Source organism: Haloarcula sp. Atlit-120R, assembly GCF_003665885.1.
GTDB classification, from domain to species: domain Archaea; phylum Halobacteriota; class Halobacteria; order Halobacteriales; family Haloarculaceae; genus Haloarcula; species Haloarcula taiwanensis.
The window spans coordinates 1-109590 of the sequence record NZ_QPLN01000002.1; the positions used below are offsets into that span (position 1 = coordinate 1).

General features: G+C 64.6%; 112 protein-coding genes, 2 tRNA genes, 2 rRNA genes and 1 other RNA gene. 69 read left to right on the forward strand and 48 right to left on the reverse strand.

Going from position 1 to position 109590, the window contains the following annotated elements; genetic code table 11:
* The 4 genes from DVK01_RS07225 to DVK01_RS07240 form a co-directional block, all read left to right on the forward strand.
* Positions 1–318: ribosomal RNA gene (locus DVK01_RS07225) — 23S ribosomal RNA — on the forward strand; the annotation flags it as partial.
* A gap of 131 nt (positions 319–449) precedes the next feature.
* Positions 450–572 (forward strand): 5S ribosomal RNA (rrf, locus tag DVK01_RS07230).
* Between the two features lie 103 nt (positions 573–675).
* Complete coding sequence (locus DVK01_RS07235) at positions 676–927, forward strand: hypothetical protein (RefSeq protein ID WP_101351387.1); 252 nt, start codon at positions 676–678, stop codon at positions 925–927.
* A 46-nt stretch (positions 928–973) separates the two neighbouring features.
* Positions 974–1049: transfer RNA gene (locus DVK01_RS07240), tRNA-Cys, on the forward strand.
* A gap of 152 nt (positions 1050–1201) precedes the next feature.
* On the opposite strand, the gene DVK01_RS22155 is transcribed toward DVK01_RS07240, so the two are convergent.
* A complete protein-coding gene (locus DVK01_RS22155) occupies positions 1202–1663 on the reverse strand; it encodes a hypothetical protein (protein WP_198560208.1) in 462 nt (153 codons plus the stop codon).
* Positions 1664–2252: 589 nt separating this feature from the next.
* Between DVK01_RS22155 and DVK01_RS22815 the strand changes: the two genes are divergently transcribed.
* On the forward strand, positions 2253–3365 hold the full coding sequence (locus DVK01_RS22815) for a DUF5305 family protein (protein WP_121536179.1): 1113 nt from the start codon (positions 2253–2255) through the stop codon (positions 3363–3365).
* 9 nt (positions 3366–3374) lie between these two features.
* On the opposite strand, the gene DVK01_RS07255 is transcribed toward DVK01_RS22815, so the two are convergent.
* Both DVK01_RS07255 and DVK01_RS07260 read right to left on the reverse strand, forming a co-directional pair.
* Complete coding sequence (locus DVK01_RS07255) at positions 3375–4553, reverse strand: hypothetical protein (RefSeq protein ID WP_121536181.1); 1179 nt, start codon at positions 4551–4553, stop codon at positions 3375–3377.
* 92 nt (positions 4554–4645) lie between these two features.
* Positions 4646–5173 (reverse strand): hypothetical protein, encoded by a 528-nt coding sequence (locus DVK01_RS07260; RefSeq protein ID WP_198560209.1) that lies wholly within the window; start codon positions 5171–5173, stop codon positions 4646–4648.
* A 163-nt stretch (positions 5174–5336) separates the two neighbouring features.
* Between DVK01_RS07260 and DVK01_RS07265 the strand changes: the two genes are divergently transcribed.
* From DVK01_RS07265 to DVK01_RS07275, 3 genes are all read left to right on the forward strand, one after another.
* Positions 5337–5963 (forward strand): hypothetical protein, encoded by a 627-nt coding sequence (locus DVK01_RS07265; protein ID WP_199722320.1) that lies wholly within the window; start codon positions 5337–5339, stop codon positions 5961–5963.
* Between the two features lie 156 nt (positions 5964–6119).
* The gene (locus tag DVK01_RS07270) at positions 6120–6680 is read left to right on the forward strand and encodes a hypothetical protein (protein WP_101349021.1); all 561 of its coding nucleotides are present in this window, start codon (positions 6120–6122) and stop codon (positions 6678–6680) included.
* A complete protein-coding gene (locus DVK01_RS07275; RefSeq protein WP_121536185.1) occupies positions 6677–7816 on the forward strand; it encodes a LamG domain-containing protein in 1140 nt (379 codons plus the stop codon). Before DVK01_RS07270 ends, DVK01_RS07275 begins: the two co-directional genes overlap by 4 nt.
* An 8-nt stretch (positions 7817–7824) precedes the next feature.
* Here DVK01_RS07275 and DVK01_RS07280 read toward each other — a convergent pair whose 3' ends face one another.
* Positions 7825–8970 (reverse strand): signal peptidase I, encoded by a 1146-nt coding sequence (locus tag DVK01_RS07280; RefSeq protein WP_121536187.1) that lies wholly within the window; start codon positions 8968–8970, stop codon positions 7825–7827.
* Positions 8971–9134: 164 nt separating this feature from the next.
* Positions 9135–9548, reverse strand: coding sequence for a hypothetical protein (locus DVK01_RS07285; RefSeq protein ID WP_101349024.1), 414 nt, complete (start codon positions 9546–9548; stop codon positions 9135–9137).
* A 79-nt stretch (positions 9549–9627) separates the two neighbouring features.
* Between DVK01_RS07285 and DVK01_RS07290 the strand changes: the two genes are divergently transcribed.
* The 4 genes from DVK01_RS07290 (at position 9628) to DVK01_RS07305 (ending at position 11599) form a co-directional block, all read left to right on the forward strand.
* The gene (locus DVK01_RS07290) at positions 9628–9936 is read left to right on the forward strand and encodes a hypothetical protein (protein WP_101349025.1); all 309 of its coding nucleotides are present in this window, start codon (positions 9628–9630) and stop codon (positions 9934–9936) included.
* Positions 9937–10047: 111 nt separating this feature from the next.
* Positions 10048–10227 carry a hypothetical protein gene (locus DVK01_RS07295; protein WP_004518239.1) on the forward strand — a complete coding sequence of 60 codons (180 nt, stop codon included), beginning with the start codon at positions 10048–10050 and terminating at the stop codon, positions 10225–10227.
* Between the two features lie 60 nt (positions 10228–10287).
* Entirely contained in the window at positions 10288–10620 is a 333-nt protein-coding gene (locus tag DVK01_RS07300) for a hypothetical protein (RefSeq protein ID WP_101349026.1), read from the forward strand.
* Between the two features lie 112 nt (positions 10621–10732).
* Positions 10733–11599: a hypothetical protein gene (locus DVK01_RS07305; RefSeq protein ID WP_101349027.1), complete on the forward strand. Its 867-nt coding sequence runs from the start codon at positions 10733–10735 to the stop codon at positions 11597–11599.
* Positions 11600–11635: 36 nt separating this feature from the next.
* On the opposite strand, the gene DVK01_RS07310 is transcribed toward DVK01_RS07305, so the two are convergent.
* From DVK01_RS07310 to DVK01_RS22160, 4 genes are all read right to left on the reverse strand, one after another.
* Complete coding sequence (locus DVK01_RS07310; protein ID WP_101349028.1) at positions 11636–11863, reverse strand: hypothetical protein; 228 nt, start codon at positions 11861–11863, stop codon at positions 11636–11638.
* 240 nt (positions 11864–12103) lie between these two features.
* Positions 12104–12177, reverse strand: a tRNA-Lys gene (locus DVK01_RS07315).
* Between the two features lie 34 nt (positions 12178–12211).
* Positions 12212–12889 carry a hypothetical protein gene (locus DVK01_RS07320; RefSeq protein ID WP_101349029.1) on the reverse strand — a complete coding sequence of 226 codons (678 nt, stop codon included), beginning with the start codon at positions 12887–12889 and terminating at the stop codon, positions 12212–12214.
* 120 nt (positions 12890–13009) lie between these two features.
* Positions 13010–13156: a hypothetical protein gene (locus tag DVK01_RS22160; RefSeq protein WP_008311379.1), complete on the reverse strand. Its 147-nt coding sequence runs from the start codon at positions 13154–13156 to the stop codon at positions 13010–13012.
* Between the two features lie 271 nt (positions 13157–13427).
* On the opposite strand from DVK01_RS22160, the gene DVK01_RS07325 reads away from it, so the two are divergent.
* From DVK01_RS07325 to DVK01_RS07415, 19 genes are all read left to right on the forward strand, one after another.
* Positions 13428–13769, forward strand: coding sequence for a hypothetical protein (locus DVK01_RS07325; RefSeq protein ID WP_101349030.1), 342 nt, complete (start codon positions 13428–13430; stop codon positions 13767–13769).
* A 92-nt stretch (positions 13770–13861) separates the two neighbouring features.
* Entirely contained in the window at positions 13862–15625 is a 1764-nt protein-coding gene (locus tag DVK01_RS07330; RefSeq protein WP_121536189.1) for a nitrite/sulfite reductase, read from the forward strand.
* Between the two features lie 387 nt (positions 15626–16012).
* An RNA gene (gene rnpB, locus DVK01_RS07335) (RNase P RNA component) lies at positions 16013–16438 on the forward strand.
* Positions 16439–16499: 61 nt separating this feature from the next.
* Positions 16500–17114 carry a rubrerythrin family protein gene (locus DVK01_RS07340; RefSeq protein WP_121536191.1) on the forward strand — a complete coding sequence of 205 codons (615 nt, stop codon included), beginning with the start codon at positions 16500–16502 and terminating at the stop codon, positions 17112–17114.
* A 49-nt stretch (positions 17115–17163) separates the two neighbouring features.
* Complete coding sequence (uvrB, locus tag DVK01_RS07345) at positions 17164–19224, forward strand: excinuclease ABC subunit UvrB (protein WP_101349033.1); 2061 nt, start codon at positions 17164–17166, stop codon at positions 19222–19224.
* A 67-nt stretch (positions 19225–19291) separates the two neighbouring features.
* A complete protein-coding gene (locus DVK01_RS07350; protein WP_232794507.1) occupies positions 19292–20866 on the forward strand; it encodes an ATP-binding protein in 1575 nt (524 codons plus the stop codon).
* A 102-nt stretch (positions 20867–20968) separates the two neighbouring features.
* Positions 20969–21577, forward strand: a complete 609-nt coding sequence (cbiT, locus tag DVK01_RS07355) for a precorrin-6Y C5,15-methyltransferase (decarboxylating) subunit CbiT (RefSeq protein ID WP_101349034.1) — start codon at positions 20969–20971, stop codon at positions 21575–21577.
* The gene (locus DVK01_RS07360; RefSeq protein WP_101349035.1) at positions 21574–22371 is read left to right on the forward strand and encodes a cobalt-factor II C(20)-methyltransferase; all 798 of its coding nucleotides are present in this window, start codon (positions 21574–21576) and stop codon (positions 22369–22371) included. Before cbiT ends, DVK01_RS07360 begins: the two co-directional genes overlap by 4 nt.
* Positions 22364–23242, forward strand: a complete 879-nt coding sequence (locus DVK01_RS07365) for a cobalt-precorrin-4/precorrin-4 C(11)-methyltransferase (RefSeq protein WP_121536193.1) — start codon at positions 22364–22366, stop codon at positions 23240–23242. The genes DVK01_RS07360 and DVK01_RS07365 overlap by 8 nt, the downstream gene beginning before the upstream one ends.
* The gene (gene cbiG / locus DVK01_RS07370; protein WP_101349037.1) at positions 23242–24213 is read left to right on the forward strand and encodes a cobalt-precorrin 5A hydrolase; all 972 of its coding nucleotides are present in this window, start codon (positions 23242–23244) and stop codon (positions 24211–24213) included. The genes DVK01_RS07365 and cbiG overlap by 1 nt, the downstream gene beginning before the upstream one ends.
* A gap of 158 nt (positions 24214–24371) precedes the next feature.
* On the forward strand, positions 24372–25136 hold the full coding sequence (locus tag DVK01_RS07375) for an SDR family oxidoreductase (RefSeq protein ID WP_121513721.1): 765 nt from the start codon (positions 24372–24374) through the stop codon (positions 25134–25136).
* Positions 25137–25356: 220 nt separating this feature from the next.
* Positions 25357–26283, forward strand: coding sequence for a precorrin-3B C(17)-methyltransferase (locus DVK01_RS07380; protein ID WP_101349039.1), 927 nt, complete (start codon positions 25357–25359; stop codon positions 26281–26283).
* Between the two features lie 2 nt (positions 26284–26285).
* Complete coding sequence (cobJ, locus tag DVK01_RS07385) at positions 26286–27290, forward strand: precorrin-3B C(17)-methyltransferase (RefSeq protein ID WP_101349040.1); 1005 nt, start codon at positions 26286–26288, stop codon at positions 27288–27290.
* Entirely contained in the window at positions 27290–27565 is a 276-nt protein-coding gene (locus tag DVK01_RS07390; protein ID WP_101349041.1) for a ferredoxin, read from the forward strand. Before cobJ ends, DVK01_RS07390 begins: the two co-directional genes overlap by 1 nt.
* Positions 27562–28221, forward strand: coding sequence for a cobalamin biosynthesis protein (locus DVK01_RS07395; protein ID WP_101349042.1), 660 nt, complete (start codon positions 27562–27564; stop codon positions 28219–28221). The genes DVK01_RS07390 and DVK01_RS07395 overlap by 4 nt, the downstream gene beginning before the upstream one ends.
* Positions 28218–29441 carry a CbiX/SirB N-terminal domain-containing protein gene (locus tag DVK01_RS07400; protein ID WP_121536195.1) on the forward strand — a complete coding sequence of 408 codons (1224 nt, stop codon included), beginning with the start codon at positions 28218–28220 and terminating at the stop codon, positions 29439–29441. Before DVK01_RS07395 ends, DVK01_RS07400 begins: the two co-directional genes overlap by 4 nt.
* A 22-nt stretch (positions 29442–29463) precedes the next feature.
* Positions 29464–29835: a DUF3209 family protein gene (locus tag DVK01_RS07405; protein WP_053966592.1), complete on the forward strand. Its 372-nt coding sequence runs from the start codon at positions 29464–29466 to the stop codon at positions 29833–29835.
* On the forward strand, positions 29828–31084 hold the full coding sequence (locus DVK01_RS07410) for a PQQ-binding-like beta-propeller repeat protein (RefSeq protein WP_121536197.1): 1257 nt from the start codon (positions 29828–29830) through the stop codon (positions 31082–31084). Before DVK01_RS07405 ends, DVK01_RS07410 begins: the two co-directional genes overlap by 8 nt.
* A gap of 148 nt (positions 31085–31232) precedes the next feature.
* Entirely contained in the window at positions 31233–31913 is a 681-nt protein-coding gene (locus DVK01_RS07415) for a DUF3552 domain-containing protein (protein ID WP_121536199.1), read from the forward strand.
* 9 nt (positions 31914–31922) lie between these two features.
* On the opposite strand, the gene DVK01_RS07420 is transcribed toward DVK01_RS07415, so the two are convergent.
* The 3 genes from DVK01_RS07420 to DVK01_RS07430 form a co-directional block, all read right to left on the reverse strand.
* On the reverse strand, positions 31923–32636 hold the full coding sequence (locus DVK01_RS07420; RefSeq protein WP_121536201.1) for a CbtA family protein: 714 nt from the start codon (positions 32634–32636) through the stop codon (positions 31923–31925).
* Positions 32636–32842 (reverse strand): CbtB domain-containing protein, encoded by a 207-nt coding sequence (locus DVK01_RS07425; RefSeq protein WP_053966588.1) that lies wholly within the window; start codon positions 32840–32842, stop codon positions 32636–32638. The genes DVK01_RS07420 and DVK01_RS07425 overlap by 1 nt, the downstream gene beginning before the upstream one ends.
* 65 nt (positions 32843–32907) lie before the next feature.
* Complete coding sequence (locus DVK01_RS07430) at positions 32908–35043, reverse strand: VWA domain-containing protein (RefSeq protein ID WP_121536203.1); 2136 nt, start codon at positions 35041–35043, stop codon at positions 32908–32910.
* A gap of 35 nt (positions 35044–35078) precedes the next feature.
* Here DVK01_RS07430 and cobN point away from each other — a divergent pair, with 35 nt between their 5' ends.
* The 3 genes from cobN to DVK01_RS07445 are packed head-to-tail and all read left to right on the forward strand — an operon-like array spanning position 35079 to position 40492.
* Positions 35079–38966: a cobaltochelatase subunit CobN gene (gene cobN / locus DVK01_RS07435; protein ID WP_121536205.1), complete on the forward strand. Its 3888-nt coding sequence runs from the start codon at positions 35079–35081 to the stop codon at positions 38964–38966.
* Positions 38956–39735: a precorrin-8X methylmutase gene (locus DVK01_RS07440; protein WP_121536207.1), complete on the forward strand. Its 780-nt coding sequence runs from the start codon at positions 38956–38958 to the stop codon at positions 39733–39735. Before cobN ends, DVK01_RS07440 begins: the two co-directional genes overlap by 11 nt.
* On the forward strand, positions 39728–40492 hold the full coding sequence (locus DVK01_RS07445) for a cobalt-precorrin-7 (C(5))-methyltransferase (RefSeq protein WP_121536209.1): 765 nt from the start codon (positions 39728–39730) through the stop codon (positions 40490–40492). The genes DVK01_RS07440 and DVK01_RS07445 overlap by 8 nt, the downstream gene beginning before the upstream one ends.
* Positions 40493–40514: 22 nt before the next feature.
* Here DVK01_RS07445 and DVK01_RS07450 read toward each other — a convergent pair whose 3' ends face one another.
* Positions 40515–40982 carry a DUF2062 domain-containing protein gene (locus DVK01_RS07450; RefSeq protein WP_101349051.1) on the reverse strand — a complete coding sequence of 156 codons (468 nt, stop codon included), beginning with the start codon at positions 40980–40982 and terminating at the stop codon, positions 40515–40517.
* 76 nt (positions 40983–41058) lie between these two features.
* Positions 41059–41832 (reverse strand): CbiX/SirB N-terminal domain-containing protein, encoded by a 774-nt coding sequence (locus tag DVK01_RS07455; RefSeq protein WP_121536211.1) that lies wholly within the window; start codon positions 41830–41832, stop codon positions 41059–41061.
* Positions 41833–42001: 169 nt separating this feature from the next.
* Here DVK01_RS07455 and DVK01_RS07460 point away from each other — a divergent pair, with 169 nt between their 5' ends.
* Both DVK01_RS07460 and DVK01_RS07465 read left to right on the forward strand, forming a co-directional pair.
* Positions 42002–42490: a cation:proton antiporter regulatory subunit gene (locus DVK01_RS07460; RefSeq protein ID WP_101349053.1), complete on the forward strand. Its 489-nt coding sequence runs from the start codon at positions 42002–42004 to the stop codon at positions 42488–42490.
* A gap of 31 nt (positions 42491–42521) precedes the next feature.
* Entirely contained in the window at positions 42522–43733 is a 1212-nt protein-coding gene (locus tag DVK01_RS07465; protein WP_101349054.1) for a cation:proton antiporter, read from the forward strand.
* A gap of 21 nt (positions 43734–43754) precedes the next feature.
* Here DVK01_RS07465 and DVK01_RS07470 read toward each other — a convergent pair whose 3' ends face one another.
* Entirely contained in the window at positions 43755–44795 is a 1041-nt protein-coding gene (locus DVK01_RS07470; RefSeq protein WP_101349055.1) for a zinc-binding dehydrogenase, read from the reverse strand.
* Between the two features lie 467 nt (positions 44796–45262).
* On the opposite strand from DVK01_RS07470, the gene DVK01_RS07475 reads away from it, so the two are divergent.
* Positions 45263–45457, forward strand: a complete 195-nt coding sequence (locus tag DVK01_RS07475) for a XapX domain-containing protein (protein WP_004518274.1) — start codon at positions 45263–45265, stop codon at positions 45455–45457.
* An 85-nt stretch (positions 45458–45542) separates the two neighbouring features.
* On the opposite strand, the gene DVK01_RS07480 is transcribed toward DVK01_RS07475, so the two are convergent.
* Positions 45543–46265, reverse strand: coding sequence for a hypothetical protein (locus tag DVK01_RS07480; protein WP_121536213.1), 723 nt, complete (start codon positions 46263–46265; stop codon positions 45543–45545).
* Positions 46266–46268: 3 nt separating this feature from the next.
* On the reverse strand, positions 46269–49721 hold the full coding sequence (locus DVK01_RS07485; RefSeq protein ID WP_121536215.1) for a CehA/McbA family metallohydrolase: 3453 nt from the start codon (positions 49719–49721) through the stop codon (positions 46269–46271).
* Between the two features lie 358 nt (positions 49722–50079).
* Here DVK01_RS07485 and DVK01_RS07490 point away from each other — a divergent pair, with 358 nt between their 5' ends.
* The gene (locus DVK01_RS07490; RefSeq protein ID WP_101349058.1) at positions 50080–51006 is read left to right on the forward strand and encodes a nucleoside hydrolase; all 927 of its coding nucleotides are present in this window, start codon (positions 50080–50082) and stop codon (positions 51004–51006) included.
* A 34-nt stretch (positions 51007–51040) separates the two neighbouring features.
* Here DVK01_RS07490 and DVK01_RS07495 read toward each other — a convergent pair whose 3' ends face one another.
* The 5 genes from DVK01_RS07495 to DVK01_RS07515 all read right to left on the reverse strand — a co-directional run bounded on the left by DVK01_RS07495 (position 51041) and on the right by DVK01_RS07515 (position 58608).
* Positions 51041–52216, reverse strand: coding sequence for a mandelate racemase family protein (locus DVK01_RS07495; RefSeq protein WP_121536217.1), 1176 nt, complete (start codon positions 52214–52216; stop codon positions 51041–51043).
* 101 nt (positions 52217–52317) lie between these two features.
* Positions 52318–53178 carry an MBL fold metallo-hydrolase gene (locus DVK01_RS07500; RefSeq protein ID WP_101349060.1) on the reverse strand — a complete coding sequence of 287 codons (861 nt, stop codon included), beginning with the start codon at positions 53176–53178 and terminating at the stop codon, positions 52318–52320.
* A 44-nt stretch (positions 53179–53222) separates the two neighbouring features.
* The gene (gfo6, locus tag DVK01_RS07505) at positions 53223–54305 is read right to left on the reverse strand and encodes a D-xylose 1-dehydrogenase Gfo6 (RefSeq protein ID WP_121536219.1); all 1083 of its coding nucleotides are present in this window, start codon (positions 54303–54305) and stop codon (positions 53223–53225) included.
* 637 nt (positions 54306–54942) lie between these two features.
* Positions 54943–56388 carry an aldehyde dehydrogenase family protein gene (locus tag DVK01_RS07510; RefSeq protein ID WP_121536221.1) on the reverse strand — a complete coding sequence of 482 codons (1446 nt, stop codon included), beginning with the start codon at positions 56386–56388 and terminating at the stop codon, positions 54943–54945.
* Positions 56389–57654: 1266 nt separating this feature from the next.
* Positions 57655–58608 (reverse strand): M48 family metallopeptidase, encoded by a 954-nt coding sequence (locus DVK01_RS07515; protein ID WP_101349063.1) that lies wholly within the window; start codon positions 58606–58608, stop codon positions 57655–57657.
* 248 nt (positions 58609–58856) lie between these two features.
* Between DVK01_RS07515 and DVK01_RS07520 the strand changes: the two genes are divergently transcribed.
* Positions 58857–59573 carry a fumarylacetoacetate hydrolase family protein gene (locus tag DVK01_RS07520; protein WP_121536223.1) on the forward strand — a complete coding sequence of 239 codons (717 nt, stop codon included), beginning with the start codon at positions 58857–58859 and terminating at the stop codon, positions 59571–59573.
* Between the two features lie 107 nt (positions 59574–59680).
* On the opposite strand, the gene DVK01_RS07525 is transcribed toward DVK01_RS07520, so the two are convergent.
* The gene (locus DVK01_RS07525) at positions 59681–61426 is read right to left on the reverse strand and encodes an excinuclease ABC subunit C (RefSeq protein WP_121536225.1); all 1746 of its coding nucleotides are present in this window, start codon (positions 61424–61426) and stop codon (positions 59681–59683) included.
* A 33-nt stretch (positions 61427–61459) separates the two neighbouring features.
* Positions 61460–62086, reverse strand: coding sequence for a hypothetical protein (locus DVK01_RS07530; RefSeq protein ID WP_101349066.1), 627 nt, complete (start codon positions 62084–62086; stop codon positions 61460–61462).
* A gap of 137 nt (positions 62087–62223) precedes the next feature.
* Here DVK01_RS07530 and DVK01_RS07535 point away from each other — a divergent pair, with 137 nt between their 5' ends.
* Positions 62224–62697 carry a hypothetical protein gene (locus DVK01_RS07535; protein ID WP_101349067.1) on the forward strand — a complete coding sequence of 158 codons (474 nt, stop codon included), beginning with the start codon at positions 62224–62226 and terminating at the stop codon, positions 62695–62697.
* On the opposite strand, the gene DVK01_RS21820 is transcribed toward DVK01_RS07535, so the two are convergent.
* On the reverse strand, positions 62663–62821 hold the full coding sequence (locus tag DVK01_RS21820; protein ID WP_157829422.1) for a hypothetical protein: 159 nt from the start codon (positions 62819–62821) through the stop codon (positions 62663–62665). The genes DVK01_RS07535 and DVK01_RS21820 overlap by 35 nt on opposite strands.
* A gap of 166 nt (positions 62822–62987) precedes the next feature.
* Here DVK01_RS21820 and DVK01_RS07540 point away from each other — a divergent pair, with 166 nt between their 5' ends.
* From DVK01_RS07540 to ligA, 3 genes are all read left to right on the forward strand, one after another.
* Entirely contained in the window at positions 62988–64091 is a 1104-nt protein-coding gene (locus DVK01_RS07540) for an alanine--glyoxylate aminotransferase family protein (RefSeq protein WP_101349068.1), read from the forward strand.
* 139 nt (positions 64092–64230) lie between these two features.
* A complete protein-coding gene (locus DVK01_RS07545) occupies positions 64231–64548 on the forward strand; it encodes a HalOD1 output domain-containing protein (RefSeq protein ID WP_232794509.1) in 318 nt (105 codons plus the stop codon).
* Positions 64549–64690: 142 nt separating this feature from the next.
* Positions 64691–66766, forward strand: a complete 2076-nt coding sequence (gene ligA, locus DVK01_RS07550) for an NAD-dependent DNA ligase LigA (RefSeq protein WP_121536227.1) — start codon at positions 64691–64693, stop codon at positions 66764–66766.
* Here the strand turns inward: ligA and DVK01_RS07555 are convergent, their stop codons facing one another.
* The 4 genes from DVK01_RS07555 to DVK01_RS07570 form a co-directional block, all read right to left on the reverse strand.
* Positions 66767–67771 (reverse strand): ABC transporter permease, encoded by a 1005-nt coding sequence (locus DVK01_RS07555; protein WP_121513641.1) that lies wholly within the window; start codon positions 67769–67771, stop codon positions 66767–66769. It lies immediately after the preceding gene.
* Positions 67768–68706 carry an ABC transporter ATP-binding protein gene (locus DVK01_RS07560; RefSeq protein WP_101349073.1) on the reverse strand — a complete coding sequence of 313 codons (939 nt, stop codon included), beginning with the start codon at positions 68704–68706 and terminating at the stop codon, positions 67768–67770. The genes DVK01_RS07555 and DVK01_RS07560 overlap by 4 nt, the downstream gene beginning before the upstream one ends.
* Before the next feature lie 95 nt (positions 68707–68801).
* Positions 68802–69077, reverse strand: coding sequence for a hypothetical protein (locus tag DVK01_RS07565; RefSeq protein WP_121536229.1), 276 nt, complete (start codon positions 69075–69077; stop codon positions 68802–68804).
* Between the two features lie 70 nt (positions 69078–69147).
* Positions 69148–70476, reverse strand: a complete 1329-nt coding sequence (locus tag DVK01_RS07570) for a right-handed parallel beta-helix repeat-containing protein (protein WP_233562754.1) — start codon at positions 70474–70476, stop codon at positions 69148–69150.
* A gap of 222 nt (positions 70477–70698) precedes the next feature.
* On the opposite strand from DVK01_RS07570, the gene DVK01_RS07575 reads away from it, so the two are divergent.
* From DVK01_RS07575 to DVK01_RS07595, 5 genes are read left to right on the forward strand one after another with little or no spacing between them, the layout of a single operon-like run.
* Entirely contained in the window at positions 70699–73473 is a 2775-nt protein-coding gene (locus DVK01_RS07575) for a transglutaminaseTgpA domain-containing protein (protein WP_121536231.1), read from the forward strand.
* Positions 73473–74072 carry a hypothetical protein gene (locus tag DVK01_RS07580; protein WP_121513922.1) on the forward strand — a complete coding sequence of 200 codons (600 nt, stop codon included), beginning with the start codon at positions 73473–73475 and terminating at the stop codon, positions 74070–74072. The genes DVK01_RS07575 and DVK01_RS07580 overlap by 1 nt, the downstream gene beginning before the upstream one ends.
* 2 nt (positions 74073–74074) lie before the next feature.
* A complete protein-coding gene (locus tag DVK01_RS07585; protein WP_121536233.1) occupies positions 74075–75463 on the forward strand; it encodes a DUF58 domain-containing protein in 1389 nt (462 codons plus the stop codon).
* Between the two features lie 2 nt (positions 75464–75465).
* Positions 75466–77079, forward strand: a complete 1614-nt coding sequence (locus DVK01_RS07590) for a hypothetical protein (protein ID WP_101349078.1) — start codon at positions 75466–75468, stop codon at positions 77077–77079.
* A gap of 45 nt (positions 77080–77124) precedes the next feature.
* The gene (locus tag DVK01_RS07595) at positions 77125–77520 is read left to right on the forward strand and encodes an SHOCT domain-containing protein (protein WP_121513919.1); all 396 of its coding nucleotides are present in this window, start codon (positions 77125–77127) and stop codon (positions 77518–77520) included.
* Positions 77521–77623: 103 nt separating this feature from the next.
* Here DVK01_RS07595 and DVK01_RS07600 read toward each other — a convergent pair whose 3' ends face one another.
* Positions 77624–77956 (reverse strand): multidrug efflux SMR transporter, encoded by a 333-nt coding sequence (locus DVK01_RS07600; RefSeq protein ID WP_058993047.1) that lies wholly within the window; start codon positions 77954–77956, stop codon positions 77624–77626.
* A 193-nt stretch (positions 77957–78149) separates the two neighbouring features.
* On the opposite strand from DVK01_RS07600, the gene DVK01_RS07605 reads away from it, so the two are divergent.
* The gene (locus tag DVK01_RS07605) at positions 78150–78935 is read left to right on the forward strand and encodes a TrmB family transcriptional regulator (protein ID WP_232794512.1); all 786 of its coding nucleotides are present in this window, start codon (positions 78150–78152) and stop codon (positions 78933–78935) included.
* Positions 78936–78962: 27 nt separating this feature from the next.
* On the opposite strand, the gene DVK01_RS07610 is transcribed toward DVK01_RS07605, so the two are convergent.
* The gene (locus DVK01_RS07610; RefSeq protein WP_121536235.1) at positions 78963–79922 is read right to left on the reverse strand and encodes a MoxR family ATPase; all 960 of its coding nucleotides are present in this window, start codon (positions 79920–79922) and stop codon (positions 78963–78965) included.
* Between the two features lie 143 nt (positions 79923–80065).
* On the opposite strand from DVK01_RS07610, the gene DVK01_RS07615 reads away from it, so the two are divergent.
* The 3 genes from DVK01_RS07615 to DVK01_RS07625 all read left to right on the forward strand — a co-directional run bounded on the left by DVK01_RS07615 (position 80066) and on the right by DVK01_RS07625 (position 82980).
* Positions 80066–81352 (forward strand): O-acetylhomoserine aminocarboxypropyltransferase/cysteine synthase family protein, encoded by a 1287-nt coding sequence (locus tag DVK01_RS07615; protein WP_121536237.1) that lies wholly within the window; start codon positions 80066–80068, stop codon positions 81350–81352.
* A complete protein-coding gene (metX, locus tag DVK01_RS07620) occupies positions 81349–82557 on the forward strand; it encodes a homoserine O-acetyltransferase (RefSeq protein WP_101349082.1) in 1209 nt (402 codons plus the stop codon). Before DVK01_RS07615 ends, metX begins: the two co-directional genes overlap by 4 nt.
* 120 nt (positions 82558–82677) lie before the next feature.
* Positions 82678–82980 carry a hypothetical protein gene (locus tag DVK01_RS07625; RefSeq protein WP_101349083.1) on the forward strand — a complete coding sequence of 101 codons (303 nt, stop codon included), beginning with the start codon at positions 82678–82680 and terminating at the stop codon, positions 82978–82980.
* Between the two features lie 42 nt (positions 82981–83022).
* Here DVK01_RS07625 and DVK01_RS07630 read toward each other — a convergent pair whose 3' ends face one another.
* Entirely contained in the window at positions 83023–83580 is a 558-nt protein-coding gene (locus DVK01_RS07630; RefSeq protein ID WP_101349084.1) for a hypothetical protein, read from the reverse strand.
* An 88-nt stretch (positions 83581–83668) separates the two neighbouring features.
* Between DVK01_RS07630 and DVK01_RS07635 the strand changes: the two genes are divergently transcribed.
* The 3 genes from DVK01_RS07635 to DVK01_RS07645 all read left to right on the forward strand — a co-directional run bounded on the left by DVK01_RS07635 (position 83669) and on the right by DVK01_RS07645 (position 86632).
* Positions 83669–84553 carry a ketopantoate reductase family protein gene (locus DVK01_RS07635; RefSeq protein ID WP_121536239.1) on the forward strand — a complete coding sequence of 295 codons (885 nt, stop codon included), beginning with the start codon at positions 83669–83671 and terminating at the stop codon, positions 84551–84553.
* A 136-nt stretch (positions 84554–84689) separates the two neighbouring features.
* Positions 84690–85865, forward strand: coding sequence for a galactonate dehydratase (gene dgoD / locus DVK01_RS07640; RefSeq protein ID WP_101349086.1), 1176 nt, complete (start codon positions 84690–84692; stop codon positions 85863–85865).
* A 107-nt stretch (positions 85866–85972) separates the two neighbouring features.
* Positions 85973–86632: a DUF502 domain-containing protein gene (locus DVK01_RS07645; RefSeq protein ID WP_101349087.1), complete on the forward strand. Its 660-nt coding sequence runs from the start codon at positions 85973–85975 to the stop codon at positions 86630–86632.
* A 20-nt stretch (positions 86633–86652) separates the two neighbouring features.
* On the opposite strand, the gene DVK01_RS07650 is transcribed toward DVK01_RS07645, so the two are convergent.
* The 6 genes from DVK01_RS07650 to DVK01_RS22165 all read right to left on the reverse strand — a co-directional run bounded on the left by DVK01_RS07650 (position 86653) and on the right by DVK01_RS22165 (position 91079).
* Positions 86653–87585, reverse strand: coding sequence for a branched-chain amino acid transaminase (locus tag DVK01_RS07650; protein ID WP_198560211.1), 933 nt, complete (start codon positions 87583–87585; stop codon positions 86653–86655).
* A gap of 179 nt (positions 87586–87764) precedes the next feature.
* The gene (locus tag DVK01_RS07655) at positions 87765–88211 is read right to left on the reverse strand and encodes an RDD family protein (protein ID WP_121536241.1); all 447 of its coding nucleotides are present in this window, start codon (positions 88209–88211) and stop codon (positions 87765–87767) included.
* 116 nt (positions 88212–88327) lie between these two features.
* Complete coding sequence (gene ribB / locus DVK01_RS07660) at positions 88328–89002, reverse strand: 3,4-dihydroxy-2-butanone-4-phosphate synthase (protein WP_121536243.1); 675 nt, start codon at positions 89000–89002, stop codon at positions 88328–88330.
* Entirely contained in the window at positions 88989–89687 is a 699-nt protein-coding gene (locus DVK01_RS07665) for a DUF120 domain-containing protein (RefSeq protein WP_101349090.1), read from the reverse strand. Before DVK01_RS07665 ends, ribB begins: the two co-directional genes overlap by 14 nt.
* Positions 89688–89881: 194 nt before the next feature.
* Positions 89882–90862: a 4-demethylwyosine synthase TYW1 gene (gene twy1, locus DVK01_RS07670; protein WP_121536245.1), complete on the reverse strand. Its 981-nt coding sequence runs from the start codon at positions 90860–90862 to the stop codon at positions 89882–89884.
* A gap of 79 nt (positions 90863–90941) precedes the next feature.
* Positions 90942–91079 (reverse strand): hypothetical protein, encoded by a 138-nt coding sequence (locus DVK01_RS22165; protein WP_199722321.1) that lies wholly within the window; start codon positions 91077–91079, stop codon positions 90942–90944.
* Positions 91080–91222: 143 nt separating this feature from the next.
* Here DVK01_RS22165 and DVK01_RS07675 point away from each other — a divergent pair, with 143 nt between their 5' ends.
* On the forward strand, positions 91223–91390 hold the full coding sequence (locus DVK01_RS07675) for a zinc ribbon domain-containing protein (RefSeq protein WP_101349092.1): 168 nt from the start codon (positions 91223–91225) through the stop codon (positions 91388–91390).
* Positions 91391–91417: 27 nt separating this feature from the next.
* Here the strand turns inward: DVK01_RS07675 and DVK01_RS07680 are convergent, their stop codons facing one another.
* A complete protein-coding gene (locus DVK01_RS07680) occupies positions 91418–91990 on the reverse strand; it encodes a peroxidase-related enzyme (protein WP_101349093.1) in 573 nt (190 codons plus the stop codon).
* Positions 91991–92138: 148 nt separating this feature from the next.
* Here DVK01_RS07680 and DVK01_RS07685 point away from each other — a divergent pair, with 148 nt between their 5' ends.
* Entirely contained in the window at positions 92139–92612 is a 474-nt protein-coding gene (locus tag DVK01_RS07685) for a DUF6789 family protein (RefSeq protein ID WP_121536247.1), read from the forward strand.
* Between the two features lie 6 nt (positions 92613–92618).
* Here DVK01_RS07685 and DVK01_RS07690 read toward each other — a convergent pair whose 3' ends face one another.
* A complete protein-coding gene (locus DVK01_RS07690; RefSeq protein ID WP_121536249.1) occupies positions 92619–93143 on the reverse strand; it encodes a helix-turn-helix domain-containing protein in 525 nt (174 codons plus the stop codon).
* A gap of 131 nt (positions 93144–93274) precedes the next feature.
* Here DVK01_RS07690 and DVK01_RS07695 point away from each other — a divergent pair, with 131 nt between their 5' ends.
* The 6 genes from DVK01_RS07695 (at position 93275) to DVK01_RS07720 (ending at position 97409) form a co-directional block, all read left to right on the forward strand.
* Entirely contained in the window at positions 93275–93649 is a 375-nt protein-coding gene (locus tag DVK01_RS07695; protein ID WP_053966533.1) for an iron-sulfur cluster biogenesis protein NfuA, read from the forward strand.
* A 142-nt stretch (positions 93650–93791) separates the two neighbouring features.
* Complete coding sequence (locus DVK01_RS07700; protein ID WP_121536251.1) at positions 93792–94337, forward strand: CDP-2,3-bis-(O-geranylgeranyl)-sn-glycerol synthase; 546 nt, start codon at positions 93792–93794, stop codon at positions 94335–94337.
* Positions 94338–94379: 42 nt separating this feature from the next.
* A complete protein-coding gene (locus DVK01_RS07705) occupies positions 94380–94652 on the forward strand; it encodes a hypothetical protein (protein WP_121536253.1) in 273 nt (90 codons plus the stop codon).
* Positions 94653–94708: 56 nt separating this feature from the next.
* Positions 94709–95863, forward strand: a complete 1155-nt coding sequence (hemC, locus tag DVK01_RS07710; protein ID WP_121536255.1) for a hydroxymethylbilane synthase — start codon at positions 94709–94711, stop codon at positions 95861–95863.
* On the forward strand, positions 95860–96621 hold the full coding sequence (cobA, locus tag DVK01_RS07715) for a uroporphyrinogen-III C-methyltransferase (RefSeq protein WP_121536257.1): 762 nt from the start codon (positions 95860–95862) through the stop codon (positions 96619–96621). The genes hemC and cobA overlap by 4 nt, the downstream gene beginning before the upstream one ends.
* Positions 96621–97409: a uroporphyrinogen-III synthase gene (locus DVK01_RS07720; protein ID WP_121536259.1), complete on the forward strand. Its 789-nt coding sequence runs from the start codon at positions 96621–96623 to the stop codon at positions 97407–97409. Before cobA ends, DVK01_RS07720 begins: the two co-directional genes overlap by 1 nt.
* 16 nt (positions 97410–97425) lie before the next feature.
* Here the strand turns inward: DVK01_RS07720 and DVK01_RS07725 are convergent, their stop codons facing one another.
* The gene (locus tag DVK01_RS07725) at positions 97426–98151 is read right to left on the reverse strand and encodes a PspA/IM30 family protein (protein ID WP_101349101.1); all 726 of its coding nucleotides are present in this window, start codon (positions 98149–98151) and stop codon (positions 97426–97428) included.
* A gap of 239 nt (positions 98152–98390) precedes the next feature.
* Between DVK01_RS07725 and DVK01_RS07730 the strand changes: the two genes are divergently transcribed.
* From DVK01_RS07730 to DVK01_RS07740, 3 genes are all read left to right on the forward strand, one after another.
* Positions 98391–99854, forward strand: coding sequence for a DHH family phosphoesterase (locus tag DVK01_RS07730; RefSeq protein ID WP_121536261.1), 1464 nt, complete (start codon positions 98391–98393; stop codon positions 99852–99854).
* A 95-nt stretch (positions 99855–99949) separates the two neighbouring features.
* Entirely contained in the window at positions 99950–100183 is a 234-nt protein-coding gene (locus tag DVK01_RS07735; protein WP_121513898.1) for a hypothetical protein, read from the forward strand.
* A 42-nt stretch (positions 100184–100225) separates the two neighbouring features.
* Positions 100226–100543: a DUF5783 family protein gene (locus DVK01_RS07740; protein WP_101349104.1), complete on the forward strand. Its 318-nt coding sequence runs from the start codon at positions 100226–100228 to the stop codon at positions 100541–100543.
* 66 nt (positions 100544–100609) lie between these two features.
* Here the strand turns inward: DVK01_RS07740 and DVK01_RS07745 are convergent, their stop codons facing one another.
* Positions 100610–101686 carry a DUF4350 domain-containing protein gene (locus DVK01_RS07745; RefSeq protein WP_101349105.1) on the reverse strand — a complete coding sequence of 359 codons (1077 nt, stop codon included), beginning with the start codon at positions 101684–101686 and terminating at the stop codon, positions 100610–100612.
* Position 101687: 1 nt separating this feature from the next.
* On the reverse strand, positions 101688–102614 hold the full coding sequence (locus DVK01_RS07750; protein ID WP_121513896.1) for a S49 family peptidase: 927 nt from the start codon (positions 102612–102614) through the stop codon (positions 101688–101690).
* A gap of 123 nt (positions 102615–102737) precedes the next feature.
* Between DVK01_RS07750 and DVK01_RS07755 the strand changes: the two genes are divergently transcribed.
* The gene (locus DVK01_RS07755; RefSeq protein WP_121536263.1) at positions 102738–104744 is read left to right on the forward strand and encodes a heme-binding protein; all 2007 of its coding nucleotides are present in this window, start codon (positions 102738–102740) and stop codon (positions 104742–104744) included.
* A 166-nt stretch (positions 104745–104910) separates the two neighbouring features.
* Here DVK01_RS07755 and sufU read toward each other — a convergent pair whose 3' ends face one another.
* From sufU to DVK01_RS07780, 5 genes are all read right to left on the reverse strand, one after another.
* Positions 104911–105339: a Fe-S cluster assembly sulfur transfer protein SufU gene (gene sufU, locus DVK01_RS07760; RefSeq protein ID WP_101349108.1), complete on the reverse strand. Its 429-nt coding sequence runs from the start codon at positions 105337–105339 to the stop codon at positions 104911–104913.
* Between the two features lie 244 nt (positions 105340–105583).
* Entirely contained in the window at positions 105584–106831 is a 1248-nt protein-coding gene (locus tag DVK01_RS07765) for an aminotransferase class V-fold PLP-dependent enzyme (protein ID WP_121513894.1), read from the reverse strand.
* A gap of 82 nt (positions 106832–106913) precedes the next feature.
* Entirely contained in the window at positions 106914–107372 is a 459-nt protein-coding gene (locus DVK01_RS07770) for a hypothetical protein (RefSeq protein ID WP_101349110.1), read from the reverse strand.
* Between the two features lie 57 nt (positions 107373–107429).
* A complete protein-coding gene (locus DVK01_RS07775) occupies positions 107430–107720 on the reverse strand; it encodes a DUF424 domain-containing protein (RefSeq protein WP_101349111.1) in 291 nt (96 codons plus the stop codon).
* A complete protein-coding gene (locus DVK01_RS07780) occupies positions 107717–108445 on the reverse strand; it encodes a tetratricopeptide repeat protein (protein ID WP_101349112.1) in 729 nt (242 codons plus the stop codon). Before DVK01_RS07780 ends, DVK01_RS07775 begins: the two co-directional genes overlap by 4 nt.
* An 84-nt stretch (positions 108446–108529) precedes the next feature.
* Here DVK01_RS07780 and DVK01_RS07785 point away from each other — a divergent pair, with 84 nt between their 5' ends.
* Positions 108530–108901 carry a hypothetical protein gene (locus tag DVK01_RS07785; protein ID WP_233562755.1) on the forward strand — a complete coding sequence of 124 codons (372 nt, stop codon included), beginning with the start codon at positions 108530–108532 and terminating at the stop codon, positions 108899–108901.
* A gap of 68 nt (positions 108902–108969) precedes the next feature.
* Positions 108970–109533: an RNA 2',3'-cyclic phosphodiesterase gene (thpR, locus tag DVK01_RS07790; protein WP_101349114.1), complete on the forward strand. Its 564-nt coding sequence runs from the start codon at positions 108970–108972 to the stop codon at positions 109531–109533.
* Positions 109534–109590 lie beyond the last annotated feature (57 nt).

The following is a 109590-nucleotide window of genomic DNA, read 5'->3' on the forward strand; positions in this document are numbered from 1 at the left end:
GTGAGCTGGGTTTAGACCGTCGTGAGACAGGTCGGCTGCTATCTACTGGGTGTGTTATGGTGTCTGACAAGAACGACCGTATAGTACGAGAGGAACTACGGTTGGTGGCCACTGGTGTACCGGTTGTCTGAGAAGGCACGTGCCGGGTAGCCACGCCACACGGGGTAAGAGCTGAACGCATCTAAGCTCGAAACCCACTTGGAAAAGAGACACCGCCGAGGTCCCGCGTATAAGACGCGGTCGATAGACTCGGGGTGTGCGCGTCGAGGTAACGAGACGTTAAGCCCACGAGCACTAACAGACCAAAGCCATCATTCATACGCACTGTGACTCATTCACCGACGATTTACTCGTCGCTGAACGAGTCCAGGCGCAAACTGGATCGCACGGACACACGGTGGAGACCGACCGAGACCGGTATCCTCGCGGTTCGATTCCGCGACTCGGCGTTAGGCGGCCACAGCGGCGGGGTTGCCTCCCGTACCCATCCCGAACACGGAAGATAAGCCCGCCAGCGTTCCGGGGAGTACTGGAGTGCGCGAGCCTCTGGGAAATCCGGTTCGCCGCCACCATTCATATCTTACACAGCCCACCCGGGAGAGACATCTCTCCCGAGTGGGCTTTCTGTATTTATAAGCAGTAGGTAACTACACAATCGCCCCGAGTGTGTACTGTATGAGTCGCGAAGTCAAACTGAATGAAGCACTTCTCGAGACGGCGACGTACCCGCTCTCGGTCGCAACTGCGCGGCAGGAGTTTGAGGATGTACGGCTCGTGTACGCAGACGGTACCGAACCGTTAGCTGCGGTACTGGATCGGGTCGAAGACGAGCAGTTCGACTCTCCCGACGAAGCACAATCGTCGATCTATAACTCTATCCCGGCTGAGGGAGTCGGCGAACCGGGCCAGTCAGGGGGCGAGGGCTGATCGAATCCGCTACGCTTAAACGAACGAATTGAGTACTTCTATTTGCGCCAAGGTGGCAGAGTCTGGCCTAACGCAGCGGCCTGCAGAGCCGCCCATCGCCGGTTCAAATCCGGCCCTTGGCTTTTGACTTCTTGACACGTCGGAGACCCAAGTAGACAATCTGGATGGACTCGCTTGCTGACGCCACAAAGTCACCTGAGATCACTTTGTGCGCAGGGCAGAACAGACTAATGTGACCACTGGCTCATCTGGAATAACCTTTGGGAGACGGTAGTTAGTATAGCCCCGGAAACTGTGTCCTGGCAATATAGGGAGTCATGAACCCCAGTGCGTAGCCGAGGAAGTGCTCATACAGATTTAACACACCGCTATCAACCTGTGGGCTAGCGGGGAACGCGATAATTGGAACAACGAAAAGTAGCAAAACAGTGAGTAACAGCAGGTCGGTGTACCCGGTTGCCCGCATTGCAGATTTGATCTTCGTCCGTGTATTGTCGGTCTGATCGTACACCGAAAGGCCATACAATACTGTACTGAGCACCGCCGCTAAAACCAGACCGGCGGTGCCCAGCAGTACTGTTGGGTTCTGAAGGAGCACGGACTGGAGACCCAACACTGCAATAAACCCCAAACTTGCAAAGAATAAAGTTGGCGCGAACACGCTGACTGGACCGATATCGAAGTTCGTGTCAACGTACTCACTCACTGCCAGTGGGAGGTAGCCGGCAAAGACCATGATGACTCCTGAGGCACCGAATGTTACAGAAGACCTGGCAATCGCGAGATTCAGATACGAAAGAACAGGAGGAAACGCAACGAAGGTCGTGAAGGCAAACACTCGGAACTGCTGCTGACGACCGCTCAGGACGCATAGGACATACAGTACTGGAACCAAGAGGACGTACAACCCGACGTTCGTAATCCGGTGTCCGAACTCGAAATGAACGAACGCAGACGTAACCGCTGCGAGCAGTGTGGGATTTCTATAATCAAAAACGAGCGACTCACTGATGTTCAGTGGAAGGCTGTATCCGAGCCACAGAAGTAGTGGAAATGAAAGTAGAAGGGCAATATCGAAGAGCCGTACCTGCTCAGAAACGGCTTGTCGTACCGATTTTCTCGTCCGCTTGTCGGTAGTCGTATTGATATCAGTGTATACCCGTGTTATTTAAATAAGCACTCGGCTACGGATATCAGACTTGATTCTGTGGTAGTATCGGACGTATCCACCAGTTATGTCTCTGATCGGTGGTGTTGTAGAATCACAGATAGCACTGCTGACCTGGTATCAACTCTTATTTGTCGGCACCAGTATTACAGTTGCAATGGGGTTGTTGGGACGGGAAACACGACGGACAGTCGTCGACAACTACGAATTGCTACTGATTTGTCTGGTTGCCATCGCTGCGGCTGGCGGATATCTCACGTATACGGGGCATGTTGCTCCAGGAACGGAGACAACCACGCGACAGGTATCGTCGTGGCAATCGTCTGGATCGTTCTCGCATAACGCGACAGTTCGCAACGGTACCTCAGCGTTTCCCGAGGGTGAAGTGCTCGAAGACCAGCCCGTGTACCTCCGAAAGGTCGCTCCTGTATTGGACGGCGTGTTTGCATACACATACAGCGCTAGTAACGAAAGCGACCTCACCGCCTCGGCTGACATATTCGTCCAGTATCGATCCGTCGAATCGACGCAAAACGGCGAGCTCGTTTACTGGGAGGTAAAACGCCCACTGACACAAGACACCGAGCGCTCGTTGGCTACGGACGAGCGTATGGCAGTCCCGTTCTCGCTGAATGTCAGTCGCGCAGCTGAAACTGTTCGGCGTATCGATTCGGAGCACGGCCAGACATCCGGCCGACTGGAGATCGCGGTGATTTCTGAGCTTGCTCTCTCGGGAACACGTAACGGGCGGTCGGTCGACACAGCTCGCACGTACCGACTCCAGATTATTCCGAGCCAGAGCAGTTATGATGTTGCAAACGCCGGCCCGGTGACGAACGGCGGTGACCAAACTGTCGAAACACAGGTCGAGAAGAGCTACGGACCGCTCTGGATGCTCGGTGGCCCAGCACTCCTCTTTGGTGGCCTTGGTTGTGCTGCTGCTCTCGTCTACGGGCGCATGACCGACTATCTCACACTGACTGATGCCGAGTGCCGTTGGCTCGTATACAGGTCTGCCCGCGAGGAGTACGACGAGTGGATAACCGTCGGCCGGGCTGATCCAGTCGACGACGATATCTGGACCACTTCCGTTGATTCGCTTGTCGGTCTCGTAGATATCGCCATCGACACCGACGAACGTATCATCGAGTCGGATAGTGATTCTACTCTTATCGTGTACACAGGCGACCGACTGTTCCGGTACGAACCTCCGCCAGAGCCCGGGGCTGCTGTCACTGCCGGAGATAGTGGCGCTGAATCGTCGGACTGAGTGAGTATTTTATTGCTTTTCCGTGCTGCTGTCAGTGGCGTTCGGCCCGGGCGGTGCATCGAGCTTTGGGAGCAATCGATACCCGGTCACCGTGCCGGCTGCAGCGGAGAACGCGAGCGCGGCAACTAGTTGCGGGACTGGGCCGAAGCCAGCGCTCGAAACCGCTGAGACGACAAGCACCGTAAGCACGATTCCGGCGAAACCTATCGCCGCTTCACGGACAGCGACGTGGCGGAACCGGTGCCGGCGGTCACTCGGTTGTGTCTGGAGTACCGGGAGGACATCATGATATCGCGTTTGCACGAGGTAATTCGTCACTACGGCGAGAAGGCCAGCGATGAACGCCCACAATCCCCAGTTAATTCCGAATGCAGGGTCGAAATCGGGTGCGAATCCGCTCGGCTCGGCCGGCTGTTGGTTTTCGGGTTTCGACGGCGCGGGCTCGGCGCCACCGCCGGCCACGGTTTCGGTCTCTCTGTCGCTATCGGCGGGTGTCTCGGTCGGTGTCCCGACGCCAGTACCGCTGCCATCGCCTCCTCCGTCAGCGGGCGTTTCGGACTCGTTCCCGTCCTCGCCTGCGGCCCCGTTCGTCGAGCTATCGTCCCCTGGCGTTGGCGTCGGCGTTGCGGAATCGCTTCCGTCCTGCGTCCCGCCGCCTCCGTCGCCACCGGGTGAGATACCGCCACCACCCCCGCTGGTGCTCTCGTCGCCTTCGGTTGACTGCTGTTCGGGAACAGGGACGGTGATAGATACTGTTCCAGTGAAGTTGCGTTCTGCTGGTGTCACTGCCAGCCCAAAGCGCACTGATTCGTCTGGCTGTAACGAGACAGTATCACCGGCGACCCGTGTGCCAGTGTCCATCCGATATATGCGAACTGTTTCCGGCTCGCTGTCCAGCTCGACGGCAGCAGCACTACTATTCCCCTCGTAGCCTGCAAAGCCAACGACAAACAGGTCGTCGACACGGGTCTGACCGTTCGGGAGCACCGGTGCGAGACTGATACGTAGCTGTCCCGTCTCGTCGTATTCGGCGTACTGGTCCCCGTTTGCAGTGTCAGCGGGAGCCAGATAGATGCCGGAGTTCCGGTCGGGTGCCACTTCGTCGCCGGTGATGAAAGCACCCGTCGCCATAGCGGTCCCTGTCAAAAGGACGACCGCTGCCATGACGGCGACGAGTGTGCGATTCATAGGTGGTTGTGTTGTCCCGGCTACGTCGTGTCTTCGTGTGGGCCTGTATCTGGACCTGTTGGTCGACAGTCAGCGTCGGACTCGGGTTTCACTTACTGTTGGACCGCCTCGACGATGAAGGTCACATCGCTGATACTACTGAGGTTACTGCCATCAACACCGTCATCTCGGAGATCGACAACGATGTCTATCTCCACGGTGTCGCTGTAGCCGCCGTCTGAACTCCCACCGTCGGGGTCGAGCGTGATGGCCTGAGCTGAACCAACAATCGATGCATCAGTGCTGCCCGCGCGGAAGTCCAGAACCTCACCGTTTGTGGGGTCGTCCCCAATGCCAGTGGTGCTATCATCGATGTAGAGACTGACCTTCGACGCACTGTTGTTGTCGACCTGCAGGGCGTTCTCGAAGGTGGTCTTCGCTCGTTCGTTGAGGTCCGTCTGTTCAAACTTGATGATGTCAACCGATTCATCTGAGTCTGTTCCGATTATGCCTGTGGCACCGCTCCCCGGGCTAAACCCCACCTGTGCTGACCCGGTATCGCCGGTGACTTGCAGATTGACGTTCCGGTCTGCTTCGATAGAAGTGAACGCACCGGAGCCAAACACCGCACCAGTCCCCACACTGGCTGCACCAATACTAAGGAGAAAGCCACGCCGATTCATTGAAGCGTAGTTCACGGCATAGCGGCTTAGTACTGAACAGCGTTAGCAGCTTCAATGAGTGCTTTAGCCGGGCTAATGCAACAAAATAGTAAGTAGTAACCTCTCGACGAATGAACTGAACATGAAACTGAACCGTAGAAGCGTACTCGGTCTCATCGGGACAGTCGGTATCGGATCCGGCGCGGCATTCGGCTCTGGTGCATTTAGCACTGTCAGCGCGACGCGTGAGGTTGAAGTCAATGTCGTCGGTGCTGACGGCAACGGCTCTGAGATCGCAACCGAATTTACCGACGTGCTTGTCGACGCGTCCGCCGCTGAGGTCGCGCTTCGGAATAGCGACGGCACTCTTGTTACCGATGCCACGACCCTGTTTCCGACGAGCTCTGACTCCCTAACTACCGACGGCGGCACGACTGTTTCGACCGACTACGTAAGCCTCATCGCAAACGATGTGTCTGTTGTCTTTGGCTACGAGGACAGTGGAACCGACGAGCGACTGATGCCAAACAGCACGTACGACTACTCGAGCGGGTTCTTCAAACTAGTCAACAACGACGACGGAAGCGGAACGAACTTTAACGTCGATCTGGATACTGGGAGCGGTCTCCTTACCGGAATTGGCGGTAGTACGGATTCCTACAATCAAGACGTGTCTGCTGGCTCGGTTTCCGATCTCTCTGCGACTCTCGAAACGGGCGACAGCGCCACAGAAACTGAAGATCTGACGATCACAATCACTGAAGCGTAACGCCCCCTGCAGGTCGAATCTTTCCCTTCACCACGCCCTGCCGCCGCCAGACGCCTGTCCCTGACGGTGGCTGTCTACCGTGGAAAACCATTTACTTACCATTTAGAATCAAATACGAACAAAAAATCTATCAAGTAGTACAGTATAAGCAGAGATATGGGACAGGTGGGGGTTAGCCGACCAGAAGAGCGACAGCTATCGCGCGATGACGTATACGATATACTAAGCAACCAACGACGTCGGTACGCTTTGCACGCAATAAAACAAGAGAACGAGCGTGCTGAACTCTCTGACCTTGCCGAGCAGGTCGCTGCGTGGGAAAACGACAAGTGCATTCAGGAGATCACGTCCACGGAGCGACACCGCGTGTACACGTCGATGCAACAGACACATCTCCCGACGCTTGAACGCGCTGGCGTCATCACGCACGACAACGGCACCGTAACGCTGACCGACACTGCTGACGGCCTTGATGTGTACCTCGACGTTGTGCCGGGGGATTCGATACCGTGGGCGGAGTACTATCTCGGACTCGCCGCTGTCTCGTTAGCGCTCGTCGTCGCTGTCTGGGTCGGTGTCTTCCCACCGTCGGTTCCGTCGCTCGTGTGGCCGACAGTGATTACGCTGCTATTCCTGGTCTCTGCGGCGTACCACGTCAAGGAGACTCGCCGGCTGCAACTCGGCGCGGCGGATAAGCCGCCGGAGCTGCTGGAATGAGTAAAAAGTGGACCCGGCGCAGTGCACTCGCGTTCATCGCCAGCGGTGCAGGCCTGCTTGCGGCCGACACATCAGGTGTCACTACCATTGACGCAGAGCGGTCCAGTAACCTGGGGACGGCCAGTGACAGCGATGCGCTGCTTGGTGTCGACATCGACCCAGTCAGTGGAATGGACGGCCAGCAGGTGATACTGGCAACACTCACAAACAACTTCGACCAGCAGCTCACGAGTGTTAGCGCCAGTCCCGGCCCGGCTCCGCCGTTCGAGACCGTCCAGACACCGAACAGGCTTCTGCCGGGCGAGAGCGGCGATGTCACAACGACGCTTTCCTGTAATTCAGAAGGGACGACGACTGTCGCCCTCGATATCACTGCGACCGGTCCCGACAGGCGTGTCGAACTGAGCCGGTCGCTTTCAGTCGAGTGTCGCGATCCCAGAGTGTCGTGGTGGCGCTTCGAAGACGTTAGCAGAACGGTTGTCCCGGATTCGTGGGCTGCCGGCAACGATGGTGAGCGTGCGTTTCGTCCCGGCAGAGGGTCCGACTTCCTTTTCGAACCTGACCTAGTAACATCACAACTGGGTCGCGGCGAAGTGCTGAATTTTGATGGTGACGATGCTGTTACCGTTCCCGACGACGAGACGCTTGACTTGACCGACGACTTCTCGCTCTCCGCCTGGGTATTCCCGCGAACCCAGGGCGGCCTCACGCGATTGTTCAGCAAATGGAACTCCCGTAACGAGAATAGCTATCAGTTCGGCTTCGGTGGCGGTTGGCAGGGCTCTGACGACAGAGAACTGCTCATTGAAACCACCGACGAATACAAGCTCACGGGTGTCTCACTGACGGAGAACCAGTGGGCACACGTCGTCTGGACCCACGGTTCACAGGACAAGGTGTACGTCAATGGGACTCAAAAGGGGCAGACGTTTTCACTCCCCGATGCGCAGGCGTCCACGCAACCGCTTCGAATCGGGACCGGCATCAACCCCGGTGGGAACGCTATCTACGGATTCAACGGCGCCATGGACGAGCCTAAAATATACGATGCCGCACTCACTGCCGACCAGGTGAGCACACTCTACAGCTCAAGCACGGCAAGTGCAGGCGGTGGTGGCGGCGACATCACCAGCTAAACTCGCCATCACTCACGTCCGAGCAGGCGACGTATCTGCCGCTTCAGCGGAACCGACCGGTCCCGGCTTCGCTTGCGCGTCGTTCCGAACCCGAATGTCGCCCCAACTGCCGCTGCAAGGCTTCCGAGAACCAGGAAATTGAACGCTCCGATGGCCACCAGCGGGTGGACTCTGTGCAGCCCTGCGATGACGCCCGGCGGTGCTAGCAGGAAGTAGCGATGCTCTTCAACGGTCACGACTGCCCGTTCGCCGGGCGGCGGGGCAGTCACCGACAGCGTTGCCGTCGCCGACCCGCCGCGCTGGACGACAAGCCGGTTACGGTCCATCGTTGCGTCCGGGTGTGGGGATTCGAGGACGATGAGCATCGTCACCAGGCCGCCGTTTTCCGCAGTGAATTCGCTTTCGACAGGCTCGCCCGGTGTGACCTCTTCGCTCGCACTATCGATGGTGACGCTATGTGTGCCGCTCGGAGCGACCATCGCGGCGTTTGCCGGCACGAGAATCAACACTGCCAGTGCGAGTATGATCGTCCAGCCGTTGATCGCGTCCCCATCGCGCGACCGAGTTCGGTCTCTGGTTCGCCCTTCACTGGCCCGGAAGCTGTCAACGAAGACGAGTAAAAACAGCCCGAGCCCGATAGAGATGAACAGTCCACTGAGTCCCTGCCCGCTCGTCAGGTCGCTGTTGCTTGCACCGCCAACCAATACCAATCCACTTTCCGCCGCCGTTCGAGCGGAGCTGATTGCGGTCCCGAGGCCGGGGAGCCGGACGACCTGTCCGTTGACCTGTAGTGCTGTCGCGACGACTCGGTCGTCAGTGACGACCGGCTCGCCGCCGCTCTGGTCTCTGAACGGGTTGTTGTCCCCTTTCGTGATGTACCCCGCTTCGGTCTCCGCGACGACCCGGTGTGTGGTCAGTCCGCCGCCCTGTAGCTCGACCGCTTCGAACACAATAACGTCTCCCGGCTCAATCTCGCCAGCGACGGGTGCAGGAACGGCGACAAACGCGTCACCCGTATTCAGCGTCGGCGACATACTTCCCGATGTCACGTACCCCAGCAGGATCGGCTGTCCGAGGAGTTGTCCGATAACGAGGGAGAGAACGACGAGGACAGCAAGCAGGGTGAACGCGTCCTCGACGGCCTGCCGCAGCATACCTGCAGTAACCGGCCACAGGTTTTCAACCCTCCGAACAGCGGAGGAGTCGCGGTGTGTCGACCAGTTATCGGTACGGTTCGAAACCGGCGCGTGCTGTCTCTGGACGCAACGCGCTGCCGTCTGTTGACCGCGCGGCAGGGGTTGGACTACTCCCGTCTCGATTACTCCCTTTCGACAGGGATCGTGTGGACCTGCCGAAGTGGCTCGATGTGTGCTTTTGCTGCCGTGTCCAGTGGAAAGGTGCCGTGGATATCGGCCGGGACCTGGCCGTGGATGAGACGCCCGAACGGCGCGGCGGCGGTGGGATACACCTGCTCGGCCAACCGAGCGACGGGGGCCGCGACATCGAGTCCTTCCAGCGCTTCCTTCACAGCCGCTTCGCCGACGTGGACGGACTCGCCTTCGATCAAAATGAACGCGAACGGTGGGTCGTCGAACTGCGCTTGGAGGAACGCCTGAATGGCGTCGGATTCCCAGGGGACCGGCGTGATGTCCGTGGCACAGCGGGTTACCGTCTCGGCAGCGCGCCGGAACAGGTCGGTACTGCCGTCGTAGACGAGAAGCGACTGAGTCACACCAACTGTACGGGTCTGGGCCGTTTGAACGTTGTGTCGTGTCACAACGGCTTATACGTCTGCACCTCGACCGTCCTGTATGGACGCGCGGGACGAACCAGTGGCAAAACTCGCCCGCCGACTCGAAACGGCACTGGCGCGCACACTCGATGATAGCGTGTCGTGGACGGTCACGACTGACAACCCAGTCATCGCTCGACTACCCGACCGCGAGTTCGTGCTCGAACAGCGCGATGGGCCGGACGGATACCGGTTGACAGTCGTGTTGCGCGCGGACGGTGCGGTTGTGAGCAAGTTCGGGCAGTTCGAGACCATCGATAACGCAGTCGAGAAGGTTGTGTCTCTTGTCCGGGCCGACGTTCGGTACACGGTTTGCTGTGACGGCTAGCTGTCACAGTGCTGGACCCGGTCTGTGTGGCTAACTCGGTGCCCCCGTGTCAGTCAGCAAACACCGCTTGGGGGTAATCTCTATACCAATCCCACACCAACAGTGGGCCGTATGAGTCTGCTCAAGAGCAAGCATCTCCTCAACGGAATCGTCTCGCTGGTGGTGAGCGTCGCTATCACTGTCTGGCTGGCTGATGACGAAGACGCGCCCTGGAGCCTGACTGATATGGCCATGGCCGTCGCTGTTTCGTCGTTTCTGTCCGGCTTTTTCACTAGCTACTTCGCTGACTGATAGTCGGACGCCTCTGTGCAATGGGGGAACACCGATGCCGTTCCGGTCCGTTTCCCCAGTATGGATGAGCCAGACCCCGTCGACAGCTGGCCTCACCGCCCGTTCTCACCGGCGGAAGCCAGTGCCCTGCTGGACGACATTGACGGTGCTGCTGCGGTCTGGGTGATGCACCACGACAACGACGTTCGGTCAGCTATCGTTCTCGATAATGCTCCCGAGGACGCAGCCATCGACATCATCGTCGAGACCGACGTTGGCTTCGAGATGTACAGTTACACGAGCGGCGTGTGGCTGAACTACGGTACGCAGCGGAAAGACGACCCGGATGCGCCGCCGATGGCAGGGACGCTTGACAGCTACGATGTTCTCGCTGGCGAGTCTGAGACAGCCTGACCAGTGCGGTTCATCGACACCGTCGTTGCTGGGGCGAAACGGCCCGTGCCACCCGCGTACCGATACGCTCGAAAAGTAATCATTAAACGGCGCGGCGACTGACCGTCCTGATATGCAACGACGAGCCGCGGCGGCGTACTTCGCGTTCTTCCTCGTTATCAGTGTTGCTGCGTACGCCTACATCGGCGTCGCGGAGAGTCAGCGGCCGACGGTGTCGCTCGACGCTGACGCCGAACTGACCAACGAGAGTACGTTCACTGTCGACGGAACGGAATACACAGCCACGAACATCCACATGTCCGGTGGCGGTGGCGGCCACGGCGGCGGTGGCGGGGGCAGTATGGCAGCTGACCTCTCGTGGACGAACGAATCGTCACAGTACACTGCGACGTTAGAGCACAACGCCACGACGACGTATCAGAACGACACCTACCGCGTACACACTGACAGCAACGAGAGTACGGTGACTCTCGAAGAGGAACTCAACGTCAGTGCGCTCCTCGCCGAGGACGCCTCGGTCAAGAACACGCTGGCAACCCAGAACGGAACTGAGTACGTGGTCTACCGGTCGAACAACACGCAGGTCCCACTGAGTGAATGGCTCCCTGAGCCGGAGACAGTGACGTTCTCCGTCGGTGATACCTACCCGTACGCGACCGACAGCGGTACCCAGGAGACCACTATCTCTGAAGTGACCGCCGACGGTGCAACGCTCGAATGGTTCGCCCCGCGTGAGAACACAGTCGAACTTTCGGAGGGTGGAAACGTCACGCTGAACGAGCAGCAGTTCTTCGCCCACTTCCCGGACCACAGCACCGTCCAGATCGTCCCGATTCAGCAGTACGACCAGTACCAGGCGACGCTTGACCAGCAGGACTACTTCCACGAGCGCAAGAACGGTATCTGGGGCGTCTCGATCCTCTCGGGCATCGCAGCCGTGCTGATGCTGGGAATGGCGTATATGCCCGTCCGCGGATAACAACGACGTCTGTTTTCGGTTTTTTCAACGACTGACTTACGCGTCGGCTGCCCAGGTGAGGTACGCCAGACCGATCCCGATCACACCCATCAGGACTGCCGCGACCATCTGTACAATCGCCGCTGCCATCGAGGCGTGCGTCTGCCACGGTGTGCCGGCGACCGCCGCGAGCGTGGCGACGACGAGCAATACACCGACAGTGACACCTAGCGGGCGCAACGGCTGCGTGAGTACGCGCTGAACCGTACCGGTCGTTCCGTCCATACTGATGCCATTCGCTGTCTGGGTGGTAAATGAACCGGTCTCGAAGTATACACTGCCGCGCCGCTTGTCCATAGAACAGCGTGTTGGGAGGGAGTTGAACCGACTCGCGTTGCTCAGCGGCTCACTGTGCGGGCCGGGAGGTGGTTGAACCGGAGCCAGACGCGCTCATTCGTTGCGCGCGACTGCAGGGTTCAACGCCCTCCGTAGCGTTACCACTATTCACTGTCGTTCATAGGGTAACGGGCCGGGAGGGAGTTGAACCCCCGACCATCTGGTTAAAAGCCAGACGCTCTGCCTAACTGAGCTACCGGCCCTCGCTATTCGCTCGGGGGAGCGGCGATTAAGACCTTACGGTCCGTCGTCGAAATACGATTCGATAGCTTCACTGATGACCTCGCCTGGGGACGCCCCGTCGAGTGCGGCCTGCCGGCGGAGTCGACAGTAGGCGTCGCGGCCGAGTTGTGTCCGCATCTCACCCAGCGCGTATCCGTTTCTGGCGAGTGCCGCGTCTACGGACGCGCCGTCGTTGACGCTGCTGGCAACGGAGCGGATCTGGCGGACAGTGAGGTCGTGGTCGAGGGCGGCCCACGCCAGCAGGAGGCGGGATTCGCCGGAGACTCTGGCGATGTGCTTGGCCGCCGTCGGCGCAATCTCTCCCTTGGCGACGTGAATGCGCACGGAGCGCGGGAGATCGTGCACGCGGGACCACTTGCGGATGAACGAGACCGACGCCTCGCCACCGGCCCGCTCGGCAGCGGCCTTGTAGGACCCTTCACCACGGACCAGGGCTGCACACGCGGCCGCGCCTCGTAGAATGAACACGTTGTCGTCGGCGCCGGCGGTGTTCTCGGAGAACTTCTCGACTGTTCTGGCCGCGAGTTCGAGACTCTCGGGGTCGTCGGGATCGAACTCGATTGCCTCCTCGGGTCGCTGGCCGGTGAGTGCCGGGTCACCGCGGATGACCGGTTTACCGACCGGTGATTCGCGGTCGGTCGATGGAACGTCGTTGTCGGGCCCCTCAGGCATCGATACGTGTTTGGGGAGCGCCGCACAAAAGTATCCCGTACAGGGGTGTCATGCAGGCTATTGTAAGTAATTCCCGGATGTCACCGACCCGGTGTCGGCGCAATCAGTGCCCAGTCTGTATCAGTCGTCAGATGCGCTCTCGCGCTCTTCGCTCATGTGCTCCCAGATTTCTGTGCAACCGCAGCCGTCCTCGACGTTATCGAGGTGGTCTGTGGTCGGCTCTTCGCGTTCGGCGTCATCGTCGTGGGTCTGTTGTGCGTTCGTCATCGTTTCAGTCACAGCAGCGACCTACGTGGCCGCCACGTGGTGTCGTACTCCTCCATAACGCCCCCATTATCTTAAACACGGACTCTCCTGTAAGCTTGGCCCGCACTGCGACTTACAGGCAACATTTAGTCCCATCTCGTACAGAACCCAGGAAATAGTGGGCCATTATATTTGATGCAGTTACCGCATGACTGCGACGGATTCGACCCGACCGCGGTGATACTTGCGACCGCCGATGTCCTCAGGTGTCTCGGGAATCTAATGAGATGTAATGACGACTGACGTTCACCAGCTCGACGACGGGGCCTGGATCTCCGTCAACGACTCGCGGGAAGTGAACGTCTCGGACCTGTGGCTGCTGGCTCGAAGCGGCTTCTGCGGGTGTGAGACGACGGATTTACTCGCTGAGGGGTTCGTGGAAGTGGGCGTTGATTACCCGGACATCCAGGCACGAATAGCCGGCCAGTGCATCGCCTGCGGTGAAAGCGGCGTTACCGACTGGTTGACCGTCGGCCGCGTCGTAGATCCCGATTCCGGCGAGTTCTACGGTGTTGTCCACGAGAGCATCCATTTTCCGGAGAAACGAACCCGGCTTGCGAACCCTGAAGAATAGGCAACAATCTCTTGTTTCGGGGAGTGGGGGAGACGGTTGACGGCAAAGTGTGTTGTATAAGTCTGTGAGACTTGTGAGAGAACACATTAGCTATGCCCAGTAAAGTCGAGAAATGGAAAGACGAGGTTTACGGCAACGAGATACGGGAGCATCTGATGGAGTTCGCGGAGAAGGGCTGGGACGCCATCCCGGAGGACGAACACGACGCCTGGTTCGAGCGCTTCAAGTGGTGGGGCCTGTACCACCAGCGCTCCGGGCAGGAGTCGTATTTCATGATGCGTATCGGGACGCCCAACGGTGTCATCAAGCCGGGACAACTGGAGGTCATCGGCGAAATCGCAAAGGAGTACGCGACCGGTCCCGCCGACAACCCCGAGTTCGGCGAGGCCTACTGCGACTGGACGACCCGCCAGAGCATCCAGCTCCACTGGATCAAACTGGAGGACATTCCGGAGATTTTCGAGAAGCTCGAAGCCGTCGGCCTGGGCACTCAGCAGGCCTGTGGCGACTCCTGGCGGAACATCGTCGGCTGTCCCGTCGCTGGCAAGGACAAGCACGAGCACGTCGACGCCTGGCCTGTCGCCGAGGACCTCCACGAGACGTTCAAGGGCAACGACGACTACTCGAACCTCCCGCGCAAGTGGAAGGTTGCCATCGCCGGCTGTGACGAGGGCTGTGGCCAGGGCGACATCAACGACCTCGCTTTCGAGCCTGCGGAAAAGGACGGCGAACTCGGCTTTAACGTCCGTATCGGCGGCGGCCTCTCCCGCAAGGAGCCGCGCCTCGCCCGCGATATCGACGTATGGGTGCCGCCGGAGCAGGCCGCGGACGTGGCCCACGGCATGTCCGCGCTCTTCCGCGACCACGGCGACCGTGAGGACCGCTTCAACGCCCGCATCAAGTTCCTCATGGACGAGTGGGGTCCCGAGAAGATGCGCTCGGTCCTGCAGGAGGAGTACGTCGACTTCGAACTCCCGACCGCCGGCGAGGACATGCGCGACCAGTACAGCTACAACACCGGGTCCCAGGACGGGCACAACGACCACGTCGGGATTCACGAGCAGAAGGACGGCAACTACTACGTCGGCCTGAACGTGCTGGTCGGCCGCATGGGTGCCGACGACGTGCTCGAACTCGCCGAACTCGCCGACGAGTACGGCTCCGGCGAGGTCCGTCTGACCCAGCGCCAGAACATCATCGTCACCGACGTGCCCGAGGAGAACCTCGACGAGTTCACCAGCGAACCCCTGCTCGAACACTACTCCCCGGACCCGTCGCCGTTCATGCGCGGCTCCATCGCCTGCACGGGCACGGAGTACTGCTCGCTCTCTATCGTCGAGACGAAGAACCGCCAAGTTCGCTACGCCCGCTGGCTCAAGGACAACGTCGAACTCCCCGATGACCACAAGGACTTCCATATCCATCTCTCGGGCTGTACGGCCTCCTGTGCCCAGCCCCAGATAGCCGACGTGTCCCTGCGCGGCATGAAGACCCGCAAGGACGGCGAACCGGTCGAGGCCCTCGACATCGGCCTCGGCGGCGGCCTCGGCGACGACCCGCGCTTCGCCGACTGGGTGGAGATGCGCGTCCCCGCCGACGAGGTGCCCGGCGCTATCAAGAACCTCGTCAACAACTTCAAGGACGCCCGCGAGGACGGCGAGACCTTCCGTGACTTCGTCGCGGACCGCGACGAGGAGACGCTGGCCGAGATGGTCGAACCCGAAGAGACGGACTACGACGACCCGTACATGCACAACACGAAGATGACGTGGTACCCTTACGCCGAGGACGACGACATGCAGGCCTCGCCCGCCCCGACCAACGGCGCCGGCGAGCCGCTGCCCTCCGACGACTAAGTCGCACTGCTGGGCATTCGCGCCTCGTTTCTCGCGGAACCGCGTGGCTGTCCACGTTTTGATAGCTCTCTGTCGCTTCCTGTGGCCGGGAGCGCGCTCCGTCGCGCGACCCACCGTCAGAGCACAGCTCTGACGAGCCTTCGTTCGCTTCGCTCACGGGGACGGGGAAGGGCAGGCGTGCCTGAGCAGAATACACAAATTTAGCGGCCGCTGTCGGTGAGCATACCGCGAGCGAAGCGAGCGGTTTCACGCGAATCGCGGCGCGATTCGCGCTTTTTTCATCGACGTTTTTTGCCGGGGTTGAGCGCTCACCACCGGCGAGCGCGATGCCCCGGCGAAAAAAGGTCGTTGGTAAGTCTTATTCACGGCACTGGCGTACCCATTGGTGGCAGCGGGAGGCCGGCTCCCGTGGCGCAAGCCATGAGGAAAGTCCCCCCACCTGTCGGACAGGTGACCGGGCGCAAGCCCGGGGCGGGAGACCGTCGGCTCTGGAACAGCAACGACACGTCGTCGCCGGACCGATGAGGTGTGCGAATCCCGAGCGAGGCGACTCGTGCCCCACCAGACGGTGCGGCACGCCGCCAAAGCGAGGGAGAGGTAACCCACCGAGGGCAGTTGCGACCCGGTGACTCCGGGGCGCATTCCGTGGGCCGTCTCTGACGCCCCACGCTTCCGGCGACGGACCGATGGAACGGCGAAACCTCACCGGTGCAAGGCCGCGTCGACAGGTAGTCCGACGCTGCGCGCAAGCGCTGGACGTGGCCGCTCAGCCGAATGCTGGCCCGAACAGAAGGGGGCTTACTCCCCGCAGCCACACTACCTCGGTAGCGGCGGGTCCGATGGTTACAAGCCCGCGCCGGCCACATGCTGGAGTATGACTGCAGCCGACCTCATCGACGCCGTCCGTGACGACCAGCAGACGGAACTCTCCCGACTGGGCTCCTCGAAGACGCTCTATGCCGACACCCGCGGCGAGATGGACCCGGACGTGGTACTGGCGGCGGCGGCCGCCCGCGAGCAGGCGGCGCACGCAACCTTCGACGCCTGGAGCGACGACGACGCCGACGACGACGCGGCCGCGCTGTTTGCCGACGCGGCGGACGAGACGGCCGAGCGCGGTGACAGCACTGATGCCGAACCGGTCGACCGGACACCGGCGATGCACGACGTACTCGACGACCTCGATGGGACCGTCCAGCGCCTGGGCGGGTTCGTCGGCTGGTCGCTCGTCGACAAGAAAGTCAAAGAGCAGTACACCGGTTTCTTTACCGGGCAGGCGGACCCACAGACTGCGAGTACGTTCCGTAGCGCTGGCAGCGACGTGGTGGACCTCCGCGAGGACGCTGCCGACCTACTCGACGCAGTCTGTGAGAGCGACGACGACTGGGACGCCGCGGAGGCGGCCGCTATCGACGTTATTTCGACGGCCTACGACGAGTACTTCGAGACACTTGAAGACCTCGGCGTGAATCCGAAGCCGGTCTGCTAACTCTTTACGAACCACGCGGCTCAAGTCTATCCAGCCCGATATGTGGGTAATGAGCGACACCGGCGGCCCACTCTCTATCGACCGACCAGATGTCGACCGCGAGTTTCGTGTCGATGCCCCGTTCGACCCTGCGGGCGACCAGCCCGAGGCCATCGAACAGCTCGCGTCGGGCTTCCGGCAGGGAATGGACCGACAGACCTTGCTCGGTGTGACCGGTTCCGGGAAGACCAACACCGTCTCCTGGGTCGTCGAGGAGATCCAACAGCCCACGCTGGTCATCGCCCACAACAAGACCCTCGCGGCCCAACTGTACGAGGAGTTCCGAGAGCTGTTCCCGGACAACGCCGTCGAGTACTTCGTCTCTTACTACGACTACTACCAGCCCGAGGCCTACGTCGAACAGACGGACACGTTCATCGATAAGGATGCCTCCATTAACGACGAAATCGACCGCCTGCGCCACTCGGCGACGCGTTCGCTGTTGACCCGCGACGACGTGATCGTCGTTGCGTCGGTGTCGGCCATCTACGGCCTCGGTGACCCGCGCAACTACATCGACATGTCCCTCTCGCTGGAGGTCGGGCAGGAAATCGAGCGCGACGACCTCCTCGGTCGCCTGGTCGACCTGAACTACGAGCGCAACGACGTGGACTTCACGCAGGGAACCTTCCGCGTGCGCGGGGACACGCTCGAAATCTACCCGATGTACGGCCGCTACGCCCTGCGGGTGGAGTTCTGGGGCGACGAGATAGACCGGATGCTGAAGGTCGACCCGCTGGAAGGCGAGGTCAAAAGCGAGGAGCCGGCTGCGCTGATTCACCCGGCGGAGCACTACTCGATTCCTGAACAGCGACTCCAGCGGGCTATCGAGGAGATTGAGGAACTGCTGGACCAGCGCATCCGCTACTTCGAGCGCCAGGGCGACCACGTCGCCGCCCAGCGTATCGAGGAGCGGACCACCTTCGACATCGAGATGATGCAAGAGACGGGCTACTGTTCGGGCATCGAGAACTACTCGGTCCACCTCTCGGACCGCGAGACGGGCGAGGCTCCCTACACCCTGCTGGATTACTTCCCCGACGACTTCCTCACCGTCATCGACGAGTCCCACCAGACGCTCCCGCAGATTCGCGGCCAGTTCGAGGGCGACAAGAGCCGCAAGGAGAGCCTCGTCGAGAACGGCTTCCGCCTGCCGACGGCCTTCGACAACCGTCCGCTCACCTTCGAGGAGTTCGAGGAGAAGACCGACCAGACGCTGTACGTCTCCGCCACGCCCGGCGATTACGAGCGCGACCACAGCGACCAAGTCGTCGAACAGATCGTCCGCCCGACTCACCTCGTCGACCCGGCCGTCGAAATCGCCTCCGCGACGGGGCAGGTCGAGGACCTGCTCGAACGCATCGACGAGCGCGTCGAGCGCGACGAGCGGGTGCTGGTGACGACGCTGACAAAGCGGATGGCCGAGGACCTCACGGAGTACTTGGAGGAGTCCGGCGTCGACGTGGCCTACATGCACGACGAAACGGACACGCTGGAACGGCACGAACTCATCCGGTCGCTCCGGCTTGGCGACATCGACGTGCTGGTCGGCATCAATCTCCTGCGGGAGGGCCTGGACATCCCAGAGGTCTCCCTCGTCGCTATCCTCGACGCCGACCAGGAGGGCTTTCTCCGCTCGGAGACGACGCTCGTCCAGACGATGGGGCGCGCAGCTAGAAACGTCAACGGCGAAGTGGTGCTGTACGCCGACGAGCAGAGCAACGCCATGCAGTCGGCCATCGAGGAGACCCAGCGCCGCCGCCGCATCCAGCAGCAGTACAACGAGGAACACGGCTTCGAGCCGACCACCATCGAGAAGGAGGTCGGCGAGACGAACCTGCCGGGGAGCAAGACCGATACCGGCGGTATCTCCGGTGACGGGGCAAGCGACGCCGACGAGGCCGCCCGCCAGATCGAACAACTGGAGGAGCGAATGCAGGAAGCCGCGGACAATCTGGAGTTCGAACTGGCCGCGGACATCAGAGACCGCATCCGCGAGCTGCGCGAAGAGTTCGATCTCGACGGCGGCGACGACAGCGACGGCGTGCCGGCACCCGGGCCGGAGTTCTGACGGTCCGGTTCGGACCGCTCATCTGGGGAACCGGTTTGTACCCTGAAGTGAAATGGTACGTATCTCGATGACTGTCCCGTCGGAAGAGGCCATGCTCGACTCTATCCGTTCTCTGGGCGGCGGCATCTCGCCGTCCGGACTCGTCGTCGCTGGCCTCGGTTTTTTTCTGACTCGATTCACGGTCACGCTGGCGGTCAGCGACGGCCCGGTGGCGTTCGTCTTCGGCGGTGTGTTGCCGCTGATGCTCGGTCTGGGGCTGTCTGCATTCGGTGTCGCCCTTGCCGTCGGCGAGTTCGAACGCGCCTTCGTGCGGACGGTCACGCTGTGGTGTCTCGCTGGCACTGGCGCGATGTTCGTCCTCGTTCTGGTGACGCTGGTCGGAAACGGCGGCATGGGGCCGCTGTCCGCCGGAGGGAGCCGGACGTATCTCTCAAACTTCCTCATCGGTGGCGGCGTCGGCGGGGCGCTCACCGGCGTCTACGCCGGTCGGTCGAACCGGCAGCGACACGAACTCGAACAGCAGGCCGCCAGGCTGGACCTGGTCAACCGCATCCTGCGTGACCGGGTGCTGAACGCGCTGACGGTCATCCGGGGCCGGGTAGAACTCGCGGAGTCGCGGGACGGTATCAGTACGGCTGCGGTCCTGTCGGTCATCGACGACCGTTCGGCCGGCGTCCAGCAGGTCGTCGAGAACATGAAACACATCACCCACGGCGGCGCCGACCTGTCGCTGGATGCTGTCCCCGTCGTCCCATGCGTGGAGTCGGGCCTCGACGCTGTCCGGGAGGCCCACCCATCTGCCGACTACGACCTTCAGGCCGACGTACCGCCGGACCTTCGAGTGCAGGGTAACACGATGCTCGATAGCCTCGTCGCGCATCTGGTCGAGAACGCGGTTGTCTACAATGACAGCGACACGCCCCACGTTGAGGTTGTGGTCACTGCTGCCGAGGACACTGTCACCATCAGCGTCAGCGACGACGGACCGGGGCTACCTGAGCGGCAACTCGACCTGCTGGACCGCGGCGAAATCGGCTCCTACGAGGACCGCTCGACTGGCTTCGGGCTGGACCTCGTTCGCTTGCTCGTCCGGAGCTACGGCGGGCAGACGGCGGCGACCGTTACGGACGGCGGAACGACAGTCACGCTGACGCTGCCGCGCGTTTCGGTCGAGGAGGGCGTCGTGAGGGCCACATCCGACGAGGTGCTGGAACTCTCACCGCGCCGTCTGGGCCTCGCCGTCGGAGCGTCGCTCGTCGCCGCCGTCGTCATGGGCGTCCCGATGCAGGCCCTCTCCGGTGGTGTCCCCGTCATCGGAGCGCTGTACGGCGTCCAGAACCCACTGGTCGGGTGGGTCACCCACGGCTTCCACAGCGTCGTCTTCGGACTGGTGTACGCCGCACTGGTCAGAACCGTGCCGGACCATTTCTCCGACAGACGCCGATACTACGGGGTCGCCCTCGGCTGGTCGGTCACGCTCTGGCTCGTGGCAGCCGGGATCGTCATGCCGGTGTGGCTCTCACTTGTTGGTATCGAGGCGAGCCTCCCGAATCTCACCGCGACGGCACTCCTGTCTCACCTCCTCTGGGGCGGGTCCCTGGCCGCGCTCTACCGCTACGGCTGCCGTGTCTGGCCTCCCTGACCCGCGGACGCGACCAACGCCAGTCGCCGAACCCTGCTATCATCTGCATTTGGACTAATACAACCAAAATTGTTTTACGCGCTACTGTAGTTGTATAGCGTGATGTCCCGCGTCTCGCTCCCACACGATGCGAAGGCCGGTCCCACCAAACCGGAGGTCCGGGCCGTCCTCGCCAGCAAACTCGCTCTCACCGGGTCCGACCACTTCGCGGAGGTCGGTTCCTGTACCGGTGCCGTCACCATCACGGCGGCGCGCCGGGCCGGGCGGGTCACTGCGCTCGAACGCAAGGGGAATCGACTCGACGTGACTCGCAAGAACCTCGCCGCCAACGACGTCGACGCCGACGTCGAACTCCGCGAGGCAGAGGCCCCGGAGGGGCTGCCCGACGACGCCGACGCCCTCTTCCTGGGCGGGTCGCGCAACTACGAGGCTGTCCTCGACCACGCGGTCGAGACCGGCGTCGATCGAATCGTGATGAACGTCTCGCGGCTCGAAGTCGCCGGCGCGGCGACGGAGGCCTTCCGCGAGCGCGACATCTTAGAGGAGGTCGTCCAGTTCCAGGTGAGCCACGGCTACGAACTCGCCGGCGCGACGAGCTTCGACTCGGAGAACCCCGTGTATATGCTCGTCGGCAGCGCCAGCGAGGACGTGGCCGCTGACGGCGCAGGCGGACCGAGTGACGCCGAGACGGCCGACGGAGGGGCGCGATGACCCTCTACGGCATCGGTCTCGGCCCCGGCCAGCCGGACCTCGTGACGGTCCGGGGCAAGCGCGCGCTCGAATCGGCCGACGTGGTGTACTCGCCGGGACGGCTCTCGCGGTCGGTCGCGACCGAGCACGTCCCCGAGGAGCGCATCGGCGACCTCGACTTCCCGATGACACGCGACGAGGAGAAGCTCCGGGCGGCTTGGAAGGACGCCGCCGCCGAGATCGCGCCGACGGCCCGCGACGGCGACGCCGCCTTCGTCACGCTGGGGGACCCGAACGTCTACTCGACGTTCGGCCACCTCCGGCGGACCCTCGCCGCCTTCCACCCCGAGGTCGACCTCGAAGTGGTGCCCGGCGTCAGCGCCATGTCGGCGTTTGCGACGGCGCTGGGCGTCGAAATCACCGCCGGCTCCAGCCTGGCCCTGCGAGAGGCCGACCGCGGCGCGTCCCCGACCGGCCCCGACCGGATGATTCTGTTCAAGGTGACCGACGCGCCGGCCACCCACGAGGGGCTGGTCGAGGCCGGCTACGACGTGGTCTACGGCCGCCGGCTGTTCATGGAACAGGGCGAGACGGTCGTCACCGACGACCCGACCGACATCGACGAGCGGGACTACTACACGCTGGCCTACGCCGAGAAACCCGAGACGCGCGTCGAGCAGGCGACCGACGCCTTCCTCGAAGCGGCCGATGAGAGCGGTGTCGTGACCGACGGCGGTGAGAACGGCTCCGGGGAACTCCTGCGACAGGAGCGCTCTGAAGCCGCCCTTTGCGGCGACGAGGTGCAGCATGACTGACGAGACTGGTGAGACGGACCCACAGACGGCGATTGACTCCGTCGCCGGGAACCGAGACGACCGCGTCTACGAGTACAGCGCCGGCGACGAGCAGGAGGGCATCCCCTTCGTCGGGGCCGGCCCGGGCAACCCTCGATTGTTGACCGTCGCCGGCCGCGAACTGCTGGCCGACGCCGACCTCGTGGTCCACGCCGGCTCGCTCGTCAACAGCGAACTGCTGGAGGAGTACTGCGACGACGCCGAGACGGTCTCCTCTATCGGCAAGGACTTGGAGGAGCTGATTCCGCTGATGCGGGACGCCTACGAGGCCGGCGACACCGTCGTTCGCCTCCACAGCGGCGATCCCGCCATCTACGGGGCCGCGCTGGAGCAGATGGACGCACTGGAACACGAGGGCGTTCCGACCTACATCGTCCCCGGTGTCACCTCTGCCTTTGCCGCCAGCGCAACGATGCGCACGCAGTTGACGCTGAACGAGGTCGCCAACCACGTCGCCTTCACCCGCCCGCAGGGCAAGACCCTCGACGCGGAGGAGGACCACATCTCCGAGTTCGTCGGCATGGGCGACGTGACGACGTGCATCTATCTGGGGACCCACGCCGTCAGCGAGACCATGGACCGCCTGCTCGAAGACGGCCACGACCCCGAAACCCCGGTAGCGGCTATCTACCACGCATCCTGGCCCGACGAGGACGTCATCGAGGGGACCATCGAGACCATCGGCGAGAAACTGGAAGACGCCGGCTATCGCGCCTCGGCGATGGTCGTTATTGGGGATGCTGTCGGCGGCGAGGACTACGAGCGCTCCTTCCTCTACGGCGACTGGGCCAACCGGGGGAGCGATGCGGATTCACAGGAGGCTGACGACTGATGAGCACTGACACAGACAACGAATCCAGTTCGAACAGTTGCAAAGCACCCGATTCAGACGGCGAAGTAGCCGAAGACATCGCCATCGTCGCCTTCGAGCGGAAGATGGACACCGCCGAAGATATCGTCGACGGCATCGGCGACCGCTACGAGTCTATCGACATCCTCGAATACCACGGCGACGTGTTCGAGGAGCACTGGGGCGAGTACGACTGCTTCATCGGCCTGATGGCGAGCGGTATCGCGATGCGTAAGACCGCACATCTGCTCGACGACAAGTGGGACGACCCCGCAATCTGTGTGGTCGACGAGGAACTCACCTGGGCCATCCCCATCACCGGCGGCCACCACGGCGCAAATCAGGTCGCCGACGACCTCGCAAGCATGGGCGCGGTGCCGGCGATGACGACCGCAAGCGAGGCTGCCGACAAGCAGGGCGTCGAGAAGCAGGCGAAAGCGCTCGATGCCCACGTCGTCAACGGCGACTCGACCGTTGCGACGAACCTCGCCGTGCTGGACGACGAACTCGGCCCAATCGAGCGCCTCGACGGGCCGAAGGCCGTGCTGGTCGACGACGACGTGACTGTCCTGAAGCGCAACAAAGACGACGGCGTCGTGCTCGGCTGTGGCAGCGTCGCCGGCGCTGATGTCGAGCAGTTCCACGCAGCCTGGGAACAGGCGCTGAACGAGGCCGACCTCGACCGCGGGGACGTGGAGTTCGTCGCAACGGGCACCCGGAAAGCCGACGAGGAAGGCATGCTCGCCGCTGCCGAAGAGTGGGGGCTGGGCGTCATCGCCTTCGAGAAGGAGACTCTGGAGGAGTTCGAGGGACCGACGCCCTCCCGGTCGAAGGAACTCATCGGCTGGCCGGGCATCGCCGAGGCGTCGGCTATCGCCGCCGGTCGCGACCACGACCTGCTGGCCGAGAAGACCCGCTACGACGAGGCCGTGACCGTCGCTATCGGGGAATAGAGTCCCTTCCCTTCCGAGAATTGGTTTTTAGTTCCGATTTTCCGTCGCCGAGCGACTGCTGAACTATCTCTGGCGGCGACTGTACGACTGTTCCGAGTTCCTGTCTCCGTACAACTCTCAACTTATTTATTATGTGCACCTGTGGTGATAAATGGCGCATGACAACACTACTCGAAGACAAGACGGCGGTCGTCACGGGCGGCGCGAGCGGGTTCGGCCGGGCCATCTGCCGACGGTACGCGGAGCACGGTGCTGACATCATTGTCGCGGACCTGCAGGAGGCACCCCGTGAGGGCGGCGAACCGACACACGAACTGGTCAACGCTGAGACCGACCGCGAAGCGCACTTCGTCGAATGTGACGTGACGAACCCCGACGATCTGGAGGTAGCCGTCGCTGCGGCCGAGGAGCTGGGCGGTATCGACATCATGGTCAACAACGCCGGTATCTCCGAGATAGCGGACTTCTACGAGACCACGGAGGAGGACTACGACCGGCTGATGGACGTGAACACGAAAGGCGTGTTCTTCGGCGCGCAGGTCGCGACCGAGGCGATGCGGGAGAACGGCGGCGGCACTGTCATCAATATGTCCAGCTCCGGCGGCATCCGCGGCACCGGCCTGCTGGTCAACTACTGTACTTCGAAGGGCGCGGTCCGACTGTTTACCTACGCACTCGCGGATCGTCTGAGTAACTACGACATCCGAGTCAACGCTATCCACCCGGGCTACAGCAAGACCCAGATGTTCGAGGACGAGCGCATCGACGACACGACGAAGATGATGCTGAAGGAACTCATCCCCTCAGGTCGCTTCGGCGAACCCGAAGAGATCGCCGACGTGGCGACGTTCCTTGCCAGCGATATGGCCTCCTACGTCAACGGCGAGAGCCTCGTCGTCGACGGAGGGCTGTCGAACACCTGACCGCGGGGGTATCGAACTGTTTCCGGCGTGAGTCACCGACGTGAGTGTGATTGGACAGCCACTGTTTTCGACGCTTCTGTGACTCGGGTACAACCAAACTACTTCCTCTCAACACATACGATTGAACTAGTACAAGCAAAATTGTTTTATGCGAAAGCGGCGTTGTACTCACCATGCGCCACAGTATCGAGATTCGACCGGCTGCCCTCGGAGACCGAGGATGAGTAGCGACGGACGCCAGTCGACAGCGGCCGCGGCTGAGGCGACGCGTCCAGCCGACTACGGGACGCTGTACGTGGTCGGTATCGGGCCGGGGCTCCCCCACGACATGACCCAGCGGGCGAAAGACGTTATCCAGACCGCTGACTGTATCATCGCCTCGAACCTCTATCAGGAGTTCCTCCGGAAGGACGGCACGCTCCCGCCCCAATCGGCTGAACTCGACGGCGAAACCGACGACGGCGCGGTCGCCGACGAGGAGGGAACCGTGCTGGAGCGGCCCGACGGCAGCCGCCAGACCCTCATCCGGTCGTCGATGGGCAAGCAGGTCGAACTCGCCCGCGAGGCCTTCGAGCGGGTCCGGGCCGGCGAGGACATCGCCCACGTCTCCGGGGGCGACCCGAACGTCTACGGGAAGTCCGACCTCCTCTTTACGATGGCCGACGCCGACGACGCTGACGACGTGCCAATCGAGATCGTCCCCGGCGTGACCGCGGCGCTGTCGGGCGCGGCCAACCTCGGCGCGCCGCTGTCGAACGATTTCTGTACCATCTCGCTGTCGGACAAGTGGCGCGGCTGGGACGAGATTGAGGAGAAGCTGCGCGCGGCCGCAATCAGCGGCTTCGTCGTGGTGCTCTACAACTGTTGGCGCGACTACGAGCGAGCCGTCGATGTTCTGCGGGAGGAACGGGCCGACGACGTGCCTGCCGCCATCGTCAACGACTCCGGCCGCGGCGAGGCCGGGCGCAATCTCGACGACGAGACGGAGACGATTACGACGCTCGGCGACCTGCCCGACCACGACGACAAGGTCGGTGGCATGGGTTCGTCTATCGTCGTCGGTACCCACGAGACCGAAGTCTGGCGCAACGACTACCAAGAATTCCTCGTCACCCCGCGTGGCGGGCGTGACGTCGACGACTTCTGACAATGAGCACTGACAATACTACCGACGCAAGTACCGAGACAGAATCGAAGTGCGGGGCAAGCGAGGCGAGTTCGTCCACAGAAACGACACCGGACACGGGCGACGATACGGCCTCGAAGTGCGGAGCCTCGTCGTCCACGTCCTCGTCGTCCAGCAGCAGTTCCTGCGGCGCGTCCTCCTCCAGCGACTCGGACGAGGAGGAGGTCGGCGCGACGGTCGACGACTTCGACGCCGAGCCGGGCCAACTCATCGCCGTCGGCCTCGGCCCCGGCCAGCCGGAGGGGATGACCGCCCGCGCCCGGTCCGCTCTCATGGACGCCGAGCACATCGTCGGCTACACGACCTACGTCGAACTGCTTCCCGACGAGGTGACCGACGCCGCGGAGGACATCTACAACACGCCGATGTGCGGTGAAGTGTCTCGAACGGAAGAGGCAATCGACCGCGCGCTGGCGGGCAACGACGTCGCCATCATCGGCAGCGGCGACCCGAACGTCTACGCGCTGGCGGGCCTCGCGCTGGAGATAATCGAATCTAAGGGCGCGACGGCGACGATGCTCGACTTCGACGTGGTGCCGGGCGTCCCGGCGGCCCAGTCCTGTGCGGCCCGCGTCGGCGCGCCGCTGGTCAACGACACCGTCTCCATCTCGCTGTCGGACCACCTCACCGACATGCCGACCATCGAATCGCGGCTCCACGCCGCCGCCAAGGAGGGCTTCACCATCACCATCTACAACCCGTGGAGTCGCAAGCGCCGGGACAACTACGAGAAGTGCTGTGAAATTCTGCTGGAGCACCGCGACCCCGAGACGCCGGTCGGCGTCGTCCACGCCGCCGGCCGAGAGGACGAGCAGGTCGAAATCGTCGAACTCGGCGAACTGCCCGAACTCGGCGAAACTGACCTCGTGGACATGACCACTACGCTGCTCGTGGGCAACGAGGACACCTACGTCTGGGACGACCGGATGGTGACCCCGCGGGGCTACGAAACCAAGTACGACTACTGATGTACCGAATCACTATCGACCGCAAGGCCTGCGACGGCGTGTTCGCCTGTCTCGTCCGTGACGCCCGCTTCGTCGAGGATAGCGAGGGACTGGCGGCTATCGAGACGGACGACCAGACGGCAATCGAGGCCACCTTCGACGACGACCGGCGGGACGATGCCGAGCAGGCCGCTGCGGCCTGTCCGCTCGATGCGATTCACGTGGAATCCGTCGAGGAGGACGCCGGGGCCGCCGATACACCTGCCGCCACCGACCACGAGGAGGTCCAGCCATGAGCGTCGAAACGGGTGCGCCAAACGATATGCTCGCAGCCCACCCCGAGACGGCGTACTTCTGGGGTCGGGTCACCGGCGACGGCGAGTGCGAGGACAGCTGTATCACCGTCCGGACGAACGACGAAACGGCCGCTCGGCGGCTCGCTTCCATCGCTGGTGCGGAGCGGGCCGACCGCCGCATCGTCGAGCGGGCGTATGCCCACGACACCTCGATTACCCGTCAGGAGGAGGAGTTCACCGTCCAAGTCGTCGGCGGGCTGGCCGACCGCGCCAGCGCGGCGCTTGGCCTGCCGTTCGAGGGCGACTCGGGCGGCTACCGCTTCGACGCGCTAGCCGACTACGACCGGCAACTCCTCCGGGGGCTGCTCGAAGGCTGTGGCACGGTCTGTTTCAAGTCCGACGACGACGCCGTCGGCATCTCCTTTGTCCACGAAGACGAGCGACTCCTCCGGACGATACAGACGCTGCTCGACCGCTGTCCGGTCGACGCGCCCTACGATGACCTCTCGGAAACGTCCTCAGGCTACTGGTTCGGCGTGGACGACGACGCGGCACCTGCCCTCGGCGACTGGCTGTACGAGGGTAGCGAGGAGACGGGGCTGTTCGCGCCCAGCCGGCGGCGCAAGCTCCGGAAGAGTATCGAACGAGTCCGATGAGCGAAGCCATCAGCGCGCCGGAGACGCTGGACGACGAGGCGGTCCTGCTCGTCGGCCACGGCTCCCGGCGCGAGAAGTCCAACGAACAGGTCCGCGACCTCGCGGTCGAACTGGAAGGGCGACTCGGCCTCCCCGTCGACGCGGCCTTCCTCGAACTCGCGGAGCCGGCCATCGACGAGGCCATCGCGGGGCTGGCCGGGGCGGTCTCGGAAGTGTCGGTGGTCCACCTCTCGCTATTCGCCGCCAGTCACGTCAAAAACGACGTGCCCCTGGCCGTTGAGCAGGCTCGGGAAGCCCACCCCGAACTGACCATCAATAACGGCGCACACCTGGGTGTCCATCCCGCCCTGCTTGACCTGCTGGACGACCGCGCGGCGGCCGTCGAGGCCGAACTGGGCGTCGACCGCGAAGACGACGACGTGGCCGTCGTGGTCTGTGCCCGCGGCTCCAGCGACCCGGACGCCAACGCCGACGTACACAAGCTCGCCCGCCTGCTGTACGAGGGCCGCGAGTTCTCGCGGGTCGAGGCGTCGTTCATCGGCGTCACCGAGCCGCTACTGGACGAGACGCTGCACGACATCGCCAAGAGCCGGCCCGACGCCGTCGTCGTCGTGCCGTACATGCTCGGCGACGGCGTGCTGACCGGCCGTATCAAGGACGGCGCACGCGAGTTCGACGAGGAGTATCCCTACGTCGACGCCGCTCCCGGCGAACCGCTGGGGACCGACACGCGCCTGCTGGACGTGCTCGGCGACCGCTGGCAGGAAGCCCGCACGGGAAGCGTCGAGATGTCCTGTGACACCTGCAAGTACAAGGTCGAGCTTGACGGCTACGAGGAGGACCAGGGCGGCGCTCGCGCGATGCTCCGGGCGCTGACCCACCAGGCCGAACACGCCGACCGCGAGAACGTCGACGACGACCCGCACGTCCACGACGCCCCCGAGAAACACGTCGCCGTTTGCACGAACCAGACCTGCGCACAGGACGGCGCGCCGGCGGTCCTCGAACGGCTCCGTCAGGCCGCCCGCGACAGCGACCAGTGTGACGCCCGCATCACGCGGTCGTCGTGTCTCGGCCGCTGTGGCGAGGGACCGATGGTCGCCGTCTATCCCGACGGCGTCTGGTACGGCGGTGTCGAAGACGAGGACGCCGCCGACATCGTTTCCTCGCATCTGGACCGCGACCGCATCGTAAGCGAACTTGTCGACCAGACGCTTTGAGACTTACAACACTACTACATCCATGAGCTGCTACGAAATCGAGGCCCTCCGACTGGGCCTCATGAACGTCCTCGGTACCGAAGACGACCACGCCCGCCAGCACGCCGAACAGGAGCTGGAGGGCCACATGACCGGCCCCATCGAGGCCCTCGCGGGCGCGGAGACGCTGGCCGCCATCGAGCGCCACCTCGACGCCGCACTCGTGGACCTTGAAGAAGAGATCGCCGCGACTGATGAGGACGACCCCGAATACGACTACCTCCGGGGTCGACTCGTCGCCGTCCGCGACGCCGAGCGGGCGGTGTCGCGCATCACCATGCAGGGCGAGGATGTCCTCGCCGGACTCGGTGAGGCCCACGACGTGCTCCACGAGGCCTTCCCGGTCGATGAGTAGCCAGCGCACCCCGACCGTCGACCTCGGGGACGTGACACCGGCCCGCTCGCGCCATCAGGGCCGCCGCTCGGCGGTCACGCTGACGAATGGCTTCGCGGTCGTCGGCACCGCTGACGGGGATCTGCAGGCGTTCGACGCCGCGAGCGATGGCCCGCCACACCGGCGCTGGCAGTACGACACGGACGGCGAACCGAGCGTCGTCTCGGCGGTGCCCTTCGACGGCGGTGTCGTCGTCGGCGAACGCAGCGCCCGCGGCGAAATCCGCTGTCACGATGCCGACGGAAACCTGCGCTGGCGCTACGAAACCAGAACAGACCTGGGCGAGGCGCAGCAGGAGACGCGCTTCCTGCTCCCCTTCGTGGCCAGCCTCGCCACCGACGGCGACCGCTGCTACGCTGCCGCCCGGCGGTACGAGCGTCGCACCGACGACGACGGAACCGACCTGCGCCACTTCGAGAGCGTCGTCTACGCCTTCGGACCTGACGGAACCGTCGACTGGATGTACCGAACCGACGGCTCCCCCATCTCGCTCGACGCCGACGAGAACCGCGTCGCTGTCGCATACAACCGGTGTCCCGGAGACCACCAGCACGGCCTCGTCGTACTCGACGCCGACGACGGCAACCCGGGCTGGATGTGGGACCCCGGGACCGACGGCCAGCGCCGCATCGGCGATGTCGCGCTGCTTGACGAGGGCGCTGTCGTCTCCAGCCACGGCGACTACTGTGGCTACCGGCTCGACAGCGGCGGTCGGGAACGATGGCGCGTTCCGCTGGCGACGCCGACCGACGTGGCCGGCGACACCGTCTACGCGTACCCGAACCACGTCCACGCGACTGACGGGGGCGCGGTGTTCGTCACCGGTAACACCTACCCCGAGGACGGCCGCGAGACGGACGCCCGCCACCCGAACGAGCACACCGCCGTTGGTCTCTCACTCGACGGCGACCGCCGCTGGGACGCGCCCGTGGGCGGTTTCGCCAGCGGGCTGGGGACTGACGGCTCGCTACTGGCTGTTCCCGGCGCGCAGAACTTCCGGGACCGCGACGCCGACGACCACGCGCTTCGGCTGTTCGATGTCACAGACGGCCCTGTCGACACGCTGGACACTGACGGCGTCGTGACGGCGGCGGCAGTCTCCGACGGAACCGCCGTCGCCGTCGAGGAGCCGGTCGTCTACCACGACGAGGGCCGCGAGCGCGGCGCGTATCGGTTGCATCGAGTCGGGCTAGCACAGCCCTGTCGCTGACGCGCTGACGTCCCACTCTGGACCGGGAGCGGTCTGTCAGACTGCTTTTTACGTCGACGTGCTGTCCCCGGTTTGGCTCCGATTACTGTGTTATGTGGTGTCAAACTAACCATTCGCCAGTCGTAGTGTCTCGGTACCGGAGTCCAGTATGGCCGACAACACAGACCCGGACCACGAGGAAGCACAGCCAGCGGCGGATGCCGAAGCCGACGACGACAGCACCGCCGATCACCCTACAGAGCGCGAGCGGGAGTTCGCACAGATGCAGCGACGGCTCAACGAGCGGGAGATGGGTCTCGACCAGCGGGGCGCGGAACTCGACCGGCGCGAAGAGAAGATTGACGCCCGCGAGGACGAACTCGACCGCCGAGAGACGGAACTGGACGAGCGGGAGTACCAGCTCGATGAACGCGAAGCCGCGCTTGAGGACCGTGAGACCGCCCTCGACGAGCGTGAGGCCGAGCTGACAGAGTACGACACGCAGCTTTCCGAGCGCGCCGCGGAGCTCGACGAGCACGAGGAGACGCTGCACACCTACCTTTCGGGGCAGATGGCGGATGTCGAGGCGTCTGTCACGGAGACGATGCAGGACGCACTGGACCGGTACGAGGCGGACCGGGCGGCCGGTCAGTTCGGCCCGACCGGCACGATGCTCGTCGGGCTGGCCGGCGTGGCGCTCGTCGTCGCCGGCATCGGGTTCGGCGCACTGGCATCGGCCGGTACGGCCCCGTTCAGCGCCGGCGGAACGACAGCTGATCTCGCTATCGCTGCTGTCGTCGGTATCGTCGGGCTGGCGCTGAATCTCGGGACGGTTGCGGGAAAAGTCTGAGCCGCGTCGTCAGTCTGCCGTCGCGGGATAGTCCAAGCTGTCCGTGGCAGGCGTCTCACGGTCACCGAGCCATGCGTGAACACCAGCGATGGTGGCCCACAGCACCAGCTGGCCGAACACGACTGTCCAGCGGTAGGCCGCGACGAGCGCGGCAGGAACGTCGCCGTGGACCGGGTTTGCCGGCGCGAGCGCGACCGGAGCCGCAAGCAGCGCGAGCGGCAGCGCCGTGGCTCCGAGTCGAACAGCGGTGTGGCGGTGTTCCGTCCGCTGATACGCGAGCCCGGCAAGCACTGCGACCAGCGCCCCCAGCGCCATCAGGCCGGCGTACCACGCAAGGCGCGTCTCCGTTCCGAGCGCCTGCTCGACGCCCGGTGGCTGCGGCGGCAAGACGAGCCACGGCGCGCCGGAGACGGTGAGAAAGCCGGCTCCCGCAAGCACCAGTCGCTTCGTCGCGCCCGACCCGGGAATCGCAGGTTCGAAGAAGAAGTACGCCATGCCGAAGGCGGCGACGCCGAACAGCAGGCCCCAGAGGACGCCGCCGCCGATGCTGGCGACCGTCGTCGTCAGCTCGGAGACGGCCGGCCCGCCGCCGTGGCTGTGTCCGTGTTCGAACGTCTCCAGCCCGGCGGTGAAGGCGTTCCCGACCGTCGCGACAAACAGGCCGTAGACCAGCCCACCCGCCACGCCGGCTATCGCGCCGCGTTCGAGGTAGTTAGTCGCCATCAGTGGCAGGTGATGCCGGCGCTGTGTCGGAAGTTGTGCAGTGAGTCGTGCAACATTGGGTCTTGCACGAACAACAGCGTGAAGCCGAGCGCCGCCACCAGCGCGACGGCGATGGCGACCTGTGGACCAGTCAGCGACGCTCTGGCGCGTTCGATACGGTCGTGCACGCTGTCCGTTGCGCGTGCAGTGTCAGTGTCGTCCTGCATTGAAATCTCGTTTGTCTCAAGAACAAGTAAGATTGTAAAACTTCCGCCTGACACAGCTTCGGGGGTTACTGTTCGCTGGCGACGGCATCGACGCGTTCGGCGGTCAGCGCGTCCAGCGGGACGACTGATGCGTCTGTTTCGTCTGCAACAAGATCGAGCAATCCAGCGCGCCCCTCTTCACCAGCATTCACGATAACGGTCCGGTCGGCTGCTTCACCGAGCGTTCGCGCCGCGGTTCTGGTCGCTGCAACCGGACTCCCGTCGGCGGTGTTCGCCCGGCCGTCGGTCACGACGACGACGACGCCGGCGTCCGGGTCGGCGCGGTCGAGCACCTCGCGGGCGGCGGTCAGGCCGGCCGGCAGCGGCGTCCGGTCGCCGGTCGGCAGGTCCTTGAGGTGGCGGGCGGCCAGCGAGACGCTGTCGGTCGGCGGGAGCACCACGTCCGCGCTCTCGCCGGCGAAGGTGACGAAGGCGACCTGGTCGCGGGCCTGATAGGCGTCTTTCAGCAGTTCCAGCACGGTGCCTTTTGCGGCCCGCATCGCCGGGCGCATCGACGCGCTCGCGTCGACAGCGAACACGACCAGCGTCTCGGCGTCGCCTGCGCGAACGGACTTGCGGAGGTCTCGCGACTCGACGCGGCCGCTCCCGCGGCTGGCTGCTGCCCGGACCGACGCTGCAGCGTCGACCTCGTCGTCGCGGCCGGCACGCTCGGTGCGGACCGTTGCGCCGCGGGTCGTGCCCGTCGCGCCCGCGCGGCCGCTCGCCGCGCCGCCGTCCGTGTCGACCTCCGGGGCGTCCACGTCGGGCGCGTCGCTGTCGCCGACTGCCGCACGAGACTGGCCGGGCAGGAGCGGCGTCGCGTCCTCCGGGTCGTCGGGGCTGCCGTCCTCGTCACGGTCGTCGCCGGCATCCGATTCGGCCTCACTCCCCTGACCCTCCCCGTCTCCGTCTGCCGACGCGGGCGCTGGACCGCCCGGTTCGTCTCCCCCCTCGCGGTCCTCGGAGCGCTCGCCATCGTCGGGGCGCTGTTTCTGTGGGCCACCACCGGCATCGCCGTCCGAGTCGTTTCCGTCAGCCGCTGACTCGTCTGCGTCTTCTCCGCCCGCCGTCTCGTCATCCGCTTCACTCTCCGATCCGTCGGCTTCCTCGGTGTCGTCTCCGCTTTCCTCGTCTTCGCCCTCGTCGTCATCGAAGTGGTCGTCGAGCACGTCGTCCACGTCCGGCGCGTCCTCGAAGGGTCGAGAGGTGAGCCGGTGGGGCAGCGCGAACTCGGCGGCGCGCTCGATGTCTGATTCGAGAACCGTCGTCCGCCCGTCCAGTGCGGCAAACGTCCGGGCTGCTCGCGCTGTGGCGATATCGCCACGGTGGCCGTCGAGGCCGGCGTCCCGGCAGAGTTCGGCGATTTGCTCGCGGAACTCGCGGGCGAGGTCAACCTCGGGGAGAATCTCACGGGCGGTCCGCAGTCGCTCGCCGGGGTCGCGGTCGGGTTCGGTCCCGTCTCCCCCTTCGTCGCCCTCTCCGAGCGCCCGGTCGATGATGGCGACCCGGTCGTCGAGGGCCTCGCACGCGCTGACCTCGGTCTGGAGGGCGAAGCGGTCCCGGAGCTGGGGCCGCAGGTCGCCCTCCTCGGGGTTCATCGTCCCGACGAGGGTGAACGCGGCGGGATGCGTGACGGTGACGCCGTCGCGTTCGACGCGGTTCACGCCGCTCGCGGCGGCGTCGAGCAGCACGTCCACGAGATGGTCGTCAAGCAGGTTCACCTCGTCGACGTAGAGGATGCCGCGGTTCGCGCGGGCCAGCAGGCCGGGGTCGAACTCGTGGTCGCCGTCCAGTGCGTCCGCCACGGAGAGGGTCCCGACGACGCGGTCCCGCGTCGCGCCGAGCGGGAGCGTCACCAGCGGGACCGAGCGCGTCTCGACGGGCGGGTCCGCGCGCGCCCGGCAGTCCTCACACTGGGCCTCGGGGCGGTCGGGCGGACAGCCGTAGGGGCAGTCCGCGACCGCGCGCTGCTCGGGGAGCAGGTCGGCGAGTGCCCGCACCGCCGTCGACTTCGCCGTCCCCTTCTCGCCGCGGACCAACAGACCGTCGAGGTCGTCGTCCGTCGCAACCGCCAGCAGGCCCTCTTTCAGATCGCGCTGGCCGACGACGCCCGCGAACGTCGGCCCCTGCGAAGCTTTTTTGCCCGCGCCGAATACAACCATACTTGTATTAGTGCAAACGGAGATTTAATAACGTTATGCCACAGCTAGGACTCTACACCGCGACGGAGAACGAACTCGGGGCCGTCCAGCGGGCCGCGGGCGAGGTGAACGCGGACCTCGTCGTGCGCTCGGAGAGCGACCTCGACGACGAACCGGCGGTCGAGGCGTTCGTCGACGAACTGACCGACGCCGACGCCGTAATCCTCTGGCTCCACGGGGCCGAGGACAGCATGCCGGGCTACGACCTGGCTGTCGAGCGCCTGCGCGAGGCCGGCGTCCCGCTCGTGGTGAAAGCCACCGGCGACGCCTTCGCCTTCGAGGACACGTCGGTTCCCGACGAGCACCGCGAGACCGTCTACGAGTACCTCGACAAGGGCGGGGCGAGCAACGTCGCGAACTGCGTTCGCTACCTCGTCGCGCAGTACGGCGATGCCGACCCCTCATACGACGACCCGGTGACACTCCCGACAGAGGGGGTGTATCACCCCGACCACCCGGGCGCGAGCATCGAGGAACTGCGGGCGACGTTCGACCCCGCGAAGCCGACCGTCGCCGTCTGGTTCTACGAGTCCCACTGGACCCACGAGAACACCCGCTACGTCGACGCGCAGGTCCGAGCCATCGAGGCCCAGGGCGCGAACGCGCTCCCCATCTTCTGCGAGCCGGCGACCGACGCCGAGGGCCAGTGGAACGCCGAGCAGGTCACCGAGGAGTGGCTGCTGGACGCCGACGGTAATCCGCTCGTCGACGCCGTTTGCTCGTCGTTCATGTTTTCGCTGTCGATGGACGAACGCGGCCGCAGCGCCGACGACGAGGGCCAGAACGCACAGGACGTGTTCCTCGACAAACTCGGTGTCCCCGTCATCCAGACGGTGACGACGATGCGCTCGCGCTCGCGCTACGACAGCAGCGACACGGGCGTGATGGGCTTCGAACTCGCGCTCTCGGTCGCGCTGCCGGAGTTCGACGGCAACGTCATCACCCACCCTATCTCGGGCAAGGAGCGCACCGACGACGCCGCCGACATCGGGAGCGCGCCGAAACAGCACTTCCCCATCGACGACCGAGTCGACCACGTCGCGCGATTGGCGGTCAACTGGGCCGAACTGCGGCACACGCCCAACGACGGGAAGCAGGTCGCCGTCGTCCTGCACAACTACCCGCCCAGCGACGACGGCATCGGGACGGCGTTCGGGCTGGACTCGCCCGAGAGCACGGTGAATCTGCTGGAGGAACTGGATGCCCGCGGGTATGATTTGGGAGATACGATGCCCGACAGCGGCCAGTCGCTCGTCGAACGCCTCACCGCACAGCTGACCCTCGACGACCGCTGGGTCGCGCCCGAGGACGTACGCGAGATGAGCGTCGACACCGTCTCGCCGGCCCAGTACGGCGAGTGGTTCGAGGCCCTCGACGCGGACTTCCGCGCGAACGTGGTCGAGGAGTGGGGCGACCCGCCCGAGCGCCCCTTCGCGATTCCCGGGGCGGAGTTCGGCAACGTTCTCGTGACGGTCCAGCCCCCGCGCGGGTTCGGCATGGACCCCTCGAAGGTGTACCACGACTCGGACCTCCAGCCGCCCCACGACTACGTCGCCTTCTACCGCTGGCTCCGCAACAGCTACGAGACCGACGCCGTCGTCCATCTGGGGACCCACGGCAGTCTGGAGTGGCTGCCGGGCAAAACGGTCGGCCTCGACGGCGAGAGCGCACCGGACCAGCTCATCGACGACATCCCGAACGTCTACCCCTACATCGTCAACAACCCCGGAGAGGGAACGCAGGCCAAGCGACGGTCCTACGCCGCCATCGTCGACTACTTGACGCCGGTGATGGCCAACGCCGGAACGTACGACGACCTCGCCGACCTGGAGGAACTGGCCGACCGCTACCGCGAGGCCGGCATGGAGGACGCCCGCAGCGACGACGGCGAGCACCTCGCCGAGCAGATTCGCCGGACGGTCGACGAACTGGACCTCGCCGTTGAACTCGGCATCGCCGGTGAGATTGACGAGAAAGCAGACGTGCGGGGACCAGACGAGGCCGGGTCGACGCTCGCGGAGGGTGCTGTCGATGGCGATGAACTCGATATTGATGCACTCGTCGAGCGCGTCCACGAGTACCTCACGGACGTGAAGACGACCCAGATTCGCAAGGGCCTGCACACGATGGGCGAACCGCCGGCCGACGACCGACTGGTCGACTATCTGGTCGCGCTCACCCGCCTAGAGAACCCCGGCGCGCCGTCGCTGCGCGAGAGCGTCGCGGGCGTGCTTGGCGTCGACTACGACAAACTCCGCAACGCCCCCGGCGAGTACGACGAGGCCCTGGGGATGACCTACGCCGAGGCCGCCGACCGCGTCCACGAGACCAGCAAGGACCTCGTGGGGACGCTCGCCGAGTACGACTTCGACGTGCCCGTGAGCGAACTCGACGACGGCGACTCGGAGGTCAACATGAACCTCCTCGTCGTCGACATTGACCCCCTCGGGGACGCCCGCGCTCGGTCCGGCGCGCACGACGACCTCCGCGAGGCGCTGGCCTACATCTGCGAGGAGGCCGCTCCGCGGGTGGCCGGTGCGGCCGACGAGATCCCCCGCACCGCCGACGCACTGGCGGGCGAGTACGTCCCGCCCGGCGGCTCCGGCGCGCCGACCCGCGGCGGCGTCGACCTGCTCCCGACGGCCAGGAACTTCTACACGCTCGACCCGCGGAAGGTCCCGGCCAAGACCGCCTGGGACGTGGGCAGCGAAGTCGCATCCGGCGTGCTGGAACGTCACGAGAGCGACGAGGGCGAGTACCCCGAGGAAATCGGCGTCGTCGTCTGGGGGACGCCGACGGTCCGGACCCGCGGCGAGACCATCGCGCAGGTACTCGCGCTGATGGGCGTCGAACCGGTCTGGTCCGACGCCGGCCGCGTCGAGGACGTGGAGCCGATTCCCTTAGAGGAACTCGGCCGCCCGCGTATCGACGTGACGACGCGCGTCTCGGGCCTCTTCCGGGACGCCTTCCCCGCGGCGGCGGGCGTGGTCCACGACGCCGTCGACGCCGTGGTCGACCTCGACGAACCCCACGAGATGAACTACGTGAAAAAGCACGTCGAGGCGGAGACCGACGACCTCGTGGCTGACGGGATGGACGAGAGCGACGCCCGCAGCGCCGCCAAACACCGCGTCTTTACCACGCGACCGGGCGGCTACGGAGCCGGGACGAACAAGGCCGTCGACGAGGGCAACTGGGACGACCGCTCGGACCTCGCCGACGTGTACGTCCAGTGGGGCGGCTACGCGATGGGCTCGCGCGGCCGCGTCAGCGAGGCCCACGAGTCCTTCGAGCGCCGCCTCTCGTCGGTCGACGCGACGGTCAAAATCGAAGACACCGCCGAGCAAGACGAGTTCGACTCCTCGGACTGGTACGCTTTCCACGGCGGGTTCATCTCCGCCGTGACCGAGATCGCCGGCGAGGAGCCGAACTCCTACGTCGGCGACTCCGCGGACCCGGACAACGTCGACGTCTACACCAACGAGGAGAAGGTGCGCAAGGCGATGCGCGCCCGCGTCCTCAACCCCGCCTGGCTCGACTCGATGGAGGAGCACGGCTACAAGGGCGCGGGCGACCTCTCGACCACGGTCGACGTGGTGCTGGGCTGGGACGCCACCACCGGCGTCGTCAGCGATACGCTGTGGGACGACGTGGCCGAGCGCTACGCCTTCGACGAGGACCGCCAGGACTGGCTCCGGGACGTGAACCCCTGGGCGCTTGATTCGATTACTGACACGCTGCTGGAGGCCATCGACCGCGGCCTCTGGGACGCCGACGACGAGACGCGCGACCGCTTGCGGGACCTGAATCTGGAAGTGGACGGAGACCTCGAAGCGCGCAACAGCAGTGCGGAACGGACGGAGGTGGCTTCAGATGACGACTGACGGCGCGACCCCGGAGGGGTCGCGAGACGGAGGCGGTGAAACCGCCGACGCAGACGACGCGACAGACGCTGAGACGAACGACGAGGACGACTTCGAGGAGTACGCCGACCTCGGCGCGACGACGGAGAACGCGATGGACATCGCCGAGACGTCGATGGACCGCGTTCGCCGACTCGTCCCCGACGAGACGCTGGCCGACCGCATCCGCCAGAAGTCCGTCCACGCGACCGGCGACCCAGAGTTCCAGCACCTCGTCCGCTTCACCGGCGCGGACGACGACGAACCGGTCCGCGCGGGGGCACAGGCCGTCCTCGACGAACAGCCCATCGTCACCGACATCACGATGGTCAAAGCGGGTATCACCGGCCGCGGCCACGACTGCCCGGTCCGGAAGGCCATCGGCAACGGCGCGGAACTGGCCGCCGAGACCGGCATGACCCGGACGGCCGCGTCGGTGCTGGAACTCGACCGCGAGGGCGTCTACGACGGCGCTATCGCCGTCGTCGGGAACGCGCCAACGGCGGCGCTCGCGCTCGCTGACTGTATCGAGGACGGCACCCGGCCGGCCGTCGTCGTCGCGACGCCCGTCGGCTTCGTGAAGGCCGCCGAGAGCCGGGAGCGGCTCCGCGAGGTGGCGGCCGAGCACGGCGTCCCGACGATTACGAACGTCGGCCGCCGCGGCGGGAGCGGGCTGGCCGCCGGCCTGACGAACGAACTGGTGCACGTCGCCAGTGACGTGCGGGAGGGCGACGTCTCCCTGGATGACTGAGGACGACGACTACGACCTCGATAGCGGGCCGGACCCCGCCGCCCTTGCGGCGAGCGCGCCCGAGGACCCCGCCGCCGACCGGCCGGTCAACGCCGTCGGAATCGGACCGGGGAACCTCGACTTCCTCACGCCGCGGGGCGAGCAGGCGATTCGGGAGGCCGACGTGGTCGTCGGCTTCGAGACGGTCGTCGACTTCGTCGCCGAGCGCACCGACGCCGACCTGCTGACCTGTGGCTACCGCGACGAACTCGATACGCTGGAGGCCTTCGCCGAGCGCGTGGCCGCCGGCGAGCGCGGGACGGCCGTGTTGATGGGCGACCCGAACCACTCGGGCTACCAGTTCGTCGGGAAGGTCCAGCGGGCCGTCGACCGCCCCGTCCGCGTCGTGCCGGGCATCTCGTCGCTCCAGGTCGCGGCCAGTCGCGCCCGAACGCCGATGGAGGACACGACGTTCGTCACGCTGCACAAGAGCGGTGACCTCTCGGCCGACCTCGACCGACTTCGGAGCGATGTGGGTGACCGACACCTGCTCGCCCTCCCGCGCCCGTTCGACCTGATGCCCGAGGACGTTGCGACTGAGTTGCTCGACGCCGGCGGCGACCCCGATCTGCCGGCGCTGGTCTACGAGCGACTCACCCACGACGACGAGGCCCGGACCGCGACGACACTCGGCGACCTCGCACAGGATTCCGGCGGTGACAGCAGGGAGGACACGCGGTTCTCGGATTTGTCGGTGTTCGTCGTGCGGCGAGAGTGACGCGCGCCGCCTCCAGTCCTGTCTAGCTAATTTCGGCCGTCCATCCCTGCCGTCGCCTGTACTCGCTGATAAGCCGGAACGCGAGCACGTAGCCGACAGCGGCGAACACGACGGCCAGAACGACGTTCCCCGTCCACAGTCGGACCAGCACGTCGCTCCCCATCGAGACCGAGACACCGTCAAACGACAGGCCGGGCACCGGCCCCAGAATCTGGTTCCCGAGCCAGAAGCTCGTCGCGTACACGCCCCACTTGACCGGCGGATTGAGTATCAGTACAGACGCGAACAGCGCAACCTTGCTGAGTTGTTTGAACAGGTACGCGAGAACGAGGAAAGCGAGAAAGCCAGTCCCTAGCGTCGGGAGCGCGGTGAGGAACACGCCCACACTGAAGCTCACCGCGACTTCCCGCGGCGAGTGGTCTTCTATCAGCGCAGCCACGAGCTTCTCTTTGACCTGTTCCCGCGTCTGCGCTACTCGTCGGCGAACCATCTACGTGTCAGGATGTACCGTGGGTACAAATCGCTTCCTCTCGTTCGGCGTCCCTGGTTCTGACGCCGCGCCAGCCCTAATCGCCTTCACCGTCGGTCGCCATCGGCCGGTTTGTCGCGGCCAGCGTCGCCTCGAACGTCTGTGGCGTGCGTGAGTCGGCCATCGTCCGTGCCGTCTCGACGGCGGTTGCGACGGCCTCGGTGACAAGCGGGTGGTCGTCCAGCGTGTCGGTGTAGGCGAGTCCGCCCCTGTCGAGGTCGAGCTTGTCGGGAATCTGTGTCTCTGTCGCGTCAGTCGGCGCGAGAAAGAGCGGCACAGCGACGGCGTGGTCGTGGGTGAGATTGTATCGGACACATTCGACAGCGGGGTTCTGAAGCAGATAGCACGGCTCCACCTCGCCGAAGGCCGAGCGCTCGCGCAGGCGCTCGGCGTGGTATTCAGTCACTTGACGCTGGTACGGCTTGCCGCTGGAGCCGAAGGCGACGAGCGCGACGGAGGTGTCGGGGGCCTCCGGGACCGCAGCGGCGGCACGGTCCCGGAGCGCTTCGGTCAGCAGCGGGCTCCGCCCGACTGGTTCACAGTAGTGCGTCTCGGCGTTGACCTCGTCGAGTACCGCTGGCACGTCCGTGACTGTCGCGTGGTCGTGAGCGACGGTCATCGGCAGCGCGAACACGCGGTCGGCGTCGATAGCTACCAGTTCGTCGCGTAACTCCCGACGGGGTTCGTGGTCGTAGGTCAGCACCGCCACGTCAGTAGCTACCCCACGCTCGCGCAGCCGGCGAGCGTGTGTCTCGTAGGGCGTAGCGCGTGGCGTGTCCCGACCGATGAGCAGGAGTGTGTCGTGTGGCATTGGTAGCGTCCGACGCTAAAACAATCTGAGTTGTTTTAGCGAAAGTTGGCTTGCCTGAACGTTGGCAGGAATCCACTAATACCTTTGGGTCCTGCCGCTCGGACGTCGGCGACCCGCTATCCGAGCCCGGGCACAGGGGCTTATACGCAGTCGAGCGCAATTCCGGGCTATGGACGTGACAGAGACCGACCTGCCTGGTGTGGGAAAGAAACACGAGGTGGACATCGGCGGCGGGCAGCAACTGGTCGTCGTGACCCACAACACGGGTACACGCGAACTGTACCTCAAAAAGGACGAGGACGCCGACTCCGAGAAACTCCTCGAACTCTCTGACCGGCTGGCGCGGATGGTCGGCACGATACTCGAAGGCGCGTACTTCCAGCCGGTCGAATCCAGCCACGTTGAGACGATGCTGTCGGAGGGGACGCTGCTGGAGTGGTACGCGGTCGAGAGCGATTCGCCGCTGGTCGGCGAGACGCTGGCGGGTGCGAACGTCGGGCAGCGGACCGGTGTCACTGTCGTCGCGATACAGCGCGATGACAACGTCATCGCTGGCCCGTCGCCTGACATGCAGATCGAAGCCTCGGACACCCTCGTGGTTATCGGCGAACGCGAGAACTGTGAGCAGTTCGAGAAGCTCCTCACCGGAGACCTGTAGATGGCTGGGACCGAAGCGCCGGAGGCCCGCCGTGGCTGACCTGCTCGGCATCGGTGTCTTGTTCGCCGCCGTCGCCGCCGCCACGCTCGTCGCTGTGTGGCTGAACAAGTCGGTGATCCCGTTTTACATCATCATCGGGATGCTGCTGTCGCCGTCCGTTGCGGGGCAGTTTTCCGTCGCCGGCTACGGCCTTCCCGTCGTCGAGTCCTCGGAGTTCGTCGAGCTCGGCGCGGAACTGGGTATCGTCTTTCTGCTGTTTTTCCTGGGGCTGGAGTTCAACCTCGACCGGCTGCTGGAGAGCTGGGAGCGCATCACCAGAGCGGGGACCATCGACCTCGCCATCAACTTCGGTGCCGGTCTCATGCTCGGGTTCGCGCTGTTCCGGGACCCGCTCGCGGCCTTCCTCACCGCCGGTATCGTCTACATTTCCTCGTCGGCCATCATCACGAAGTCGCTCATCGACCTCGGCTGGATCGCCAACGACGAGGCCGACCCGATGCTCGGGACGCTCGTGTTCGAGGACCTGTTCATCGCCGTGTACCTCACAGTCGCAGCCGCGCTCGTCACTGGGGGATCTGATGTGGCGGCCGCCGCGACCTCCGTCGGCATCGCGCTGTCGTTCATCGTTGCACTCCTGCTCCTGGCCCGCTACGGGACGCCGTGGTTCGAGCGGGCCTTACAGACGACTTCGAACGAGTTCACGGTGGTCCGGGCCGTCGGCATCACGGTCTTGGTCTCCGGTTTCGCCCTCGCTATCGGCGTCAGCGAGGCCGTCGCCGCGTTCTTCGTCGGCATGGCCTTCGCCCCGACCACTCACACGCACAAACTGGAGAGCCTGCTGGAACCGCTCCGCGACACGTTTGCGGCGGTGTTTTTCTTCTGGATCGGCGTCGAGACCGACCCGCGGCTGTTCGCCGGCGTCGCGGGGCTTGTCGCCGCCGCTATCGTCGTTACGACACCGACGAAAATCCTATCCGGCTATCTGAGCGGCCGCGCCTACGAGCTCAACCCCCGGCGGTCGATGCGTGTCGGCCTCGGGATGGTCACCCGCGGCGAGTTCTCCCTGATCATCGCCGCCGTTGCGCTGACCGGCGCAGGCACGTCGCTGTCGACAGCGCTGGCCAACGCGGTCTACTCGTTTACCGTCGCCTACGTCCTTCTGATGAGCATTCTCGGAACGATGCTGATGCAGTACTCGGCCCCTTTCGAGCAGTTCGCGACAGCGCGGTTCGGAACGGAGTAACGAAAAAAACGCGAGCCGGTTCTACAGTTCGCTGTCGGGAACGACTACGACCTTTCCGAAGCCCTCGCGGTCCTCGATTATCTCGTGTGCTCTGGCGATTTCGCTCATGGGGAGCGTCTCGCGGACCCGTGGTTCCATTTCTCCTTGCCAGACCAGCTCCAGCACTTCGTCGGCCTGACCCGGAGTGGCCATCGTCGAGCCGATGACCTGCAACTGGTTCCAGAAGATGCGGTTGAGGTCCGTCTCCGGGTTGCCACCGGTTGTCGCCCCGCAGGTGACGACGCGACCACCCTTGACGAGGCTCTTGAGCGAGTCCTGCCAGGTCTGTGCGCCGATGTGGTCGACGACCATATCGACGCCGCGGCCGTCGGTCAGGTCCCGAATCTCGCTCGCGAAGTCCGCCTCCTCGTAGTTGATGGTGTGATCCGCACCCAGTTCTTCTGCGTAGTCAAGTTTCTCCCGGCTGCTGGCGGTCGCAAACACCTCCGCGCCGGCGTGGTCTGCGACCTGGACGGCAGCGTGGCCGACGCCGCCGGACGCGCCGAGAACGAGGACGGACTCGCCGGATTTCAGGTCGCCGCGGTCGCGAAGCATCCGCCAGGCGGTCTGGAACACAAGCGGCGACGCGGCGGCTGTCTCCCAGTCGACGCCTTCGGGGACTGGCGTGAGGTTCTCGGCAGGCACAGCGGCGTACTCGCTGTGGACGCCCCGGACGTGTTCGCCGATGATGTGGAAATCCGGCGCAAGTGTCGGGTCACCCTTTCGCGTGAACTCGTCGCCACCGCCGCTTTTGCCGGCGAGGACGGCCACCCGGTCGCCGGGTTCGAACCGCGAAACGTCGTCACCGACTTCGTCGACGACGCCCGCGGCGTCGCTGCCGGGGATATGAGGCATGTCGAGGTCGACGCCGGGAAGGCCGCGCCGGGTCCATATGTCGAGGTGGTTCAGCGCGGCCGCCTTCACGTCGATGACCACCTCGTCGCGGTCGGGTTCGGGGTCGGGAAACTCGCCATACTCGAGCACATCACGGTCGCCGTGACTGTCGAACTGAACGGCTTGCATCGTCACCACTTCCCGTGGCTTGGTTATAAACGCCAGCCTCCCGGACGATACTATTCGTGGTTGCACTACTGCGGTCGTACACCTGTATCTGGATACATCATAATCTATCTACTTACGGGAATTATATTCTCATAATACGGGCAATATTTAGATATAGCAGAGATACGGTGCCCTATTATATCTAGTGCGTCGAGAAAAGCTAAATATAAACTTGAAAAGTGGATATTTCTCTACTAATAACCGAAGAATCTACTTACAGGGCTTCGTTTCTCGGTAGTACAGCCCTCTCTTGGGTTGGTGTGTGCTACTCCCCACCACTGCTGGCCCGATGAGGAGCATACTTACCGCTCGAACCCGTTTTCTACGCCACCAATGACACACACTGCAAACACACTCTCTGACCGCTCTCGGGGCGATCTGACATGCAACTGGGTGGCTCCTCGTGACAGGACAGTGGTGACCGACCGATGAATCTCTCACTCGTTATCGTCGCGACGATGACCGGGGTCGCTACCGGCGTTGTGTTCGGACTGCTGGATGTCCCCATTCCGGCCCCGCCGAACCTCGCCGGTGTCATGGGTATCCTCGGCATCCTCGTCGGCTATCGCCTCATCGAGTACTTCGACGTCGGCGTCAGCCTGCTGTCGTTGCTGAAGGTCTGAGAAGCTATACGCTCCGTTTTCGAACTAACTGCACCCCTTTCTAACTATCAGAACGACGGTGACGGCAGTGACGACACTGCCGCCGTCAGTGGGCTGCGTGCTCGGTCCCGTTGTGCTGGTGACCGCTCTCGTTCCCGCCGTGGTCGGTGCCAGCGTGGTCGTGGTCGCGAGTGAGGCGGCCGTGATACGTGTCGAGGGTCCGTTCGAGCAGCGCGGTCCGCGTCTTGTGGCCCTCGGCTACCGGTTCGACCCACCGCGATTCGGTTCGCCAGTAGCCCATCACGTCGCCGGACGGCTCGATCACCTCCGCGTCGAGACCTTCGACCCCCCAGTCGTCCGTGTACGCCTGGATGAACGAGACGACGACTGTCTCGATGCCAGCCGCGAGTTCGTGGCCGCGCGTGCTCTTCGTGACGTAGGTCAGCCTGATGCGCCCGTCTTCGACGGCGAGGGAGTCGATGTCGACGAACCACTCGCGCAGGTGGGATTCGAACGCGGCGAGCTCGGTGTCGGTAGCGCCGTCGACTTCGTCGTCGCTCTCGGCGTGCTCGCCGTCGTGGCTGTGCCCGTCGCCGTGGTCGTGACTGCCGTTCGTGTGCGTGTGGCCGTGTGTCTCGTCGTGGTGTGCCCCAGTGTCTGCCTGTGTGGACGTTCCCTCGGCTGTTGCCGTCGCGCCGCCAGCTCCGGTGTCGCCCGGCTGGCTGTTCTGGGTGCCGCCGAGGCTGCTACAGCCAGCGGTGGTCACCGCAGCCACCGCGAGGGTTCCGAGGAACCCACGCCGACTCCGTCGCTGGCTGGTGTCCCACATGGCTCAGGTCCCCCGTCGCGTTGCGAGCAGCGCTGCGCCGACGAGCGCGAGCAGTGTGACGACGGCGGTGAACCCGGGTCCGGACGCGGCGGTCGTCTCCGACTCCGCGGTTGCAGTGTCTTCGGCCATCGTTCCCGCCGACTCGCCCTCGGTGTCAGGCGCAACAGTCGCCGTGGTACCGCCGGACTCGCCGTTGCCGTCAGTCCCGGATTCGGCTTGCTGGCTCGTCGAAATCCAGACCGGGCTGGTCAGCGCTCGGTCGCCGTCCTCGTCGACGACGCGGAAGGCGACCCAGGCGTTCCCGTCGATGGCAACGTCGGTGCTCATAGTGTCGTTTGTCCCGTCGAGCGTGACGTTCGAGACGGTCGTGCCGTTCCGGATGACCTCGGCGTACGCGAGTTCGTCGAGGTTCCGAACCGTCGCGGACGCCTCTACGGAGGACCCGGCGGTCGTGTTCACGGTCTCGCCGGGCATCCTGTCGTCGACGGTGAACTCGACGGCCGGACCGTACGTCGCGTACGTGTGCCCGTCTTTCACTGACTGGGCCCACTTCTCGGGCGTGACTGGCCCCTCGACGTATGCCCGGGTGCGGGCACTGCCGTATTTCGCCGGGAAGCACTGCGAACAGTGGTCGTCGCTGACACCGGTCGCCGTAATCTCGTAGCCGTTGTTCCAGAGGGTGAACAGCCCGCGGACGCTGGCAGCGTCGGACTCACCGTACGGACCGTTGTACGCTTCGATGGCGTCGACCATCGGGAGGTACTTCTCGTGTTGGCCGGGCGCACTGTCGAGGCTGACGAAGCGGTCACCCGGATGGTTGACCTGGAACACCGTTGCGTTGTGTCGGGTCCGGGACTCTTCGATGAACTCCACCAGGGTCCCGTCGGAATCAATCATCTCCTCGCCGTGCATCGGGTAGGGGTTGAAGTGTCCGAGGTCGCCGGTGGTGATCTCCTCGCTCCGGATGAACATGATGCCGCGCTCCTTGGCCTGTGACTCCATCGACCCCCAGCCACCGATGGCGTTGTGGTCGGAGATGAACACCGCATCGACGCCTGCCGATTTCTGGATGGCGACGAAGTTGTCGATGGGCGTCTTGCCGTCGAAGCTGACGCTGCTGTGGGCGTGGGGATCGATACCGACCCAGTTGCGCTCGCTGGGGTCCAGCTCCTCGGTGAACGTCGCGTTGACGCTGACTGCCTCGCCGGGCGTCACCGAGACGTTCTTCTCGACCGGGTCGGCGATGTAGCCGGTTCCGTGGTTAAACACCAGCGTGTAGTTGCCGGGCGGGAGCTGGAACGAGGCAGTCCCGGCCGGCGTCGTCTGTGTGTAGACGGTCTGGACCGCGGTGCCGTCGTCGAGCACCGTGATCCGAGCGTCGGCGGGACTGACCTCACCCTCGTCGTCTATCGTTGCGGTGACGTTGACTGGTGCCGGCCCCTCCAGCGAGTCGAAGTCTGCGGTGGCTGTCTCGCCGCCGGTGACAGTGACGGATTTTGGCTCTGATGCCGCAAATCCGCTGGCATCAGCCGTCAGCGTGTACTCGCCGGCGGGGAGTTCGAGTTCGTACGTTCCCGTCTCCGAGCCGACGGTGTAGGTGAACGCACGGTCGCCCTTCGAGGCGGTGACTGTGGCCTGTGAGACGGACTCGTTGTCCGTACTCTCGATGCTGCCGGTCACCGTTCCCGTCTCGGTGCCATGCTGCTTGTTGTAGTACTCGCTGGTCGCGCTACTTGCGCCCTCCGAGCCGACGAAGAGGGCGAACTCTGCTGACCGCGTTTCGCCGGGGTCGAGGCGGTGTTCGAGCCACGGGTCAACCCATGTCGTGGAACCCGTGTACGAGGTAAAGGAGCCGTTCCCGCCCCAGACGCCGTAGCTCACGCGGTCACCGGTGAGCGCGGCCCAGGGCTGGTCGAGTGTGTCGGCACTCACCGGCGGCGAACGCGTTTCCTCGACCGTCCCCGAACCGGGGAGCCAGGTTGATTGCCCCTCAGAACTCAGTGCCGCCCCGCTCTGGAGGCGCTCGGAATCGTTGACCGGGAGGTGCTGGTCGCCGCCGTTCTCCATCGTGGTGTTGATCCAGATGTGGCTGGAGTTGGCCGGCAGCGTATACGTCGTCGTGACGGACACGTTCGAGTTCGTACTGACGTGGCCGGTCGCGGTGACGACTGCTGCGCCGCTGGGCCCGGTCGCGTTCTGGTACTCGAAGGACTCGTAGTCCGGCCACGTCCCGAAGTTGTTGAACGCGAACTCGGCGACGCCGATCTGGTCGGTCGTCAGCCCGTACGCGTTGGCGTCGTAGATGCCACCGGGGAGCGTGCCGAAGGGACCGTTTGTTTCGGTGCCGATGGCGGCGGCGACTTCACTGTTTTTCAGAACGATGGTTTCGTTCGCTGGTGTCTCGCCGCCCTTGATTCGCTCGCCGGTGACGGCGACCGGCTTGTCCGGTCGCTCGACGTGGCCCGACGAGGCCAGCCACTTCACCGTCCGGAAGAGAAACGGCCGCGTATCGGTTTGCTGGTGTTCGGCCTGCCACTCGTCGGTGAGATACGTCGTGAGCGACTTCTGACTGCCGAAGGCGACAACGCGGCCGTTGTCACCGATGTCCCACGTCGCGGCCGCACCGACGATGCGCTCGCCACGGGGATACTCCGTCTCTGTCGTGGAGTAGGTGTACTCGTAGGTGTCGCTGTCACCGTACAGTAACGGGGCCTGGGTCCCGTTTTCGGTATCGGTCACGTTGAGACTGACCCCGTCGTACTCCACGGTGTCGACGGTGTTCATTATGGGATGCTGGCCCGTGTTGTGCAGAATGACTCGCCACTCGTAATCTGCAACTGTCTTGTTCGTCGGATCCTGAATGTTCCGGAGCCACTTGTCGCTCTCGCCGTTGAAGTGGAGGCCGTACGGGTCGGTGATGTCGTTGAGCTTGCCGGCGTGGCCCTGTAGTGGTGAGGTCCAGTCCCCGACGACGAACAGGCTGCCGCCGTTTCTGACGTACTCGTCGATTGCATCCTGCTCGGCCTCGCTATAGGCCGTCTGGGGGACGGGAATGATGACCACGTCGTAGTCCGACAGCCCGTTCGCGGCCGAACTGTTCCACGAGGTCAGCCCGCCGCTCGTCGACCGTTTCGTGTCGACGTCGTACCCGCGCTCGCTGAGTCGGTTCGCGAACTTCGTGAACGTTGAGCCCTGATGGCTCCCGTCGATCAACACGTCGACGCCGGCACCGCTGTTGTTGAGATCGACTGACTCATCAGGAACCGGACAGCTCCCGTCAAGCTGACAGGTCGCCCCACCAGCTGTGGCCGTCTGTGCCATCGTCTGACTGTTCACCGTTGCCACCTCGCTTTGCTCGCTCGGTGCAGCAGCGGCACTTCCGAGGAAGCCGGTGCTGACAACCGAGAAAACGAGTAGTACGCTGAGTAGTACTGGCCGTATGTGATTTCTATCCATCACTTCCTATACCGTATTGTGACTATATAGTTAAAATTTACCATGGTCCCACTATTCTCGGATACTGACTGCGTTCTGTAACGAATGACCGACTCTTGTCTGTGCGAACTGTGATCCGGATTCCCACCTCGGGGTCGGGCCTGTTTTAGCTGTCCCCTAATGTCACACCCCTCGGCCAGTATAAGCTGAGACTGACACACCTCATCTGTCGGCCACACATTTCGACACACCGGTTGTGGTCGCGACGACAGCCCGACAGATCACCCACAGAACACTTGCAGTCTGTCCACAGCGGCGCTTCCGTGTCAACTCCGGGACGTACCAGCTTTTAAGACCCGGTGGGCGGAACTCCGAAGGTATGTCACGGAAAGTCTTCTTCGATACGGACCCCGGCTGCGACGACGCGGTCATGCTGGCAATGGCGCTCGGCCACGAGGCAATTGATGTGGTCGGTCTCTCGACTGTTTGCGGAAACACGACTATCGAGAACACGACGCGAAACGCACACGCGATACTGGGTCTCGGTGGCTACGATGTTCCGGTGTCTCGGGGCTGTGGTCGCCCACTCGTCGACGACCTCACGACTGCCGAGTGGATTCACGGCGAGAACGGACTCCACGGCGATATCCCCGACAGTGAGGGCGACACACGTGATATCCACGGGGCCGACGCAATCGTCGAAGCCGCCCGCGAGTACGGAGACGAACTGACGATTGCAGCCGTCGGTCCGCTTCCGAACCTGGCAATGGCACTGGCAAAGGAACCCCGGTTACCCGACCTCGTCGAGGATATCTATCTCATGGGCGGGGCGGCGATGACGACCGGAAACGTGACACCGATGGCCGAGGCCAACTTCCACAACGACCCCGCGGCAGCCAGTCGCGTCCTGCAAGACGCCACTACCCGGATGGTCGGGCTAGACGTGACTAACCGCGCTACCGTCGCTCCCGAGTTCATCGAGGAGTTCCGCACGGCCGGTGGCATCCGGGGGACCGTCGCCGAGTGGCTCGACTACCGGCCCGACTCCGGAACCTACCCGCTGGCCGACGCGCCGGCCATCCACGACGCCGCTGTCGTCGCTGACATCATCGACGAGTCGGTGCTCACTTTCGAGGAGTACTACCTCGACGTGGACACGACCGGCGGCCCCTGCCACGGGGCAGTCATCTGCGACGAGTACGGCACGACCGACAATGAGCCAAACAGCGAGGTAGCCGTCGACATCGACGTGGACCGCTACCGTGAGGTTCTCGAAACTGGCGTCAGAGCGTACGCAGCGGACTGATTCACCCCTTAGCCTGTGACGGCTGCTTGCGGCGCTATTCGTAGACGTGGACGCTTCCGGTAGTGTTGTCCGCGATGTAGTCCCAGTCGTACTCCACGCCGAGGCCGGGGCCGTCAGGAACACTGACCGTCCCGTCGTCGTCGACCGCATCCATCAGGTCGGAGTAGCCCCCCTCGTACACCGGCGGCTGGGTGTTCTGGCAGTCCGGGTGGACAAGCGCCATTTCGTAGTAGTTCGAGTTCCGGCAGGCGGCGATGCAGTGGCGCTGGGCCGGGCCGGGCGCGTGGAACTCCACGTCCAGCCCGAACGCTTCGGCCATCCGGGCCACCTTAATCGCGCCGGTGATACCCGCATCGTACTCGGGGTCGGCCCGGAGGAAGTCGGTCGCCTCGCTGGCGGCGAAGTCGGATTTGATCTCCAGTCCGCGGATGTGTTCGGTCTGGAGAATCGGCGTATCGAGTTTCTGTGCCAGCTTCTTGTGGGCGTGCTGTGAGATACCGCCGTCGCGGAACGGGTCCTCGTACCAGAAGAAGTCCTGCTCATCGAGCGCCCGGCCAAGTTCCAGCGCGTCGGCGAACGTCTCCAGTTCGCAGGCCGGGTCGTGCATCAGGTCCATCTCGTCGCCGACCGCGTCGCCGACAGCGTGGACCGCCTCGACCTCGCGGTCGAGACTCCGGGCGTCGTCGCCGCCGCCCCAGCCGTGAATCTTGAAGCCGCCAAAGCCCTCGTCGCGACAGTCTTCGGCGAAGTCGGCGAAGGCCTCGGGCGAGTCCAGTCCGCCGGCGTCGTCGCCGTGATACGTGGAGGCGTAGGCGGGGATGCGCTCGCGGTAGGTTCCGAGCAGTTCGTGAATCGGCGCGTCGTAGTACTTGCCGGCGAAGTCCCACAGCGCGATGTCGATTGGGCCGATGCCCATCCGGTCGTATTTCCGGAGTGCGCGCTTGCATTCGGACCAGTGCTTCTCGCGTTTCAGCGGGTCTTTACCGATGAGGTACTGTGCGATGATGTTGTACTGGGCGGCTGCCGGCGAATTGCCGCCGACGTACTCGCCCGTGATTCCCTCGTCAGTATGAACCTGTACGCCGAATAGTTTCCGCGTGGTTGTCTCGCCCGGCGCATAGACCAGATTGAAGCCGTGCTTGTCGGTCCCCACATCTTCGAGGGGGTACTCGAACTCTCGGCTTTCGATTTTCGTTATCGTTGGCGACATTTGCCGGACATACTGTGGTGGGGGTATTAAAGCTACCCCGTGACAAAACGCCGTCTCTGCTTGAGCGGCTGCCACAGCAGCGACTGGACCGCCTGTCTCATTCAGTCCAGCGCGTCGAGGCGACGAATCCCGGGCTCACCCAGCCGCACCGAACAGCCGATGTACAGCGGTTCGATGACCCGGGGGTAGTCGAACGACACCGCGTGCTCGTGAAGCACTTTCGGGTCGCCGGCCTCGCCCTGCCACATATCGTGATGCGCGGGAAGCAACCGGGATAGCTGCAGCTGGTTCGCGGCCTCGATGATCTCGTTTTCGTCCATGTACCACTTCGTTCTGACACCGCTGTCCGGTTCAGGCTCGTAGATAGAGCCGACGGTTCCAAACGCCAGCGCGCCCACGTCGATGTCGAACCGTTCGCCAACGCCGGTAAACCCCTCTGCGGGCCGGCTGTCGCCGGCGTGGAAGAACGTCCCAGCGTCGTGCTCGATGACGTACCCCACCGGTTCGATGGCGTCAGGGTCGTTCGTCCCGGTAACGTGGATGGTGAAATCACCGACAACGAACTCATCACCGACGGCGATTTCGTTGCGCTGCCCGTCAGGCACCCGCATCTCACCGTCGTAGTCCGGGGAGTCATACGATGCCGACGGTGCATACAGGTCCGCGTCGAGGTCCTCGACCAGCGGGCCGTACGACGGCGGATGCATGTGGTCGATATGTTCGTGCGTGACGAGTGTGGCATCACACTCGGTCGCATCGGCGGGATCCATCGGTACCGGAATCATGCGGATGAGGTTCGGTGGGTCGCCAGTCCCGAAGTAAGGGTCGATGTACAGCGTCGTCGACTGCGAGCGGAGCACGAAACCGTTACAGCCGAGATACCAGACCACGACACCGTCGCCGGGGTCTGTCGCTTCAATCTCGTCGCGGACGAACCAGTCGTCCCACGTTGACTGAACCATGTGCCGAACTATGCCTGGCCGGGTCAAAAAATCTCGCACCGCGTTCAATCGAGCGTGACCGTCGACTCTGTCTCGGAGGCCTCGTAGACGGCTTTGATAGTGTTGATGTCGACGAGGCCGTGCTCTCCGTCGGCGTAGGGTTCGGTGTCGGTCAGTAGACAGTGGGCGAAGTACTCGAACTCCTCTTCCATCTGGTCGATCTGTTCGAAGCCGATGTCGACAGTCGTCCCCTCGTGAGACAACTGGAGCGCACGGTCGTCCCATGGGTAGAAGGCCGGTTCGACGCGGACCTTGCCTTCAGTTCCGAGTACGGAGATGTGGCTATCGAGATGTGCGTTCTGGCTGGCAGTACACACTGCGTACACGTGGCCGGGGAAATCTAGCTGGAACGCGCCGTGCTCGTCCGGCACGTCGGCGAACTCCTCCTGCACCGATGCGACGGTTCCCCGGACGGCCACGGGGTCGGCATCCAGCAGGAATCGGCTCGTGTTCAGCGGATAGATGCCGATATCCATGACGGCACAGCCGCCGGACAGCTCCCCGTCCAGCCGCCACTGGTCGGGGTCGGGGACGAGTTCGAGGATCGGCTCGGTCATGTTGCCGTGGACGAACAGCGGTTCGCCGATGTATCCCTCGTCGATGAGATCCTTCGCTCGCCGGACGGCTGGCTCGGTGTGCATCCGGTAGGCGATCATCAGCGTCGCGTCGTGTTCGTCACAGACATCGACCATTCGCTCGGCACGCTCGATGGTGGCCTCCATCGGTTTCTCACAGAGGATCGCCTTATCCAGTTCTGCTGCCGTCTCGACGTACGGGAGGTGGAGCGCGTTCGGGGTAACGATGTAGACGGCGTCGTATGCGTCACTCGCGACTCCGTCGTGGAACTCTTCGTAGGTGATCGCGTGTTCGACCGTCTCCGAATCAGCGGCTACATCGGCTGCCTTTTCGCGGTCACTGCTGATCAGTACCGTTGTTTCACAGAGATCTCCCGCGTCGACGGCGGGCATCGCCTGTTCGGTCGTCCACCAGCCGACGCCGATCATCGCAAACCGAACGGGGTCGTCAGTTTCTGTCTGTTCCTGCCAGTCTCGACGGTCGAACCCTCCCGTGAGCGCGTCAACGTTCATACGGGTGCCGTCTCTTGGCTGGATATTATTTTTTGTGTTGGCATCCCGTGTCAGCCCATGCTGTCCCAGTGTATCGAATGACAGTTCATACATTAAGTAAACAAATCCCTGCAAATGAGATAATTGTTCGATATTGCAGAACAAAACAACAGTCTAACCGGTAGTATTCCACAGCCGTCAGTCGCTGCTCCGAATGGCAAATGCTGTTTTACGGCCCGTCTATGGCCTTTTCTCGTCCGTGCTCTCGGGTTCAGTATCGAGAATAACGGCAGTACAACCGTTACGGAAGCGTTCCGTCATACTGAATGGTCGGTCATCACGGAGTGATAGGGTTCGGTCGACAGTTGGCTGGCTTGAAACGCTATCCTGATCGTTGTGGCCACGGTTTGCAGTGACTGACGATAACACGGCGTTGTACCCAACCGGACGCCGGGGCGCGCATCCCGAGAGTGGGCCGTCTGTACGGGATAGACAGTCCGATGTTGGGGCTGTTCCACAATCGTCGGTCGGGCCACGACCATGACTTTGCACGCTCACTCTTGCGGTTGACAAAAGCAACAGGGTCTAAAAACCAGTACGAAATAACCGTTCTGTAACAGAGCTCACACTCCGCAGACAACGACGGTGGCCGCCTCGGTTAGCTGTTGCGGTACACCGTCTTGATGTAGCTGAAGAACTCCAGTCCCGCGTCGCCCTGCTCGCGGTAGGTGTTCGTCGAGGAGCGCTTGAGGCCGCCGAAGGGAACGTGCAGTTCTAGGCCGGTCGTCTTCTCGTTGACCTTGACCACGCCGGACTCGGAGCGTTCGATGAACTCGTTTTCCTCCTCGATTCGGTCGGTGACAATGCTGGCCGAGAGCCCGTAGTCGATGTCGTTGGCAACTTCGACACCCTCGTCGAAGTCGGAGACGGGAATGACAGCGAGCACCGGTCCGAACACCTCTTCCTGTGCAATGCGCATATCCGACTCGACATCGGCGAACACCGCCGGCGAGATGAAGTTCCCGGCGTCGTACTCGCCGCCGGTGAGTTCCTCGCCGCCCGTTTCGAGGGTTGCCCCCTCCGACTGTGCGATGTCGATGTACTCCAGACTCCCCGCGAGTTCGTCTTCACTGACGTGTGGGCCCATGCCGGCCCGGTCGAGGCCGTTTCCGACTTCGAGGGACTCGGCGTAGTCGACGACGGCGTCCAGGAACTCGTCGTACACGTCCTCGTGGACGATAGCTCGGGAGGTCGCCGTACAAGCCTGACCCGTTCCGCCGAAGGCCCCGGCACCTACGATGTCAGCCGCCTTGTTCACGTCGGCGCTCGGCATGACGACCGTCGGGTTCTTCCCGCCCATCTCTGCCTGCGCACGCTTCCCGTTGCTCGTTGCCTGTTCGTAGACGTGCTCGCCGACCGAGGCACTGCCGGTGAACGAGACCACGTCAACGTCGTCGTGGGTGGTCAGCCGCTCACCGACCTCGCTACCGGGGCCACAGACCAGGTTGATAGCGCCGTCCGGAATCCCGGCCTCGTCCAGCGCCTCGACAATCATCGCGCCGACGGTCGGTGCCTGCATCGCGGGCTTGATGACAACGGTGTTGCCGACCGCGAGTGCCGGCGCAATCTTCCAGGCCGGGATCGCGATGGGATAGTTCCACGGCGTAATGAGCGCTGCGACGCCCATCGGCTCTTTTTTCGTCTGTAGGCCGGCACGGCCGCCGCTGGGCTGTTTGACGGTTCCGCCGAAGTCGCGGGCCTTCTCCGCGTAGTAATAGAAGATATCAATCGCACGCTGAACCTCGCCCTCGGCCTCGCCGAGCGGCTTTCCCTCTTCGCGGGTCAGTGTCTCCGCCAGCTTGTCTTTCCGGGATTTCAGGATTTCACCGGTCTCACGCAGGATCGCACCGCGCTCCGGACCAGACATCCCGGCCCACTCATCCGTCGCACCCGCTGCGGCCGCGACTGCCTCGTCGGCGTCTGCCGCCGAGCCCACCGGAACCGTGCTGACGATGTCCGTTTCGTCTGCTGGATTCGTGACGTCCTGTGTCTCCCCGGTTCCGGTCCACTCACCGCCGATATAGTTCTCATACGTCTGCGTCATACGTTTGAATCATCTCATTCCCAATACTTACGCGTTTCCCATCCTTCGCTGTGTCGCGACGTTCGACGGTGTGGAACGACGGCGACAACGCTGAACAGCAAGCGTCGTAGTCACCGTAATCAGCGTTTCCAGAATCAGAGTTTCGATGACCGACTGCAGAATCCCAATTGAAGCCGGTAAAATAGCTACCGCTGTCAAACAACAAGACAACACGAACTCTGTGTGTTGCCAGATGTGTCACATCGCGAGGCGTGGCTGCGTTGCGATGCTTGTGTTGTTGGAAATCCTACTCTCTGCACGTATCTCTGTTCCTGTGTTATCTGCGCTCTGGTGTCGTCACTATGACCGATCCATGATGGGCGATATTCTAGTATATAAATGTACTCCATAGTATAACACGTGTATGTATGTTATCGGGCACGCTGTCGACAGTCGCTACTGCTGGACCAGCGGTCCCGGTATGACCACCTGTTGTTTAATATAGTGTTGACTGGTTTATTGGCGTAAACAGTGCAGATCAAAAGATTGCAGTTACTGCACTTACGACGACCCAACTCTCTCTTGAATCAGTTGCGGCTATTCTGCCAGCGGCACTATTTCACTATTCGATCACAGAAACAAGATAATAAGTGGCCGAATACGAGCACAAATTTTGTGATAGCTTTCTAAAAGCCTACAATTTGGTACTACTCGAAGACACTCTCGCCCGTATCGAAATTAAACACGGATTTATCCGTCACCGTCAACGCCTTCGAGAAGTGCACCAGCAAGTGCACTCTTTCGGTGTGAGACCAGCAGATGGCAGTAAATATCATTTTCACTGTCTGCACCACAATTACACAGCGGGCATCCGTATGTGTGGTTCTTTGCTGTATCGGTGGCTCGCTTCGGGATGCTGGCTTGCATACATTGACAGACGCTCCGTGCAAATATAGCGATTTCTAGGACTCCTATGTCGCCCTCAATGGATATATGGAGACTCTCTTCAGGGTGTACTCCTTCCGGAAGCAACACATACCATGATTTACCTCATGTCCGGTCCAGCGTCGCGATAAACTCCACAGTCTGCGTCTTCATGTTGCGCACCAAACGAGACCTCGTCGGTTAGACAGCCTTGCCGAAATGACATACCGCGAGCAGCATCTGCCACGAAAATGCCCGCTACTTTCCTCATATCTCCCCAATATGTTTGCTGAATGCACCCGTATATAGCTGAAAAAGCTGGTTCGAATATATGGCATCTTCGGGCGTCGATCAACAGCGCAGCTACCGACGGTCGTTCGATAGTTCGCGTGCTCTCATAGAATTACCCTGCACCCGCTCCTGTAGCCGCTGTATTCGCTCGTCCATCGGCGGATGCGTCGACAGGAGGCGTGACAGATTGCTGTCCGTTTCGCCGTGAACGTATAGTTGTCGCAGGAGTCCCGGATCCGGCTTCGACGCCTGTTCGATTTTCACGAGGGCCCGGGCGAGCCCAACGGGATTCCCCGTAACCTCGACCGCGCGGTCGTCGGCTGCCAACTCACGACGTCTGGAGTAGCTGAGTATCAGCAGTGTCACGGCGAATCCGAGACCGGCAACGACCTGCAGCGAGTACCGCTGTGTCCGCCCAAGCCAGGAGCGCGACCACGACGACGGGTCGCCACGCACCAGTGCGAGCGACCGGGCGACACCACCGACCAGCACCACGATGGGAAATAACACGAGGCCGACGAGTCCGACAAGCGTCTGGACGAGGCTGTACGCGACGGTCTGAACGAGTGCATCACGGGTCTCCAGATGCGCGAGTTCATGCCCCAGAAGAGCCTCGAATTCTGCTGGGGACAACAGCTGGAACAGCCGTCTGTCGAGGACGATAGCTCCGGCTCCGCCACCGATGGCAAACGCGTTCGGGACTGGTAGCTCCGCCAGTAGCAGCGTCGGTGTGTCGACATCCATCTGATCGACAAGCCCGTCAAGACGGCGGTGGAGTTCCGGTGCACGCGTCCGCGAGAGTTCGACTGCATCGAGGGACCGCTTGAGTTGCGCTGTTGCAGCCCAGTAGTTCAAGATGCCGAGAACGATCGCGGTCCCGAGAATGACCAGCGCGGCCAACAGTGGTGACGGGCGGCTGTTCCACACTGGCAACAGCAGCACGTACCCCACGTATGCAGCCATGAGATAGACCAGCAGCGACACCAGCCCGACGATGCCCACGAGTAGCCGTCGGGTCACAGCCATGTATGGCGGTACGCCGTTGTGCGAAAAAACCGCTTTGGTGGGTGACTGCCGGCTACGCCTACACACTTCGGTGCCACGTTCCCGGGATATTTGATATAGCGATATTAGATTTATTATAGCTCCAAAAACGGGTCGCCTCTCGGCTGAAACGGCGGCAAAAAAGCATTTCGGCCGTGACCGACGATAGCTGTCGACTGGTGCACACTGTAGCCGACACGCCTTTTTCACCGCCACACAGACGACTCAGTATGCGAATCGCACGACTTCTGACGGACCGTGGACCGGTTACCGGCGAATACGTCGACGGCGTCATCCACGCTGACGATGGGCAGTACGTGGTTGGCCGCGACGGGCGGCTGCTCCCGCCGTGTGAACCGACCGCGCTGTACTGCGTCGGTCGGAACTACGCCGCTACGAACGACCAGATGGATTACGACCGCCCCGAGGAACCGGACTTCTTCATCAAGCCGCCGGCGGCGCTACTCGCCCATGAGCAGGACATTCCTTACCCGCCGTTCACCGATGAACTCACCTACGCAGGCGAGCTGGCCGCAGTCATAGACAAGCGGTGTCACGATATCGATCCCGCTGACGTTCCCGACGCGGTCAGGGGATACACGGTCCTGAACGATGTCGATGCGCTGGACCAGCAGGGTCGAACCGCGCGAAAAGCCTTCGATGGTTCTGGGCCGCTGGGGCCGTGGATCGAGACTGACGTTGATCCCACCAGCACCGATATGTACACGGACATCAACAATGAGCGCCGCCAGTCCGCCAACACCCGCGAGATGCTGTTCGGGCCCCACGAAGTTGTCGCGTACCTCTCGGAGCGGTTCACGTTCCGCCCCGGCGACGTCATCGCCTTCGGTAGCCCGGCCAACCCGGGGACTGTCGCGCCCGGCGACACAATCGAAATAACCTACGACGGCGTCGGCACGCTCCGGAACTCGGTTGTTGAGCCGTAGCGTCGACTGAGCACTAAAAACGCAGCAAAACGGCTTTTGAGGTCGTCTACGTGCAGAATGGTGGGCTTAGTAGTTGACTGGAATAAACTACTATCCGCTATACAAAATCACTGTAGCCGAGTCCGAATCGTTTCCGCGGTTTGCTCGCCGATACCGTCGATGGCCGTCAGTTCCTCGTCGGAGGCCGTCCTGACGTTGTCCACGCTGCCGAAGCGTCGGAGCAGTCGCTTCCGCGTCTCGGGGCCGATTCCGGGCACCTCGTCCAGCGTCGTCGACACGTCGTCCCGCAGCGTCTGGTGGTACTGCACGGCAAAGCGGTGTGCTTCGTCACGAACCCGCTGAAGCAGGTGGAGTTGCGGGGCGTCGTCGTCCCAGTCGTACACGCGGTCGGGCGTGATGACCATCTCCTCGTCTTTTGCGAGTGCGACGGCCGGCACGTCCCAGCCGGTCTCGGCCAGCGCGTCGCGGGCCGCCCCAAGCTGGCCGTCGCCGCCGTCGATGAGCAGCAGGTCCGGGTCCGGGCGGTCGTCCCGCCCTTCGATGGCACGCGCGGCCCGCCAGCGAACGAGTTCGCGCATGTTCGCGTAGTCGTCGTTTCGCTCGGTGAGCCTCTTCCGTCGGTAATCACTTTTCTCGGGCGTCTCGTCGACGAAGGTGACGTTCGAGCCGACGGCCGACCGGCCCTGGGCGTGGCTCACATCGAACCCCTCGATGCGGCTCGGGTGGTCGATACCCAGCGCGTCGGCCAGACGGCCGCTCTCGTCGTCGGTCCCGCCGCGCTGACGGGCGTTCTTCAGTGCGAGGTCGACCAGCGTCGCCTCCCGACCGGCCCCGGGCACCCCGAGCGTGACGCCCTCGCTTTCCAGCCACGCCTCGATGTCCGGGTCGGCGGGGGACTCGGCACAGAGAATCCGGTCCGGGAGGTCGCGTTCGGCGTAGTACTGCGGGATGAACGCCCGGTACACGCCGGCGGTTCCCTCGCCGTCTGGCGCTTCGAGCGTGTGGCGGTCCCGTTCGACGAGCTTGCCGCCCTCGGCGTGGAGCCGGGCGACGATGGCGCGCTCGCCCTCGATGGCGGCCCCGAGCACGTCCGTCGTCTGGGACCCCCCGGAGTCGCTGACGGCGGTGTCGCCCTCGCCGTGGAGCGCCTCGACGGCCCCGAGCTTGTCCCGGAGGTTCGCGGCGCGCTCGAACTCCTGGGCCTGTGCGGCAGCTTCCATCTCGCGGCGCAGCGGGTCCGCGAGAACGCCGGTCTCGCCTTCGAAATATCGGGTGACGGCTTCGACGTCCTCGGCGTACTCGGTCTCGCTGATCTCGCCGGTGCAGGGCGCGGTACAGATGCCCATCTCGTAGTCCAGACAGGGTCGGTCCCGGTTGCCGTACTTGTGGTCGGAACACCCCCGGAGCCCGTACGTCTCCCGCAGTGCCTTCACCACTGTCTCGACACGCCCCTTGTCGGTGAACGGCCCGTAGACGGTTGCGCCGTCCTCCGGGTCGCGTGTCACCTCGATTCGGGGGACGGCGTGGTCTGTCAGCTGGACCAGCGGGTAGGACTTGTCGTCTTTCAGCCGGACGTTGTAGGGCGGTCGGTGGCGCTTGATGAGGTTCGCTTCCAGCAACAGTGCCTGTGTCTCGGTGTCGGTGACGGCGAAGTCGATGGTCTCGGCCCGTTCGACCATCTTGGCGATGCGCTCGCTCCGCGGATCTGCGTAAGAGCGCACGCGGTCGCACAGGTCGACGGCTTTCCCGACGTAGAGGACCCGGCGCGTGTCGTCCCGGCCCTGTTCAAACAGGTACACGCCGGGCTCCCGTGGCAACGACCCCGCGCGTTCTCGGACCTCGTCGGCGTCCATTAGCTCAGGGTTGGTGCTCGGCGGGGTTGAACGTCACGGGAGCGGGTCGTCGGACGGCGGCTGTGCCGTCTCTTCGGCATCTGAAGTGGGCGTCTCGGGAACGATGGCGGCTTCGATCCGCTCGACGACGCTCTCGTCGTCTGGTGCGGCCAGTTCGATGTCGTCGTCACCGGCGACACGCACGACGAGCAAGCGGTCGCGACTCCAGAGATAGACTCCGAGAACAACGGCGGCAAAGGCCAGCGCAAGGCCGCCAAACAGTCGCATTAGGTCGTCAAGTTGCGCCATCAGCGTCAGCATCGTCTGGAGCATCCCGAGCATCCCACCGATGCCGACGGCACTCGCAGCACCGCCGCTGTCCAGTGAGACGTTGCCGACGAGGCTATCGAGACTGACGGTCATCCCGGCAGCTACCAGCACGATACCGACCACCAGCGCTTTCACGCCGAGTTCGAGGAACGACCAGTCGCCGCTCGTGGTAGCGTCGACGCCCTCGACGTTAGGGCGGTCGACCTGCCGGTAGTTCGGTCCCTCGCGGTCCGGCGTGAACACGAGGACACGGTGACTCGTCACGACGACGCCACCACGGTCCAGCCGAACGTCCGCTTCGATTGCCTCGCCGTCGTACAGGAGGCTCTCGGCCCGTGCGACCCAATCCATACTTCCCGTTTACTGTGGAGACGTGTATATTCTCCCCCCGTAACCGCTAACTGTGCCCCCTCGAACATGACAGTATGACCGCCGATCCCCGCTGCCCTCACTGCTCGGAGAAAGTCAGTGCGACCGCGACGTGGTGTATGCACTGCGGCCGGGACTTCGAGAGCCCGGTCGACGCCGGAACCGGGACAACGGTCCTTGATGCCGACGGCAGCCAGACCACGTCTGATCTTGAAGCGGCACTCAATGCCGGTGATCTCGACGGGATCCAGAACGCGCTCACCCAGAGCGACAACGGGCCGACAATCGTTGGTGTTGTCCTCGCCGGTATCGCCCTGTTCACGCTCCCACTCGTCTCGCCCCCGGGCGCTGCGCTGTATCTCCTTGTCGTCGCCGGCGTCGGAGCGATTGCTGCGACACAGCCGACGTTCGACGCGGCGCTCAGAATCGGCGGGAAGGCACTTGCGCTCGCTCCCTTCCTGCTGGTGTTCATCGACGTGTTCCTCGGATATCTGTTCAGCGGAGCGGTGGCGACCAGCGCGACAGTTCTGGTCGGTCCGGCGATTTACGCCGGGCTGGTCATGTACGGTATCCGCTGGTATCGTCGTCGCTGAGCGGTTTACGCTGGCTCGGTTGCGAGTCGGCGTGCATCTCGGCCAGCGTGTCGGCGACTTGCGCAACCGCTCTATCGGCGATAGCCGCTCGCTGGACGTCTGTGAGCGGGGTGTGGCGGCCCATGTTCGAACCTGATTGTCCAACTGATAAATACTTCGTGGCGAGGACAATTGATCTGTGCGTATTTTCCCCGTGAGCGGTCTACCCGTTCAGGACGCTCGCTGATTCGCTTGGTATCAAAACTACCATGCCTCCCGGATTCGAGAGTGTACCTACTACAGGTGGTTCTGTGACCGAAAAACGCGAATACAAAGACGAGTATCAGGACAAGACGCTGTATCTTCCGGGGCCGACAGAGGTGCGCGAGGACGTCATCGAGGCGATGGCCGAGCCGATGTTCGGCCACCGGATGGACCGGATGACCGATCTCTACACCACCATCGTCGAGGACACCAAGGAGTTCCTCGGTACCGACAACGACGTCATCGTGCTCACGGCGTCGGGCACGGAGTTCTGGGAGTCGACGACGCTCAACCTAGTCGAGGACAGCATGCTCGTGCCGACCTCCGGCGCGTTCAGCGAGCGCCAGGCCAACGTCGCCGAACGCCTCGGCAAGGAGGTCGACCGCATTGAGTACGACTGGGGCACGGCGGTCAAGCCCGAAGACGTCCGCGACGCACTGGAATCCGGCGACTACGACGCCGTCGGGGCCGTGATGAACGAGACCTCGACCGGCGTCCGCAACCCTATTGAGGAGATCGGCGACGTGGTCGCGGAGTACCCGGACACCTACTTCGTCGTCGACGCCATCTCCTGTCTCGGCGGCGACCAGATCGACATCGAGGCCCACGGCATCGACGCCATCTTCACGTCCACGCAGAAGGCCTTCGCCATGCCGCCCGGCCTCGCCGTCTGTGCGGTCAGCGACGACGCCTACGAGCGGGAACTGGAGAAGGAGTCGGCGTCGTGGTACGGCGGCTTCCAGCGCTGTCTGGACTACTACGACCGGAAGGGCCAGACCCACTCGACGCCGGCGATTCCGCTCATGCTCGCCTACCGCAAGCAGATGAAACACATGCTCGACGAGGGCCACGACGCCCGCGACCAGCGCCACCAGGAGATGGCCGAGTACACCCGCGAGTGGGCCCGCGAGCACTTCGACCTCTATCCCGAGGAGGGCTACGAGTCCCAGACGGTGACCTGCATCGAAAACACGCAGGACATCAACGTCGCCGAGACGGTCGAGGCCGTCTCCGAGGAGTATGACATGGTGTTCTCCAGCGGCTACGGCGACATCAGCGAGGAGAGTTTCCGTATCGGACACATGGGCGAACACACCGTCGAGAGTATCAGGGAACTAACCGACGCAATCGAAGACGTCGCCGATCTGTAACACCGGTGAAAACCGACGAAGACCGAAGCTATGGCTCGATCTGGAGACCGCTGCTGCTACCACTTGGCGTTTTCACAGTTTGATAATGCTGGGAAGACTATATTACTGCTTGCTACTTTGATGCAGATAGACAAACCGCATGAGTAAAAGTAACAGACAGAGTACGGACAGCGATACCGCAACACCGATGAACGTGACCAGAAAACAGCTCGACTGGAGCGAGACCCGACCGAGTGCGGCCGTGACCGAGTACATCTCCGCTATCACCGGGCGGGAACAGACTGATTTCGCACCGCTGTACGAGACTGTCGACCCCGAAGCGCTCGACTCGCTCATCGACTCCTCGAACCGTTCGACACCTGTCAGTATCTCGTTTGAATATGCCGACCACTCGGTCACTGTCCGAAGCGACGGGGAACTCGTCATCAAGGCCCCCAGTTCCAGTATCGGCCGATAGGCGGACGTTTCTGCACTATCTCTATCTCGTCATATCGGACAGTAGCCGTCGGAAACTCACTCACAGCTTTCGTCTGTTGTTCTCCCGACCTGAGGGGCGGAGCAGAGCCGTTTTTGTATACGAGACGTAACTCTGGGTCAGCATGACCACTGCCGAGGATGTCGCCGGGAACCCCTACATCTCCGATCCGCGGACCGAGTTCGAGTCCGTCGAGGACGTGGACGCCGAGACCGCTCGCGAGCAAGCCGCCCAGTTGCGCGAGGCCATTCGCTATCACGACTACCGGTACTACGTGCAAAACGACCCGGTCATCGGCGACCGGGCCTACGACGCGCTGTTTACCCGGCTCCAGTCGCTCGAATCGGTGTTCGACCTCGACACCGACGGCAGTCCGACCCAGCGCGTCGGCGGCGAGCCGCTGGACGAACTCCCCGACGTCGAACACGTCGCTCGGATGGGCTCTATCGATCAGGGTGGCGACGAAGCGGACGTGCGGGAGTTCGACGAGCGGGTCCGAGACGGACTCGACACCGATGAGGTGCAGTATTTCTGCGAGCCGAAGTTCGACGGCCTCTCCGTTGAGGTCGTCTACGAGGGCGGCGTCTACCAGCGGGCCGCCACCCGCGGCGACGGCGAGGTCGGCGAGGACGTGACCGAGAACGTCCGCACCATCGCCGCCGTCCCCCAGCGCCTGCGCGGCGACTGCCCCGAGTATCTGGCCGTCCGCGGCGAGGTGTACATCCCGCGGGACGCCTTCACGGCGTTCAACCGCGAGCGCGTCGAGCGCGGGGAGGACCCCTTCGCCAACCCGCGCAACGCCGCCGCCGGGACGCTCCGCCAGCTCGACCCGTCGGTGACCGCCGAGCGCCCGCTGTCGGTGTTCTTCTTCGGCGTCCTCGATGCCTCCGTCGACTTCGAGAGCCACAGCGAGATGCACGAGCGGTTCCCCGAGTGGGGGCTGCGGGTCTGTGACCGGACGGGCGTCGTCGGGGACATCGACGCCGCTATCGACTACCGCGACGCACAACTCGACGCCCGCGACGACCTCGACTACGAAATCGACGGCGTCGTTATCAAGGTCGATGACATGGCCGCCTGCGACGAACTCGGGTCGACCTCCCGCGCCCCGCGCTGGGCGTTCGCCTACAAGTTCCCGGCCCGCAAGGAGGAGACCACCGTCCGGGACATCGTCGTCCAGGTCGGCCGGACCGGGCGGCTCACCCCCGTCGCGCTCATGGACCCCGTCGAAGTCGGCGGCGTCACCGTCTCGCGGGCGTCGCTGCACAACCCCTCGCTCGTCGCCGACCTCGGCGTCGACGTGGGTGACCGCGTCCGCATCAAGCGGGCCGGCGACGTCATCCCGGATGTCGCCGAAGTGCTCGACGACGACGGCGACGGCCACTTCGAGTTCCCCGAGACTTGCCCGGCCTGTGACAGCCCGGTCGAGCGCGACGGCCCGATGGCGTTCTGTACCGGCGGCCTCACCTGTCCCGCCCAGCGCGAGCGCAGCGTCGAGCACTACGCCAGCCGCGATGCGCTGGACATCGAGGGCCTGGGCGAGAAGGCCGTCCAGCAACTCCTCGACGCTGGCCTCGTCTCCGACCCGGCGGACCTCTACGAACTCACTGTCGAGGATCTCACCGATTTGGAGGGGTGGGGCGAGACGAGCGCGACGAACCTCGTCGACAAGATGGACGCCGCCCGTGAGCCGCCGCTCGCGGACTTCCTCGTCGCCCTGGGCATCCCCGAGGTGGGATCGGTCACGGCCCGGAACCTCGCCCGGGAGTTCGGCACCTTCGAGGCGATACTGGAGGCCGCCGACGAGGGCGACACCGACGCCTTCGAGGCCGTGCCAGACGTGGGACCGACAGTTGCCCGCTCCATCGTGGAGTTCTTCGAGGGCGCGGGCAACCGTGCCGTCATCGACCGCTTGCTCGACCACGTCGACCCGCAGGCCGCCGAGGAGACGGGCGGCGACGCTCTGGACGGCCAGACGTTCGTTTTCACTGGCACACTCGACGGCTACACCCGCAGCGACGCACAGGAACTGGTCGAACGCAACGGCGGGTCGGCGACGACCAGCGTCTCCGGCAACACTGACTATCTGGTGCTCGGTGACAATCCCGGCCAGCGAAAACAGGATGATGCGGCCGAACACGATGTCGAGACGCTTGACGAGGCAGAGTTCGAAGCGTTGCTCGACGACGCCGGCGTGTAACTACAGGTCCTTGTTCTCGAAGACGTAGTAGCCGGCGACCAGCGGGGCGACCAGCCACAGCAGGAGATAGCCGATAACCGCGACAGTGCTGTACTGGGGCGGTAAGGCGGCGTTGGCACACTCGGCACCGGCCTGTGTCACTTCGAGCGTTCCACCCAGCATTTCCTCACACGTCACCTGCGGGTTCGACGTCAGAAGGAGCCGCGAGCGGATCGGCGAGCCCTGTAGTACCTCTTTGACGAGCGTGCGGTACGCTGCAATGGGGCTCAGCAGCGAAACGAACAGCTCGACGTGTAGCTGGGTCACTTGGTCGATGTTCGCGTGGTCCGACAGCAGGTTCCCGAGGCCGGCTCCGAGGTTCGACCAGAACACCTGCAGGTACACGTAGATTCCGAGCGATGCCGCCATCGCCCGGCGAGCGGTCTTTAGCGCCGCCGAGAGGCCGATAGCGAACGCCGTGAACACAACGCCGTATGTCATCGTGGCGAGCGCGAACAGCAGGAACGATTCCCACGCGATTTCGATTTCCGACGGGAGCAACACGAGCAGGGTCGTCAGGAACCCGACCGTCACCGGGATGAGCGTGATGGCGCTCCGGCCGACGAACTTGCCGGCGAGCAGTTCGCCGCGCGTGTACGGGAGCGACAGCAGTATCTTCAGAGAGCCGCGCTCGCTCTCGCGGGCAATCGCCGCGTAGCCGATGACGATTGCCACAGCGGGGAGCAGCGGTGCCGCAATCGGCAGCGCAAAGCGAACGTACGCGTCTGTCGTCAGCGACGCCCCGGCTTCGGCGAACTGCTGGCCGATGTTGAAATACAGGCCCAGCACCGCCGGCAGGGCGAACAGCACGATGAAGATGAGCGAGAGCACCCAGATCCACGGCGAGCGGACCGTGTCCCGGAACTCCTTTTTCGAGATGGGGTACCAGTCGGCGAACTCGGAGTTCTTGATGCTCGTATCGATGTCTCCGAGGAAGCGCTTGACGGGGTTCTGCTCGGCACTCATGCGTCGGCCTCCGCGCGATCTTGGTCTTGCTGCTCGGTGTAGGCGGCGAACACCTCATCGAGCGAGGCCTCCTCGGTCTCGAAGTTGGCGACCTCGCTCCCGCTTTCCTCGACAGCGTTAAGAACGGCCATCTTCGCGTCGCTGTCACAGCCGACAGTGAGCGTCGTTCCGTCCGCGGTTACCGTCGACACCTCGTCAAGGCCCTCGATAGCCGTGACCGCGGCGTCGGTGCCGTCGCCGTCAGCCAGTGTCACGCGGAGGACGGTATCTCCGGCAGCGGCCTCGCGAAGCCCGGAAACGCTGTCTTTCGCGATGAGGCGGCCGTTCTGGAGAATACCGACCGTGTCACAGACGGCCTCAACCTGACCGAGGATGTGACTGGAGAAGAAGACAGTCGCGCCGCGCTCGTTCTCCTCGCGGATGATTTCACGCATTAGCCGTGCTCCGTTCGGGTCTAGTCCGGTCGTCGGCTCATCGAGGATGAGGAGGTCGGGCTTGCCGACGAGCGCCATCGCCAGCACGAGGCGCTGTTGCATCCCCTTGGAGTAGCCGCCGGCCTTGCGGTCGAGGGCGTCGGCGATGCCGACCCGTTCGGCCAGTGCATCGGCGTCTTCGTCGGCATCTTTCGATTCGATGACAAAGGAGAGGTGTTGCCGACCGGTGAGCCGGTCGTACACGTCGTAGCCTTCGGGGAGGACTCCAGTGCGGGCACGGATTCGCTTCGGTTCTTCGTGGATGTCGTGGCCGAGCACCGTCGCCGACCCGTCGGTCGCGCGGACGAAATCAAGGAGGATGTTGATCGTCGTCGACTTCCCGGCCCCGTTCGGGCCGAGGAAGCCGAAGATTTCGCCCTCCTCGACGGTGAGGTCGACCCCTTGCAGCGCGGTGAGACTCCCGAACTGCTTGGTGACGCCATCCAGTTCTATCGCTGCCATACGGCCGGTTTGTGACGGCCGCGTGTATAGTCTTTCGTGTTCCAAATATCAATCAAAAAACTCGATAGACGGGCCGTAGCTGTCGAAACGCTCGCTTACACTTCGGCGTCGGGGTCGTGGCGCTCGGCCATCCGCTGGGCCTCCGTGGCGTAGCGCTCCTGTGTCTCCTCGTCGGTGACGGGTTCGAGTCGGTCGGGTTCGACGTCGATGGCCGCCGTAATCCGCTTGCGCCTGAGCAGGTTCGGCGAGAGCTGCTTGGTCAGATGGCGGTCGCCTTCCGGGGGCGCGTAGATGAGTGTCACCATGCGCTCATCGCCGTAACTGGAGCGTTCGACCAGCCAGCACTGGACCGTCTCCTCGTCGTCGGTCATTGCGGTATCGTTTGCGTGCCGGCGGTTTATATCTTACAACCCCCTCTCACATCGAAACCCCGAACTGCCGTCAACGGGTCACGTTCAGTCCCTGCTCGATGCCCGCGGTGTACGTCTCGTCGATGTCGATTGCGGTCCCGGCGTTGCGAACCGTGTTCGTCGCGACCACGCCCGCGTCGCCAGACCGGAGTCGGATGCCGGCCGCCGAGGCGTCGCTGACTGTGTTGCCCGTGATGGTGAAACTGTACGGGCGCTTCGCAGTTCGTGCGTCGGTGTTGTCCGCATCCGCTGGAACCGTGCGAGCAAGGATGCCGACCGGACAGTTGTCGACCTGATTGCCCGTGATGGTGATATCCGACGACCGGGCTTCGGGGGTCCCGGCTACCTCGTCACGGAGATGCGTCTCCTTGTACTCTATCTCGATGCCCGCCTCGCCGCCGGGGTCAGGTGCAAACTCGGTCAGGTCTCGACAGACATTCCCGACGATGGTTCCGCGCTGAGCCGGCGAACAGGCGATGAGGCTGTGGCCGCCGTCGACGGCGACGTTCCCGATGACGGCGAAGTTCGCCACGTTGTACGGAGCGATGTTGTTGAATTTCACGCCGACGACGCGGTTACCGGCGATGACAACGTCGCTTGACTGCCGGAGGTCCCGCTCGCTGCCGGTCGGTGCGGCCCGGCTGGTGATACCGTACCAGTTCGGATCGACAACCTCGTTGTGTTCAACCGTCACACCAGTACACCGCGTGAACGACAGGGCCATCTGGAAACCATTCACCGTCCGGTTGCGAGCGATATAGACGCCGTCGCACTGATCGGCCTGAATAGCCTGATTGTTCAGTTGCGTCCCGTCGGCGTCGAACTCGATATCGGTGATGGCAGTGTTATTACCGCGCACGCGGATGAGGTCGTGGCCGGCCGGTAGCGGGTTCGACTGGGATTCAGACGGCGCGGGGTCCTCGGCTGTGCCCGTCTGCGAGACAACGAAACGGGTTCCCTGTTGTCCAATCAATGCGGTGTTGTCGCCCATCGTTGCCGGTCCGCCAAAGCGGAAGGTGTCGGCGCTCGCCACAACGGCCCCGCCGCTGTCCGGCACGTTGTCGAAGGCATACTGGAACGCTTCATCGGCAGTCCCGCCGGTCGAGAACGCGACACCGCCGCTGCCGTCAAGCACCAGATACTCTGTCCCATTGCCGTTCCCGTTCGACTGGCCTGCTCCGGTCGTGACGAGATAGGCCGCTCCTACTCCCGCCAGCCCAGCGCCCGCCTGTGCCCGTCCGGCTCCGCTGAACAGTCCGATACCGGCTGCAGCACCGATACTCGACAGCACGGACCGACGTGTCGCCTGCCAGCCCGACTGCTGTGACCCAGTCCCACCGCCGTTTGTGTCAGTTGTCATGCACTTACAGCTGCCCGGCCGCTCGCAATAACCGCTTATAATAGCGGTCTGAATCATACGTACCGGTCAATACCTGAACTGTCCGGCACAGCTACCGCTGATTGGTGAGCTATTTGTTGTCGACGTAGCGTCCAGACGACAGAACAAGACGCCAGGCCGCACCCGCCCCGCCGCTGACAGCAGATTTATGCCGACAGCGCCGGGACGATACGATAATCCGACGTGGGCTCCGACGACTCGCCGTTCGACGACGTATCGGCAGACCGGGACTACCTCCGTGTCCTCCTCACTGCTGTGTGTGTCGTCGCTGTGGTGCTGGCGACGGCGACGCTCCCGGTTCTGGCACCCGGTGGGACACAGAGCCCGCTGGAGTCTCTTATTCCGCTTCCCCAGGAGAATCCGTTCGGTGAGGCTGGCGGGACCGCAGCCGGCGGCAGCGGCGGCCAGCTCGGCGCGCTGAACCCGGGGAGCCAGACCAGTGTCGGCGGCTCGCTTGGCGGCGGCGACAGTCCGTACCAGTCACAGAACACGGACCCGCATTTCACCGTCACGAGTTCGGAACCGGCATACTGGCGGACTGGCGCGTACGAGACCTACACCGGGACGGGCTGGGACGGGCGTGCGGACCCGCAGGCCTATCAGGGACCGATGGCGGTCGACGGGATGGCCGACTCGACGGTCGATTACGAGGTGCGACTGGCCAAGTCCGCCACGTCGCTGCCGACCGTCTGGCGGCCGAAATCAGTGTCTCGGGACGACGTGATGGTCACCGAGTACGGCGCGGTCACGTCCGAGCGACCGCTTCCTGCCGGAACGACATACAGCGCGACCAGCGTAACGGCTCCCGACGACCCAGCGGTACTTCGTACGAGCGGCTGGGATTACCCCGACACCGTCGAATCGCGCTACACGGGCGTCCCGGCGTCGACCTCGGCACAGGTGGGGCCGTTTACTGACCGACTGACCGAGGACAGCGATTCGCCCTACGAGACGGCAGCGACCATCGAGCAGTGGCTGGAGGCGAACAAGAACTACTCGCTAAACGTCAGTCAACCGCCCGAGGACGACGTAGCCTCGGAGTTCATCTTCCAGATGGACGAGGGGTACTGCGAGTACTTCGCCACGTCGATGGTGGTGATGCTGCGGAGTCAGGATATCCCGGCGCGCTACGTCGTCGGCTACTCCACTGGCGAGCGGACCGGCCAGAACCAGTACACCGTTCGCGGAATGAACGCCCACGCGTGGGTCGAGGTGTACTTCGAGGGCGTCGGCTGGGTGAAGTTTGACCCGACGCCGGGGCAGGAGCGTCTGGAATCCGAACAGCAGGCGATGCAAAACAGTAGTCAGGCCTACAGCGCATCGGAGTCCGGAAGTCCCGACGAGGAGTTCGCCGTCGGAACACCGACGGGCGAGACGCAAACCGAAGCCCCGACTGGCGATGAACAGGCGGCAGAGAGCGATGGAGTCGAGGGCACTGAGACGGGTGCAAACGGGGCCCGTGACGGCGACGAAACCGGCGACTCGGGCGACGGACAGACTGTCTCGCAGTCCGGCGAGTTCGTCATCGAACTCAATCGGACGGCGACGCCGGGCGCGGCGGTGGCCGCGACGGTGACACGCGACGGCGCCCCGGTCGAGGGCGCGATGGTCGCGTTCAACGGTGACCCGGTCGGAACGACAGGTCCGGACGGCACTGTTTCCGGGACCGTCCCTTACGAAGCCGAGCTGACGATTTCCGTTGAGGCACCCAGCAACGAGGAATCACTTGTCGCTCCCTCGGTCCCGCGTGACAGTGCTCGCGCCTTCGCCGTGGCCGGCCCGCAGGCCCAGCAGTCGACAAACGCGAGCTACGAACTGAACACGACCGCGTCGGTGAGTATCACCGGCGAACAGGTCACCGGCGGCGAGGTGACCGTCACTGCGACCGTCGACGGCGTGCCGGTGCGGGACGGGGATGTCCTGCTCAGTGGCGAGCAGGTGGCAACGACGGACCGGCAGGGGCGGGCAACGGTCACGCTCCCGACTGAACCCGGCAACGTCTCCGTTGCCGTCGAGCGCGACGCCGTCAGCGGTAACACAACTGTCGTGCTTGAGCGGCTCTCCGTAGCAACGTCGCCGTCGCTCCCGTTGGCCGTGCCCGTCGCTGGCCAGACGGTGAACGCGACGATGGGCGGGGACCCGGTCCCGAACGCCACAGTTGCCCTCGGCGGGGAGCCGACAGCACGCACCGGTGCGGCCGGTCGGGCAACCGTCGGGATGCCGGTCGCGGCAAGCGCCGAAATTTCCGTCTCTAAGTACGGACAGACGGCCACGACGACCGTTGGTGGTCTGTTCGTCAACGCCGCGGGCGTCGTCGGCGCTCTCGGTGTCCTCGTTGCCGGAACGGTCGTCGGCGCTCGGCGGCGGAACGTCACGCCGGGGACGCTCTGGGACTGGGTACGGGCCGTACGCGAACTTGCTGTCGGGGCGCTTGTCGGCGTTGCGGTAGTGGCCGATGACTTACTGGGCCGTTTCCGAACACGACTCGAACTCACTGTCACGGCGCTCCGTGACCTGCTCGCCGGCCACCGGTCGCCGGCGACACTGCTCGACGCGTTGCGAGCGTGGATTTCTGAACGACTCTCAGCAGCCGAAGACGCAGCCAGCGATGCGGTGGCGGTTGTCTCCACGACTGCATCCAACGAGGGCGACGGAACGCCTGCGGCTCGCGTCACCATCCGCGAAGCGTGGACGCGCTTCCTGACCCACGTTTCCCTTCGGCGGTACTGGACACGGACACCCGGTGAAATCGCGACCCACGCAATCGAACGCGACGGTCTCCCGCCGGCTGCGGTTCGGACGGTCCGGGATGCGTTCCGGGCGGTCGAGTACGGCCAGCGGGACCCACAGGAACACGTCGCGGCCGTCGAGGACGCGATCCGGACCATAGAGACGGCTGCCGGACAGCAGTCCAGTACGACCGACGACGCTGACGACGCAACGGAGGGGCAGGCCTGATGCGCCTCCGAACGGTCGTCTTCGGGACTGTGGGGCTGCTGGCGACCGCTGTCGCAGCCTCCCTTCTGTTTGCGCCGACGGCCGCCGGCGAGTCGCTGGTCGCCGTGGTCGGGAGTGTCGCCCCGACGACCGCCCTTCTCACTGGAAGTCTAACTGTGGGCCTCTGTGCGGTCCTCGCCGGCTGGCTCGGCGGGCTTCTCGGCGGTAGCTCGCCGACTACCTTCGACGTGGCCCTCGACAGTCCACCGGAAGACGTGACAGCGACGGAGAGCCGGCTGTTCGCCGCTGACATAGACGCGGCTATCGACGACGCTGTCGCTGGCGACGACGCGGCGATGGACACGGTTACCGAGCGACTTACCGCGGCAGCGACGACGGCCTACGCTATCGGAGCCGGCGTCTCGCAGGCGTCCGCCCATCAGGCAGTCCGTGCGGGGACGTGGACCGACGACGCCGTCGCGGCGGCGCTGCTCGCTCCCGACGAACCGCAGTCGCTGCTGGCCCGGCTCCGCCTGTGGCTCGACCCGGAGAGCGAGCGCCGCCGCCGCATCCGCCGGACCGTCGACGCTATCGAGCAGGTGTCTGGAGGTGAGCGCTGACGATGCACCGCCGCGTGCGGCGCTGGAGTGGCGGCCTCGCAGCCGCGCTGTTTCTCGTTAGCGTCTCGCTTCTGACCGCCGAGCCGCTGTTGCTCGCGGCGACCGCAATCCCGCTCATCTACGTCGCATACGGCTCGTTGTCTCGGGTCCCGGCGGGAACTGACCTGCAAGCGACACGGTCCGTCTCCGACGCCCAGCCGACGCCGGGCGAACCGGTTACGGTCGAGTTCACACTCGCGAACACTGGCGGCAGTTCGCTGACCGACGTGCGGGTCATCGACGGCGTGCCCGAGGAACTGGCCGTCGTCGAGGGGTCCCCGCGGCTCTGTACCTCGCTGCGGCCCGACGAGAGCGTGACGCTGTCGTACGCCGTGATGGCAAAGCGGGGGACCTACACGTTCGACGCCGCCGCGGTGCGGGTGCGGACGCTGTCTGCCAGCGACGAGGTGACTGTCGACCTGACAGTGGCCGGCGACGGGACGCTGACCTGCTCGAACACCGTTTCCGAAGTCCCAATGGCCGACGCCACGCTCCCGCGGGCGGGCACACTCCCGACAGACACCGGCGGGAGCGGCCTGGAGTTCCACTCGACGCGGAGCTACCAGCCCGGCGACCCGGTCAACCGCATCGACTGGCGGCGCTACGCAAAGACCGACGAGCTGACCACCGTCGACTACCGCGAGGAACAGGCCGTCAGGACGGTGCTGGTCGTGGATGCACGGCCGCCGGCCCGGGTGACGCCAGAGCCGGGGTACCCGACCGGAGCCGAACTATCGGCGTACGCGGCCGAGCGTCTGTTCGACGCGCTCTCCCGGACTAGCGTCGTCGCAAGCGTCTGTGCCGTCGGACTGGCCGAAGAAGATGTCCCCGGCGGGCTCGGGCCGGACGGGCTGGCGTGGGTCGACGCCTCGGGCGGTCACGCGGCTGCCCACGCGAGACAGATATTCGACAGCGTGGGCCGCGCCGCGGCCCGGCAGTCGGACGGCGAGACGGCCGATGACGCCGACGCGTCCGAGGACGGGCGACCACAGCAGTCCCGGGGCGAAGCGGCGAAGGTGACGACGGCTGACGGTGGCACCATCGAGGACCCGGCCCTGCTCGCCGTGCTCGCCCGACTCCCGCCGACCGCGCAGGTGGTCGTGTTCTCACCGGCCGCCGACGACTGGCCCGTCTCGCTGGTGTCGTCGCTCGCGGTCCGTGAGTACCCGACGACGCTCGTCAGTCCGTCGCTGGCCCGCGGCGACTCGCTTGGCGCGGCTGTCGCGAGTACCGAACGCGCCGCCCGCCTCCAGCGAGCCGAACTGTCCCGCGCGACCGTTATCGACTGGGACCTCGACAGCCCAATCGACGTGGCGCTTCGCGCCTCGCTTGCGGACCTGTTCAGCGTGTAACAATGGACACTCACACCACACTTCCGACCCGAATGCCCTGGACAAGCCTCGCCATCGTCGTCGGCGTGACGGCGTTACTGGTGGCGGCACTGCTGGAAACCGTGTCAGCCCATCGGGCCGCACTCGTCGGTGTGGCCACCGGCGTGTTGCTGGCGCTGTCCCTGTGGCTGAACGGCTGGGACCGCTGGCAGGCAGTCGGAACCGTTCTGGCTAGCCTTCTCGCCCTGCCGGTCGCCGTCGGGCTTTCCGTTGCCACTGGCGGCACAGTTGTCTCACTCGGTGCCGAACTGTTCCCTGCCCCCTCGCAGGCTGGCGTCCGACCGGCAGTCGTCACGCTCCTGTCGCAGGTGTTCGTCGTCCTCGGTTGTCTGACCGCTGTCTTCGGCGCGACCGCGGCTACCCGCGGTGTCGTCGACACTGAGCGGGTGGAGACCTACGGTGGCGTCGTCGTTCGGACGACCGCCGTACCGTTCGCTGTTGGCCTTGTGCTGTTTGCGCGTGGTGCCGTCGACTTCCTGCAGTCCAACGCCGGGACGCCGGGTATCCAGCAACTGACCGGCGAACTGCTCACACGGGTGCTGGACCCGATTTTCGACCCGGTCCCCGGGCGGACCCATATCACCATCTTCAGCCTGTTGCTCGCCCTCGCCGCCGCGGCACTGGCCCGCGGACTCGACGCCTTGCCGTTTTCCGAACTCGTCCCGGAAACGAGCGATGCGCCCGATGTCGACAGGGCCGTCGCCGCCGTCGAACGAACGCTCCGGTGGACGGGCCGACTCGCCCTGCTGGTCGCGCCGGTCGCCGGCCTGTTCGAACTGGGTCTCGGTCAGGAGTCATTAGCCGGACTGCTCCCGGTCGGGCTGTACGAACTCATCGTCGCAATCACAGCCGCACCGGGCCTTCGCGGCCTCCTCTGGTGGCTGTTCCTTATCGGGACGGTCGCCACAGTGGCTGTCTGGTTCCTCCGGCGGACGGTCCAGAGTTCGGCCGACCGCGTGGGGACCGTCCTCGCACCGTACGTCGGCGGCGGCGTCATCGCGCTGGCCGCGGTTGCGGTCGCGGGGCCGGCAGTCGATGCTCTCGAGACGGCGCTCCGGACGACGCCGGCCGCGCCGGCTGTCGAACAGTTCCTCGTTCCGATACTGGACGTGTACGGTCCGGAGACGGTCACGCTGGCGCTGGCCGTGGTGGCGCTGTTTTTGGCCATCGGCGTGACCGGACAGCTGTGGCTGGCGCTGGCGACGAATTACCTGCGTGCGCGGACGGCCGGCGTCACGCTCGCCGCGGCCGGTCTGTTCGGTGCAAGCGCGTTCGCCGCGACGCTTTCGACGCCGACGTGGCTGGTGCTCGGAGGTCTGGTCGGTGCCGTCGTCGTCTGGGACGCCGGGGCATTCGGGACGACGCTGAGACACGAGGCCGGTACCGGGGCCGCGACGCGCCGCACCGAACTCGTTCACACCGGCGGAACTGTCGGGGTAGGCGGCGTCGGTGCGGCGGCGACGCTGGGTCTCTCCGCCGTCGCCCGTGGTTCGATAGCTGTCGAGCCGTCGGTCGCCGTAGCCGGCCTCGTCGTCTGTCTCGTCGCCGTGTTGGCGCTGGTGGCTGCGATACGGTAGGCCCGCACCGAACAATCCATTGTGGTGTGGTGACAAGCCAGCAGTATGACTGACTGGTCTCCGCTGGGCCGAGCCAGAGCCAACGCGACGGAACTCGCCTCGCTGGGGGTCACCGGCTTCTGGCTCGTTGCTCTTTTTACCGGGCAGGAGTGGTGGCTCGCGGCGCTGCTCGTCGGATATGTCGTGGTCGTCCCGCTGACCGAACTGCTGTACGGTGAGCCGGACGAGGCGGAGGAAGATATCGAGGGAGCGGACTCAGCGCCGTCAAGCGATGCCAGTGACGAGTCACCGCTGGAGCGACTGCGCCGCCGGTACGCCGAGGGGGAACTGACCGACGAGCAGTTCGAGCGGAAACTGGGGCGGCTGCTGGAGACGGAGACACTGGAGGGCGTCGAGGACGCGACTCGGGACGAGTCGGAACGGGAGTTCGAGCGGAACTGAGGAGGTGTAGCGTCGCCGGTCGGTGTCGTTCTCACTCCGAGCGGGTGCCGGGCATCGATTTCTCCCGGTGAAAGCTATGGATTCCACCGCCAATCCTGCTGAGTCAGTGGGCGGCCATCGACGACAGGACGTTGAGGCAGTAGACGCCGGCGACGATGAGTGCGATCCCGACGACACCAACCGGGTCGACCGGTTCGTCGAACACGACGGTTCCGATGGCCGCGACACCGACGATACCCAATGCGGCCCACGTCCCGTAGACGACGCCGATGGGGAGTTCCTCTAAGGTCAGCGAGACGAGGTAGAACGCCGCGCCGTAGCCAAGGACGACGCCGAGGCTGGGAACGGGATTCGAGAACCCCTCCGAGAGCTTGAGCGCGGTCGTTCCGAGTAGCTCCGAGGCGATTGCGGCCCCGAGCAACACGTACGGATTCATACTGAGAACGCCGGCTGGCGGGGGAATGAACGTACTGAAACGCCCCGCCACTTTCGGTGTGTTTCGGCCGCTCGGCGGCTCTGGCGGCGCTGGCGGTGGCAGGGAACCCACGCGGGGGCGCTCCTCGCGCCGACCGCACCCGCGTCGAGGCCGGTCCTGTGAATCTTTGTACCGGCCGCTCGACCACCCGACGATGACCGAACTGGCCGAACTCGGGCTCTCGAACTACGAGGAGACGGCGTATCGGACGCTGCTGGTGACCGGTGCGGTGTCCGCGAGCGATCTCTCTGACGCGAGCGGCGTCCCTCGGGGACGGATCTACGACGTCCTCAACGGCCTCGAAGCCCGCGGGATAGTCCAGACCCAGCCGACCGACCCGACGCGGTACACCCCCGTCGACCCGGAGACGGTCGTCGACAGGCTACTCGCGGAGCGGACCCGCGAACTGGCGTCGGAGCTCGATCGGTACCGGTCCGTCGCCGCGTCCGTCAGGGCGGACCTCCTGCCCACACCGCCCGTCGACAGCAGTTTCTGGCTCGGATCGCTCGGAAGCGAGGAGATGCGGGCGGCGATGAGACGGCACGTCAGGACCGCCCGAGAGCACGTCCGGGCGACCGTCGGTCCGCCGTACGAGCGCGCGTCGTGGGAGACGTTCCAGACTGAGGTTGACGCGTTTCTCGACGGCGTGGACAACGGTGTACGGGTCGATCTGCTCTGTAGCGAGGCGGTACTCGACGTGCTTCCCGAGTCGTTCCCCGACCTGCTCGCCGACCGCAACGCGGCGGTCCGGGCGGTGCCGACGGTCGGGGTCTCCTTCGACGTGATCGACGCCGCGGCGGTGACGGTCGACGTTCCGGACCCGCTCTCGCCCGCCGACAGGCTCGGCGTGGTCGGGATCACCGATTCGGAGGTCGCGGCGGCGTTCGAGGCCCGCTTCGAGCGACTGTGGGCCGAGGCGGAGCCGCTGCTGGGGCGGTAATCCGGAACCGACCGGCGGTGCCCGGTCTCAGCGGCCGGGGCTGACTGCGGGCACCTCGACGCGGTCAAGCACGTCCTCGACGACGGTCGCCGGGTCGACCCCGCGAACGCCCGCGTCGGCGGTCAGGACGAGTCGGTGGGCGAACGCCTCCTCGACGACGCTCTTGACGTCGTCGGGGACAGCGTAGTCGCGGCCGTCGAGGACCGCGGCGGCGCGAGTAGCCTCGAACAGCCGCTGGATGCCACGTGGGGAGACGCCGACCTCGACGCGGTCGTCCTCGCGGGTGGCCCGGCCGAGCTCGACGACGTAGTCCCGGAGCGTGCCGTCGACGGTGACCGATTCGACTGTCCGCTGGAGCGCCGGCAGGCGCTCGCCGTCGATGACGCTGGTGACGCTCGGAGCCTGTGCTGTCCGGTCTGCCCGCCGGTCGATGAGTTCGCGTTCGCCGCCGAAGTCGGGGTAGCCCATCGACGTTTTGACGATGAAGCGGTCCCGCTGGGCCTCGGGCAGGCCGAAGGTCCCTTCTTGTTCGACGGGGTTCTGCGTGGCGATGACGAAGAACGGGTCGGGGAGGTCGTGGGTCACGCCGTCGACGGTCACCTGCTTCTCGCCCATCGCTTCGAGCAGCGCGGCCTGCGTCTTGGGCGGCGCGCGGTTGATCTCGTCGGCCAGCACGACGTTGGCGAAGACGGGGCCGGGCTGGAAGTCGAACTCGCCGGTGGCCTCGTTGAACACGTTCGAGCCGGTGATGTCCGACGGCAGCAGGTCCGGCGTGAACTGCACCCGCTTGAAAGAGAGGTCCAGCGCCGTCGCGAACGACTGGGCGGTGAGCGTCTTCCCCGTGCCTGGCACGTCTTCCAGCAGGACGTGCCCCCGAGCGAGAATCCCGGTCATGACGGTTTCGAGGAAGTGGTCGTCGGCGATGACGGCACTGCCGACGGCGTCGAGAATCTGTCGGCTGGTTCGTCCGGCAGTGTCGTGGTCCATACCGGCGTGTAGATAGCCACCGACAAATACCCTCTCCCTCGGTTCCACTGGCCGGCGGGCCGATACCGTGCTATCCTATCACAATAAGAGAGTATTGCCGTAACTATGAGTTATAGATAGCTAGAGATATATGCATACTGCACATGACCGACGACTACGGATTCGGGACGCGCTGTGTCCATGCCGGCCAGGAGGAGCCGGACCCGGCGACGGGGGCACGCGCGCCGCCAATCTATCAGACCTCATCGTACGTCTTCGAGGACGCCGACACCGCGGCCGACCGGTACGCGCTCGATGACGACGGCAACGTCTACTCGCGGTTCGACAACCCCACTGTCAGGATGCTCGAAAGCCGCATCGCTTCCCTCGAAAACGCCGTCGACGCCGTCGCGACGGGATCAGGGATGGCCGCGCTCGACGCCGGGACGTTCGTCCTCGCGGCCAACGGCGACAACATCGTGACGGCCTCCTCCATCTACGGCGGCACGCACTCGTACTTCTCGAAGGCCGCCAGTCGGCGGGGCATCGAGACGCGGTTCGTCGACACGCTCGACCCGGACGCCTACGCCGAGGCCATCGACGAGGACACGGCCTACGTCCACTTCGAGACCATCGGCAATCCCTCGCTCGTGGTCCCGCCGATGGAGGAAATATCCGAGGTGGCGCACGACCGCGGCGTGCCCGTCTTCGTCGACAACACGTTCGGGACGCCAGCGCTCTGTAACCCGCTCGACCACGGCGTCGACCTCCTCTGGGAGTCGACGACGAAGTGGATCCACGGCTCCGGGACGACCGTCGGCGGCGTCCTCGTCGACGGCGGTTCGTTCCCCTGGGACGAGTACTCCGAGAAGTTCCCGGAACTGGGCGGCGAGAACGAGGCCTTCGGCAAGAACTTCTCCGAGGCCTTCGGTGACCGCGCGTTCTCCGTCGCTGCCCGCCAGCGCGCCCTCCGCTCGCTGGGCGACGGCCAGAAGCCCTTCGACGCGTGGGCGACGCTCCAGGGTGCTGAGACGCTCTCCCTGCGGATGGAACGCCACTGCGAGAACGCGATGACCGTCGCACAGCACCTTCAGGACCACCCCGAGGTCGCCTGGGTCACCTATCCCGGGCTGGAGAGCCACGAGACCCACGACCTGGCACAGCAGTACCTCTCCGGCGGGTTCGGCGGCATCGTCACCTTCGGGCTGGAGGACGGCTACGACGCCGGCCGACGGTTCTGCGAGGAGACGGACCTCGCCCAGTTCCTCGCCAACATCGGCGACGCGAAGACGCTGGTCATCCACCCCGCCTCGACCACCCACGCCCAGCTCAGCGAGGCGGAACAGCGCGCCAGCGGCGTCACGCCGGACCTCCTCCGGTTCAGCGTCGGCATCGAGGACTCAGCGGACATCATCGCAGACATCGACGAGGCAATCGAACGAGTCACATGAACGTCGAACACAACACCCTCTCGCTGGGCGAGTTCGAGTTCGACTGCGGGGAAACGATTCCTGATCTGGAAATCACATACGAGGCCTACGGGGAGTTCGACGGCGACAACGCGGTGCTGGTCTGTCACGCCCTGACCGGCAGCGCACACGTCGCCGGCCGCGACCGGGTCGACAGCGCCGACCAGGCCCGCGCCTGGTGGGACGACATCGTCGGGCCGGGCAAGGCCATCGACACCACGGAGTACTACGTCGTCTGTGCGAACGTCCCGGGCTCGTGCTACGGCTCGACGGGCCCGAAAAGCGAGAACCCGGAGACGGGCGAGCCCTACGGCACGGACTTCCCGCCGGTCACTGTCACGGACTGGACCGAGGCCCAGCGCGCCCTGCTCGACGAACTCGGCATTCCGCACCTCCACGCCGTCGTCGGCGGTAGCGTCGGCGGCATGAACGTCATCGAGTGGGCCAAACGCCACCCGGACCACGTCGACCGCATCGTTCCCATCGCCGCGGCCGCGCGACTGGACACGCAGTGCCTCTCGCTCGACGCCATCGCCCGCCGGGCCATCACGACCGACCCGAACTGGAACCAGGGCCACTACTACGGCGAGGACGACGAGCCACCAAGCGACGGGCTGGCGTTAGCCCGCCAACTGGGCCATGTGATGTACCTCTCGAAGGCGTCGATGGAGCGCCGCTTCGGCCGCCGCGCCGCCGGCCGGGACGCCGTCCGCACGTTCCCCACCGACGCTGCGGGCGCGTTCTTCCCGTACCGTGACGTGGAGTCGTACCTCGATTACAACGCCGAGAAGTTCACCGAGCGCTTCGACGCCAACAGCTACCTCTACCTGACGCGGGCGATGGACAACTACGACCTCGCCGCCGGATTCGAGTCCGACGCGGACGCGCTGGCGGCCTTCGACGGCGACGCGCTGGTGATGTCTTTCACCGCCGACTGGCACTTCACCACTCAGCAGGCCGAGGCGCTGGCTGATTCGCTCCGGGAAGCCGGCGCGAACGTCGCCCACCATGTCATCGACTCCGACCACGGCCACGACGCCTTCCTCGTCGAACCGGACAACGTCGGGCCGCCGCTCGCGGACTTCCTCGCTGCTGGTGTCGACGGCAACGCCGTCACCGACTCGGTGGTCGAGGACAGTCAGGAGAGCGATTTCGCACCCGTCCACAACAGCCTGTTCTCGCGGTAGCGACGCTGGCGTGCCGTCTGTCAGCCCGCGGGCTTGCTGACCCCACGATTCGGCTCGTCGATCATGCAATTCCTGATTCGCGGTAGCATTTAACACATCTCGGACCGACTAGCTCTATGTATGGCTGACATGACCACGAACATCGAAAGCGAGGAGTATTCGTTCGGACAGACGGTGTACGACGGGGACGGTAACGAACTCGGGACTATCCGCGGATTCGACGAACACGGGTTCTACGTCACAGTCGAAGACGGCATCGAGGCGATGTCGAGCGAGCACTTGCGCGCCGGGGCCGCGGGCGAGGCCGAACTGATGTGGCGCTGCTGGGAGTGTGGCGAAATGGGCCAGATAGCGGACATCCCCGACGAATGCCCGTCCTGCAACGCGCCAAAAGAGGACATCTACTACTGGCAGGAGGATTGACGGACCGGTGGCTGTCTGGACCCACCGACCACAAATGTGGGCCTACGCCTGCTCGAATCGCTCGGCGACGGCCGGTCCGACTGTCTCTTGCACTGTCTCGGCGGCCGACGGCGGGAGCGAGAACCGGAGCGTCGTCCAGTCGAGTTCGAGGATCGCCTGCCCGTCTTCGTCACCGATGACCACGTACACCAGCGTGCCGCCGTAGACCCGCGCCAGCGCGTCGAACGTTTCTGGCGTCATCGGCACCGTTCCGGTCGTGTGCGTATCGGTAGCCGAAACGTCGGTGTGGCCCGCGAGCGTCTCGACAGCGAACCGCTCGTGCTGTGGGGTGTCTCGCCGCCCGACACCGAGGTGGACGAACGCTTTTTCAGGAGACCGCGGTGACGCGTCCAACACCGCTGCGAGCACGTCTAGCCCGACCGCTTCGTCCGGTTCGGACAGTTCGAACCGCTGTGTGGTCTCCTCCTGTGGCCAGGTCGGCCCCGGTTCGGCGCCGCCACCGATCCCCTCCCACGCCGTGACAATCGTCTCGGTCAGTTGGTCGATACCAATCTCGTCGATGGCCCGGACTACCGCCTCGGCGTCGTCGGAGTCGCCCATGCCCACTCGTTCGTCACTCGCGGCCAAGTGCGTGCTGATTTCGCCTGCCGGTGATGGGTTTTTGTCCCGGCCGTCCCTGTGAGATGGTATGGATATCGTCGTCGTCGGGGCAGGGAGCCTCGGCAGCCTCGTCGGTGGCCTGCTCGCCCGCGAACACGACGTGACGCTGGTGGGCCGTGAGCCACACGTGGGCACCATCTCCGAGGACGGACTCTCGGTCGTCGGAGCCGAAGAGTTTCGGGTCCACCCGAACGCACAGACGACAGTCCCACAGGGTGCCGACCTCGCGCTGGTGACGGTCAAGGCCCACGACACCGCCGCCGTTGCAGCGGACCTCGCGGACTGCACCCTTGACGCTTGCCTCTCGCTGCAAAACGGGATGGGCAACGAAGCGGAGTTAGCTGCCGAGGTTGACTGCCCGGTGCTGGCAGGGACGTGTTCCTACGGGGCACGACTTCGAGAGCCGGGCACCGTCGCGTTCACCGGCCGCGGCGAGGTTGTGCTGGGGGACCGCGACGGCGGCCGGTCCACAGTCGCTGACGAGGTCGGGTCAGCGGTCGGTGCGGCCGGCATCGAGACGACCGTCGCGGCGGATATGCCGGCCCGCCTCTGGGAGAAACTCGCGGTCAACGCCGGCATCAACGCGGTGACGGCCCTCGCCCGCGTGGAGAACGGCGCACTGGCCGATTCGCCGGCCGACGCCATCGCCGCAGACGCCGCCCGTGAGACGGCCGCCGTCGCCCGCGAACAGGACATCGACCTCTCCGACGAGCGTGCAGTATCGCTCGTCGAACGTGTCGTCGACGACACCGCCGCCAACCACTCGTCGATGTACCAGGACATCTCGGACGGCCGCCAAACGGAAATCGACGCCATCAACGGCTACGTCGCGGCGACTGCGACGGCACCAGTCCCGGTCAACGAGACGCTTGCCGGGCTCGTCCGTACGTGGGAGCGACACCGCGAGCGGTAGGTTCTGGAATCACACAACGACTATATACACGTCTCCTATGTGTGTCTCACATGACTCCACAGACCGACAGAGCGCGGCTCGACGCGCCGCGTAGTGCTCCCAGCGGGACTGCTACTACAGCGAGGAGACCACTGGTATGACAGCGGACGACGCGGGTGGGAACCGAATTGTCGACTACGAACTGTTCGAGGTCCCGCCCCGCTGGCTGTTCCTGCGGCTGGAGACGGCCGACGGAACCGTCGGCTGGGGTGAACCAGTCGTCGAGGGCCGGGCACATACGGTACGCGCCGCCGTCGAGGAACTCCTCGACAGCTATCTCGTCGGCGAAAATCCCGAGACAATTCAGGACCACTGGCAGGCGATGTACCGCGGCGGCTTCTACCGCGGCGGCCCGGTCCTGATGTCCGCTATTGCCGGCATCGACCAGGCGCTGTGGGACATCAAGGGCAAGCAACTCGACACACCGGTCCACCAGCTGCTTGGCGGGCAGGCCCGCGACCGGATTCGGGTGTACCAGTGGATCGGCGGCGACGAGCCCTCGGACGTGGCCGACGCCGCCCGCGAGCAGGTCGAGGCAGGGTTCACGGCGCTGAAAATGAACGCCACGCCCGAAATCGAACGGGTCGACACTCCGGCGACGGTCGAGGCCGCCGCGACCCGGCTCCGGGAGGTCCGCGAGGCCGTCGGCCCCGAGGTCGACATCGGCGTCGACTTCCACGGCCGCGTGACGAAGCCGATGGTCAAGCGGTTGGCCTCGGCGATGGAACCGTACGACCCGATGTTCATCGAGGAACCGGTCCTGCCAGAGCACAACGACGCGCTGCCGGCGCTTGCCGCCCACACTGACATCCCCATCGCCACGGGCGAGCGGATGTACTCGCGGTGGGACTACAAGGAGGTGTTCGAGGACGGTGCCGTCGACGTGATTCAGCCCGACCTCTCACACGCCGGCGGCATCACCGAGGTGTACAAGATAGCCGCGATGGCCGAGGCCTACGACGTGGCGATGGCTCCACACTGCCCGCTCGGTCCGGTCGCGCTGGCGTCCTGTGTGCAGGTCGACGCCTGCTCGCCCAACGCGCTCATTCAGGAACAGAGCATCGACATCCACTACAACGAGGCCGCCGACGTGCTGGACTACCTCGCAGACCCGTCGGTGTTCGACTACGAGGACGGCTTCGTCACTGTGCCCACTGACCCCGGCTTGGGCATCGAAATCGACGAGGCGTTCCTCCGGGAACAGTCCCAGCAGGAGGTCGACTGGCACAACCCCGTCTGGCGACACGACGACGGCAGCGTCGCCGAGTGGTAGGCCGGCGGCGATTCCACCGCCATGCTCCCTCGCCAGTGACTGCGTGGGACACAGCACGGAACGCACTAAAGGAAAGGGCTCATATCCCGTGCCCGACACGTATCTGTATGGCCTCCTCAACGTCGTGGAAGCGCGATTTCGCGAGCGGCCTTATTATCCTGTTACCGCTGCTGGTGACGGTGTACGTTATCATCTATCTCTACTCTATCCTCGCGTCCGCGGCGGTTATCCCGGCGATTGACGCCGAACTGCTAGCGGCGCTCGGGCTCCCCTCGGGAACGTCGTCTGTCGAACTCGCTCGGGTGTTTACGACGCTGATTATCTTCATCCTCATCGTGTTCTCCATCGGGTACCTGATGCGGACGGCCTTCGGCGACATCGTCGAACGGGCCATCGACGACGCAATGAATCACGTCCCCGGACTCCGGGTGGTGTACAACGCTTCGAAGATGGCGGTCGAGACGGCTGTCGGGGGAACCGAAGACCTTCAGGCGCCGGTGAAACTCGAAGTGTGGGACGGGATGCGGATGACGGCGTTCAAAACGGGACAGACCACCGATGACGGCCGCGAGGTGCTTTTCCTGCCGACCGCACCGAACATCACGACCGGCTACGTCGTCGAGGTCGAACCACACCGCTACGAAGAAATCGACGAGCGCGTCGAGGAAGCGCTGACGCGCATTCTCAGCGCCGGCTTCGGCGACACGGACCGCAGCAACGCCACGCCGATTCCGGTCGCCGACGAGGACGACCTCGCGGACGACTGACCGCGCCGCTCACCCCGCTCTCAGACGTAGTGGAACCATTCTTCGCGGTTGCCGCTCTCGATGACGTCGAAGAAGGCCGACTGGATGTCGTCGGTGACCGGCCCTTTCGTCCCCTCGCCGATCTCGTTGTCGTCGACGCTCCGGATCGGCGTGACCTCCGCCGCCGTCCCAGTGAAGAACAGTTCGTCGGCGGTGTACAGTTCGCCACGGGAGATGGTCGCTTCCTCGTGGACGGTGTAGCCCATTTCTTCGGCGAGCGTGATGGCGGTGTTGCGGGTGATGCCTTCGAGGATGCTCTCGGCCAGACCGGGCGTGTATATCTCGTCGTCCCGGACCATGAAGATGTTCTCGCCCGGCCCCTCGGCGACGTTCCCCTCCTTGTTCAGGACGATGGCCTCAGTGTAGCCGTTGCGGCGGGCCTCCTCGCCGGCGAGCATACTGTTGACGTACAGGCCGGTCGTCTTGATGTTGGTCGGGATCTGGCTGGAGGCGTGCTTGCGCCAGGACGACACCATCACGTCGACGCCCTCCTCCAGCGCTTCCTCGCCGAGATACGCGCCCCACGGCCACGCTGCAATAGTTGTCTTCGTCGGGCAGTCTTTCGGGCTCACGCCGAGCGAGTCGAAGCCGTAGTAGACGATGGGGCGGATGTAACACGACTCGAACCCTTCCGTCTCGATGAGTTCGGTCGTCGCCTCGGTGAGTTCCGCCTTGCTGAACTCGATATCGAGGTCGTAGGGCTTGGCTGATTTGTACAGGCGGTCGAGGTGCTCCTCCCAGCGGAAGATGGCCGGTCCCTGCTCGGTGTCGTAACAGCGCACGCCCTCGAAGACGCCGGTGCCGTAGTGCAGCGCGTGCGTGAGGACGTGGGTCTGTGCGTCCTCGAAGTCGACGAACTCGCCGTCCATCCAGATACGGTCGGTCCCCTCGAACATCTCCGGACGGTCGCTCATCGCACGATCCCTCCGCTGAGTCGACAGTCGCGATGCCCGCGGGTGGTGCCTCCTGCAGTCTCGTCGTGTGTCATATCTACCCCATTGATTCCCGTGGTTAAGAGTGTTGACGGTCCACGAGAGAGCGCCCTGCTCCGATCAGGGTCGCGCTCATTCAGCCGGGAACGCCAGTCCGCGTCTCACCGCATGCTCCCGGTCTCGCCGGCGCGGACGACGACCGTATCCGCGACGATGTCTCCGAGCCGTTGCTTGCGGTCTGTGACGAGCACGGCGACGATGCCGATAAGGTAAAACGCCGGCAGCGCGTCGACGATGCGAAGCACAGTCCGTATCGCTGCCGGCCCGTACTCGATTGGGTCGCCGTCCTCCGTCACGACGACGATGTCGAGGGCCATCTTTCCGACCGTCTGACCGTACGTTCCTTCGAGGTAGATGTAGTAGCCAAAGCCGATGACGAGTCCGAACAGGCTTCCAAGGAATGCGAGCCGAACCTGCGCTAAGATGCCGCTGATGACTGACGAGACGATGGCGATAAGCACGATGTCGATTATTATTGCGCCAATCCGCTGCCCGATCACGTCGCCTTCCGTGCCCATCTCGGGTGCTGGGCGTTCAAACCAAGCCATACGCACAGAATGACATGCCACTGATATAAATCTGGGTCAGACATCGCGTATCTCTACAACAGAGGCCAGTACACGCCTTTTCGGTCAATTACTGCCGAGACAGATCTCCGTTGCCGTCAGTCGAACCGCTCTAGCAGGCTCGCACCCTCGACGTAGACCAGCCCCTCCCGGTCGGCGTAAGCCCGCGCCGCTGCCGGGGGCAACGCTGCACCCGTCTCGTCGTCCAGCATCTCACAGACGACGGCGGCCTCCGGCAGGTCGGCCGCGTCGGCGAGTTCGAGCGCGAGTTCGGTGTGGCCCTCGCGGTCAGAGAGGCCATTGGGGGCCGCCCGGAGAAGGTGAACGTGGCCCGGTGACCGGAAGGCATCGCTGAAGGCCTCGGGGTCGGGGTCCGTCGCGGCGGCGGCCAGTTCCTGAATCGTCAGCGAGCGGTCCTCGTCCGTGATGCCGGTGAAGGTGTCGCGGTGGTTCACCGTCAGCGAAAACGAGGAGCGCTCGTCGTAAGCGAGGTCGTGGTCGGCCGCTGTCGGGTGGTCGAGCACCTCCTGCATGAACGGCAGTTCGAGCGCGTCGGCGACGCGGTCGGAGAGGGCAACACAGACGAGGCCGCCGGCGTCGTTGCGCATCCGGGCGACGGCCTTGGGGCTGACGGCCCCGGCCGGGTAGACGAGGTCGGTCTCGCCTTCGCGGTCGGCGGCGTCGTGGATCAGCACTGGCTCGCCGCGGGCGAAGGCAGCGACGGCGTCAGCCACGCTGTCGGCGTCGACGGCGGCGTCCTCACTCCGAGACATGGACTATCACCTCGTCACCGTCGGCCAGTTCCAGCACCTCGCGGAGCTTCTCGGGCGCGATGACTTCGAGTTGCTCCTCGCCGTGGTGGGTCCGCTCGGGCGCGATGACGTGGGCCGGCTCGTACTCGCCGTCGCTGCCCTCTATCGAGGCGGGGTAGCAGTACGCGGGGCCGTACGTCCGCTCGTCGTCCTCCCAGCCCTCGATGGTGACCGGCTCGATGGCGCTCATCCGCGCCCGCTTGCGGACGCTCTCGGCCGTGAGTTCGAGGTTGAGCGTGCCCGCGAACGGCTCGTACCCCAGCCGCTCGATGAACTGCTCCATGTAGCCCGGCAGCGTGATGTAGTGTCGTCCCTCCCCCATCCCCGAGGTGACGACCCCAGTCAGGTCGACGCTGGCGTCGGCCTCGAAGATGCGCCGGTAGTCGGCGTACTCCGACTGGAGGCGGCGCTCGCCGTCGCCGGTCAGCTCCACCTCCTGTCCGTCGCTGACCATGTCCCGAGAGAGAAAGCCGGCGTCTTCGAGTCGCTGGAGCCGCCGCGAGGCGGTCTGGTTCGACGCGTCCAGCCGGTCCCCGAGGTCGGCACAGGACACTTTCGTCGGCTCGTCGAGCGCGCCGTCGAGGGCGAGCAGTTTCAGCGTCGCCAGCTCGTCCCGACCGACGCCCTGTCCCGTTGATTCAGCCATACGCCGACGTAGGGAGTCGTGCCGGATAAGCATACCGAAGGTGGAATGCATCCCACTTTTGGAACGGCTAGAAACTATTTCGGCGTTGGTAACGGGAGCGTACCACTGTTTGGGCCGGACACAACTTAAACTGCCGTCTAACACGTTCAAATCTATCACACTGTTGTGATGACGCTGTCTCGTTTGCGATACAGTCAGTACTCCACGAGTGCGTCCCGCTCCCAGAACTCGCTCGACTTCTCCAGTTTCGGGACCCACGTGTTCTCGTCCTCGGCGAGCATCGCCACGCGGGAGTCTTCGACCTCTTTCAGTACGTCGTGGTCGGGGAGGTACTCACTCATCTCTCGCGTGAACTCGCGGACCTCGCTGTGGTCGGGCATCGAGTCCCGGTCGAGGCGGCCCCGCGAGTGGCCGACGTGCATGTACGCCTTCATCTCGACGAAGTCCGCGTCGGCCCGGTCGCACATCGCCGCGTACCACTCGGGGTGGTGCATGTTGTGGCCCTTGACAAGCGTCGTCCGGATGACGGTGCGGGTGTCGCCTTTCTCGGCCAGCACGTCCAGCGTGTCGATGAGCGAATCCCAGGCGTCGTCCTCCATGGCTTGCACCGTCGAATCGAACGTCCGGCGGTCGGCGGCGTCGACAGAGACGTACAGCTGGGTCGGGTCACACCGCTCCAGCATCTCCGTGTTGGTCCCGTTCGAGACGAGGAACGTGGTGATGTCGCGGTCGTGGAACTCCTCGATGAGTTCCGGCAGGTGCGGGTAGAGAGTCGGTTCGCCGTCCAAGGAAATAGCGACGTGGCGCGGCTCCATTGCCTGTTCGAACACCTCGCGCGGGACTTCGTCGTTGCCGCCAAAGCCCGACAGCAGTTTCCGCTGGAGTTCCACGGAGGCGTCGGCGACCGCCGCGGGGTCGTCCCATTCCACGTCGCCGAGTTCGTAGGCGTGGCCGGCGTGGTCGCGCCAGCAGAACACGCACCGCTCGTTGCATTTCACCACCGGCGTCATCTGAATGCAGCGGTGGGACTCGATGCCGTAGAAGATGTACTTGTAACACTTCCCCTCCCCACGCAGGGCGTTTTTGGTCCAGCCGCAGGTCTGGGCGGCCGTGTGGTTCTCGCTGTGGTAGGCCGGGTCCGAGACCTGCTTGGGACCGCCGTCGGCGTCACTCATTGGACACTGATTCAACAGCCAGCGGCAAAAACTCCCGGATGTTGCGCGTCAGCAGCGATGCTTCGGGACCGCGGTGCGCTTATGTCAGTTTGACGATGGGGTTGCTCATGTGGTGGCCGACGACGTTGCCATTTTCGATGATCCGGTCGTAGCCATCGTCGTCAACTTCGATTCGCGTTTCGCTGTCTTTCTGCATCAGATAGAGTGTTTCGCTCATACATCTGTGGATGCCCCTGATACGCAAGACAAGAACTACTAGGTGTATAGATACGCGCTGCGATGGATGCTATATGTATCAAACTGCACCGGAAATGTACTTCAGCCGGAAGATTTTGGGGGTTCGATGTTGAGTGTACTAGTATGGGTGTAATTGACACGGTCTCCGAGCTGTTTGGCTCCGGAGGTCGACACTACAGGTTCCGCTGTGATGACTGCGGGACCGAGTTCGCACAGCGTGCGGCGACGGTCGAGGACCTGACCTGTCCGGAGTGCGGCGCTGGGTCGGTACAGCCCGCGGAAGCGGCGTGAGGCCGGGTGTCAAACGGACCGGCCGCGTCAGCGGCCCAGGTCGTAGAAGTCGTCGTTCGGGCGGATGTCGGCGAGCTGTGCCAGCCGGTTTGAGAGGTTGAAAAAGGCGGCGACGCTGCCGATGTCCCAGATGGCGCGGCGGCTGTAGCCGTGTTCCGCCAGCCGTTCGAGGTCCGCGTCCTCGATGCGGGCGGGCGACTCAGTCAGTTTCACTGCGAAGTCGAGCATCGCCCTGTGGGTCTCGTTGATATCGGCTGTCCGGTGGTTTGCGGCAACCTGTTCGGCGAGCTTGGGCGCGTCGGCGTAAATCCGCAGGAGCGCACCGTGGGCGACGATACAGTAGAGGCAGTCGTTGACGCCGCTGACGGCGACGATTATCATCTCGACTTCCTCGCGTTCCAGCTCAGTCTCCTCGACCAGTGCGTCGTGGTACGCAAAAAAGGCCCGGAAATGCGAGGGACGGTACGCCATCGCTGGGAAGATGTTCGGTGTGAAGCCGGCGCGGTCGGTCTCCTCCTTGATGCGGTCCTGCAGGTCTTCGGGGAGGTCGTCGATGTCCGGGGTATCGAACCGTCTCATCACTGTATCGGAGTCTGCCATACCACCTGTCCGTCCGGCCTCGGCTTGAAAGTTAGTTGCCTGTCAGGCCATGGCCGGTGAGAGCTGGTGTATAGCTCTTGCGGGGCCGTGGCACAAGGTCGAACAGCCACGCTGGCTCTTTTGTCAGACGACACGACGAGTCAGATGCATGTCAACGACTACGGAAACGACGCGAACGTACGATTTCGGGACCGGCAACTGGAAAGCGGGCGTGCTCGGCGGCGTCGCCGGGAGCGCAGTCATGGGGGCGCTGATACTGGTGATGAATCCGCCGACGCTCGCCGTCGCAATCCCGTCCCTGTACGGGCTCGCGCCGCCGCCGAGCCCGGGGGCCGGGCTCGTCGTCCACCTCTCCCACGGGGCCGTACTGGGCGTGGCCTTCGCGGGGCTTGCGAGTGCCCTTGACCTGGATACGTCCGGGCAACTGTTCGGACTCGGCGTCGGCTGGGGCGTCGTCACGTGGGCGGCCTTCGCCGCGCTCGTGATGCCGGTCTGGCTCAGTGTGGTCGGCTCGCCGGCATCGCCGCCGTTCCCGAACTTCGCCCCGCCGTCGCTGCTGTGGCACGTCGTCTACGGGGCCGTCCTCGCCGTCGTCTACGCCGCGACCGCCGACCGGCTCTGACCGGCCCTACTCCTCCTGGAACACGGTCCACTGGCGCTCGTCGGTCCCGGCGTCGGCTATCGCCTCGACCTTCTCGCGTTGCAGGTCGCTCAACTCCGCGGTGGCCAGCCGAACCCACGCCAGAAATTCCCCGCGGAGCCGCTCCCGTACGACTTCGGGCGGTTGTGGCGTGTAGACGTACACGTGCCCGCCCGAGGGCCTGATTCGGCGGCGCTTCTCGACGACGCCGAACTCGGCGAGGTGGTTGAGGTGGCGCGCGACGACGCTGCGGTCGTAGCCTATCTGCTCGGCCAACTCCGCCACGGTCAGTTCCCCGCCTTCCATCACGCAGAGGCAGACGTCCAGTTCGGTGCCGGACATGTCGAAGACCGTCCGCAGCAGGGTCTCAAGCGACGGCTCGGCTACCGCCGCCTCCGCCGTCTCGACCGTCTCCATCGGCCCGTCACAGCACTCCGGGCGGTTGTCGCCGATGCCGACGCCGCCGCAGGTCTCACATTCGAACAGCCGCGGTCCGTCGGCGGGTGGTGTCATACGACGGGGTACTCGCCCCGCCGATAGAAAGTTCAGGTATGGTCGGGGTAACTGCGGGCCGTGAGTTCGCCCCCGTGAGAGAGATGTTAGTCCAAAGGTCTAAGCCCTCCCGGGACCGAATACGAGTCACTATGAGCACTGACACAGAGGACGCCAACGACCTGCGCGAGCGAATCACGAACTTCCTGCGCCGCAACTTCCCCCAGATCCAGATGCACGGCGGGAGCGCGGCCATCGAGGAAATCGACCGCGAGGAAGGCAGCGTCACCATCCGCCTCGGCGGCGCCTGTTCCGGCTGTGGCATCTCGCCGATGACCATCCAGGCCATCAAGACGCGCATGACCAAGGAAATCCCGGAGATAAACGAGGTCACCGCCCGGACCGGAATGGAACAGCAGGAAGGGATGTCCGGCGGCAGCGGCGGCATGAGCCCCTCCTTCCCCGGCGAGTCCCGCGGCGGCGACGTCGGCGGCGACGACGACGAAGGCCCCGAAGCGCCGTTCTGAGGCCAGTTCTCGATCTTTTTTAGATTCGTGGCTAGCAACGGGTGTAGGCACGCCCGTGTCTACACCGGGTCTGTGTCTACTGTCACCACCCGCACAGCAGCGAGTCACACAGATTAAGACGACGGGGGCAGACGGCGGGGATATGGAGACGGTCGACACAGTCGTCTGGGCGCTGTGGGCGATGTTGCCGGCGTACATCCCGAACAACGCCGCGGTGCTCGCCGGCGGCGGCAGACCGATAGACGGTGGCCGAACGTGGAGCGGGCGGCGAGTGCTGGGCGACGGCAAGACTTGGCGCGGGACGCTCGTCGGCACCGCCGCGGGAACGGCCCTCGCGCTCGGCCTCACTCAGGTCGGGCCCGCCGTGAGCGCCGCGCTGGGAACGGACCTGCCGGCGTTTCCGTTCCGCGCGGGACTGGGCCTCGCCTTCGGCGCGATGCTCGGGGACATCGGCGCGTCCTTCCTCAAGCGCCGCACGGGCCGGGAACGCGGGGCCGCGTTCCCCGGCTTAGACCAGCTGGATTTCGTCGTCGGGGCGTTGCTCTGTGCCTTCGTGGTCGCCCCGTCGTGGTTCACCGAGACGTTTCCCCTCCCGGTGCTCGTCGTCGTCGTCGTCGCGACGCCGGTGTTACACGTCGTCACCAACGGCATCGCCTACCTGCTCGGGCTGAAAAACGAGCCGTGGTAGGCGACCCGTAGACCTACGTGCCAGCGCACGACGTCACTCGTGATGGCCCTGACCAATTCCCTCCCAGTCGTCAGCCGCGCCCCGCCGACCGTCCGACGCGCGACGGCCGCCGGTCTGCTCTGTACCGCGATTTTCCTGCCGGTCATGTACGTCCTTCTGCACGCGTACGTCGCCCTCACAGTAAGCGTCGGCCCCGTTCACACGCTCAACAGACTGATTGACTTCGCCCTCGTCGCCGGCGGCCTGACGACGTTCCTCGCGGGATTCGTCTCGCAGTTCCTCACTGAGACGGTCCTCACCGAGCGGACTGCCTAACCCCACCGAACTGACGAAGAAGTGCGTTTTTACGCGCAGACCGTGGAGTGTCGGGTATGACAACACGCGGGGAGACACTGCAACTGGCGACGCGGGGCTCGGACCTCGCGTTGCGGCAGGCGGCGACGGTTCGGGATTCGCTGAGCAGTCGCCGGCTGTCGGTCGAACTCGTCGAGGTGGAGACGACGGGCGACCAGATACGGGACGAACTCATCCACCGGCTCGGCAAGACCGGCGCGTTCGTCCGCAGCCTCGACGAGAAGGTACTGGAGGGCGAACTCGACGCGGCGGTCCACTCGATGAAGGACATGCCCACCGAACGCCCCGACCGCCTCGTCGTCGCGGCGGTCCCCGAGCGGGCCGCTGCCGAAGACGTACTGGTGACGCCCGACGGCCGCTCGCTCGATGACCTGCCGGAGGGTGCGACCGTCGGCACGTCGAGCCTGCGACGCAAGGCGCAGTTGCTCGCCGAGCGCGAGGACCTCACCGTCGAGCCGCTCCGGGGCAACGTCGACACGCGCATCGCCAAACTGCTGGCCCCGTCGCTCCAGCAGGAACATCAGGAGCGCCACGAGGCCGAACAGGAGCGGAAGGGCAACGCCGGCGATCCCGACACCGACGAGGAAGAAGAACACCCCTACGACCGCACGGTCGAGGAGTGGTTCGACGACCTCACTGAATTCGAACGGCGGGCGATGGAGCGGGACCCGGACACCGAATACGACGCCATCGTGCTGGCGAAGGCGGGGCTCCACCGGGCCGGCCTCACGCGCTACGTCGGGATGTCAGACCTCGACCCCGACCGGTTCGTGCCGGCTCCGGGCCAGGGCGCGCTGGCGGTAACCGCCGTCGACGGCGACCTCGCGCTGGACATCAAGGACCGACTGGACGACCCCCAGACGCGCGTCGAGACGACCGTCGAGCGGACGATTCTCGAAGAACTCGGCGGTGGCTGTGTCGCGCCAATCGGTATCCACGCCCACCTGGAGGGCGGAGTCATCCACACACGAGTTCGCGTCCTCTCACAGGACGGCACAGAGGAGGTGTCGGTCGGCCGTGACATCCCGGCTGAGTACCACATCGACGCGGCACAGGACCTCGCAGCGGAACTCGCCGAACAGGGCGCTGACGACCTCATCGCCGAGGCCAAGCGGGACTCGACGGGCGCGGACGATGACGCTTCAACGGCGCGGGAGGACGACGAGGAATGACGGACGCTGCACCCGGCAAAGTGTACCTCGTTGGCTCCGGTCCCGGCGACCCGGACCTGCTGACGGTCAAGGCAAAACGCCTGCTGGAGGAAGCCGACGTGGTGTTGCACGACAAGCTCCCCGGCCCCGAAATCATCGGGATGATTCCCGAGGAGAAGCGCGAAGACGTGGGCAAACGCGCCGGCGGCGAGTGGACACCGCAGGAGTACACCAACGCCCGACTGGTCGAACTTGCAGAGGAGGGAAACACCGTTGTCCGACTGAAGGGCGGCGACCCGACGGTCTTTGGCCGCGGCGGCGAGGAACTGGCCCACCTCGTGGAGAACGACATCCCGGTCGAGGTCGTCCCCGGCATCACGAGCGCCATCGCCGGCCCCGAGGCCGCCGGCATCCCGGTCACGCACCGGGACTACACCTCCTCAGTCTCCTTCGTCACCGGCCACGAGGACCCCACGAAGGACGAATCCGCTGTCAACTGGGATGCGCTGGCCGCGACCGGCGGCACGCTGGTCGTCCTGATGGGCGTCGGCAAACTGCCCCAGTACACCGAGGCCCTGCGCGAGGCTGGCATGGACCCCGACACGCCCGTCGCGCTGGTCGAACGCGCGACCTGGCCCGACCAGCAGGTCGCCACCGGGACGCTCGACAGTATCGTCTCGGTCCGTGACGAGGCCGGCATCGAACCGCCCGCCATCACCGTCATCGGCGAGGTGGCCGGCGAGCGCGAGCGGGTGGTGGAGTTCCTGGAGGGGTACTGATGCGCGAGGAACCGCGCCTCCGCGTGGCCGCGTTTCGCCCGGCCGATGACCGCCTCGACGACGCGGTCGAACTCATCGAATCGCTCGGTGCTGACCCGGTTCCGGACCCGATGCTGGCGGTCGAACCAGCGGCGGCCGGCGACATCGACGGTGACGGCGACGACGGCCCGGTCACGCCGCGCACCGACGCCGACTACGTCGTCCTGACCAGCAAGACCGGCGTCGAACTCGCCGCCGAAGCCGGCTGGGACTCCGGCGAAGCGACGGTGTGTGCCATCGGCGAGTCGACCGCCGCGGCGCTCCACGAGGCTGGCTATGGCGTCGACATCATCCCCGTCGAGTACTCCTCGACGGGGCTGGTCGAGACGCTGGCCGGAGCGGTGGACGGCGCGCGGGTCGAAGTCGCCCGGTCGGACCACGGCTCGGCGGTGTTGACCGACGGGCTGGAGGCGGCCGGCGCGTACGTCCACGAGACCGTCCTCTACCGGCTTGTCCGGCCGCCCGAATCGGGCGAGTCCACGGAGCTGGCAGCAAGCGGTGACCTCGACGCGGCGCTGTTTACCTCCTCGCTCACCGTCGAACACTTCCTCGATGCGGCCGCCGAGCGCGGGGTCCGCGAGGCCGCCGTCGACGGACTGAACGAGGCGACCGTCGGCGCAATCGGTGAGCCGACGCGGGAGACGGCCGAGGCCGCCGGCATCGCCGTCGACGTCGTCCCCGAGCAGGCCGATTTCGAGGCGCTGACCTGCGAGACCGTCGAGGCGGCCGCTCCGACACACCACGAGTAACGTGACCGCGTGCGGCTCACTCCGCCGCTTCTCTGGTGGCCTCTCGGCTCTCAACCTCGGTCCGGAGCGTCGCCAGTTCGTTCTCGACGGCCCGCTCGCTGGAGAGTCGGTCGAGTTCCTGGTCGATGGAGTCGCCCTCGTCGAGGACGGATTCGAGGTCGCCGCTCGCTTCGAGTTCCTCCAGCGCGGCCGCGCGGGCCTCCATCTGCTCGGTGCGCTCCGTCGCGCGCTCTATGGAGCGGTGGACGTCGGCCATCGTATCGCCAGCGCCGGTAAAGGCCTCCGAGACCCGCGCCGACGCCTCGGCGGCCTGATAGCGGGCCTTCATGGTCTCTTTCTTCGTGCGGAACTGCTCTATCTGGCTACTGAGCTCGGCCCGCTTGCCGACTAGCCGGTCCTGTGTTTCCTGCAGGTCGTCTATCTGTCCCGACAGCTCCGAAATCTGGCTGACGTTGACCTGCTTTTTTTCCAGTGCCCGGCGTGCGAGGTCCTCACGGCTCTCCTGCAGGGCGGCCCGGGCCTGCGTGTCGTGTTTCTCGACGTTGGACCGCAGCCGCTGGCGGTGTATCTCCAGGCGTTTCTTCTGGGTCGTCACGTCAGCGATGCCGCGGGTCACGTCCTGTAGTTCGTCCCGCATCTGTTCGTAGGAGTAGTCCAGTTCCGCCGCCGGGTCCGACGTGCGGTTGAGCAGGGCGTTGAGCTTGGCCCGGACCGCGAACGCGAACCGCCGGAGCAGGCTCATCGCGCCCGCTCCCGACCGCCTGCGGCTCGAATCGGTCCCGACCGTGGCTCGGCTGTGACAGCGTGCATGTCCTCTCGTATGATTGACACCGTTATAATAACAGGGTGCCACCCGGTGCGATACGCGACTGCGCGGCGAAATCGGGAGACAGTCGCGGCGATTCGACCGTCGCGCCGGCCCCCACCGAGCGACCGCACGTCTGAACGTTTTTATCCCGGAGCGCACCAATCTCCGGTACGATGACTACGACCGGCCCCGTTCCGGCGCTCGCTGATCGCGCGGCCGCCTGTGCCGACCGACTCCGGGCGGCCGAGCGCGTCCTGCTCGCGTCCCACATCGACGCCGACGGGCTGACCAGCGCCGCCATCGCCACCGCGGCGCTATCGCGGGCCGGTATCTCCGTCGAGACCGTGTTCAAGAAGCAACTCGACGCGGCCGAAATCGAGAGCATCGCGGTCCGCGAGTACGACACTGTCCTGTTCACCGACTTCGGCTCGGGCCAGCTCGACGTCATCTCCGAGCACGTCGCCGCGGGCGACTTCGAGGCGGTCGTCGCCGACCACCACCAGCCGTCGGACCCGGCGGACTGCCACCCCGACGCCGTGGTCGACACCGACGGCTACGCCGACTTCGAGACCCACCTCAATCCGCTGCTGGAAGGCATCGACGGCGCGTCGGAGCTTTCCGGTGCTGGCGCGACGTACGTCCTCGCCCGCGCGCTCGCGGCCGACGACACCGACAACCGCGACCTCGCCGCGCTCGCGGTCGTCGGCGCGGTCGGGGACATGCAGGCCGTCGGCGGCGAACTCGTCGGAGCCAACGCCGGCCTCGTCGAGGAGGGGGTCGACGCCGGCGTCCTCGAAGAGGGAACCGACCTCTCGCTGTACGGCAAACAGACCCGTCCGCTGCCGAAACTGCTCGAATACGCCACCGAAGTGCCGATACCGGGCATCTCGAACGACCAGGCCGGCGCGACCCGGTTCCTGGAGGGGCTCGGGGTTGACCTGAAGACCGACGGTGACTGGCGGACGTGGGCAGACCTTTCTGACGACGAACGCCAGACTGTCGCCAGTGGGCTGGTCCAGCGTGCCGTCGAGCGCGGCGTCCCGGCAGACAAGATCGAGACGCTCATCGGCACGACCTACACGCTGACCACGGAGCCGCGCGGGACGGAACTCCGGGACGCAAGCGAGTTCTCGACGCTCCTGAACGCCACGGCCCGCTACGAGCGGGCAGACGTGGGACTGGCGGTCTGTCTCGGCGAGCGCGATGCGCCACTTGAACGGGCGCGGACGCTGCTGTCGAACCACCGCCGGAACCTCTCGGAGGGACTCACGCTCGTCAAGGAGCGTGGCGTCACGCAGGCCGGCTCGGTCCAGTGGTTCGACGCCGGCGACGCTATCCGCGAGACTATCGTCGGCATCGTCGCCGGGATGGCGCTGGGGACCGACGGCGTCGACTCGGACAAGCCGATTATCGCGTTTGCCAGTACTGACGAAGACGAGACGAAAGTGTCATCTCGGGCGACCGGCCCGCTGGTGGGCCGGGGCGTCGACCTGTCGGTCGTGATGCGCGACGCCGCTCAGTCCGTCGGTGGTGACGGGGGCGGGCACGACATCGCGGCGGGCGCGACCATCCCGGCCGGGGAGGAGTCGGCGTTTATCGAGGCCGCCGACGAGATTATCACTAACCAAGTGTCGTAATCGAAACGCATCAAACCGCGCGGTAGTGAAACTGACGACGCTGTCACCAGTATCAGCAATAAAAGCTATACGTCCGCTTCTCCGAACACCCCACGATGGACTCTCGGGACCTGTTCGATCTCGTGCTCGTCGTCGTTGCCGGCCTGCTGGCTTACACTGAGACCTTCGGGTTTGCGAACCCGCGGACGACGCTACAGGAGATTATCGCAGCTATTGCCGGACTGGACATCCGCGTCTTTCTCGTCATCGGTGGCATCTTCGGCATCTGTTTCGTCGCGTACCTCACGATGTATCTCCCCCGGAAGGACGCACGCACGATACAACGCTGAACATCGGGCCATCTTTATCCCCAGCCCCGTACCGTTCTGGCAATGACAGAGTTCGATCCCGAGAAGTTCGAAGACAAGTACGCGAACTACTTCCCGGAGCTCCAGAAGGCCTACAAGAACGCCTTCGAGCGGATGAACGACACGTACGACTCTGAGCTGGTCCACGCTATCGACCAGCAGATCCTCAACGAGTCGGAGCCGTTTTATGATGACGGCGAGTTCAGCGTCGAACTACCCGAGGACCCGACGGAGCGGCTCTCAGCGGTCATCGTCGACGACGAGAAACTCGACGCCGTGCTTTCCGAATATCTCGACGAGATCGAGCGCGAACTGCACCGCGTGTTCGATCTCGACGACTGACTGCAGTCGCCGCGGTTCGGCGGTACCTGTCTACCAGTACTTCCAGCGAAAACGCGTGGTGATGTCTTACTCGTCGGACATCACAGTCTCGTTCGGGTCGGGCGCTGGGGTGGCATCCGGTTCGGACGGCAGTACACCGCCGCTGCCTGTTCCAGCACCGGGGAGCGAGCCGCCAGGTCCGGAATTACCCGATTCTGGGGGCCGCGGTGCGTCTGCGGGTGATTTTTCGCCTGTGACGAGGAAGTCAAGCAGATTTCCGACCAGTTGCTCGTTGTCGGCCCGGTAGAGGAACTCCTGCGTGAACACGCTCGTATCACCAACGGTGGCGACGTTCCCCGAGCGGGCAACGACGCCGTACGTGTCCTGTCGCCGGGTCTTCGAGAGCGTTGTCTGTTCCGTCGTCGTGAGTGCGGTGTCACCGCCCTGAACGGGGATCGCGGCGTAGAAGACCGCTCGGTCGACGCCTTCGGTGAGTTCCGTCTCGCCCGTCGGCGTCGCGTAGACGTTCTGGTAGTTCGTGTCGTACTCGTGCATATTGTACAGGTAGCCGTTCCCGTACGAGAGGCCGTACTGGCTCGCCAGTGGGGCCATCGGCTTGGTTACGCTATCCGACCGAATCGGGCCGAACAGTCCCAAGCCGGCGGGACTCGCCTGTGACGGCTCGTTCAGCAAGAGCACGCGACCGCCCGCATCGCTGAACGCGGAGAGGCCGTTCAGTTCGCTCTTGGTGTAGCGCTGTTCTGCGCCGAGAACAACGAGGGCGTCAGCCGAGCGGAGGGACTCGTTGAGTGGGCTCCCGCTCTGTCGCTCACCGACGTGGTAGCGGACCGTCGCTCCGTTCTCGGTCAGGGTCGAGACGAGCGGCGTGAGCGCTTCGCGGTCGATATCACCGGCGTGAGCGACATCGATAACGACGACCTTCCCGGACGCGTCGGCCGACATCGAGAGTTCACCGCTCTCGTCTGCCGGCGTTGCGACGGACTCGCCGCTGTTGAACGACGGGGCGTTCACCTGGGACACATCGGGGGCTGATTGTGCGCCGCCACCAATCGCGACGGTGCCGACAATCACCGACAGGACGAGTATCCCAGCAAAAAACCCTGCTCGGACGACTGGACTCGAACGTGAGCTATCGGCTGACATTTCAGGCACCTCCCTGTGCGGTACTGTTGTAGACGACCTGTTGATTCTCCGGCGTGCCGTATATCATGAGGAAGTGGACTGTGTCGACGCCCCGGAACGTGTACGGTGCGCCCTCGGCGACGACGGTCGCGTTCCCACCGGCTTCACTCCCGCCGGCGAGGAGGAACAGCCCCTGTGGGTCCGCGGGGTTGTGGTACACGACCTGATACTCCGAGAGGCCAGCAGCGTCGGCTGCGCCGGCTATCGCGGCTTCGAGTCCGCCGACTTCATCTGCGTAGCCGGTCTGGACCGCGCGACCGCCCTGATACGCCGAGGCTTCGGCGACAGTCTCTCGGGAGACGTTGAGCCTGTCACCGCGTTCGGTCATGACCGCACCGACAAAGGCTCGTTTCATCGACTCGAGGCTGGCGTAGTACTGGTCCCGTGTCATCCCTCGATGGGCCTTGTCGGGGCCAGTAGTGGCGGCGGGGCTCAGTCCGTCACTCGGTGCGGTTCCGATGACGCCGACGTGGCCGACGAGGCTGGCCGGCGTCACGTAGATGCGGTCGCTCGGGACCGCGGTGTAGTACGCGCCGGAGGCGGCGTACTGGTCGACGCTCGTGTACACCGGCTTCTCCGCTGCGAGCCGCTTGACGGCCAGATACATGGACTCACTGGAGGCGGCGCTTCCCCCGGGACTCGATATCCGCAGGACGACCGCTTCAACTGACTCGTTGCTGCGGAGTTCACGGAGCTGCTGTACCGTGTCCTGTGAGCTAGAACTGGAAATCGTTTCGTCGATATTCACTACAGCGACGTACTGTTCGTCACCCTCGGCGACCGACGCCGCATACGGTACGACGGCGGCACCAATGAGAATGGCAATAACCGCAAGTACCGTATATGATTGGAGGGCAGTCGCGACCCGTCTATCGATTGGGTTGTTCATACGACAACATCGATTCGCTGTCACGTCGGACTAATAAAAGCATAGCCTGAACTGCTGGCCCAGAAGTCGCCATCCCGGAACGACATGGGAAGTTTCCTTACTATCGACCTGTAACCGGCGACTATGGACCAACGAAAGCCGCCAGCCACGGAAGAGGGCTGGTACGCGCTGCACGACTGCCGGAGCATCGACTGGGACGCCTGGCGCGAGGCCCCCCAGCGAGTCCGCGACCGTGCGCTCTCTGAGGGTATCGGCTTCCTCGACGCCTACGAAGCCGTTGAAGACGCCGACGAGGGCCAGACGGCGGTGTACACCGTCATGGGCCACAAGGCCGACATCATGATCCTCCACCTGCGGCCGACGATGGGCGACCTCGACGCGGCCGAACGGCACTTCGAGCAGACGGAGTTCGCCGCCTTCACCGAGCAGGAATTCTCCTACGTCTCCGTGACGGAGGCGTCGGGCTACACCGAGAAGTCCCGCGAGTACTTCGAGGGCGAGGTGGACGACGACTCCGGGCTGGCCCAGTACATTCAGGCCCGGCTCCATCCCGACGTGCCGGACGAGGAGTTCGTCTGTTTCTACCCGATGAGCAAGCGCCGCCAGCCCGACCAGAACTGGTACGACACGTCCTTCGAGGAGCGGGCGGCCCACATCAAACGGCACGGCGATATCGGCCGCGGCTACGGCAGCGAGGTGAGCCAGATGATAGCCGGCTCCATCGGCTTTGACGACTGGGAGTGGGGCATCACGCTCTGGAGCGACGACATGCGCCACATCAAAGAACTGCTGACCGAGATGCGCTTCGACCCCTCGACCTCGCAGTTCGCAGAGTTTGGTCCCTTCTACGTCGGCCGGAAGTTCGACCCGTCCGAGTTGCCGGCCGTTCTGGCTGGCCAGCGGGTGCCGACCGACGACGAGTCGGTTCCGGAGACGCCGGCGGATGTTGCGGAACACGAGCATGTGCCCACCGACACCGGCGCGAGTCACGGCCACGGCGAAGAGCCAGCGGCAAGCGGTGCACAGACGGGGGTACACGCCGGTGGAGACACCGACAGCCACGGCGGGACCCATCCCGGAAGCGCCGGCGAAGGTGACCACCCCCACGCCGAGGAGTCGTCCGACGAGGACGCGGATTCCGGCAGTAGCTCGGGCGGCCGGCCTGACGTTTCGGCCGACTTCGAAGAGATAGACGACGCCGCACAGCGACTCGGCCGGCTGGGGCTGCACGAGGGCGACGCGTATGACGCCGGCGACTACGCGCTGGTGTTCCATTCCTCGGCCGATGCGGAGGACATCGTCGACGACGTATCCGACCTCGAGAGTAACTTCGACCACTACGACCGCCACGTCCGGACGGCTGTGCGCGCCGACAGCGGGCAGACCTACGTTGTCAGTATCTGGACGGCGAAAGACGCCGCCGAGACGGCAGCCGGGTTCCTGAAAGACATCGACGGCGTTGACGAACAGCTCGGCGGCTCCCTCGGCGAAGGGGCCGCAAGCGAAGAGACCGAGGACGGCAGTGACGCCCAGACCGCAGAGTCATCGCAGTCTATCCGCGAAACGCTCGAATCGGCGGGCGTCTACGCCGGACAACCGCACGGTGAGGACGTGTACGCTCTCGTGGTGTACTCCGAAGCCGACGCCGAAACGCTCGACGCGGAAGTCGCGGACCTCCGGAGCGCGTTCGACCGCTACGACACCCACGTCCAGACGACAGTGTATGGCGATTCCGACGGCAACCTCTCGGCCGTCGCATCGCTATGGGACACTGAGGACGCCGCACAGACCGCCAGCGACTACCTCACCGACCTGCCCGGCGTCGTCGGCCGCCACGGCGAGGGCGACGGGTTCGGGACGATGGGGATGTTCTACACGGTCAAGCCCGAGTTCCACGACGACTTCGTCGAGAAGTTCGACACGGTCGGCGGCCTGCTCGAAGAGATGGACGGCCACCGCGAGACCTCGCTGCTGTTCAACCACGACGACGAGAACGACATGTTCATCGCCAGCCAGTGGGACTCACAGGAGGACGCGATGGCCTTCTTCCGCTCCGACGACTTCTCGGAGACGGTCGACTGGGGCCGTGACGTGCTGGCCGACAGACCGCGGCACGTGTTCCTGGCCTGACGACCGGCCGTCAGTCCACTTCTCCGCTACTCGGCGACAAGCCGCCAGAACTGTAGTTCGCCACCGTCGTTTTCGACCCGGGTCGCTCGTCGTAGTCGTTGCCTGGCATAGCCTGCGCTATCCTGGACTGAAAGGCAAGAGAATAGCAGCGGTGTTTCTACCCGTCTTAGTCGTCGTCTTCGGTCGTCGTCCGGTCGATGTCCTTCTCGCCGAAGTAGATCTCCGCGCCGTCCTGTGCCACCTTCTCGGCGAGGACGGCGCATTTCACCCGCATCGGCGAGATGTCGACGCCGAGCATCTCCGTGATGTCGTCGCGGTCCATCGCCTCCAGGTCCTCGACCGCCATCCCAGCCAGTTCCTGTGAGAGCATCGACGCGGAGGCCTGTGAGATGGCACAGCCGTCGCCCTGGAAGGCGACCCGCTCGATGGTCTCCTCGTCTTCGTCGAGGACGACGTCCATCCGTATCTCGTCGCCGCACATCGGGTTCTCGCCGACGTGGGTGAACGTGGGGTCCTCGATTTCCCCGTAGTTCCGGGGGTTCTTGTAGTGATCGAGGATCTGCTGCCGGTACATATCCGAGCCACCGATACCCATAATTGAGCTATGATACGGCTGTCAGTCGGAAAAGGGTTCCGAGCCACCTTTTTCTGCGTCGGGTTCGAGTCGCGCTCTCCGAGCGCGTTCGAACCACGTCTGGAAAAACGTGGTCTTGCTGAGCAGCGCGAAGCAAGGCTCGAAAGACGAGCAAAGCGAGTCCTTCGGTGGCGAAAGAGGCCGGACGCTCACTTCGTTCGCGTCCGGGGGAAACCGCGCGCCGAGGGCGCGCGATAGAGATTGATTACGCGAACAGCTGACGCGCGTCGTCGATAGCCTCAACCAATTTATCCACTTCCTCGCGCGTGTTGTAGATGTAGAAGGACGCACGCGCAGACGCCGGGACACCCATCTTGTCGTGGAGCGGCTGGGTGCAGTGGTCGCCGGCGCGGATGGCGACGGCGGAGTCGTTGAGAATCGAGGAGAGGTCGTGGGCGTGGACCGAATCGAGGTTGAACGCGACCAGACCACCCCGTGCCGTCCCCGCGGGCGGGCCGTACGTCTCCACGTCGCCCTCTGCTTGGAGCTGTTCCAGCGCGTACTCGGCGAGCTGTTCCTCGTGGCGCTGAATCCGTTCCATGCCGATGTCGTCGAGGTAGTCACAGGCCTCCGCCAGCGCGATGCCCTGGCAGATGACCGGCGTTCCGGCCTCGAACTTCCAGGGGAGGTCGTTCCAGGTGGCGTCCTCGAAGGTGACCTTCTGTATCATCTCGCCGCCGTAGAGGTACGGCTCCATCTCTTCGAGAATGTGCTTTTTTCCGTAAAGAACGCCGATACCGGTCGGACCGGCCATCTTGTGGCCGGAGAAGGCCAGGAAGTCGGCGTCGATGGCCTCCACGTCGACCGGTCGGTTCGGCACCGACTGGGCGCCATCGACGAAGATGTAGGCGTCATGGTCGTGGGCGATGTCCGCCAGTTCTGAGACGGGGTTGACTGTCCCGAGCGTGTTCGAGACGTGGACGACGCTGACCATCGCGGTGTCGTCGGTGATGAGTTCGCGGGCGTGGTCCATGTCCAGCGTGCCGTCCTCCTCGACGCGGATGTACCGACAGGTCGCGCCGGTCTTCTTGGCGATCTGCTGCCAGGTGACCAGCGAGGCGTGGTGTTCCATCTCCGTGAGCACGACCTCGTCCTCGGGGCCGAGTTCGTTCAGGCCCCAGGCGTAGGCGACGAGGTTCTCGCTTTCGGTGGTGTTCTTGGTGAAGACGATTTCCTCGCGCTCGCCCGACGCGCCGATGAACTCGGCGACGCGGTCGTGGGCGTCCTCGTAGGCGACGCTGGCCTCCTGGCTGAGTTGGTGGAGCCCGCGGTGGACGTTGGCGTTCGTCGTCCGGTAGTAGTCAGCGATGGTCTCGACGACGGGTTCGGGCGTCTGCGTGGTGGCTGCGTTGTCGAGATACACCACTTGTTCGCCGCCGAATTCGCGCTGGAGGATGGGGAAGTCCTCGCGGATACGCTCCACGTCCAGTAGTTCAGATTCAGCGTGTCCCATTACTTCTGTTCAGGGGCTCAACAGGCAACATTCCTTCGGTTCACCTAGAACTCTTTCCACCCGGTAGCGGCCGTTCCTCGCCCTATTCGGAGTCAGACTCGGACACGGATGTGGCGGCCATCGCGTGTTGTTCCCGGTAGGTCTCCAGCAGGTAGTTGTCCCAGACGAGGTCCCCGAGGACGTGGGCGTACAGGACGAGGGCGGTAAACAGCGATAGCGGCTCGGAGACGAGCCAGAGGCTCCCGACCGCGAGACCGCCGATGAGGTGGTGGCTGAGGAGCCGCTGGAGCGGCCAGAGGTCCTGCGGGCCGAAAATTTTGTCTTGGTCAAGCAGCACAATCTTTGGATTCCGGAGGCAGCGGCGGAGCGCGGCCCAGTCTCCGCTCTCCAGTCGAGCCACGGCGAAGTGGTCGACGTCGATGGCGACGCCGACGACGACCGCATAACCGACAGCGGCCCACCAGGGGAGCGAAAGGGGCAGGACGACAACGCCAGCGGCCCCGACGGCCGCGGAGACGATGGCGTGGTCTCGAGAATACATACGTACCCCTGTCGACGGGCGTGTGCAAAGACTGTCGGGGTCGGGCGTGCGGTGGCGCTACATCCAGAGCAGCTGCGCGTGGCGCGTCTCACCCAGATCGAGGACGTTCTCCTCGTCGACGAAGCCGTGTTCGACAGCGACGCTGACGGCGTCGTCGCCGACGATGTTGGCGACCGAACACCGGGTGAGGCTGTCGACAATTTCGTCTTCGGTAGCCGTTTCGCCGCCGTAGAACTCCTCGTTGACGGTGAGTGACACGGGGCCGTTCTCGAACGTTTCGCCCATGATGTCGGGGTCACAGACGGAGACGAGCAGCCCCTCGTCGGTGTCGCGTTCGTTGAGTATCATTCAAGCAGTTGCTGTTCGGCCTCCTCGCGCATCTCGTCGACTTCCTCGGCCAGCTCCTCGGCGCGGTCGAACTCGCCGACCTCTTCGAGGGCGCGGGCCTTCTCTTCGAGCACGTCGGCGTTCCGGAAGCCGAGTCGGACCGCGTTGTCGAAGGCGTCGATGGCCTCGTCAGCCAGCCCGCGTTCGAGCAGGAAGAAGCCGCGGTTGTACCAGCCCTCGCCGAAACGGGGGTCGATTTCGACGGCGCGCTCGGCGTGTTCGAGCGCCTGCTCGGAGCGGCCCGATTTCCACAGCGCGTACGCGAGGTTCGTCTCCGCCGTGGCGGCGTGATCGGACTCCTCGTCGAAATTGAGGGCTTCCTTGTACGCGCCGATAGCGGCGTCCCACTCCTCGAGTTCCGCGTGGGCCGCGCCCTTGTTCGTCCAGGCTTCCTGTTTGAGCCGCTCGTCGTCCGTGTACTGGGCGACGCGCTCGAACGTCTCGGCGGCCTGTTCGTGACGGTTGATGTGCATGTACTCCAGCCCGACATCGAGCAGCTGCTCGGGGTCGACGGCGTCGGAGGAGATGTTCCGCTGGTCCAGCAGGTCAGTGACGACACGGGAGTCGACGGGGTCGACCTTGTCCGGGTCGACCTCGAACTCCGGGGGTTCGAGGTCAAACCCCTCGTAGGGGTCGTCGAACCCCTGCCCCTCGGAGAAAGCGTGGTCGTCGTCGTGGTCTGTCATGCCTCCTGATTGACGGCCAATCCGGTTAAGGGCTACGTCCACGGCTCGTGAAGATATAGGTGTCCTGCGGTCGAATTCCCGGATATGCGGGACCCACTGGCAGTAGACGCGTTGCTCGTCTTCTCCGGGGGTGTGTTCGCGGTCGTTGGCTGGGCTGTTATCTCTTCGAACGAGGTTCCGCTGTCACTGCCCGCTGCCGGAGCGGGCGTCGCTGGAACGGTCGTTCTGGCGGCTCTCGTCGGGCAGTACTACGCGCAGCTATCGGGGTTCTGGCGCTGGGTGTCTAGTCCGGCAGAGACGCCCCGAGAACGAGCACGGGTGGGTCTCCTGCTCGTGGCGGCCATCCTCGCTCGGCTCTCCCTCACACTGCTGCCCGACACCGCCGTCCCCGCTCTCTCCGGCATCGCGGTCGCAATGGTCGCTCTGGGGCTCGGACACAGTCTCTGGCGGTGGTAACGGCCCCGGAGCACAGCAGCCACTGACCCGTCGTAGCTTTCTTGCGGACACGACCGGAACCGCTAGCTATGGCCAAGCGCCTGTTCGTCAGCGTCGACCTGGACGGGCTCGAAGACGCGGTTGCGAACGTACAGGCGCGCTTCGACGGGGTATCGGGTCTTCGACTGACCGACCCCGAACAGGCTCATATCACGTTGAAGTTCCTTGGCGATACAGACCCGGACCGTGTCGGTGACATCGTCACCGCGCTCGAAACCGCGGTCGAAGACAGCGGCATCGAGCCGTTCGAAGCCGAGTTCGGCGGTTTCGGCGTCTTTCCGTCGCTGTCCTATATCAGCGTTGTCTGGGTTGGCGTCCGCGAGGGCCAGGGTGGCACGAGACTGACTGCGCTGCACGACGCTATCGAAGAGAGGACCGCCGCGATGGGGTTCGAGCCGGCAGACCACGAGTTCACACCCCACGCGACCGTCGCCAGAATGGACCATGCCGGCGGCAAAGAGACAGTACAGAACGCAGTCGAGAACGACGACCCCGACGTGGGTCGCCTGCTGGTCGAGGAAATCCGACTCAAGGAGAGTGAGCTGGGCCCCGACGGACCGACGTACCGGACCGTCGAATCGGTGCCGCTGTAAACGTGTGTCGTCACAGTCAGACGGCTACGCCGGTCCGACTTCCAGACAGACGGTTCT

Excerpts from the sequence above, each read along its gene's own strand:
- DVK01_RS07235 (WP_101351387.1), top strand. The coding sequence starts at position 676 with ATGAGTCGCGAAGTCAAACTGAATGAAGCACTTCTCGAGACGGCGACG.
- DVK01_RS22155 (WP_198560208.1), bottom strand. The coding sequence starts at position 1,663 with ATGGTCTTTGCCGGCTACCTCCCACTGGCAGTGAGTGAGTACGTTGAC.
- DVK01_RS22815 (WP_121536179.1), top strand. The coding sequence starts at position 2,253 with ATGGGGTTGTTGGGACGGGAAACACGACGGACAGTCGTCGACAACTAC.
- DVK01_RS07255 (WP_121536181.1), bottom strand. The coding sequence starts at position 4,553 with ATGAATCGCACACTCGTCGCCGTCATGGCAGCGGTCGTCCTTTTGACA.
- DVK01_RS07265 (WP_199722320.1), top strand. The coding sequence starts at position 5,337 with ATGAAACTGAACCGTAGAAGCGTACTCGGTCTCATCGGGACAGTCGGT.
- DVK01_RS07270 (WP_101349021.1), top strand. The coding sequence starts at position 6,120 with ATGGGACAGGTGGGGGTTAGCCGACCAGAAGAGCGACAGCTATCGCGC.
- DVK01_RS07275 (WP_121536185.1), top strand. The coding sequence starts at position 6,677 with ATGAGTAAAAAGTGGACCCGGCGCAGTGCACTCGCGTTCATCGCCAGC.
- DVK01_RS07280 (WP_121536187.1), bottom strand. The coding sequence starts at position 8,970 with ATGCTGCGGCAGGCCGTCGAGGACGCGTTCACCCTGCTTGCTGTCCTC.
- DVK01_RS07290 (WP_101349025.1), top strand. The coding sequence starts at position 9,628 with ATGGACGCGCGGGACGAACCAGTGGCAAAACTCGCCCGCCGACTCGAA.
- DVK01_RS07295 (WP_004518239.1), top strand. The coding sequence starts at position 10,048 with ATGAGTCTGCTCAAGAGCAAGCATCTCCTCAACGGAATCGTCTCGCTG.
- DVK01_RS07300 (WP_101349026.1), top strand. The coding sequence starts at position 10,288 with ATGGATGAGCCAGACCCCGTCGACAGCTGGCCTCACCGCCCGTTCTCA.
- DVK01_RS07305 (WP_101349027.1), top strand. The coding sequence starts at position 10,733 with ATGCAACGACGAGCCGCGGCGGCGTACTTCGCGTTCTTCCTCGTTATC.
- DVK01_RS07310 (WP_101349028.1), bottom strand. The coding sequence starts at position 11,863 with ATGGACGGAACGACCGGTACGGTTCAGCGCGTACTCACGCAGCCGTTG.
- DVK01_RS07320 (WP_101349029.1), bottom strand. The coding sequence starts at position 12,889 with ATGCCTGAGGGGCCCGACAACGACGTTCCATCGACCGACCGCGAATCA.
- DVK01_RS22160 (WP_008311379.1), bottom strand. The coding sequence starts at position 13,156 with ATGACGAACGCACAACAGACCCACGACGATGACGCCGAACGCGAAGAG.
- DVK01_RS07325 (WP_101349030.1), top strand. The coding sequence starts at position 13,428 with ATGACGACTGACGTTCACCAGCTCGACGACGGGGCCTGGATCTCCGTC.
- DVK01_RS07330 (WP_121536189.1), top strand. The coding sequence starts at position 13,862 with ATGCCCAGTAAAGTCGAGAAATGGAAAGACGAGGTTTACGGCAACGAG.
- DVK01_RS07340 (WP_121536191.1), top strand. The coding sequence starts at position 16,500 with ATGACTGCAGCCGACCTCATCGACGCCGTCCGTGACGACCAGCAGACG.
- uvrB (WP_101349033.1), top strand. The coding sequence starts at position 17,164 with ATGAGCGACACCGGCGGCCCACTCTCTATCGACCGACCAGATGTCGAC.
- DVK01_RS07350 (WP_232794507.1), top strand. The coding sequence starts at position 19,292 with ATGACTGTCCCGTCGGAAGAGGCCATGCTCGACTCTATCCGTTCTCTG.
- cbiT (WP_101349034.1), top strand. The coding sequence starts at position 20,969 with ATGTCCCGCGTCTCGCTCCCACACGATGCGAAGGCCGGTCCCACCAAA.
- DVK01_RS07360 (WP_101349035.1), top strand. The coding sequence starts at position 21,574 with ATGACCCTCTACGGCATCGGTCTCGGCCCCGGCCAGCCGGACCTCGTG.
- DVK01_RS07365 (WP_121536193.1), top strand. The coding sequence starts at position 22,364 with ATGACTGACGAGACTGGTGAGACGGACCCACAGACGGCGATTGACTCC.
- cbiG (WP_101349037.1), top strand. The coding sequence starts at position 23,242 with ATGAGCACTGACACAGACAACGAATCCAGTTCGAACAGTTGCAAAGCA.
- DVK01_RS07375 (WP_121513721.1), top strand. The coding sequence starts at position 24,372 with ATGACAACACTACTCGAAGACAAGACGGCGGTCGTCACGGGCGGCGCG.
- DVK01_RS07380 (WP_101349039.1), top strand. The coding sequence starts at position 25,357 with ATGAGTAGCGACGGACGCCAGTCGACAGCGGCCGCGGCTGAGGCGACG.
- cobJ (WP_101349040.1), top strand. The coding sequence starts at position 26,286 with ATGAGCACTGACAATACTACCGACGCAAGTACCGAGACAGAATCGAAG.
- DVK01_RS07390 (WP_101349041.1), top strand. The coding sequence starts at position 27,290 with ATGTACCGAATCACTATCGACCGCAAGGCCTGCGACGGCGTGTTCGCC.
- DVK01_RS07395 (WP_101349042.1), top strand. The coding sequence starts at position 27,562 with ATGAGCGTCGAAACGGGTGCGCCAAACGATATGCTCGCAGCCCACCCC.
- DVK01_RS07400 (WP_121536195.1), top strand. The coding sequence starts at position 28,218 with ATGAGCGAAGCCATCAGCGCGCCGGAGACGCTGGACGACGAGGCGGTC.
- DVK01_RS07405 (WP_053966592.1), top strand. The coding sequence starts at position 29,464 with ATGAGCTGCTACGAAATCGAGGCCCTCCGACTGGGCCTCATGAACGTC.
- DVK01_RS07410 (WP_121536197.1), top strand. The coding sequence starts at position 29,828 with ATGAGTAGCCAGCGCACCCCGACCGTCGACCTCGGGGACGTGACACCG.
- DVK01_RS07415 (WP_121536199.1), top strand. The coding sequence starts at position 31,233 with ATGGCCGACAACACAGACCCGGACCACGAGGAAGCACAGCCAGCGGCG.
- DVK01_RS07420 (WP_121536201.1), bottom strand. The coding sequence starts at position 32,636 with ATGGCGACTAACTACCTCGAACGCGGCGCGATAGCCGGCGTGGCGGGT.
- DVK01_RS07425 (WP_053966588.1), bottom strand. The coding sequence starts at position 32,842 with ATGCAGGACGACACTGACACTGCACGCGCAACGGACAGCGTGCACGAC.
- DVK01_RS07430 (WP_121536203.1), bottom strand. The coding sequence starts at position 35,043 with ATGGTTGTATTCGGCGCGGGCAAAAAAGCTTCGCAGGGGCCGACGTTC.
- cobN (WP_121536205.1), top strand. The coding sequence starts at position 35,079 with ATGCCACAGCTAGGACTCTACACCGCGACGGAGAACGAACTCGGGGCC.
- DVK01_RS07440 (WP_121536207.1), top strand. The coding sequence starts at position 38,956 with ATGACGACTGACGGCGCGACCCCGGAGGGGTCGCGAGACGGAGGCGGT.
- DVK01_RS07445 (WP_121536209.1), top strand. The coding sequence starts at position 39,728 with ATGACTGAGGACGACGACTACGACCTCGATAGCGGGCCGGACCCCGCC.
- DVK01_RS07450 (WP_101349051.1), bottom strand. The coding sequence starts at position 40,982 with ATGGTTCGCCGACGAGTAGCGCAGACGCGGGAACAGGTCAAAGAGAAG.
- DVK01_RS07455 (WP_121536211.1), bottom strand. The coding sequence starts at position 41,832 with ATGCCACACGACACACTCCTGCTCATCGGTCGGGACACGCCACGCGCT.
- DVK01_RS07460 (WP_101349053.1), top strand. The coding sequence starts at position 42,002 with ATGGACGTGACAGAGACCGACCTGCCTGGTGTGGGAAAGAAACACGAG.
- DVK01_RS07470 (WP_101349055.1), bottom strand. The coding sequence starts at position 44,795 with ATGCAAGCCGTTCAGTTCGACAGTCACGGCGACCGTGATGTGCTCGAG.
- DVK01_RS07475 (WP_004518274.1), top strand. The coding sequence starts at position 45,263 with ATGAATCTCTCACTCGTTATCGTCGCGACGATGACCGGGGTCGCTACC.
- DVK01_RS07480 (WP_121536213.1), bottom strand. The coding sequence starts at position 46,265 with ATGTGGGACACCAGCCAGCGACGGAGTCGGCGTGGGTTCCTCGGAACC.
- DVK01_RS07485 (WP_121536215.1), bottom strand. The coding sequence starts at position 49,721 with ATGGATAGAAATCACATACGGCCAGTACTACTCAGCGTACTACTCGTT.
- DVK01_RS07490 (WP_101349058.1), top strand. The coding sequence starts at position 50,080 with ATGTCACGGAAAGTCTTCTTCGATACGGACCCCGGCTGCGACGACGCG.
- DVK01_RS07495 (WP_121536217.1), bottom strand. The coding sequence starts at position 52,216 with ATGTCGCCAACGATAACGAAAATCGAAAGCCGAGAGTTCGAGTACCCC.
- DVK01_RS07500 (WP_101349060.1), bottom strand. The coding sequence starts at position 53,178 with ATGGTTCAGTCAACGTGGGACGACTGGTTCGTCCGCGACGAGATTGAA.
- gfo6 (WP_121536219.1), bottom strand. The coding sequence starts at position 54,305 with ATGAACGTTGACGCGCTCACGGGAGGGTTCGACCGTCGAGACTGGCAG.
- DVK01_RS07510 (WP_121536221.1), bottom strand. The coding sequence starts at position 56,388 with ATGACGCAGACGTATGAGAACTATATCGGCGGTGAGTGGACCGGAACC.
- DVK01_RS07515 (WP_101349063.1), bottom strand. The coding sequence starts at position 58,608 with ATGGCTGTGACCCGACGGCTACTCGTGGGCATCGTCGGGCTGGTGTCG.
- DVK01_RS07520 (WP_121536223.1), top strand. The coding sequence starts at position 58,857 with ATGCGAATCGCACGACTTCTGACGGACCGTGGACCGGTTACCGGCGAA.
- DVK01_RS07525 (WP_121536225.1), bottom strand. The coding sequence starts at position 61,426 with ATGGACGCCGACGAGGTCCGAGAACGCGCGGGGTCGTTGCCACGGGAG.
- DVK01_RS07530 (WP_101349066.1), bottom strand. The coding sequence starts at position 62,086 with ATGGATTGGGTCGCACGGGCCGAGAGCCTCCTGTACGACGGCGAGGCA.
- DVK01_RS07535 (WP_101349067.1), top strand. The coding sequence starts at position 62,224 with ATGCACTGCGGCCGGGACTTCGAGAGCCCGGTCGACGCCGGAACCGGG.
- DVK01_RS21820 (WP_157829422.1), bottom strand. The coding sequence starts at position 62,821 with ATGGGCCGCCACACCCCGCTCACAGACGTCCAGCGAGCGGCTATCGCC.
- DVK01_RS07545 (WP_232794509.1), top strand. The coding sequence starts at position 64,231 with ATGAGTAAAAGTAACAGACAGAGTACGGACAGCGATACCGCAACACCG.
- ligA (WP_121536227.1), top strand. The coding sequence starts at position 64,691 with ATGACCACTGCCGAGGATGTCGCCGGGAACCCCTACATCTCCGATCCG.
- DVK01_RS07555 (WP_121513641.1), bottom strand. The coding sequence starts at position 67,771 with ATGAGTGCCGAGCAGAACCCCGTCAAGCGCTTCCTCGGAGACATCGAT.
- DVK01_RS07560 (WP_101349073.1), bottom strand. The coding sequence starts at position 68,706 with ATGGCAGCGATAGAACTGGATGGCGTCACCAAGCAGTTCGGGAGTCTC.
- DVK01_RS07565 (WP_121536229.1), bottom strand. The coding sequence starts at position 69,077 with ATGACCGACGACGAGGAGACGGTCCAGTGCTGGCTGGTCGAACGCTCC.
- DVK01_RS07570 (WP_233562754.1), bottom strand. The coding sequence starts at position 70,476 with ATGACAACTGACACAAACGGCGGTGGGACTGGGTCACAGCAGTCGGGC.
- DVK01_RS07580 (WP_121513922.1), top strand. The coding sequence starts at position 73,473 with ATGCGCCTCCGAACGGTCGTCTTCGGGACTGTGGGGCTGCTGGCGACC.
- DVK01_RS07585 (WP_121536233.1), top strand. The coding sequence starts at position 74,075 with ATGCACCGCCGCGTGCGGCGCTGGAGTGGCGGCCTCGCAGCCGCGCTG.
- DVK01_RS07590 (WP_101349078.1), top strand. The coding sequence starts at position 75,466 with ATGGACACTCACACCACACTTCCGACCCGAATGCCCTGGACAAGCCTC.
- DVK01_RS07595 (WP_121513919.1), top strand. The coding sequence starts at position 77,125 with ATGACTGACTGGTCTCCGCTGGGCCGAGCCAGAGCCAACGCGACGGAA.
- DVK01_RS07600 (WP_058993047.1), bottom strand. The coding sequence starts at position 77,956 with ATGAATCCGTACGTGTTGCTCGGGGCCGCAATCGCCTCGGAGCTACTC.
- DVK01_RS07605 (WP_232794512.1), top strand. The coding sequence starts at position 78,150 with ATGACCGAACTGGCCGAACTCGGGCTCTCGAACTACGAGGAGACGGCG.
- DVK01_RS07610 (WP_121536235.1), bottom strand. The coding sequence starts at position 79,922 with ATGGACCACGACACTGCCGGACGAACCAGCCGACAGATTCTCGACGCC.
- DVK01_RS07615 (WP_121536237.1), top strand. The coding sequence starts at position 80,066 with ATGACCGACGACTACGGATTCGGGACGCGCTGTGTCCATGCCGGCCAG.
- metX (WP_101349082.1), top strand. The coding sequence starts at position 81,349 with ATGAACGTCGAACACAACACCCTCTCGCTGGGCGAGTTCGAGTTCGAC.
- DVK01_RS07625 (WP_101349083.1), top strand. The coding sequence starts at position 82,678 with ATGGCTGACATGACCACGAACATCGAAAGCGAGGAGTATTCGTTCGGA.
- DVK01_RS07630 (WP_101349084.1), bottom strand. The coding sequence starts at position 83,580 with ATGGGCGACTCCGACGACGCCGAGGCGGTAGTCCGGGCCATCGACGAG.
- DVK01_RS07635 (WP_121536239.1), top strand. The coding sequence starts at position 83,669 with ATGGATATCGTCGTCGTCGGGGCAGGGAGCCTCGGCAGCCTCGTCGGT.
- dgoD (WP_101349086.1), top strand. The coding sequence starts at position 84,690 with ATGACAGCGGACGACGCGGGTGGGAACCGAATTGTCGACTACGAACTG.
- DVK01_RS07645 (WP_101349087.1), top strand. The coding sequence starts at position 85,973 with ATGGCCTCCTCAACGTCGTGGAAGCGCGATTTCGCGAGCGGCCTTATT.
- DVK01_RS07650 (WP_198560211.1), bottom strand. The coding sequence starts at position 87,585 with ATGAGCGACCGTCCGGAGATGTTCGAGGGGACCGACCGTATCTGGATG.
- DVK01_RS07655 (WP_121536241.1), bottom strand. The coding sequence starts at position 88,211 with ATGGCTTGGTTTGAACGCCCAGCACCCGAGATGGGCACGGAAGGCGAC.
- ribB (WP_121536243.1), bottom strand. The coding sequence starts at position 89,002 with ATGTCTCGGAGTGAGGACGCCGCCGTCGACGCCGACAGCGTGGCTGAC.
- DVK01_RS07665 (WP_101349090.1), bottom strand. The coding sequence starts at position 89,687 with ATGGCTGAATCAACGGGACAGGGCGTCGGTCGGGACGAGCTGGCGACG.
- twy1 (WP_121536245.1), bottom strand. The coding sequence starts at position 90,862 with ATGAGTGACGCCGACGGCGGTCCCAAGCAGGTCTCGGACCCGGCCTAC.
- DVK01_RS22165 (WP_199722321.1), bottom strand. The coding sequence starts at position 91,079 with ATGAGCGAAACACTCTATCTGATGCAGAAAGACAGCGAAACGCGAATC.
- DVK01_RS07675 (WP_101349092.1), top strand. The coding sequence starts at position 91,223 with ATGGGTGTAATTGACACGGTCTCCGAGCTGTTTGGCTCCGGAGGTCGA.
- DVK01_RS07680 (WP_101349093.1), bottom strand. The coding sequence starts at position 91,990 with ATGGCAGACTCCGATACAGTGATGAGACGGTTCGATACCCCGGACATC.
- DVK01_RS07685 (WP_121536247.1), top strand. The coding sequence starts at position 92,139 with ATGTCAACGACTACGGAAACGACGCGAACGTACGATTTCGGGACCGGC.
- DVK01_RS07690 (WP_121536249.1), bottom strand. The coding sequence starts at position 93,143 with ATGACACCACCCGCCGACGGACCGCGGCTGTTCGAATGTGAGACCTGC.
- DVK01_RS07695 (WP_053966533.1), top strand. The coding sequence starts at position 93,275 with ATGAGCACTGACACAGAGGACGCCAACGACCTGCGCGAGCGAATCACG.
- DVK01_RS07700 (WP_121536251.1), top strand. The coding sequence starts at position 93,792 with ATGGAGACGGTCGACACAGTCGTCTGGGCGCTGTGGGCGATGTTGCCG.
- DVK01_RS07705 (WP_121536253.1), top strand. The coding sequence starts at position 94,380 with ATGGCCCTGACCAATTCCCTCCCAGTCGTCAGCCGCGCCCCGCCGACC.
- hemC (WP_121536255.1), top strand. The coding sequence starts at position 94,709 with ATGACAACACGCGGGGAGACACTGCAACTGGCGACGCGGGGCTCGGAC.
- cobA (WP_121536257.1), top strand. The coding sequence starts at position 95,860 with ATGACGGACGCTGCACCCGGCAAAGTGTACCTCGTTGGCTCCGGTCCC.
- DVK01_RS07720 (WP_121536259.1), top strand. The coding sequence starts at position 96,621 with ATGCGCGAGGAACCGCGCCTCCGCGTGGCCGCGTTTCGCCCGGCCGAT.
- DVK01_RS07725 (WP_101349101.1), bottom strand. The coding sequence starts at position 98,151 with ATGAGCCTGCTCCGGCGGTTCGCGTTCGCGGTCCGGGCCAAGCTCAAC.
- DVK01_RS07730 (WP_121536261.1), top strand. The coding sequence starts at position 98,391 with ATGACTACGACCGGCCCCGTTCCGGCGCTCGCTGATCGCGCGGCCGCC.
- DVK01_RS07735 (WP_121513898.1), top strand. The coding sequence starts at position 99,950 with ATGGACTCTCGGGACCTGTTCGATCTCGTGCTCGTCGTCGTTGCCGGC.
- DVK01_RS07740 (WP_101349104.1), top strand. The coding sequence starts at position 100,226 with ATGACAGAGTTCGATCCCGAGAAGTTCGAAGACAAGTACGCGAACTAC.
- DVK01_RS07745 (WP_101349105.1), bottom strand. The coding sequence starts at position 101,686 with ATGTCAGCCGATAGCTCACGTTCGAGTCCAGTCGTCCGAGCAGGGTTT.
- DVK01_RS07750 (WP_121513896.1), bottom strand. The coding sequence starts at position 102,614 with ATGAACAACCCAATCGATAGACGGGTCGCGACTGCCCTCCAATCATAT.
- DVK01_RS07755 (WP_121536263.1), top strand. The coding sequence starts at position 102,738 with ATGGACCAACGAAAGCCGCCAGCCACGGAAGAGGGCTGGTACGCGCTG.
- sufU (WP_101349108.1), bottom strand. The coding sequence starts at position 105,339 with ATGGGTATCGGTGGCTCGGATATGTACCGGCAGCAGATCCTCGATCAC.
- DVK01_RS07765 (WP_121513894.1), bottom strand. The coding sequence starts at position 106,831 with ATGGGACACGCTGAATCTGAACTACTGGACGTGGAGCGTATCCGCGAG.
- DVK01_RS07770 (WP_101349110.1), bottom strand. The coding sequence starts at position 107,372 with ATGTATTCTCGAGACCACGCCATCGTCTCCGCGGCCGTCGGGGCCGCT.
- DVK01_RS07775 (WP_101349111.1), bottom strand. The coding sequence starts at position 107,720 with ATGATACTCAACGAACGCGACACCGACGAGGGGCTGCTCGTCTCCGTC.
- DVK01_RS07780 (WP_101349112.1), bottom strand. The coding sequence starts at position 108,445 with ATGACAGACCACGACGACGACCACGCTTTCTCCGAGGGGCAGGGGTTC.
- DVK01_RS07785 (WP_233562755.1), top strand. The coding sequence starts at position 108,530 with ATGCGGGACCCACTGGCAGTAGACGCGTTGCTCGTCTTCTCCGGGGGT.
- thpR (WP_101349114.1), top strand. The coding sequence starts at position 108,970 with ATGGCCAAGCGCCTGTTCGTCAGCGTCGACCTGGACGGGCTCGAAGAC.